Here is a 111088-nt window from a genome sequence, read left to right on the forward strand (position 1 = left end):
CCCACAGCGCGCTAAGTGACTGAGGGGAAAACAATTATGCCAGGGGCGTTTTATTACAGCTTTGCTGCGGATGCACAGCAATGCGTGGAGTAGCGGCTACGCCGGGTACTGAAAACCAGTCTGGCTGACGCAAAAGGGGGGGCACCGCACCGGCACCGGCAGCAAAAAGCCCGGCTGGGCCGGGCTTTTTGCATGCGGAACTCTATATAGAGGCAATACGCTTCTGCTGCGGGTCTATTTGATACCCAGCCTATCCATGCGGTAGCGCATGGAGCGGAAGGTGAGGCCCAACAGCTTGGCCGCCTGGGTGCGGTTGAAGCGGGTGGCATCCAGCGCCTTGAGGATGGCCTCGCGCTCTACGCGGTCGAGGAAGTCCTGCAATGGTTCGCTGCCGGCGTATTCGGCATTCTGTTCATCGTCGGACTGCGAGCAGGGTGTCAGTTGCAGGTCGAGTACATCGACCTTGTCGTCGCCGGCCAGGGCGATGGCACGCTCCAGGATGTTTTCCAGTTCGCGGAAATTGCCGGGGTAGTTATACGCCAGCATGGCCTTGACGGCAGCCGGGGTCAGCCGGGGCCGACTGTCTGCGGTGGCGAAGCGATCCAGCAGTGCGCCGATGAAGCGGGGAATGTCGTCGCGCAGTTCGCGCAGCGGCGGCATGCGCAGTGGCAATACATTCAGCCGGTAATACAAGTCCTGGCGGAACTGGCCGGCCTCGACCAGCGTGGCCAGGTCTTTGTGGGTAGCGCAGATGATGCGGACATCGACGGCTTCTTCTTGCGGGCTGCCCAGCTTGCGTACTTTCTTTTCCTGAATGGCACGCAGCAGCTTGACCTGCATGGCCAGCGGCAGGTCGGCGACTTCATCGAGAAACAGCGTGCCGCCATTGGCCTGCTGGAAGAAGCCGTCGCGCTCGCTGTCGGCGCCGGTAAAAGCACCCTTGCGATAGCCGAAGAACTCGCTTTCCATCAGGTTTTCCGGAATGGCGCCGCAATTGACCGGCACGAAGGGGCGCTCGGCACGTGCACTGTGTTCGTGAACCAACCGGGCAGCCTGCTCCTTGCCAGTACCGGATTCGCCACTGATATAGACAGCCGCCTGACTGCGCGCCAGTTTGTCCACCATGCGGCGTACTTCCAGCATGGCCGCCGAATCGCCCACCAGCCGTTCGACAGTGAGCGGCTTGCCATTGCCTTCTACCTTTAATACCGATTTCACCAGCGTGCGCAGCTGCGCCAGGCTGATGGGCTTGGACAGATAGTCAAAGGCTCCGGCTTTCATGGCACGGACGGCACTTTCGGTGCTGCCATAGGCGGTGATGATGGCACTGGGGATATCCAGCGACTGGTCGGCAATGAATTGCACCACCTCGATGCCTTCGCCATCCGGCATGCGCATGTCGGTGAGCACCAGGTCGAAGGGCTCGCGTGCCAGCCGGGCAGTGGCCTCGCCGACATTGCCGGCAGTGACCACTTCCAGCCCCATCTTGATGAGGGTGAGCTCCAGCAGTTCGCGAATATCCGGTTCGTCGTCGACGACCAGCACGCGCAAGACTTTCTTATTCATAGGCATGATGACAGCTTAAACGGAAAACACCGCCCGGTGGGATGTAGTCGAGCCGTGCATCATTGGCCTCGGCCAGTTCACGGGCGATATACAGCCCCAGGCCGGTACCGCTGCTTTCCGTGGTAAAGAAGGGCTCGAACAGGTGTGATTGGGCATCCTCATTCATGCCGGGGCCATCGTCGATGACGCGAATCAGCACTTGTGACTCCAGCTGGCTGATTTCGATTTGCACCGCGCCATGCACGCGCGAGGAGTGTCGCCAGGCATTGGCTACCAGATTGGACAATATCTGCCCCAGATGGCCGCGGTCGAAATACACGCTGCTGCTGCTGTGAAAGGTGGTGAGGATGCGCCCGGCAGCTTCCGGCTGCGCCATGCCGAATTGTTCGAGAAAATCGGCCAGGAATTGCGACAGCTTGATGGTTTCGGTCTTGACCCGGTCACGCCGGCCCAGCATCAGCACTTCTTCTACCAGCCCGTTGATACGCCTGGCGTTGTCACGCACGATGCGGGTCAGCCTTTGCGTGGCGGCATCTTCCGCGCCTTCGGCCAGCAGGTCGCCGGCATGCGAGATGGCCGCCAGCGGGTTGCGGATTTCATGGGCGATATTGGCAGTGAGCCGACCCAGCGCGGCCAGCTTGATACGCTTGGCTTCTTCGGCCATATCGGCCATATCACGCAGGAACATCACCACGCCACGCAGATCGCCGGCCAGAATCGGCACCATGCGCCCGGCCAGCTGACGGCCCCGCACATTGCGTTCGACAAACACCGGCATGGGCGAATGGCTGTTCAGACGCCAGCGTTCGACGATGGGGGCCAGCTCCGGCAGCAGGATGCCACGCTGCATGCCAGGAAAATAACGGACGGCCTGGGCATTGAACTGGCGGACGGTGCCGGTTTCATCCAGCACGATGACAGCATCGCGCTGGCTTTGCAGTACCAGTTCGTTCAAGCGGTTGAGGTTGGCAATTTCTCCGCCACGACGCGAAGCCAGCTCTTCCGACTCGCGCGCCACCCGCGCCAGCTGGTAGGTGACCATGGAGGTCACGAAGCCAGCCAGTGACAGCAAGCCGGTCTGGAACAGGTCGGCAGTACTGCCAAACAGCACCTCGTGCCGGTAATGCTCGTAGCCCACATAACCGAACAGGCTGGCGGTGGCGATAGAGGCATAGAACAGGGCATAGCGACCGGAAGACAGCAGTCCGGCTACCGCCAGATAGGGCAGCAACAGCATGCCATAGCCGCTTTTCACCCCGCCGTTCAGGCCCATCAGCAACACAATCATCAGGATATCGGCAGCAATGGCCAGCGACAGCTGCAGGGTGTGGGCAATCTTGCCGGTGCGCAGGGCAAACCAGCAAAGGATCAGCCCGCCATACACTGCCGACCACAGATAGAAACGCGCACCACCGTCGACTAGCGGCTGTCCTTCCGTGCCTTGCAGCATGGACATGAACAGCAGCACCAGCAACATCAGGGCGCGGAAGCCGTTGACGAAAGCCAGTGCCTTGCGCGGGGTCAGCGGCAGCGAGCGCTCCGGCATCAGGCAGTCTCGACTGACGACAGGTCAGCAATGGCGGACACTGCCCATTTCTTCGGCATCAGCTTGCCTTTCTTGCCGCGCTTGGCGTCGAATTCGGCCAGCGCCAGTTTTTCGTCGGCCACCTTGCCGCGTACCGATACTGTAGCCAGCAGCGCCTTGTCGCCCTTGACCAGACCGATCGCGGTGACCGACTCCCCGGCCTCCAGCCCCATCAGCATCAGGCCACGACCCTTGGCCATTTCTTTCAGCTCACCAGCAGGGAAGGCCAGCAGACGGCCGTTGTCGGCCGCAGCCACCAGCCGCAGTGCTGCCAGATCGGCCGTGGCGGCCACCGCCACCGGAGTCAGCACGCTTTCGCCCTCGTCCAGCGTCATGAAGGCCTTGCCCGCCTTGACCCGGCCCGACATGTCGGACAGCTTGGCGACAAAGCCATAACCACCGGAGCCAGCCACCACGAAGCGGGCCTCGTCCTTGCCGGAAATCATCTGCGCCGGCTTGGCGTTGTCCTGCAGGTCCACCAGCGAGGCCACCGGCACGCCGTCGCCACGCCCGGTGGGGACATCCGCCGGGTCGATGGTATAGGCGCGGCCCTTGTTGTCCAGCACGATGACCGACCACACGGTGCGGGTTTCCACCACGGTGTGCAGGCCATCGCCATCCTTGAAGGCCAGCGCCGACAAGTCGACATTGTGGCCGACACGGGCGCGGATCCAGCCCTTCTGAGACAGGATGATGGTGACCGGCTCGTCGGCAATGGTCTGGGTCAGCACGGCGCGCTCGGCCGCCTTGATTTCACTGCGCCGCTTGTCGCCGTACTTGGCGGTGTCGGCCATGATTTCGTCGCGGATCAGGCGGGTGAGGGCGTCCGGGGTATCCAGCACATGACGCAGGCCTTCGCGCTCTTCGCGCAGCTCGGACAGCTCCTTCTCCAGCTTGAAACCTTCCAGCCGCGCCAGCTGGCGCAGGCGGATTTCCAGAATATCTTCGGCTTGCGCTTCGGACAGGCCAAAGGCCTTCATCAGGTCGAGCTTGGGTTCGTCCGACTCGCGGATGACGCGGATGACTTCATCGATATGGATGAAGGCAATCATGCGGCCTTCCAGAATATGAATACGCTTTTCCACCTGACCCAGGCGGTGCTTGAGACGACGGGTGACGGTGGTGCGGCGGAAATCGATCCACTCGGACAGAATGGCCTTGAGGCCCTTCTGCGCCGGGCGGCCATCCAGGCCGATCATCACCAGGTTCATCGAGGCATTGCCTTCCAGACTGGTTTGCGCCAGCAGGATGTTGATGAATTCGTCCGGGTCCTGGCGGCTGGACTTGGGTTCGAACACCAGCCGCACCGGGCACTGGCTGTCCGATTCGTCGCGCACGCGGTCCAGCAGCGACAACATCAGGCTCTTGAGGTTTTGCTGGTCTTGCGTCAGCGCCTTCTTGCCGGCCTTGAGCTTGGGATTGGTAGCTTCTTCGATCTCGGCCAGCACCTTCTGTGCCGACGAGCCAGGCGGCAGCTCGGAGACAATGACGCGCCACTGGCCACGTGCCAGCTTTTCCACTTCCCACTTGGCCCGCACGCGCACGCTGCCCCGGCCACCTTCATAAGCAGCCAGGATGTCGTCGAAAGGCGTGATGATCTGGCCGCCACCGGGAAAATCCGGGCCGGGGATGTAGTCCATCAGCTCACGCGTCGTCAGCTCCGGATTCGCCAGCAAGGCCAGACAGCCGCGTGCTACTTCGGTGAGATTGTGCGGCGGGATTTCCGTGGCCATGCCGACGGCAATGCCGGAAGCGCCATTGAGCAGTACCATGGGCAGGCGCGCCGGCAGCAGGGCGGGTTCTTCGAATGCGCCATCGTAATTGGGCACGAAATCCACCGTGCCCATGTCGATTTCCGCCAGCAACAGTTCGGCAATCGGCGTCAGCCGCGCCTCGGTATAACGCATGGCGGCGGCACCGTCGCCATCGCGGCTGCCGAAGTTGCCCTGGCCGTCGATCAGCGGGTAGCGCAGGGTAAAGTCCTGTGCCATGCGCACCAGCGCCTCGTAGGCCGAGCTGTCGCCGTGCGGGTGGTATTTACCCAGGATTTCACCCACCACCCGTGCCGACTTCACCGGCTTGGCACCGTGCGCCAGACCCATATCGCGCATGGCATACAAAATGCGCCGCTGCACCGGCTTCTGGCCATCGGCCACTTCCGGCAGCGCGCGGCCCTTGACCACGCTCATGGCGTACTCGAGATAGGCGCGTTCGGCATACAGATCCAGCGGGATGCAGTCGCCCGACAGCGCGTCGGCCGGTGGAGCCGGCGGCGCAGGGGGAACCAGCATGCCGGCAGCGGGCAGCGCTTCGTCAAAGAGATCGTTACTGTTCATGGGGCAGGGCTTGCTTGTGTGATAGGGTTTCAGCTTGTTCATTTGCAGTGCCGCCCAGCTGCACACCGGCCATCAGCCGGGCAGAGTGGGGCACTGCGCCATTCATTATCGAGGGCAATTCTACTATGGCCAGCCTGTTGCAGTGGCAATGCCACCCGTTTGAGGGTTTTACCCCTCACGCACTGTATGAAATGCTGCAGTTGCGCGACCGTGTTTTTGTACTGGAACAACAATCCATCTACGGTGACGTTGACGGCATCGACCTGCATTGTCACCACCTGCTGGGGCGCGACGACCAGGGCCGCTTGCTGGGCTATGCCCGGCTGATTGCCCCCGGTGTCAAATACCCGGATGCCACCGCCATTGGCCGCGTGGTACTGGAACCCGCCGCACGCGGCAAGGGCCTGGGCAACCAGTTGCTGGCCGAGGCCGTGGCGCACAGTCTGCGCCTGTATCCTGGCGCACCCATCATGCTGTCTGCCCAGACCGCCGCCCAGGGATTGTACGAACGCTTTGGCTTTGTCGCCGTGTCCGCGCCCTATGACGATGGCGGCATCCTGCATGTGGACATGCGTCGCAGCACGCTGGCCGCCTAATCCAGCTCAGGCTTGCCGTACGGCGAACAGGTCTTTCCAGCCGGTATAGGCCGTGACATACAGCACCGGAAACCACAGCAGCAGCCCAAGGCCCAGCGGCAACAGCGCCAGAAACAGCAGCAGCGCCAGCATGAAGGCCGACAGCAATACCGCCGGCCAGTTAGCGATACCGGCGCGGAAGCTGTCACGCAAAGCCTGCCACGGCCCCAGCCCGTTCAGCACCACCAGCGCCGGCGCAAACCAGTAACACAGGCTGAGCAGAAACATCAGCGCGGAAGTGAGCAGCATGAAGGGGGCAACGGGACCGCTGAGCTGTGGCAGCTCCTGCCCGGCCTGCGGGGCCGCCATATGGATGCCCAGCATGGGCATCAGCGCACTGAGCAGCATCATCGCCAGCAGTAGTAGCGCCAGATACAACATCCCCACATTCAGCAAGGTCCGCAGCGCCAGCCGAAAACCGGCAAACAGCGCCGCCATTTTCAGCTCCACTCCCTGCTCGGCCTGTTGCGCCGCCAACACGAAACCGGCGGCAAAGATGGGCGCCAGAAAAAAGGTGAGCGGAGCGCCCAGCAGGGGAATAGCCGCCACGGCAAAGTGAATCAGCAAATAGCTGCCGGCCAGCAGCATCCAGGTCAGCGGCTGCTGCCGCACCAGATAAAAAGCCTGCACGATCCAGCGCCAGCCCTGTGTATAGCCAACTTTGCGTGCATCGACGCGTGCCGAGAAATCAGTCTGCATGCTTGTCCCTGTCTGAATGGCTGGTGGTGAAATGTGAAAAACACCCGCCGACTGTCAATGAGGCGGGGGGGTGGCGTCAAGCCCGCACACCGGCGGCGTAGTGGCAGGGTGGGTCTGCCACCATGCCGTCACACAAGGACGGGGCATTGAAAATGCATGAAACTGGCGTACTACCTGCGCCGTGAAGGTTGCCGCAATGCGGCAAAATCAGGGATAATTCCATGATTTAGCGGCGGTTAATCCATGCCAGCGCCATGCGCAGGCCTGAAATCACTGCCGTACCGGTTCTGTCCCGCCCCCTTTACTGTTTTTGAGGTTTTCCCGAAATGGTCACCCGAACCGAGCTAGCCAACGCCATTCGTTTCCTATCCATGGATGCAGTGGAAAAGGCCAAATCTGGTCACCCCGGCGCCCCGATGGGCATGGCTGATATCGCCGAAGTGCTGTGGCGCGATCACTTGAAGCACAATCCCGCCAATCCTTCCTGGTCCAACCGTGACCGCTTCGTGCTCTCCAACGGGCACGGCTCCATGCTCATCTACAGCCTGCTGCACCTCACCGGCTACGATCTGTCCATTGATGACCTCAAGAACTTCCGCCAGTTGCACTCCAAGACCCCGGGCCACCCGGAATACGGCTATGCACCCGGCGTGGAAACCACCACTGGCCCGCTAGGCCAGGGCATCACCAATGCGGTGGGCATGGCGCTGGCCGAAAAAATGCTGGCCGCCCAGTTCAACCGCGACGGCCACACCGTGGTCGATCACAACACCTGGGTATTCCTGGGTGATGGTTGCCTGATGGAAGGCATCAGCCATGAAGCCTGCTCGCTGGCCGGCACCTGGGGCCTCAACAAGCTGATCGCCTTCTGGGACGACAACGGCATCTCCATCGACGGCCACGTCGAAGGCTGGTTCACCGACAATACCCCGGCCCGCTTCGAAGCCTATGGCTGGCAGGTGATCAAGAACGTCAACGGCCACGATCCGGTGGAAATCGCCACCGCCATCGAAACCGCCAAGAAGGGCGACCGTCCGACGCTGATCTGCTGCAAGACCACCATCGGCTTTGGCTCGCCCAACAAGCAAGGCACCCACGATGTGCACGGCGCACCGCTGGGCGCGGCCGAAATTGCCGCCGCGCGCGAAACCCTGAGCTGGCCGCACGCGCCGTTCGAGATTCCGGCCGACATCTACGCTGCCTGGAGCGCCCGCGACAAGGGTGCACTGGCCGAGATCGAATGGAACAAGCAGTTTGACGCCTACCGCGCCGCTTACCCGGAACTGGCAGCCGAATTCGCACGCCGCATGCAGGGCGAGCTGCCGGCAGCCTGGGCCGAAGCGCGCGATGCCGCCATCGCCAAGATCGTCGACGCTGCCCAGACCGTGGCCACCCGCAAGGCCAGCCAGATCGCACTGGAAGCTTTCTCGCCCAGCCTGCCGGAATTCGTCGGCGGTTCGGCTGACCTGACCGGCTCCAACCTCACCAACTGGACGGGTTCCAAGTGGATTGATGCTGCCGGCAACGGCAACTACATCAGCTATGGCGTGCGCGAGTTCGGCATGGCCGCCATCATGAACGGCATGACGCTGCACGGTGGCCTGCGCCCCTACGGCGGCACCTTCCTGATGTTCAGTGAATACGCCCGCAATGCACTGCGCATGGCCTCGCTGATGAAGATCAACCCGGTATTCGTGTTTACCCACGACTCCATCGGCCTGGGTGAAGACGGCCCGACCCACCAGCCGGTCGAGCAGGTTGCCACGCTGCGCATGATCCCCAATCACCACACCTGGCGTCCGTGCGATACCACCGAAGCCGCCGTGGCCTGGGCCCATGCCATCGAGCAGAAGACCACCCCGAGCAGCCTGATCCTCAGCCGCCAGAACCTGCCTTTCGTGGCACGCGATGCCGGCCAGATCGCGGCCATCCGCCGTGGCGGCTATGTGCTGCGTGATGCCGCCGATGCCCGCGCCGTGCTGATTGCCACCGGTTCGGAAATCGAACTGGCGCTCAAGGCACAGGAAGCCTTGGCTGCCGAAGGCATCGCCGTGCGCGTGGTATCCATGCCCTGCACCAATGTGTTCGACCAGCAGGACAAGGCCTGGCAGCAAAGCGTGTTGCCGGCCGGCCTGCCGCGTCTGGCCATCGAAGCCGGCGTGCCTGACTTCTGGCGCAAGTATGTCGGCCTGGAAGGCGATGTGGTCGGCATAGCCCACTTCGGCGAATCCGCTCCGGCAGGCGTACTGTTCAAGGAATTCGGCTTCACCGTCGACAATGTCGTCGCCAAGACCAAGAACATCATCCAGTAAATAAAGCACAGGCCACCCCATCCAAAAACAAAGCAGGGGTGGCCTTATTTTTGTGGTGTCTCCATTCTGACCCGCTCACGCGGGGAGGCACCAGACTTTCCGGGAGAGTAATAGCATGACCATTCGCATCGCGATCAACGGCTATGGCCGTATTGGCCGACAGGTACTGCGCGCCATTTACGAATACAACCTGCACAACGATTTCAAGGTTGTTGCCGTCAACGCTACTGGCGATCTGGCCACCAACGCCCACCTGACCAAGTTCGACACCGTGCACGGTCGTTTTCCGGCAGACATCGCCCACGATGAAGAAAACCTGCTGATCAACGGCGAGAAGATTCCCTTCTTCTCCACCCGCAACCCGGCCGAACTGCCGTGGAAAGCGCTGGATGTAGACCTGGTACTGGAATGTACCGGTGCTTTCACCAGCAAGGAAAAGTGTCAGCTGCATCTGGATGCCGGCGCCAAGAAAGTGCTGATCTCGGCACCGGGTGGCGACGATGTTGACGCCACCATCGTCTACGGTGTGAACCACGACGTGCTGACCAGCGCCATGACCGTGGTCTCCAACGCCTCCTGCACCACCAACTGCCTGGCCCCGGTAGCCAAGGCACTGAACGACACCATTGGCGTGAGCAAGGGCCTGATGACCACCATCCACGCCTTTACCAACGACCAGGTGCTGACCGACGTGCGTCACAAAGACCTGCGCCGCGCCCGTTCCGCCACCGAAAACATGATCCCGACCAAGACCGGTGCCGCCAAGGCCGTGGGCCTGGTGCTGCCGGAACTCAAGGGCAAGCTGGATGGCTTTGCCGTGCGCGTTCCTACCATCAATGTTTCGCTGGTTGACCTGACCTTCAAGTCTGGCCGTGACACCACCAAGGACGAAGTCAACGAAATCCTGCAGGCTGCTGCCGAAGGCCCGATGAAGGGCGTGCTGGGTTTCAACACCCTGCCGCTGGTTTCCTCCGACTTCAACCACAGCACCGAAGCCTCCACCTTTGACGCCACCCTGACCAAGGTGACTGGCGGCAATATGGTGAAGGTACTGGCCTGGTACGACAACGAGTGGGGCTTCAGCAACCAGATGCTGAAAACCGCTCGTGCCATGTTCGAAGCCAAGTAATCCGCCGGCCCGACAGGGCCGTGCTGCTTGAAACCGGCAGGCAGGCCTGCGCCGCCCGGCCTGCCGGCATACCATGTCAGACCCGCTGAAGCGCCGGTAGAGCCATGTTCCCGACCAGCATCCGCCATGGTGAAAGCAAGAATTTTCGCTGCGGCTAACAGCCTGCGACCAGCCGCGCAAGCCCATACTGCTGTAATAAATACACTACTTGATCTGGTATCTGTTAAGCCTGCGGGCAGCCCGGTACAGTAGCTGGCAGCAACAACACCGCAGCAGGTCACTTCCCCCGGAATGGCCATGGCGGTGATGCTGTCACCGTCCTGAACAACGGTTGTACGGCCTTCCCCCACGAAGGCGGTCGCCAATTGCATCCAACAGATAAAAGCGAGCCACCGATGAAATTCAACAAACTGACCGAACTGGATCTGGCCGGCAAACGCGTGCTGATCCGTGTCGACATGAACGTGCCGGTGAAAAATGGCGTGATCGGCGACGACACCCGCATCCGCGCCAGCCTGCCGTCCATCGAACACAGCCTGAAGGCCGGTGCCGGCGTCATCCTGATGACTCACCTGGGCCGTCCGACCGAAGGCGAACCCAAGCCGGAAGACAGCCTGGCTCCGGTGGTGGAACGCCTGTCCACCCTGCTGGGCAAGCCGGTACGCCTGGTTGCCGACTGGCAAGCCGGCCTGAGCGTGGCCGCCGGTGAAGTGGTGATGCTGGAAAACGTGCGCCTGAACAAGGGCGAGAAGAAGAACAACGCCGAGCTGGGCCAGGCCTACGCCAGCCTGTGCGACGTGTTCGTCAACGATGCCTTTGGCACCGCCCACCGCGCCGAAGCCTCCACCCACGCAGTGGCCCAGTTTGCCCCCACCGCCTGCGCCGGCATCCTGCTGGCGGCCGAGCTGGACGCACTGGGCAAGGCCCTGCTGGCTCCGGCACGTCCGCTGGTGGCTATCGTGGCTGGCTCCAAGGTTTCCACCAAGCTGACCATTCTGGAATCGCTGGCCGACAAGGTGGACCAGCTGATCGTTGGTGGCGGCATTGCCAACACCTTCCTGCTGGCCGAAGGCAAGAACATCGGCAAATCGCTGGCCGAGGCTGACCTGGTGGATGAAGCCAAGAAGGTCATCGCCAAGATTCGCGCCCGTGGTGGCAATGTGCCGCTGCCCAGCGACGTGGTGTGCGCCACCGAGTTTGCCGAAAGCGCCGTCGCCACCACCAAGAATGTGGCCGAGGTGAGCGCTGAGGACATGATTCTGGACATCGGCCCGGATTCCTCGGCAGAGCTGGCCGCCATCATCGCCAAGGCCGGCACCGTGGTGTGGAACGGCCCGGTTGGCGTCTTCGAATTCGACCAGTTCGGCAACGGCACCAAGACCCTGGCCCAGGCCATCGCCCAGTCGCCGGCCTTCTCCATTGCCGGCGGTGGCGATACCCTGGCCGCCATTGCCAAATATGGCATTACCGACGACATCAGCTACATTTCCACCGGTGGTGGTGCTTTCCTGGAATTCCTCGAAGGCAAGGAGCTGCCGGCGGTAGCCATTCTGAGCGAACGCGCCGCCTGATCACCCGAATCCTGTCTTGCAAGTGAATGGTGCGGCCACCGTGCCATTCTCCCCACCCTTGCCGGAGTGCTGTCATGCCACTGAATACCTGGCTGTTGTTCATCACCACCGTGTTTTTCGTCTCGGCCACGCCCGGTCCCAACATGCTGCTGGCGATGACCCATGGCATCCACCATGGCGTGCGCCGCACCGCCATTACCTGCCTGGGCTTGATGACCGGCCTGGGCATCATCATGCTGGGCTCGGCAGCCGGCCTGGGGGCATTGCTCGCCGCATCGGAACAGCTGTTTTCCATAGTAAAATACGCCGGTGCCGGCTATCTGATCTATCTGGGCATCAAGACCTGGCGCGCCACGCCGCAGCCGGTAGCGGAAGTGGCCGACGACAGCAGCAAGGTCCACACACCGTGGGTGATGTTCCGCACCGGTTTTCTGGTATCGATGAGCAATCCCAAGGCCTTTATCTTTTTTACCGCGCTGTTCCCACAATTCATGGACGCGCACCTGCCGCAGGGGCCACAGCTGGCCATCCTCGCGGCCACGTTTTACGTGATCGAAGCCTCCTGGCAGTTTGCCTATGCCAGTGGCGGAGCCCGCCTGGCCGGCTGGCTCAATAGCGCCCGTCGCCTGAAGCTGGTGAACCAGGTTTCCGGCGGGGCCTTTGTCGGTGCCGGGCTGTTGCTGTCCGGCATTTCCCGGCGCTAACGCAGCACACATCGCGTATCGGATCTGTTATCGGGCTGGCTCTCCACAAGAGGTCCCGGCCCTTGATTTAAACCCCGTGCCGCCAGCAGGCGGTGCGACCTGAGGAGATTTTCATGGCACTCGTTTCCATGCGTCAGCTGCTGGACCATGCAGCCGAATTCAGCTACGGCCTGCCGGCTTTCAACGTCAACAACCTGGAACAGATGCGCGCCATCATGGAAGCCGCCGACAAGTGCGACGCTCCGGTGATCGTGCAAGCTTCGGCCGGTGCCCGCAAATACGCCGGTGCCCCCTTCCTGCGCCACATGATTCTGGCCGCCGTGGAAGAATTCCCGCATATCCCGGTGGTGATGCACCAGGATCATGGCACCAGCCCGGACATCTGCCAGCGTTCCATCCAGCTGGGTTTCTCCTCGGTGATGATGGACGGCTCGCTGAAGAGCGACGGCAAGACCCCGGCCAACTACGACTACAACGTGGATGTGACCCGCACCGTGGTCAACTTCGCCCATGCCTGCGGCGTGTCGGTGGAAGGTGAAATCGGCTGCCTGGGCAGCCTGGAAACCGGCATGGCCGGTGAAGAAGACGGCGTGGGTGCTGAAGGCGTGCTGGACCACAGCCAGCTCTTGACCGACCCGGAAGAAGCCGCCCGCTTCGTCAAGGACACCGGTGTGGATGCCCTGGCCATTGCCATCGGTACCAGCCACGGCGCCTACAAGTTCAGCAAGAAGCCCACCGGCGACGTGCTGCGCATCGACCGCATCAAGGAAATCCACGCCCGCATCCCCAATACCCACCTGGTGATGCACGGTTCGTCTTCGGTACCGCAGGAATGGCTGCAGATCATCAATGAATTCGGCGGCGACCTGGGTGAAACCTATGGTGTGCCGGTAGAAGAAATCGTCGAAGGCATCAAGCACGGCGTACGCAAGGTGAATATCGACACCGACCTGCGTCTGGCTTCCACCGGTGCCATCCGCCGCTTCCTGGCGCAGAACCCGAAAGAGTTCGACCCGCGCAAATACCTGAAAGCCTCCACCGATGCCATGCGCGATATCTGTATCGCCCGCTACGAGGCCTTCGGTGCCTGCGGTCAGGCCAGCAAGATCAAGGCGATCAACCTGGACACCATGGCCAATCTGTATCTGAAGGGCCAACTGGCGCAGATCGTCAAATAAGCGACCACCGCTGAATCGACCAACCCGCTGCCTGCAGCGGGTTTTTTCTTGCCCACGCCAGGCTGGCCAACCGCAGCATGGCCATCTCCCCCATCAGCAGCATTGGCGCAGGCCACGCCATTGCTTACACTGCAGCCATGGCCGATCTCTTATCTCCCCTGGAATGGTTTTTCGTCGTCCTGCTGGCCGTGGTGCCATTGCTGGGACTGGGTTTTCATCTGTGGATCATGCTGTTGGGGCATGGCAAGGCCAGCCCACAAGCGGAGGACAAGTCATGAAACTGAACATGGTGTATTTTGCCCGGCTGAAAGACAGCTTTGGCACCGGCCAGGAAAGCCTGGAAACCGACGCGACAAGCGTGGCCGAACTATTGGTGGAGCTGCGCCAGCGTGGTGGCAGCTGGGCCACCGAACTGGGCCATGGCAAGACATTCCGCGTGGCCTGCAATCAGGAGCTGGCCGGCCCGGACAGCGCACTGCGCGATGGTGACGAAGTCGCCATCTTTCCCCCTGTAACCGGGGGCTGAGATGCAACCCTTTACCGTGCGGGTACAGACCGGGCGCTTTGATACTGGCGCAGAAATCGACCGGCTGTCGTGCAATCCGGCCTGCGGTGCCGTAGTCAGTTTCAGCGGTCTGGTGCGCGATTATGGCGACCGCCAGGACGTGGCTGCGCTCGAGCTGGAACACTATCCGGGCATGACGGAAAAAGCCCTGCACACCATCATCGAACAGGCCGGCCAGCGCTGGCAGCTACAGGCCGCCACTATCATCCACCGCGTCGGTTATCTCGCGCTGGGCGAGCCTATCGTGCTGGTGGTCACCGCCTGCAGCCATCGCAAGGACGCCTTTGCCGCCGCGGAATTCCTGATGGACTTTCTCAAGACCGCCGCACCGTTCTGGAAGAAGGAAATCCTGCAGGATGGCAGCGCCCACTGGGTGGAGGCCAAACACAGCGATCAGGCCGCGATCGGGCGCTGGCAGTGATACCTTACACCGCACTGATTCTGGCTGGCGGCCAGGCCAGCCGCATGGGCGGGGTGGACAAGGGCCTGGTGAAGCTGGCTGGCCAGCCGCTGATTGCCCGCACCGTGCAGGCACTGGCCGCGCAAAGCCAGCCTCCACAACGCATACTGATTTCTGCCAATCGCCATCTGGATGAATACGCGGCGTACGGGCATGCGGTATTGCCGGACACACTGCCTGATTATCCTGGTCCATTGGCAGGGCTGCTGGCGGGCATGCAGGCGGCACCGGACACCACCTTGCTGATGCTGCCCTGCGATGCGCTTGTTCTGCCGGTAGATTTTGCTGCCCGCCTGCTGGCAGCCCTGCCCGGACAACAGGTAGTCAGCGCGAGCGACCCGGCCCAATGGCACCCCAGCCTGCTGGCCTTGCAGCCCGGGCTGGCCGCTGTGCTGGCGGCTTATCTGGTAAGCGGGGGCCGCTCCATCCGTGGCTGGCTGGCCACGCTGCAACACCAAAGCCTGCCTTTTGCGCAGAAGCTGCCCAATCTCAATACCCTGGAAGCTGTGCACCAGCTGGAACAGCAGTGGCCGGCTGACTGACGCTGTCCAGCAGCCAGCTTTTGAACAACCGGGCATTGTCGCTCAGTGATTTGTGGCGGGGATGAGCGAGAAAGTCCACCTTGCCGCTGACAAAGGCAAACGGCCCCAGCCGCTTAAGCACACCCTGCTGCAGCAAATCGTGCGCCATGAATTCCCAGCCCAGCCCTATGCCCATGCCTTGCAGCACGGCATTGAAAGCCAGCGTCACCTGATTGAACATCGGCACCCGTTCCGGCGGGCTATAAGTCAGGCCGAAATGGCCGAACCAGTCATGCCAGTTGATGCAGTTCCAGGCCGAGGAGTCCAGCTGGATCAGCGGCAGGGCAGCCAGTTGCTCCACCTGGGTGATGGCCGGGTAGTCGAGGTGGGCGCTGTACACCGGGTAAACAATCTCGGGAAACAAGGGCTCGGCCGCCAGCGAACTCCAGCGCCCGTCACCATAGAAAATGGCAAAGTCGTACTCCGCCACGCTGGCCTCGTCCATGCTGTTGCTGGCGTGGATATTAACGGTAATGTCGGGATGCTGCTGACTGAAGGCCACCAGACGCGGGAACAGCCAGAACTGCGCCACCGCGTGGGTGCAGTTCACGGTGAGCGTGTGGCGGTTATGCTCGGCCTGCAGCCGTGCCACGCTGTGCAGCAGCGATTGCAGCATGGGAGAGACCTCGCGCTGCAGCGCCAGCCCGGCCGGGGTGGGCTGAATGCCACGCACCAGCCGCTCGAACAGCGGCAGCTTGAGCCAGTCCTCCAGCGTACGGATCTGCTTGCTCACCGCGCTTTGCGTCACACACAGCTCGGTGGCTGCCTTGGTAAAGCTGCCATTGCGTAGCACGGCCTCGAAATGAATCAGGCTTTCCAGCGGTGGCAGATTTCTCAGATAGCGACTCATGCAAGCTCCTTCCCCATTGTGTCCACCGCATGGTGGCATTCCCAATCAGCATCGTGTCATTGCCATACCATTAACCCAGATAAGGCAAATACTGACAAGCCATTCCTACAGGGAATGCGTTAATGCCGAGATATCCTTTGTCGAACAAGCCCGGCCGGCTTAGCCTTGCCCTTGTTTAGCACAATGGCAGGGAGCAGCAGATGAAACGGGGCATAAGCTATGCCGGCATGGCCGGGGCAGTGTGGGGACTGGTGCTGATGGTGCCGCAGGTATTGCCGGAATTCAGCCCCTGGCTGCTGTGCGCCGTGCGCTTCAGCCTGTACGGGCTGATTTCCCTGCTGCTGGCGCTGCCACTGGCTGCTCGCCTGCGCGCACGCTTGCAGCGCGAAGATATCCTGATGCTGGCGCGGCTATCGCTGGTGGGCAATCTGCTGTATTTCATCCTGCTGGCCGCCGCCATCCAGCTGGTGGGCATTGCCCCGGCTTCGCTGATTGTTGGTGTGCTGCCGGTCACCATCACCCTGCTGGGGCTGAAGGATGAGGGGGCACTGTCACTGCGTCAGTTGCGCTGGCCGCTGGCGATGGTGCTGGCCGGTATCATCTGCATCAATATCGATACCTTTGGCGGCAGCCATGGCAGCCAGAGCAGCTGGGTGCGGCTGAGCGGGGTGCTGGCCGCGCTGGGTGCGCTGGCCAGCTGGAGCTGGTTTGCTGCCAGCAACGCCCGCTATCTGCGCCAGCGGCCTTGCTTCGATAGCCACGAGTGGTCCTGCCTGCTGGGTATGGTTACCGGGGTGATGGGCCTGCTGCTGTGGCTGGCTTGCCACTGGCTGGGCCTGCCCATGGTCAGCCATGCCACCACGGCCCAGCACTGGCAGCTGTTTTGGCTGGCGGCCGCTGGCTGCGCCCTGGGCGGCTCCTGGCTGGCCAATGCGCTGTGGTATGCCGCCGCCCGCCGTCTGCCGCCCACGCTGTCCGGCCAACTGATCGTATTTGAAACCGTCTTCGCCTTGCTCTATGGCTTTGTCTGGCTGCAACGCTGGCCCCGGCCGCTGGAGCTGGCCTCCATGCTGTTGTTGCTGGGTGGCGTGTGCTGGGCTGTGCGGCGCCATGCCGAACCGGAAACCAGTGTCCCAGACCAGGTGGTACTGCAAGGCAGCTGAACCTTGCGGTTTGGCTCTGACAATAAAAAAACGCTGCCGAGGCAGCGTTTTTCTTGCGGGAAACAGCAGGCTTACTTGCCGCCAGCCGTACCCAGCTTGGCGCGACGCGCCTTGACTGCATCAGCCAGGGTAGTCAGCAGCGTCTCGGTATCATCCCAACCGATGCAGGCATCGGTGATGCTCTGACCATAATTCAGTTCACAGCCCGGCTTCAGATCCTGGCGACCCTCCACCAGGTGGCTTTCCACCATCACCCCGAAGATGTGCTGATCGCCGGCGGCCATTTGTGCTGCCACATCGTCGGCCACTTCCATCTGGCGGCGGTAGTCCTTGCGGCTGTTGGCGTGACTGAAGTCCACCATCAGCTTTTGCGGCAGGCCCACCGCTGCCAGTTCGGCCGCAGCGGCACGCACGTGCTCGGCGGAGTAGTTCGGCTCCTTGCCACCGCGCAGGATGACATGGCAATCCGGATTGCCACCGGTGGAAACGATGGCGGAGTGGCCGGTCTTGGTGACCGACAGGAAATGGTGCGACACGCTGGCCGAGCGGATGGCATCCACGGCGATCTTCAGATTGCCGTCGGTACCATTCTTGAAGCCCACCGGGCAGGACAGGCCGGAGGCCAGTTCGCGGTGAACCTGGCTTTCGGTGGTACGGGCGCCGATGGCACCCCAGCTGATCAGGTCGGCAAAATATTGCGGGGTGATCATGTCGAGGAATTCGGTAGCCGCCGGAATACCCATGTCGTTCAGGGTCAGCAGCAGGCGGCGCGCCAGGCGCAGGCCGGTATTGATATCGTAGGATTCGTTCAGGTGCGGGTCGTTGATCAGACCCTTCCAGCCCACCGTGGTACGCGGTTTTTCAAAGTAGACTCGCATCACCACCACCAGCTCGCCCGCCAGGCTGTTGCGCAGGGTGGAGAGCTTGCGCGCGTATTCGATGGCCGCTTCCGGATCGTGGATGGAACAGGGGCCGATGACCACCAGCAGACGATCGTCCTCGCCGCGCAGCAGGGCTGCAATGTCCTTGCGCGTGGTGTAGATGACTTCGGAAGCGGTTTCGGTAATCGGCAGTTCGTACAGATGGGCGATAGGAGGCAGTAACTCTTTGATTTCGCTGATTCTTACGTCGTCGGTCTGGCGTTGCATGTTTGTCCCTAGCTGATATCGTTTTTACCTTGCATAGCAGCAAGATACCCGTACCAGCCAAGGCCGACAAGCCCTTATGTACTTGGCAAGCTCCGGCAAAAAAACAAAAAGCGCCATCGCAAGGCGATGACGCTTTGTTGGGCAGAACGCCGCAGCGGATCAGTCTGCGTACTGACGCTTCATGCGTTCGCGGCGTTCCTGGGCTTCCACCGACAGGGTAGCGGTGGGACGGGCCATCAGGCGGCGCAGGCCGATGGGCTCACCGGTGTCTTCACAGAAGCCATAGGAACCATCGTCAATCTGACGGATGGAGGCCTGGATCTTCTGCAACAGCTTGCGCTCGCGATCGCGGGTGCGCAGCTCCAGTGCATACTCTTCTTCCAGCGTGGCCCGGTCCGCAGGGTCCGGGGTTGCTTCCTGCTCTTGCAAATGGTTGGCAGTGGCATTGGCGTTGATCAACAACTCCTGCTGCATCTGCAACAACCGGTCTTTGAAGAACTCAAGATGGTCGGCGTTCATGTAATCATCGCCTTCCCAGTTGAGAATATCTTGTTCGGTCAGCTTGGCCATAATTTTGGTGCTTCCAGCATGAGAGTTGGCAGACAGGCGAAGAAGATTACCCACGGTATCGGATTTGTGCAACTGCCAACGACAATTCACCTTCTTCGGCGTCACCTGCTGCTGACACTCGGTATAGCGCCAATCCAGGCTGGTAACAAGCCTGTCACATGAAAAAGGCGGCCTCAGGCCGCCTTGTGCTACTGCATGGCGCTTATTTTTGCGCCAGGACCCATTTGACCAGGGTCTTGATGTCGGCGTCGCTCACTTGAGCATTCGGCGGCATCGGGATCGGGCCCCACACACCGGAACCACCCGCCTTCACCTTGGCGATCAGCTTGGCTTCAGCGCCCTTGTCGCCAGCGTATTTCTTGGCAACATCCTTGTAGGCCGGGCCAACTACCTTGTGATCAACCGCATGACAGGACAGGCAGTTGTTCTTTTGTGCCAGTGCCAGATTGGCCATGGCCGGAGCAGCAGCAGTACCCAGCAGCAGGGCAGCAAGCAGCATTTTCTTCATCACGATTCTCCAGATCATTGAGGAAATTACACTACATCTTTTCAGATGCGGCAGAGCATGACAAATAAACATATTTGTTACATCGCCACCTTGAGTTGCATCAAGAAGCTGCTTTCCAGGAAATGAACCGGCAGCATCAAAATGACCTGGATGATCAGGAAGAGAATCAGCGGCGACAGGTCAACCCCGCCCACGGTGGCACGACGGAAGGGGCGGAGAAACGGGCGGGTCAGCGCATCCAGGATGGGACTGAGCGGATTATAGGGGCTCACCCAGCTGAGCACCGCCTGCACGATGACCGCACCCATCAGCAGCGTCAGCGATTGCTTGAACACATCCAGTACCGCCAGCAGTGTCAATGCCAGCCAGGTTTCCGGCGCGGCCAGGGTGTACATGGGATTGAGCGCCAGGATGATCACGCTGGAAACCATGCTGACCAGCCAGGCCAGCAACATGGTGGCACTGTCGTAACCGCGCAGCGAAGGCAGCAGCTTGCGCAGCGGCAGCACGGCGAAATTGGTAGCCGCCATGACAAACTGGCACAGGGGATGCTTGAATGGCGCCCGCGCCACCTGCAGGTAAAAACGCAGCAGCAATACCAGCACGAACAGGTCGGCGATGGTCTTGATCAGAAATTGCACGGTTTCCAGAAACATGAAGCTTTAATCCTGACTGAGTTGTTGGCCCATTTCGATGGAGCGGTCACGGCAGTCCATGGCACCAGCGATGATGGCCGCCTTGACGCCTTCTGCCTCGAAGCGGCCAATAGCGCGCTCGGTGGTACCGCCCTTGGACATGACATTGGTGCGCAGGGTGGCCACCGGCAGCGGACTCTGGCGGGCCAGCTCCACCGCACCGTCAAAGGTGGCCAGCACCAGCCGGCGTGCTTCGTCGGCGGCAAAACCGGCCTGCTCGGCGGCTTCGATCATGCTTTCGATGAAATAGAAGACATAAGCCGGGCCACTACCGGAAACGCAGGTAATGTCGTCGATGCCCTCTTCCTTGTCCAGCCATACCGTGATGCCGGCGGCCTGCATGATGGTCTCGGCATGCTCACGGTCGGCGGCGCTGGCACCACCCGCGGCATACAGGCCGGAAACGCCCTTGCCCACCATGGCCGGGGTATTGGGCATCACACGCACGATGCGCTCGCTACCCAGCCAGCGCGCCATGGCGTCACAGCGGATGCCGGCGGCGATGGACAGCACCATGCCGCCGTTCAGACGCGGAGCCAGTGCCTGGCACACTTCCTTGAGCTGCTGCGGCTTGACCGCCAGCAGCACGATATCGTCGGCCGACAGTTGCTCCGGCAGGCTGCTCGCTGTGCTCACGCCAAAATCACGGGCCAGCTCGGCCAGCTTGGCGGCATTCGGGTCCACTACATGGAGGTGATGGCCGCCCTGCTGGTGAAGCCCGCCGATAATGGCCGTGGCCATATTGCCGCCGCCGATGAAGGTAATCTGCATTGCCTGTTTTTCCTCTTTGACTCTTGTATGCGGTCCGGCGGTGCTGCATGCCGGCTGTCCGCTTATGAATGTCTGCTTATGAATGATAGTGGCGTGCGCCGAAAATGGCAGTACCAACGCGCACCATGGTGCTGCCCGCGACAATGGCTTGTACCATGTCAGCGGACATCCCCATGGATACAGTATCCAATGCCAGGCCTGCCGTGCGCAATTCCTGCTGCAACTGCTGTAATAAAGCAAACTGGCCAGCCAGCTTTTGCGCATCTTGGGTTGGCTCGGGAATGCACATCAGCCCGCGCAGCTGCAGGCGTGGCAGTGCTGCCACCGCCAGTGCCAGCGCCCTGGCCTCATGCGGGGCACAGCCGCTCTTGCTGGCTTCGCCAGACACGTTCACCTGCACGCACACCTGCAAGGGCGGCAGGCTGTCTGGCCGCTGCTCGGACAGACGCTGGGCGATCTTCAGCCGCTCAATGGAATGTACCCAATGCGCTGCCTCTGCCACGATGCGGGTCTTGTTGGATTGCAGCGGCCCGATGAAGTGCCACTCGATGTCCAGCGCAGCCAGCTCGGCGGCCTTGTCCTGCAGCTCTTGCACATAGTTTTCGCCAAAGGCCCGCTGGCCGGCAGCATAAGCCTGTTGCACGGCGCTGGCGGGAAAGGTCTTGCTCACCGCCAGCAGGCGAACGCTGCCGGCCTCGCGCCCGGCGGCGGCTTCGGCGGCGTGGATCTGCTGGCGGACGTGTTCGATGGCTTGTGCGATGGAATCGCTCATGGTGCTCCTTGTGGCGATGGCGGGCTGTCTCTACAAAGAAAACAGCAGGACCTGCCGCTTAGATTGCTGTCCACATATCCTTTTGCAACAGCTTGCGCTTACAATCGCAAAAAAACGTTAGCGTCATGCCCACCGCCGGGTAATCGTGGAGAAATTATAAATGGAAATTTCCGAGCTCTTGGCTTTTACCGTCAAGAACAAGGCATCGGACCTGCACCTGTCTGCGGGTCTGCCACCCATGATCCGGGTGCATGGCGACGTGCGGCGCATCAATCTGCCGCCACTGGATCATCATGATGTGCACGATATGGTGTACGACATCATGAACGACTACCAGCGCAAGATTTTCGAGGACGAGTTCGAATGCGACTTCTCGTTCGAACTGCCGGGCATCGCACGCTTCCGGGTGAATGCCTTCGTGCAGAACCGTGGCATGGGTGCGGTGTTCCGGGTAATTCCATCCAAGGTGCTGACGCTGGAGCAACTGGGCGCACCGAAGATCTTCCAGGATATCTCCAGCTATCCGCGCGGCCTGGTGCTGGTAACCGGCCCGACCGGCTCGGGTAAATCGACCACGCTGGCGGCGATGGTCGATTTCGTCAACGAGAACAATTATTCGCACATCCTGACGGTGGAAGACCCAATCGAATTCGTGCATGACAGCAAGAAATCGCTGATCAACCAGCGTGAAGTCGGCTTGCAGACCCACAGCTTTTCCAATGCCCTGCGCTCGGCGCTGCGTGAAGACCCGGATGTGATCCTGGTGGGCGAATTGCGTGATCTGGAAACCATCCGCCTGGCGCTGACTGCAGCGGAAACCGGCCACCTGGTATTTGGCACGCTGCATACCAGTTCGGCTGCCAAGACCATCGACCGTATCGTCGACGTGTTCCCGGCCGGGGAAAAGGAAATGGTACGCTCCATGCTGTCCGAATCGGTGCGGGCGGTGATTTCACAGACCTTGCTGAAAACCAAGGACGGCAATGGCCGGGTCGCTGCCCATGAAATCATGATCGGCACCGCCGCCATCCGTAACCTGATCCGCGAAAACAAGATCGCCCAGATCAATTCGATGATCCAAACCGGCCAGCAGCACGGCATGCAGACACTGGACCAGTGCCTGCAGGAGCTGGTGCGGCGCAATATCGTGGCCCCGAACGAGGCACGCCAGAAGGCGGCATCCAAGGATGCGTTCTAAACTTCAGCAGGCAAGCTAGCCAGCCCGGATGGCCATCATGGAAAAAGACCAGGCATCAAAATTCATTCACGATCTGCTCAAGCATGCGGTGGGCAAAAACGCCTCCGACATTTTCATTTCCGCCGAATTTCCCCCGGCCATGAAAATCGACGGCAAGATCACCCCGGTGGCACCGCAGCCGCTGTCGGCCCAGCACACCAAGGAGCTGGTGCGTTCGGTGATGAACGACCGCCAGACCGAAGAGTTCGAGTCGAAAAAGGAAGCCAACTTCGCCATCAACCCGCCGGGGCTGGGCCGTTTCCGCGTCAGCGCCTTTATCCAGCAGGGCTGTGCCGGCATGGTGATGCGCAAGATCAATACCGAGATTCCCACCTTCGACAAGCTGAACCTGCCGGAGGTGTTGCAGGACATCGCGCTGATCAAGCGCGGCCTGGTGATTTTCGTCGGCGGTACCGGCTCGGGTAAATCCACCTCGCTGGCGGCACTGGTTGACTGGCGCAACAGCCACAATCAGGACCACATCATCACCATCGAGGATCCCATCGAATACGTGCATCAGCACAAGAAGTGCATCGTGACCCAGCGCGAGGTGGGCGTGGATACCGAAGACTGGGAAATCGCGCTGAAAAACACCCTGCGCCAGGCGCCGGACGTGATTCTGATGGGGGAAATCCGCGACCGCGAAACCATGGGCTACGCCCTGCAGTTTGCCGAAACCGGCCACCTGTGCCTGGCTACGCTGCACGCCAACAATGCCAACCAGGCGCTGGACCGCATTCTCAACTTCTTCCCGGAAGAGCGGCACCAGCAGGTGCTGATGGATTTGTCGCTGAATATGCGCTCCATCATTTCGCAGCGACTGTTGCCGATCAAGACCGGCCGTGGCCGGGTGGCGGCGGTGGAAATCCTGCTGAACACACCGCTGATTTCCGACATGGTGTTCAAGGGGGAAATTGCCGGCCTGAAGGAAGTCATGGGCCGTTCGCGCGAGTCCGGCATGCAAACCTTCGACCAGTCGCTGTTCGACCTGTTCGAAGCAGGCTATATCAGTTATGAAGATGCGCTGCGCAATGCCGACTCGATCAACGACCTGCGTCTGAAAATCAAGTTGTACAGTGAAAGCTCCAAGGGCCGCGATCCGCTGGAAGGCATCGATCATCTGGATATCGTCTGAGATATGCCGCACAACGCTTGCCCATCCGCACCCGTGGTGCGGCGCGCCGGCTGGAAAATAGCTGATGTATTTTGACGAAAACACCACCGTCCTCATCATCGAGGACTCCCTCACGGTACGCCAGAGCCTGCGCACCATGCTGTCCATGGCCGGCATTACCCGCTCCGATGCCGTCAGCAGCGCGGCAGAAGGGCGGGCACGCCTGAAAGGGCGGCGTTTTGATGTCGTGTTGTGCGACTACAATCTGGGCGACGGCATGGATGGCCAGGAGCTACTGGAAGCCCTGCGCAAGACCGGCACCCTGCCGCTGTCCACCATCTGGATCATGATTACCGGCGAGCGCAAATACGAAAGGGTGGTGGCCGCAGCGGAAATGGCGCCGGACGACTACATCCTCAAACCCTTCAATTCCAATCTGCTGCTGACCCGCATGAACAGCGCACACCGGCGCAAATCCTTCCTGGCACCGGCGCACGAGCAACTGGAAAAGGGTAACCGTAGCGGAGCCATCAGCACCCTGCAGCAACTGGTAGCCGCCGCCCCCGGCCCGATGAATCGCATTGATGCCAACCGGCTCTGCGCCGAGCTGCTGGTCACCGAAGGACGGCAGGGTGAAGCACTGCACATCTACCAGGCCCTGCTGGAAAGCAAGGTGATTCCCTGGGCCAAGATGGGCGTGGCGCGCATCCAGGCCGACCAGGGCATGCAGGGCGAGTCCAGCGAGCTGCTACGCGAAATCATCCAGGATGCCCCGCTCTATACCGATGCCTACGACCTGCTGGCGCAGAACCTGATCGACGAGGGGCAATATGCCCAGGCGGTGGACGTGCTGGAAAAGGCGGTGAACATCTCGCCGCGCAATTTTCATCGGCTGAAAAGCTGTGGCACGGCGGCACTGCGCTCGGGCGACCCGGAAAAAGGGGCGCAATACCTGCAGCGCGCAGTGGAAATCGGCCGCAACAATAATTTCTTTGGCCCGGAAGTACTGGTTGACCTGCTGCAAGCCTATTCCGAAACCGGCAACACCCAGTATATCGACCGCCTGCAGGCCGATATCAGTGCCAGCCTGGCCGAGCGCCCGGAAGCGCAATTCACCCTGTTGACCTGCAAGGCGCTGACCGCGCTGGTGCAGCAAAGAGCCGAAGAAGCGCTGATGCAGTTGAAGCTGGCGGCAGACGACCTGCTCAAGTCCTTTGTCCATTTCGAATCGGCCCAGCGCTTTATGGGGGCCGTGGTGCGCCTGCCGGAAGAGCTGATCGATCCGGCATTGCTGGAAAGCTGGACCCGCACCATCACCATGCGCTTTGCCTATAGCCGCCATGAACTGGCCACGCTACTGGAAATCGCCCGCAAGCATGTCCGCTGCAGCGAGCTGATCGAACACGCTTATGCCGAACTGCAGGAACAGAGCAACAAGGCCGTGGAACTGACCACCGAGGGCCGCGCAGCAGAGGCTGGGCGCATGCTACATGAGATGGCAATGCGCCTGTACAACGAGCGCACCGGCATGAACGCCTGCGCCATTCTGTTGCGGGTGCGGGAGCAGTTGCGCAAGAAAAACCAGGAAACCAGCGAATACGACCAGATGCTGCGCGAGATGCTGGACTGGCTGCCCAGAGACAATGAGCGGGTACAGGGCTTACTCAGCCGGCTGCACGATCAGGATGGCACAGAAGCCAGATCGGGCTAATGGCATAGGCAGCAGGCCGGTACGGCGGGCTGCCCAGTCTTTACTTCCACATGCTGTTGACCCAGTCCAGCGCCTGGGTTTCCACCCGCATCAGCACTTCCGGGTCATAGCCTGCCGGATGCGGGGTGGCATCGTCTTCCAGACTCAGCGTCACCCGCAGTAATTCACCCAGTACATGGCGGCCTTCCAGCACCGCCTCTTTCAGGCAGTCCTCAATGGGCAGGCTGGCAATCACCTCGGCCTTGGGCTGCTGTACCAGCACATCCACCAGCGACAGCATGCCGATCATGAAGGCACTTTCCCTGACATCGCGCCGCTCCGGGTAACAGGCTTCGGCCAGCAGCTCCATGATGCGACCGCGCGTGGCCGCCAGCTCCAGCAGCGGATTGCGCTGTGGCTGGACATCGGTGGCATTGCTGGCAAACAGCAACAGCATCGACCAGCGCTTGATCTTGGCCCGCCCCAGCAACATGATGGCCTCGTTCACCGAGGACACCGGCCGGCGGGTGGCGGCCGAGGCGGTCGAGCTGAGCTTCATCAGCATCAGTACCACGTCTGGTGCCAGTTTCAGAGCCTGGGATAGCTCGTCATTGTCAGCATCACTCATCAACAAGCCCAGCAGGCTGAGCATGGCATGCTGGCTGGCATTGGCCTGACGGGTGGACAGCACGGTAGGGCGGGCAAAGAAATAACCCTGGAACCACTGGATGCCCAGCTCGCGGCATAGTTCAAACTGCTCCACCGTGTCGACCTTCTCCGCCAGCAGAATGCCGGGGAAGCTGGCCAGATCGGCCACCAACTGGCGCAATTGCAGCAAGTTGAGTGCCACCAGGTCGATCTTGACGATATCCACCAGCGGCAGCAGGGCCAGCCGGTCGGCATCCAGTTCCACCACATCGTCCATTGCCAGCCGGAAACCCTTGCGCCGCAGCTCGGCCAGCCGCTCCAGCAAGGGCGGCGTCACCTTCACCGTTTCCAGGATTTCCAGCACTACCTTGTCACAGGGCAATACATCCAGCAGATCATCCATCAGCAGGGTATCGCTGACATTGATGAAACCCAGACGGTCACCCAGCACCTCACCCACGCCCAGATCGACAAAGGCATGCCGGATCACCGCCGTCGTCGCCATGACGTCGTCGTCAACCCTGGCGACATTGGCCTGGCTGGAGCGGAACAACAGTTCGTAAGCCACCAACTGCTGGTTGGCATCAACGATGGGCTGACGCCCAAGATAGCGGGTTGAATACATGGACTGGTCTGGCTGGAATAGTTAGCGCTATCGTCAGTTTAGGCGCGGTGCAGAGAGGTTAGCAGGTAATTTTCTCCAATGATAATACACCAGCGTTTACATCATTTGTAAGTATTATCAACTAATAACAATAACAATGTCATGCGCACGGTGCTATTAAGCAATATGGGGAAAATATCTGTGGTCATCGCCTTAAGCAGCCCACCAGCCCGACATAAAAAAACCCGGCCGGAGCCGGGTTTCTGCTTGGCGGTGCTGCTCAGTGTTGCAGAATTTTCGACAGGAACTGGCGAGCACGCTCGGAGCGGGCATTGATATCGCCAAAAAAGGCATCCTTGTCGCAATCCTCGACGATGGCCCCCTGGTCCATGAAAATAACCCGGTGTGCCACACGACGGGCAAAACCCATTTCGTGAGTAACGCACATCATGGTCATGCCTTCCTGGGCCAGCTCGGTCATCACGTCCAGTACTTCGTTGATCATTTCCGGGTCCAGCGCGCTGGTCGGCTCATCAAACAGCATGGCAATCGGGTCCATCGCCAGCGCACGGGCAATAGCCACGCGCTGTTGCTGGCCACCGGACAGCTGGCCGGGGAATTTGTGCGCATGGGCTTTCAGGCCAACGCGATCCAGCAGCTTCAGGCCTTTTTCCCGCGCTTCATCCTGGCTGCGGCCCAGCACCTTGACCTGGGCGATGGCCAGGTTTTCGGTAATGGACAGATGCGGGAACAGCTCGAAATGCTGGAACACCATGCCAACCCGGCTGCGCAACTTGGGCAAGTCGGTTTTCGGATCGCCCACCGCGATGCCGTCGACAATGATTTCACCTTTCTGGAAAGGCTCCAGCGCATTGACGCACTTGATCAGGGTGGACTTGCCGGAACCGGAGGGCCCGCACACCACCACCACCTCGCCTTTTTTGACGCCGGTGGTGCAGTCGGTCAGCACCTGAAAGTCGCCATACCACTTGCTTACATTGTTGATGCTAATCATCGCGCTCATACAGCAAACCTTTTTTGCAGACGCTTCACCCATTGCGACGCGCCGAAACTGATCACGAAGTAAACCGCACCGGCAAACAGCAGGAATTCATGCGGCAAACCAACGACATCGCCCTTGGAGCGGGCGGTATTGAGGAAGTCCATCAAGCCCACCGCATACACCAGCGAGGTGTCCTGGAACAGGATGATACTTTGCTGCAACAAGAGCGGCATCATTTTGCGGAAAGCCTGCGGCAGGATCACCAGCCGCATGGCCTGGCTGTAAGTCATGCCCAGTGCGTAGGCGGCATTGATCTGCCCGCGCGAAATGGACTGGATACCGGCGCGGACGATTTCGGAGAAATACGCCGCCTCGAACATCACGAAGGCCACCAGGCAGGAGGTGAATGCACCGACCGGGGTCAGGTCGCCGGTGATCCAGCTCAGTACCATGGGCACGACCAGGTAGAACCAGGAAATGACCAGCAGCAGGGGGATGGAACGGAAGTAATTGACATACCACTTGGCCAACCGCGACAGCAGCAGGTTGTCCGAGAGTCGCGCCAGCGCCAACAGGGTGCCCAGTACTACGCCGCCGCCCACTGCCATCACCAGCAGTTTGAGTGTCAGCAGCATGCCATCGGCCAGGCCGGGCAGGGCGGGAATGATCTGACTGAAATCGAGGGCCATTATTTGCTACCTCCCATCATGCCGGGAATGCGCACCCGCTTTTCCACCCAGGCCATGAAGCCCATCAGGCTCATGTTGAGGACAAAGTAGATCAGCGTGGCCAGGGTGAAGGCTTCGAAAATATTGGCGGAAAACTCGGCGGTTTGCTTGGTTTGCGCCAACAGCTCCATCAGGCCAATCAGCGAGGCGACCGAGGAGTTCTTGAAAATGTTCAGGAACTCGCTGGTGAGCGGCGGAATGATGATGCGGAAAGCCTGCGGCAGCAGCACGAAGCGGTAGGTCTGCGCCGTGGAAAAACCCATGGCCAGCGCCGCGTTGTTCTGACCGCGTGGCAGCGCCTGAATGCCGGTCCGCACCTGCTCGCACACGCGGGCGGCGGTAAACAGGCCCAGGCACACCACTACCGACAGATAAGCGGATGCCGCCGGGCTGATGCCCTGCTTGAACCACATCTCCAGCGGTGTGGGCAGCAGATCCGGCACCAGAAAGTACCAGATGAATAACTGCACCAACAGCGGCACGTTACGGAACAACTCGACATAGGTGGTGGCAATGGTAGGCAGCAGCTTGCCCGGCAGGGTGCGCATGACACCCAGCACCGAGCCCAGCAGCAGGGCAATGGCCCAGCCAGCCAGCGCCACGGCAATGGTCCAGCCCAGACCGGAAACAAACCAGTTCAGGTAGATTTCACTGCCGACACCGGTGGACTTGAAGAAGATGCCCCAGTCCCAGTGGTAATTCATGTTTTTCTCCTGATGCAAGCAGACGCAAGCGCCTGCTGCCGACAGCCGCATGCCTCCCGGTCAGGGGACGCCATGGCAGTCGGATGAAGTCCCTGCCTACCCTTGGGCAGACAGCAAAGGCAGATGCACCGCCACCGCCCCGTGCTGCCGTTATAGCCGCCAGCACGAGGGGAAAACAGGCAGGCAGCAATTGAGCCGGCATCTGCCGGCTCATCATCTGCACTACAGGAAGGAATCGCTTATTCGGCGGCCTTGTCGGTCGGCTTGGCAATCAGTTCCTTCACCACTTCGGACATCGGGAAGTTCAGGTTCAGGCCTTTCGGCGGTACCGGGCTGGTGAACCACTTGGCGTAGATCTTGTTTACTTCGCCAGACTTGTAGGTAGCCTTGATGGCATCGTCCACTACCTTCTTGAAGGCAGCGTCATCCTTGCGCAGCATGCAGCCGTAGATTTCGAAGGACTGCGGCTTGCCGGTCACCACCCAGTTGGCCGGACTCTTGGCCTTGGCCATTTCGCCGTACAGCAGGGCATCGTCCATCATGAAGGCGACGGCGCGGCCGGATTCCAGCATCAGGAAGGATTCGCCATGATCCTTGGCGGAGATGATGCTCATGCCCAGTTGCTTGTCAGCATTCATGGCCTTGAGCAGACGCTCGGAAGTGGTACCAGCGGTGGTGACGACGTTCTTGCCTTTCAGATCGGCAAAGTCTTTCACGCCGGAGGTCTTGGCCGTCAGCAGGCGGGTGCCGATTTCGAAGATGCCCACTGAGAAGGCCACTTGCTTCTGGCGCTCGACGTTATTGGTGGTGGAGCCACATTCCAGATCGACAGTACCGTTCTGTACCAGCGGGATACGGGTCTGCGAGGTCACCAGATTGTATTTGACCTGCAGGTTCGGCATTTTCAGCTCTTTCTTCACTTCTTCGACAACCTTGTTGGCCAGATCGACCGAGTAGCCAATGGGCTTCTGGTTATTGTCGTAGTAGGAGAAAGGAATGGAGGCATCGCGGTTGCCCAGTACGATGACGCCGGACTCCTTTATTTTCTTCAGAGTGCCGGTCAGTTCGGCGGCAAATACCGGGGTGCTGGCCAGAGCGGCCAGGGTTGCTGCAGAGATAAGACGGGTGCAAAGCTTCATATAAGTTTCTCCTGGGGTCCTTGATCGATCACTGCCCTTAGCCCGAAGACCGCGGACACTGCTGTTATAGGCTGGATTATCCAGCAGCAGGTAACCGGCACAGCCAGGCTGGCTCTACTAGGTAAACCCCCGTTTACCTGCCAACCGGACGCTGCCGGATGTCCTGCTTACAGTCACCGCCTCTTTATGCGGGCGGCTCTCCCTGTATTACTGCACACCCCGACCAGGCCGGGGTGAAAAGTTTGCGATTCTGCGGCCAGTGGCGACAGTATGCAAGCGGCACTGCAACAAGTGCGGCCGGCAGGACAGCACTTGTCAATTTGTTGCGACAGTTCAGGCGGACAGGTGGTTCGCCATGCGGACAAAATCCTCCACCGCCAGGTTTTCCGGCCGCAGGCCCGGGTCTATGCCCAGGGCTTCGAAATCGGCCAGCTCCAGCACCCCCTTCAGATTATTGCGCAGGGTCTTGCGGCGTTGCGAGAAGGCCTTGGTCACCAGTTCTTCCAGGGCTTTCTCATCCTTGGCCACACCGCAGCGGCCCGGGGCCGGAATCATGCGCACCACGGCCGAATCCACCTTCGGTGGCGGCCAGAAGGCATCTGGCGGCACGTTTAGCACCAACTCCATTTCGAAGCGGTACTGCAGCATCACCGTCAGGCGGCCGAAATCGGTGGTGGAGGGCTCCGCCAGCATGCGGTCCACCACCTCTTTTTGCAGCATGAAGTGCATGTCGGTCACCCGCAGGCCGAAACTGGCCAGGTGAAACAGCAGCGGGGTGGAGATGTTGTAGGGCAGGTTACCGACAATCTTGAACGCGCCATCGGTAATCGAGCCGAAGTCGAACTTGAGCGCATCGCCTTCGTGGATGGTCAGGCGTTCCGGCGGAAATTCCTTTTTCAGCCGGGCAATGATGTCGCGGTCGATTTCCGCCACATGCAGATGCGGCAGGCGGTCCAGCAACGGCTTGGTAATGGCACCCAGACCGGGGCCGATTTCGATCACCACATCGTCCGGCTGCGGGTTGACCGCGTGCACGATGTTTTCAATCACGCTGGCATCTTGCAGAAAATTCTGGCCAAAGCGTTTGCGGGGAATATGTTGGCTCATGGAAGCTCGAGATAAGAATTGCCTGAATTGTAAACCCTCAGCGCCAGCACATGCCAATCCGCTGTCGCATAATCAGGCATGCAGCGCTGCCAGCACGCCCCAGGCCAGTATCAGATAGCGCACAGCCTTGCCCACGGTCAGCCACAATAAGCTGGGCAGCCAGGGCAAGCGCAGCCAGCCGGCAGCCAGGGGCAGGGCATCGCCGAGCAGCGGCACCCAGCTGAGCAAGAGCACGGCCGGGCCATAGCGCTGAAACCAGCGCTGGATGCGTGGTGATACTTCCTTTTTGGGTGCCACCCGTCCCAGCCACAGGCTGGTGGCGCTGCCGGCACTGTTGGCCACGGTGGCCAGCAACAGGGCCGGCCATAGCCAGCCCGGCCATTTGTAAAGAAAGGCCGCCAGCACCAGCTCGGAGTTGCCGGGCAGGATGGTGGCCGAAGTAAAGGCCGACACCGCCAGCCCGCCCAGCGCCAGCCACTCGGCCTGCATCAGATATCCAGCTCCAGGTCAGGCTCACCACACGCCTGGGCGATGGCGGTTTTCAGCGTGGCAAAGAATTCGGCACCGTCACGCGCGGCCAGCCACTGGCCATCCTTGAAGGCAAAGTGGTAACCGCCGCTCTTGGCGGCGATCCACAGTTCCTGATTGGCCGCATGGCGGTTGACCACGATCTTGCCACCATCGTCGAATTCGATTTCCAGCACATTGCCATTGCTGACAAAGTCGGCATCCACACCGGCATCGTCGATAGCATCTTCGATCCGGCTGAAAATGCGGTCGGTCACATCCAGAAATTCGCTCTCGTTCATGTCGTCTCTTCCTTGAATCGCGTGTGCTAGACTCGGGATTTTGCCACACCGGACTGCTTTTTATGCTGCGAACCATGCTGACCTGCCTTGCCCTGAGCCTTGTCGTGACTGCCTGTGGCTATAAAGGCAACCTGTATCTTCCCAAGCCGGACCAAACCCGCAGCCATGCCTCGGCACCGGCGGCAGAGGCCAAACCAGCGCCCTGAGCGGCCGCTTTACCGGTTTTTACCCCTGGCACAGCAGCGCCGGCCCATGCCAGCGCTACACTGCCGTGCCGCCGGTCTTGGCTGGCTTATCCTGCGGGATGCTATCGTTAGCTGATCTGCTGATTTGTCGCCGCCCCGTCGCCATCTAGAATGTTCTGCTGCAAGGACGAAAGCCGCCATGACCCGTTTTGCCCGTCATCTCGAACACCACACCATCGTCAACCCCTTTCCCGGCATCGTGAAGCTGGAAACGGCGCTGGGGCATCGCATCAAGACCCGCATCGGCTCCAACGAGAGCCTGCCGGATCCGGTATCGCCGCTGGCTGGTGAACTGGGCAAGGCACTGGCGGAAATGGCCAGGCTGTATCCCGACCCCTATGCCCATGCCTTGCGTGAGCGGGCAGCCAAGCTCAACGGCGTCAGCCCAACGGAAATCCTGTTCGACACCGGGGCCGACAGCCTGATCCTGCTGGCACTGCGCCTGACCTGTAATCCGGGCGATGCCGTGGTCACCACCGCTGGCACTTATCCCACCTTCCGTTACTTTGCCGAAGGCGTGGGTGCCCGCGTACTGGAGGTGCCCTATTGCCAGCGCGGCCAGCACATGCAGCCGGATCTGGCGCGGCTAGCCGAAGTGGCCCGTGCCGAGCATGCCTCGGTGCTGTATCTGGCCAACCCCGACAATCCCACCGGCCATTACTGGCAGGCCGAAGACATCCGCACCCTGCGCGCCGCACTGCCGCCGCATACCCTGCTGCTGCTCGACGAGGCCTATGTCGATTTCTGCACTGATGCCGCCGATGCGCCGCCCACCGGCATCCTGCCGCACACCCTGCGCCTGCGCACCCTGTCCAAGGCCTATGCGCTGGCCGGGCTGCGCGTGGGCTATGCCATCGCCAGCGCCGACATCATTGCCAAGGCCGACCAGATCCGGCCGCAATACGCGCTGTCCAGCATTGCCCAGGCGGCAGCGCAAATCGTGCTGGACGACCCGGACTACTCGCGCAAGCTGGTGGCGCAAACCATCACCCTGCGCCATCACCTGAGCCATGCGCTGTACGACCAGGGCCTGACACCGCTACCCTCGCACACCAATTTCGTCTGCGTGGCCTACCCGGATGCGCTACAGGCTGAGGCCATCCAGCGCCATCTCTTGCAATGCGGCATCGCCATTCATCGCCCGCAACACCCGGCCGTGCGCCACATGCTGCGCATCACCGCCCACCCGCAGGCCACCAGCGCCCGCGTGCTGGCCGCGCTGGCCGGCCAGCTGGACTGAGCGCGGCTGACAAAACCCATGTTGCGGCCTTGCGCCGCCTTGCCCTAATCCTTGTTCTGTTTACGTCGGCACTGCTTACCCCGGGGACGCTGCGCTCTTGTCAGCCGCTCCACGTCCACGCTCCGGATCAGACAGGCTCCGGGCCGCTCCATCAGCCACCGCTTAGCAAACGCGGTGGTTTTTTTACGCCTACAGCCCACGATGCCACCGGCTACTGACACTATGCTGTCAGCAGGGGGCGTGCATGCTGTGAACACGGCAAGCCCGCCGTAGCCCTTTCCGGAGCCATCCATGTCGCTGATTCACTGGTTTGAAATCCCCGCCACCAATTTTGACCGTGCCGTTGCCTTTTACCAGCAGGTATTGCAGCTGCAACTGAAGCAGGAAGACTTCATGACGGATCGTATTGCCGTGTTTCCCGACAGCTCCGGCTGCATCATGGCCAGCCCACGCCTGCCGGCTGGTGGTCAGGGTTGTCGCATCTATCTGGATGGCGGGCCGGACCTGGCCGCGACGCTGGAACGGGTTAAGGCCGCTGGCGGCAAGGTATTGCTGCCCATCACCACGCTGGAAGACGGCAATGGCGATATCGCACTGATAGCAGACAGCGAAGGCAATAGCATCGGCCTGCATCTGCAAGCCTGAAGCGGGCAAGTCCGCTAGCGGATATCATGTCCCTTCCTGGCTGGCAGCCGTCTTAGGCCACTTGCCAGCCAGCCCACCAGGAGCAGACCCATGTCGTTTTCCGCACAGGAACGCCAGCAACTGCTGGCACTCAAGGGGGTTGGCCCCACGGTGATCTCCCGCCTGGAGCAGATCGGCTTTAGCAGCCTGAGCCAGCTGGCCGGCCAGGAGGCCGCCGACATCACCTGGCAAGTGGCACAAGCACTTGGCTCCAGCTGCTGGCATAACAGCCCGCAGGCACGGCAGGCCATCACCAGCGTCATCGCACTGGCGCGGGAGCAACAGGCCCGCGCCACATCAGGAAAGGAAGCAGGATGAAATTTGCCTACACCATTGTCTATGTGGCGGATGTCGCCAGTTCGCTGGCCTTTTTTGAAGAGGCATTCGGCTTCTCGCGACGCTTTCTCACTCCAGAGGGCGACTATGGCGAGCTGGATACCGGCGACACCACGCTGTCCTTTGCCAGCAAGGCGCTGGCCCTGAGCAATCATCCCGAGGGCTTTCGCTTTGCCGATGATGGCGCGCTGCCACTAGGTGTGGAAATTGCCCTGGCTACTGATGATGTCGCTGCCGCACATCAGGCAGCACTGGCTGCCGGTGCTCGCGAACTGGCCGCACCGCAGGTCAAACCCTGGGGGCAGACCGTGTCTTTCCTGCGCTGCCCGGACGGCATGCTGCTGGAGCTGTGCAGCCCGCTGCCGCACTAAAACCGGACCCGTACCATGCGCCGAGCCGACCGCCTGCTGCAAATCCTCCACCTGCTGCGTGGCCGCCGCCGCACCACGGCTGCCCAGCTGGCCGCCTGGCTGGAAGTGTCGGTACGCACCGTCTACCGCGACATGGCCGATTTGCTGGCCAGTGGCTCTCCGGTCAATGGCGAGGCCGGCGAGGGCTACTGGCTGGAACAGGGTTTTAACCCGCCGCCATTGAGTTTCTCCGCCGAAGAACTGGCCGCGCTGGAAGTGGGTGCGCGCATGCTGGCCGGCTGGACCGACCCCGCCACCGCCAGCGCAGCCGCCAGTGCGCTGGCCAAGATTCACGCGGTGCTGGGCTCGGCCGGGCTGACACCGGCACCACTGTTTGTGCCGCAGCATCATGACTATCCCTGTGAGCGGCTGGCCACATTACGCGAGGCGATACTGGCCGGCCAGGCGCTGGCCATCGACTATCAGGATGAACTGGGCCACGCCAGTCAGCGTTGCGTATTGCCACTGGGCCTGTTTTTCTGGGGGGATCGCTGGACGCTGGCGGCCTGGTGCCTGCTGCGCCAGGACTATCGCCATTTCCGTATCGACCGCCTGCAGCACTGGCAGCCGGTCACGGCCAGCTGGCCACCACACATTTCCCTGGATGGCTTTTTGCAGGCTGCACAGGCCGGCGAGGCCAATCGCCGGCAGCTGGCCCAGACCACCCACCAGTCCTGGCACCACAGCTAGCGGCTTGCCGGATGACAATTCCCATCACAACAACATAGTGGCTGGCTATAGTAAAAAATCGGGAGAAGTGTTGTCGGGGAAATAGGCATGAATCTAGAAGATGCCCTGCTGCTCCATTTCGAATTGAAGCTGGAACTACGCACGGCCATGCTGGAGGGCAGACAGCTGGATGCCGCGCAGATTGGCGACTGTTGTGGCTGCGAGCTGGGCCGCTGGCTACACGGCGAGGGTATGGTCAATTGCGGCCACAATAGCGTGTTTGTACAGCTGGTGGAAAACCACCGCCAATTCCATCTGGAAGCCGCGCGCGTGGCCGAGCTGATCAACCAGGGCCAGTTCGATGCCGCACGCGAGGCGTTGGCGGTGGGGCCGTCCCGCTACAGCCAGCTGTCCTCTGCCGTAGGCAGCGGTATTGCCGAACTACGCAAGCGGCTGTTCCAGCAGTTCAGCCACTAACACAGTGCGGCAGGCTCAGAAGCGGCGCGCTTGCGGGCCGGGCAGTTCGATGATTTTCCAGCCTTCATTGCGTTCATCGAAAAAGTGGATGATGGAATCCACCGATACCGTCTGGATGCGGTCGTTATAACGCAATTCATTAGGATGATCGTCAAATGCCACATTGGCCTTGAACATGCGGCCACCCAGCCGGGTCATCGGGCCGATATTCATTTCACTTGGCTGATAGCCGTTCAGCTTCAGCCACATCTGCGCCTGTTCGCGACTACTGATGCGTGTTTCGGTGGTGGAAGCCGCTGCCAGCGTTTCCAGTACCCAGGTATTGGAATTCGCATAACGGGTGGAGAAGGGATAGGCCACCATGTTGTAGCGGGGTGAGTGCAGGGCGCGCAGGGGACGGCCAGCCCGCAAGTTTGGCAACAGCCGGTCAACAACAGCCGGCGGCGGTACCAGCAGCACGGCATCGAAGCGGAACATGTCGTCGAGGAAGAAATTGCCCAAACCCTCGTACCACAAGTCGGAGCGATCGGTTCCGCACTCGTTCAGCAAATGTGCCACCCGCCAGCGCCCGCCGCTTTCCGGCCGGAACATGATGCCAAAATGCGTATAGCGCAGGCCGTATTTGGACAGATCCTGGCCCATGCGCCCCACTACCACCACATTGCTGTCCACTTCATTGAGCTTGGTCTGCAGCTGTTCGGCGGTTTGCATGGCCAGCCGGAAGGTTTCCGGCGTCAGCGGTTTTTCTTCACACGCCTGGCCGGCATGAGCCAGCAAAGGCAGGCAGCAGGCCGCTACCAGCAGCCATTTCCAGCAAGTTTTACGACGGGACACGGCTATGCTCCAGCAGGGCTTCGCCCAGTTTGTTGGGGATAAAAGCCAGCACCTTGCCAGACACCACCAGCAGGGTACCGCTGGCGGTGGCCGTTACCTGCACCGCGCTGCCGATGGCCGCGCCGGAAGCCTTGACCGTGCTGCGCGACAATTCCACCAAGAGTTTAGCCCCGCCCTGCACTGATTCGAGCGTCAGCTTGATGACATCGCCCGAGCCTTCAACCAGGCCAACAATCACATAACCACTCCCCGTCACCGCCAGCACCGGCCCCAGGGCCGACTCGCCACGCCCGGTAGCACTACCGGCGATGCTGACCACCGGTGCAGCCAGTACCGAAACCGCCCCTACCGAAATTTTCTCAGACGCCGTATTGCCAATGGAATCGGCAATGGCTGATCCGGCCAGCGTAGTCAGCAATCCGGCAAGCAATAATCTACTCAACATTTTATTATTCCAAATAGATACGAATTTGGATATTCACATAGGATGTTGAGCAAAACAAGCATCAGTGGTCCTGCAACAAGGCCAGCAAAGCCGCACCGTCCAGTTGCGCTGCCAGGTCGCCACCTTGCAGCAAGCTGTCGGCCAGTGCGCGTTTTTCCGCATGCAGGGCGACTATTTTTTCTTCGATGGTGTTTTCCGCCACCAGCCGGTACACGGTGACTGGCCGCTGCTGGCCCATGCGGTAGGCGCGGTCGCTGGCCTGGTCTTCCACCGCCGGGTTCCACCACGGGTCCAGATGAATCACATAGTCCGCGGCGGTGAGGTTCAGCCCGGTGCCGCCGGCTTTCAGGCTGATCAGGAAGACCTCGCCCTCGCCAGCCTGAAAGGCGTCCATGCGCGCCTTGCGCTGCTTGCCCGGCGTGGCGCCATCCAGATACTGGTAGGCAATGCCTTGTTCATCCAGCCATTGCCGCGCCAAGGCCAGATGATCGACAAACTGGCTGAACACCAGCGCCTTGTGGCCGTTGTCCAGCAGTTCGGTCATCAGCTGGCAGAAGAAGACAAACTTGCTGGCCGGCAGGGCAGTGTCTGGCTGCAACAGGGCCGGGTGACAACAGAAACGGCGCAAGCGGGTCAGCTCGGCCAGCACCTGCATGGTTTTCTTGTCCTGGCTATCCACCTCGGCCAGCTTTTGCAGCGCTTGCTGGCGCATGGCCTCGTACACATGCAGCTCCTGCTCGGACAGGGGAATGCGGCGGGTGATGTCGGTGCGCGGTGGCAGCTCGGTCAGCACCTCGGCCTTGGTACGGCGTAGCAGATAGGGCTGGATCAGCGCCTTGAGCGTGGTACGGGCCTCTTCATCACCCTCGGCGATAGGCTGGGCAAAACGCTGCTGGAACTTGTCCTCATTGCCCAGCAAACCCGGCGTGACAAAGCGGAACAAACTCCACAATTCACCCAGATGGTTTTCCACCGGCGTGCCACTGGCGGCCAGGCGAAAATCTGCCCGCAGGCTTTGTGCCGCCTGTGCGCGTTTGGTAGCGGCATTCTTGATGGCCTGCGCCTCGTCCAGCACCACGCTGGCCCAGTGCACCTCGGCAAAATCATCGGCCTGCAATTGCAGCAGGCCGTAACTGGCAATCACCAGGTCCTGCGGCCCGACTGTGGATAAGTCGCGCTGCTGTTGATAAGGGCGCAAGCGCAGGCTGGGGGCGAAGCGGGCGGCCTCGGCCAGCCAGTTGAGCGCCACCGAGGTGGGGGCCACCACCAGCTGCGGCCCCAGATGTGCACGGTCCAGCAGCACGGCCAGCGTTTGCACCGTCTTGCCCAGGCCCATGTCGTCGGCCAGACAGGCGCCGGCCCCGATATGCGCCAGCCGCGACAACCAGGCAAAACCTTGCAATTGATAGGGCCGCAAGCTGGCCTGCAGGGTGGCCGGCACCTCAGGTTGAAACACGCGCAGGCTGTTCCGCTGTGCCAGCAATTGCTGCCAGCCGGCATCGCCCTCCATGCGATCGATGTCGCCTGCCAGTTCTGCCAGCGCCGGTGCCGCCAGCAGGCTCAAGCGCAGCCCGTCGGGCAGGGCGTGGTCGGCCAGCATGGCTAGCTGCTGCAGCCGGGCGACCAGGCTATCGGACAAGGCCAGCCAGTCCTGCTCGGACAGACGCAGATACTGACCGGGCTGATGGGCCAAGGCTTCCAGCAACTGGCGCAGCTGCAGCACACGGTCTTCGTCCACCTGCACCTCGCCGGTCACTTCCAGCCAGCCGTTCTTGCGCTTGGTCTTCAACCGCAGCTGCGGCAGGCCGGCCTGGGCCTGGATGCGCATGCGCTGTCCCTGCGGCCAGACGCACTCCAGCCGCTGCGGGGCGATGGCGTGTAGTTGCTGCACCACTTGCAAGGCCTGCTGCTGATCGGCCAGCAGCCATTGCAGTACCCCATCGGGGTCGGCCCGGGCTGCCGCCAGTGCCGGACAATCCTGCAACAAAGCTGCCAGCGCCTGTTTCTCCTCGCTCAACTGGCGCTGAAAGCGGATGGGCTGGCCTTGCTCCAGCGCCACTTGCTGCCATGGCCCGCGCCCCGGCGGATACCAGGCGGCCTGCTCGGCCACCCGGCAGCGCAGTTGCAGGCGCAAGCCTTCCGGCAGCGGTACCAGCACAGCAAACAGCCGTGGGTCGGCCGGCATGGCAGGCAGGTCCGCACCATCATCTGCCTCCACTAGCTCGACCGGCAGCCACGGCACCATGTCGCCTATCGCCTCCAGCAGTTTTTTGCGCGCGGCCAGTGGCACGGTCAGGCTGTGACCAAGCAAGGCTGCCAGCTGGCGAATCTCCGGCCCCGGCCAGTACACCAGCAGGCTGTTTGGGCCGCTACGCTGCCACAGGCAATGCTGGCAGGCGGCAATGCCGGGCGGGCTCAGTTGCAGCACCATCTGCTGTTGCTGACGCTGCAGCAACAGGCTGATCTGGCCCGCTTCCAGCATGACCGGCTGTGCCGGCTGTTCTTCCCAGAACAAGGCCGGATGACCCAGCAGCAAGGGCAGGGCGGCTTCGCCTTCCAGCTCGGCCAGGCTGCTGCCATCCGCCAGCTGATGGGTGCGCTCAAGCTGGCCGATCACCAGCCGGTCCTGCGCACTCAGCCAGTCCCACTGCGCAGCCTGATCCAGCAAACGCCCCAGCGGCAGCATGCGGCCACGGCTCCAGCCGCTGCCTTCAGGCTGCTGGATGCATGGAGTGAGGCGGATGCCGGCTTCATTGGCCAGAATGCGCCAGGCCAGGCGCTGGGAGGTGGTGGTTTGCATTGGTGGGAACAGGAAAATTCAGCGGGCTATTGTGCCTGAGCCTGACTGTTTGCGGCAGTTTGCAGGCGCTACAGACAAACAAAAACCGCCCACCAAGGGTGGGCGGTTTGTCTTGCGGGCTGCCAGACGGATGCAGTCCTTGAACGTGAGCCGTGAACTCAGATGCGCGCCAGCGCACGGCGGGCGGCGGCGATGGTCTGTTCGATGATGTCGTCGGTATGGGCGATGGAGACAAAACCGGCTTCGTAGGCCGACGGCGCCAGGTACACGCCTTCTTCCAGCATGGCGTGGAAGAAGCGGTTGAAGCGTTCGCGGTCCGAGGCTGTTACCTGGGCGTAGCTGGTGGGCACGGCGTCGCAGAAATAGATGCCGAACATGCCGCCTACGCTGTCAGTGGCCATCGGCACACCGGCTTCCTTGGCCGCTTCGGCCAGGCCTTGCGCCAGACGCGCAGTGCGACGGCTGAGGGTGGCATGGAAGCCCGGCTCCTGAATCAGCTTGAGCGTGGTGAGGCCAGCTGCCACGGCCACCGGGTTACCAGACAGGGTGCCGGCCTGATACACATTACCCAGCGGCGAGATGCAGCCCATGATGTCGGCACGACCACCGAAAGCAGCCAGCGGCATGCCGCCGCCAATCACCTTGCCCAGTGTGGTGAGGTCCGGCTTGACGCCGTGCAGCGCCTGGGCGCAGCCCAGATCGACACGGAAACCGGTCATCACTTCGTCGTAGATCAACACCGTGCCGTGCTTTTCGGTAAGCGCACGCAGGGTTTGCACGAACTCTGCCGACGGCTTGATCAGGTTCATATTGCCGGCAATCGGCTCCAGGATGACGCAGGCGATCTGCTCGCCGATTTCCTGGAAGGTGCGTTCCAGCTGCTCGACGTTGTTGTACTCCAGCACCAGGGTGTGCTTGGTGAAGTCGGCCGGCACGCCACCGGAAGAGGGGTTGCCGAAGGTGAGCAGGCCGGAACCGGCCTTCACCAGCAGGCTGTCGGAGTGGCCGTGGTAGCAGCCTTCAAACTTGACGATGGCGTCACGGCCAGTAAAGCCACGTGCCAGACGAATGGCGCTCATGGTGGCTTCGGTGCCGGACGATACCAGCCGCACTTGCTCCACCGAGGGCAGCAGCTTGCAGATTTCTTCGGCAATATCCAGCTCGGCTTCGGTGGGCGCGCCAAAGGACAGGCCGTCCACTGCGGCATCCTGTACCGCCTTGATCACGGTAGGGTGGGCATGGCCAACAATGGCCGGGCCCCAGGAACCGATGTAGTCGATGTACTGCTTGTCGTCGGCATCCCAGAAATGTGCACCCAGCGCCTTTTTGACAAAGCGCGGCGTACCGCCAACCGAGCCGAAGGCCCGTACCGGCGAATTGACGCCACCGGGGATGGTTTTCTTGCCACGTTCAAACAGTTCGAGATTGCGGGACATGCTGTTTCCTTATGACGGGTAGGGCGCAAACCGGTCTGGTTTGCTGCCTGAATCTGGTTTGCCGGCAAAGCAGGGCCTGCGCCACTGAATCCATGCTGGCGAAAGCGTTATTTTTTCACAGCTGGGCGGGGCAGTGTTGGCATTTCAGCGCTGCGGCCAGCTGGTGTAAGGGTTCTTCGACAGATAGGCATTGGTGTAGCGCCCGTCCTGGGTGACTTCCGCGCCCACCCAGTGCGGCTTTTCAAACGGCGTGTCTTCGGCGGGCAGTTCGATTTCCGCCAGCACCAGCCCGGCATTCTCACCGAAGAATTCGTCCACTTCCCAGACAAAGCCGCCAAATTCGATGCGGTGACGCAGCTTGTCCACCACCATCGGACACATGGCGTCCATGATGGTTTGGGCATCGGCCAGCGGGATGGCGTATTCGAATTCGTGGCGGCTGATCTCGCTGATATTGCCCTTGAGGGTGAGCCAGGCCTGCTCGCCGACAATGCGCACCCGCACGGTACGTTCCTTTTCCACCGACAGATAGCCCTGGCGGTATTGCACGCCCTCGGCCAGGCCACGCCAGCTGTCATCGCTGATCACAAAGCGGCGTTCGATTTCCAGTCCCATGCTGTTGTTTCCCGTTCAGGGCGCTCGGCCCTGCATTCATTCATAAGGTCGGCGCGGCGACACACGCCACACCGACAGCAAAACAGCTTCAAAACGGCTTCACCACCACCAGAATCACCACTGCACACAGCGCCAGCACCGGGATTTCATTGAAATAGCGGTACCAGACATGGCTGTGGCGATTGCTGCCGGCGACAAAGTCGCGGTAGAGCTTGCCGCAGTACAGGTGGTAGGCAATCAGCAGCGCCACCAGGGTGAGCTTGGCGTGCAGCCAGCCACCGCTAATACCAAAGCCCTGCCACAGCCACATGCCCAGTGCCAGTGCCAGCACCGCCAGCGGCGTCATGAAGCGATACAGTTTGCGTGCCATCAGCAACAGGCGGTCGTATTCCGCACCCGGTGCAGCCATGGCCAGATTGACGAAAATGCGCGGCAGGTAAAACAGCCCGGCAAACCACGAGGTGACAAAAATGATGTGGAAAGCCTTGAGATACAGGTAAGCCAATTCAGACTCCATTCAGACGATTAGCGGACGGCGTTTCACGTGAAACACGCGATTCAACCACGCTTGGCCTGCAGATAAAGCGGCATCACTTGCGGGATATGCGCCTGCAAATCGCTGATGCGCGTTGGCCCGGACGGGTGAGTGGAGAGGAACTCTGGCCCGTTGCTACCACCGCTGCTCATCATTTTTTTCCACACATTCACGGCGGCATTGGGGTTGTAGCCGGCGCGTGCCATCAGCTCCAGGCCAATGATGTCGGCTTCCGATTCCATGGTGCGGCTGTGCGGCTTGCTCAGGGCAACATCCGCCGCCATGCCGGCCAGATTAAGCTGACTCTGGTTCAGCCCGGCCACCGCACCCACCACCGACAGGCCCATTTGCTGCGCATAGGCCTGGCTCATGGTTTCCCGGCTGTGTTCGCGCAGCGCATGGGCGATTTCGTGGCCGATGACGGCCGACATTTCGTCATCCGTCAGCTGCAGCCGCGTCACCAGGCCGGAATACACCATGATCTTGCCCCCCGCCATCGCATAGGCATTCAGCTCCTGCGTCTGCGCCACATTGACCTCCCACTTCCAGCGCGCCGCATCGGGGCGGAACACCGGGGTCTGGGCAATCAGCCGCTGCGCCACACGCCGGACTCTTGCCGTGAGTGCCTTGTCGGTATTGAGCTTGCCCGCACCCCGCGCCTGACTGAGCTGCCCGGCATAGGATTTGGCCGAGGACTGCTCCACCTCCTGCGCACTCAGCCACATGTTCTGGCTGCGATTAATCCCCACCGCACCACTATTGGTGGTGTTGACCTGAGCACAGCTGACCAGCGCCAGTACCAGTGCCGCGTGGGAAAAGACTTTTCTGCAAACTTGTTTCATGCCACATTCCTTGCCACGGCCTGCAGGCCATGATGATGCACTGCTGCCCGCAGCTTAGATTTCCACCATTTCGAAATCGTCCTTGCGGGCATCACAATCGGGACAGGTCCAGTTGGGCGGCACATCTTCCCACGGCGTTCCCGGCGCGATGCCGTCTTCCGGTCGCCCGGCTTCTTCGTCGTAGATGAAACCGCAGATCAGACACATCCAGGTGCGCATACGTTTATCCCAAGCTCGGTTAAAATAGTCATTCTAATTGCTGCTGCACGATCTGACCAAAGAGGTTACCGCCTTGTCCACATTGCCCCCCCCGCCAGCCGTACTGACCCTGGCCGGTTCCGATCCCTCCGGCGGCGCCGGCATCCAGGCCGACATCCTTACCCTGGCCAGTCTGGGCTGCCATCCCTTGTCGGTCATTACCGCCATCACCGTGCAGGATACCGTGGGGGTGGATGACTTCATGGTGCTGGATTCCGACCTGGTCAACGACCAGGCGCGCTTTCTGCTGGAAGACATTCCGGTGCTGGTGTTCAAGATCGGCATGCTGGGCAGCGTGGAAAACGTCGCTGTGGTAGCGCAGCTGATTGCCGACTATCCGGACGTGCCGGTGGTACTGGACCCCGTGCTGCGCAGCGGCGGCGGCCACGAGCTGGCCGATGACGACCTGATCGCCGCCATGCGCGACCTGTTGATTCCGCAAGTGTCCATCATCACCCCCAACAGCATGGAAGCACGCCGGCTGGCGATGAACGACCCGGACGAAGACGAAGAACTGAGCCTGGACGAATGCGCCAAGCGTCTGCTGGCGCTGGGTTGCCCGCATGTGTTGATTACCGGCACACACGAAAATACCAAAGAAGTCATAAACAGTCTGTACAGTCCCAACGGCATCGTACGTGCCGACCGCTGGGAACGGCTGCCCGCCAGCTATCACGGCTCCGGTTGCACCCTGGCATCGGCCATTGCCGGCATGCTGGCCACCGGCCTGATGCTGCCGGAGGCGGTACGCGAAGCACAGGAATATACCTATCAAAGCCTGGTGGCGGGTTTCCGCCCGGGCATGGGCCAATACATCCCGGACCGGATGTTCTGGGCCCGCGAAGACGAAGGAGCAGAGGGTGACAGTGATTAAGGGCTTGTATGCGGTATCGCCGGAGGCGGATGACAGCGAGCAACTGCTGGCCAAAGTCAGTCGCGTGCTGGACAACGGCGTGGCCATCCTGCAATACCGCAACAAGAGCGACAACACCGTGCGCCGCCTGCGCCAGGCCAGCCTGTTGGCCAGCCTGTGCAAGAGCCGGCAGGTGCTGTTCCTGATCAACGACGATGTCACCCTGGCCCGCGCCGTGGAAGCCGATGGCGTGCATCTGGGCAAGACTGACGGCTCGGTGGCCGATGCCCGTGCGGTGCTGGGCCCGAATGCCATCATCGGCGTGTCCTGTTACAACGACATCGCCTTGGCCGAACAGGCGGCCCGCGACGGTGCCAGCTATGTGGCCTTTGGCGCGGTGTTTCCCTCGCGCACCAAGCCCCATGCCGTGGCAGCGCCGCTATCGCTGTTTGCCGAGGCCAAAAAGCTGGGCCTGCCCAGTGTGGCCATCGGTGGCATCACCCCGGACAATGCCGCCGAGGTAGTCGCTGCCGGTGCCAGTGCCATCGCCGTCATCGGTGGCCTGTTCGATGCCGCCGACCCCGCCGCCGCTGCCCGCCAGATGGCGGCACTGTTCGACTAGCATCCCGTAGCCTTCCCCCAACCTTGCAGACTACGCCGGTATGTCCGGCAGCCAGGAGTGAGCATGACAGCCTTTCACTTTGCGCCGGCCTGTGCCGCTGATTTTGACGAATTGCTGGCGCTGCGCCTGCGCGCCTTGCGGGTCAGTCTGGAGGCCTTGGGGCGCTACGACCCGGTGCGGGCACGCCAGCGCTTTACCGAACAGTTCCAGCCGGCATACTGTCGCCACATCGTGGTGGAGGGCCGCCGCGTGGGCTGTGTCTCGCTCAAGCCGGCCGCAGATGGCCTGCTGATTGACCAGTTCTACCTGCAGCCGGCCTGGCATGGCCGTGGCCTGGGCAGCCAGGTATTGCTGGCCTTGCTGGCCGAGGCCGACGAAATGGGCCTGCCGGTACAGGTGGAAGTGCTCAAGGGCAGCCGGGCCAATGGCTTTTACCAGCGCCAGGGCTTTGTGCTGCAGTCCGACGGCCCTTACGACAACTACTACCGCCGTGCCGCCTGTGTAGCCGCCTGAGCCAGCCTGCCTGGCTGGTGTGGCTGCCAGGCCGCATCAGCCAACCTTCCTTCCCGGCACTACGCCGGGAAATTCATTTCACGTCCCCGCCCAGCGCCTTGAACAAGGCCACCAGGTTTTCCGCCTGCGCCTGCTGCGATGCCAGCCATTGCTCCTTTACCAGCGCCAGTTGCTGACTTTGTCCCAGCACTTCAGTCTGTGCCGCTTCGCCCACCCGTAGCCGCTGCCGCGCAATGTCCAGCTGGCGGCCAGCCAATTGCAGGCTGCCATACAAGGCTTGCTGGCGCTGCCCCTCCTGCTGGTAACGCAACAGGGCGGTTTCGGTATCGGCCAGCGCGCCCAGCACTTTTTGCCGATAAGCCGCCAGGGCGGCATCGCGGGCTGCTTCACGGCCACTGACCTGGTTTTTCAGCCGGCCACCATTCAGCAAGGGCAGGCTCAGTTGCGGGCCGACATTCCAGAAACGGCTGGCAGCTGCAGTCAGATTGCCCTCGTGAATGGAATCCCAGCCACCACTGCCCACCAGCACCAGCCGTGGGTATTGCTCGGCCACTGCTACGCCGATATCGGCGGTGGCGGCCGCCAGCTCGCGCTCGGCCTGGCGGATGTCGGCGCGGCGGCGCAGCAAATCTGCCGGCAGGCCGATAGGCGGCTGTGCCAGCGTGGCCGGTATCGGCCGCTCACCGGCCAGCCGCGCTTCCACCACCGCCAGTGGCTGATCCAGCAACACACTCAAGGCGGTCAGCGCCGCACCCTGCGCCGTCTGCAAGGGCGGTAGCGTGGCTTGCAGGCTGGCCACGCTAGCGGCGGCCTGGTTCAGCTCGCTGTCGGACACTTCGCCGCTCTGCCGCAACAAGCGTGTCAGGCGCAAGGTTTCCTGTGCGTCGGCCAGCTGGATTTGGGCATTGCGCTGGCGTGCTGCCCAGCCGCGATAGTCGATCACATTGCGTGCCACCTCGGCTGCCACCCTTAAGGCGATATCCGCTTGTTGTTGCTGCAGGCTGTCCAGCCTTGCCGCCGCTGCTTCGCGACTGCGCGCAGTATGGCCGAACAGGTCGATTTCCCAGCTGGCATCCAGCCCCAGCCGGTAGTCGTTGAAACCGGTTTTGGGATTGGCCAGCGGGATATTGGCAAAGTTTTCGCTATTGCGGCTGAACTGGTCACGGCCGCTACGCGCGCCGGCACTCAGTTGCGGCCACAAGGCACTATCCACCTGGCCCAGGCTGGCGCGGGCCTGGCGCACCCTTGCTTCGGCCTGGGCCAGATCCAGATTGGCCTGCAATGCCTGCTCCACCAGCTGGCTGAGTGCGGCATCGTCAAACACCGTCCACCACTGCTGCTGCACCGTCTGGCTGGTCGCGCTGGCGGGCTGGAAATGGTAGTGCGCAGGCAGGCTGGTGGCTGGTGGCTGGTAATCCGGCCCCACCGCGCAGGCGCTTAACGCCGCGCTGGCCATGAAAAGGAAAATCCGCTGGCGAGATGACATCAGTGACTCCTGCGCAAGAACATCAGATAGGCCAGTGCCAGCGTGCTGGCGGCAATGGCCAGCAGCGGCCACAGCTGCGGCCAGGCTTCGGCAAAGCCATAGCCCTTCAGGAAAATGCCCTTGACGATGATGATGAAGTGGCTGAGCGGGTCCACCGCGCTGACCAGCCGCAGCGGCAAGGGCATGTTTTCCACCGGAGCCATGTAGCCGGACAAAATCACTGCTGGCGACATGAAGGCAAACGACCCTAAAAACGCCTGTTGCTGATTGCTGCTGAGGGCGGAAATCAGCAGGCCGAAGCCCACCAGCGACAGGCCGTAGCACAGCATGGACACAATCAGCAGCCCCACCGTACCGCTGAACGGCACGTGGTACACCCATACTGCGGCTGCGGCAATGATGCAGCCCTGCACCAGCGCCACCAGCATGCCAGGCAGGGCCTTGCCGGCCATGATGTAGCCTGGTGTCAGCGGCGACACCAGCAGTTGCTCGAAGGTACCTTCCTCGCGTTCGCGGGCCAGCGACAGCGCCGTCACCATCAGGCAGCCGATGGTGGTGATGATGGCCACCAGGCTGGGCAGCACGAACCAGCGGTATTCCAGATTGGGGTTGTACAGGTTCTGCACCACCAGCCTGGCCGGCGGCAACTGATGGCTGCGCTCGGCAGCAAACTGCTGGATCACCTGCAGGGCATAGCCATAGGCGATTTGCGCGCTATTGCTGCGCCGCCCGTCGATGATGGCCTGGGCGGCCACGCTCTGGCCAGCCGCCAGCTTGCGCGACAGATCCTGCGGCAGGCTGATGGCCAGCAGCGCCTGCTGGCGGTCGATCACCTGCTGCATTTCTTGCTGGCTGTGCAGCATCAGCACTTGCGGAAAGGCCTGGGTGGCCGCCAGCCGCTGTACCAGTTCGATGGAGGCCGCGCCGCCATCCTGGTTGAACACCGCCAGCGTGCTGTTTTTCACTTCCAGCGTGGCGGCAAAGGGAAACAGCAGCAGTTGCAGCAGCACCGGGGCGATCAGCAGGCGGCGGCTTTGCGGGCTGCGCAGCAGGGCCTGCATTTCTTTGCGGATGAGGGTGAACAGGCGTTGCCACATCTCAGTTGCCATCCAGTCGGCGCGGCGTCCGCCAGGCGGTCAGCCCCAGCCAGAAGGCGGCAGACAGCAGCAGAAACAGCAGGTTGATCAGCAGCACCGGCCAGATTTCACCAGCCTGGAATAAGGTCTGCAGGGCGCTGACAAAATAGCGTGCCGGAATCAGGTAAGTCACCGCCTGTACCGCCAGCGGCATGCTGCGGATTTCAAACACGAAACCGGACAGCATGATGGCCGGCAGAAAAGCTGCGGTCAGCGCAAACTGGGCGGCGATGAACTGGTTGCGCGTGGTGGTGGACAGCAACAGGCCCAGCCCCAGCGCACTGCCCAGAAACAGGCTGGTCACCAGGAACAATACCCACAGCGAACCGCGTAGCGGCACGCCCATTACCAGCGTGGCCACCAGCACGCACATGGCCATGGCAGCCATGCCCAGCAGGTAGTAGGGAATGATCTTGGACAGCAGCAGCTCGGCCCGGGTCACCGGGGTGGATAGCAGCGCTTCCATGGTGCCGCGTTCCCATTCACGTGCCACCACCAGCGAAGTAAGCAGTGCGCCGATGATGGTCATGATCACCGAAATGGAACCCGGCACCAGGTAGTTGCGGCTGACCGTGGTGGGATTGAACCAGTAGCGCGCCTGCAGCGTCAGCCCGGCGGGCTCTGCCTGGCCTGGCAGGCGCTGGGCCTGCCACAGCTGCCACACGCCCTGCACATAGCTGGCGACAAAATTGGCGGTATTCGGTTCGGCACCATCGGTCAGCAACTGGATGGCGGCCGCGCCCTGGCCTTGCCTGACCTTGGCCGAGAAATCGCTGCGCAGGATTACCACCCCACGCACACTGCCCAGCTGCAATTGCTGGCGCATGGCTGTTTCGGAGTTCGACAGGCTGGCGGCGATATAGGGCGAGGCTTGCAGGGTTTGCACCAGACGGCTGGCTTCCACCCCTCCATCCTGCTGCACGATGCCAAGGCGCACCCGGTTGGCATCCAGATTGATGCCATAGCCGTAGATGAACAGCAGCAACACTGGCAGCACAAAGGCAATCAGGATGCTGCTGGGGTCACGCACGATCTGATAGCTTTCCTTGCGGCACAGCGCGGCAAGGCGACGCAGGCTGAGGCTCATGTGGCCTCCCGCTGCCGGTCGTCGCGCTCCACCAGCGCGATGAAGGCATCTTCCATGCTGGGGTCGGGCAGTTCAGCACTGGCCACCATGGTCTTGAGTGCATCCGGTGTGCCGGCGGCGATCATGCGCCCACGGTAAACCAGCCCGATGCGATCACAATATTCGGCTTCGTCCATGAAATGGGTGGTCACCATCACCGTTACCCCCTTGTCGACCAGGCCATTGATATGGCTCCAGAATTCACGCCGGCTGACCGGGTCCACCCCGGAGGTGGGCTCGTCCAGAAACAATAGCGGCGGCTGGTGCATCAGCGCGCAGGACAGCGCCAGCCGCTGCTTGAAACCCAGCGGCAATTCGCCGGCATTCATGGCAAGAAAAGGCTGCAGGCCGAATACCCGCACCATGTCGGCCACCGCCGCGCGCTGACTAGCACCGGACAGGCCATAGATGCCGGCAAAAAAACCCAGGTTCTGCGCCACGCTCAGATTGCCGTACAGGGCGAATTTCTGTGCCATATAGCCGATTTGCTGCCGTGCCTGGCTGGCGGATTTTTTCAGGTCCAGCCCCATCACCCGCGCCTCGCCGCTGCTGACCGGCAACAGGCCGCACATCATCTTGAAGGTGGTGGATTTGCCCGCGCCATTGGGGCCGAGCAAGCCGAATATTTCGCCACGGCGGATGCGGAAATCCACATGATCGGTGGCGACAAAATCGCCAAAGCGGCGGGTAAGCTGCTCGGCCACGATAACGGCTTCAGCATCCACCCCAGCAGGTAGCCGCACGGGAGGCATGTGTTCGGTAAGTGGTGAATCGCCACCCGGCCCGCCACCCAGCAGATCGATAAAGGCATCTTCCAGCCGCGGTTTCACCCGTTGCAAGCTGGCATCCGGCCCGGCTTGCAGGCTGGCCAGATCAGGCAATACCCCGGCCTCGCGCAACACCAGCCGCACCGCATGGCCTTGCAAAGCGCCATCAATCACCGCAGGGCTGCGCAGCGCACGCTGCAGCACCTGCCGCCGGTTGCCGACAATGTCCTGCAACAACATGCTGCGCCCTTGCATGCTGTCCATCAGCGCCTGCGGACTGCCGCTGTATTGCAGCCGGCCTTCGTGCATCAGCAGCACTTCGCCGCACAGTTCGGCCTCGTCCAGATAGGAGGTGCTCCACAACACCGCCATGCCGCCATCCGCCAGACTGCTGACCATGCGCCACAACTCACGGCGCGAAATGGGATCGACACCGACACAGGGTTCGTCCAGCAACAGGATGCGCGGCGAGCCGAGCAGGGTGCAGGCCAGCCCCAGTTTCTGTTTCATGCCGCCGGACAGCTTGCCGGCCAGCCGGTCGGTAAAGCGGGCCAGATCAGTAAACGCCAGTAGGCGCTCGAAGCTATCCGCCCTGGCCTGGCCGGTGACACCACGCAGATCGGCATACAGCCTGAGGTTTTCCAGCACGGTGAGGTCTTCGTACAGGCCGAATTTCTGCGGCATATAGCCCAGCTGCAGCCGTAGCGTATCGCCGGCGCTCACCGGGTCCAGCCCCTCTACGCAGATGCTGCCGGCGCTGGCCTTGAGCAGGCCTGCCATCAGCCGCATCAGGGTGGTTTTGCCGGCACCATCCGGCCCCACCAGCCCGGTAATCACACCGCGGCGGATGTCCGCACTCAGCTCGCACAGTGCCGGCCGCCCGGCAAAGGTGTGGCTGACCGCCTGCAGGCGGATGGCGATGGCGTCCGTGCTGGCGGTCATGGCCGGATTCATGGCTGTGCCAGCTTCACCGTTACCGGCATGCCCTGACGCAGGGCGGCGTCCGGCTGGCTAACAATCAGCCGCAGCCGGTAGACCTGGGCGGTGCGCAGGTCGGTGGTTTCCACATTCTTGGGGGTGAATTCCGCGGTGGGTGAGACAAAGCCCACCACTGCGGCATAAGGCTGGCTGCGCCCATCGCGGTAAATCCACACCTTGCGTCCCGGCTGGGCCTGGCCCAGTTGTGGCTCGGCCACATAGGCACGCACCCATACCGGCTGGCTCAGCGACAGGGTGAGTACCGTGCTGCCGGCAGCCAGCATACTGCCCGGCTCCACCGCCCGGGTGAGGATGATGCCGTTGGCCGGCGCGGTGAGCACGGTATCGGCCAGTTGCAGGCGGGCAGCCGCCAGCTGCGCCTGGGCACGTTGGACATTGGCGTCCACCTCGGCCACTTCCTGCGGCCGGTAGCCCTTGCTCAGTGCCTGGTATTGCTGCTGCGCCGCCTGGTACTGCGCCTGCGCCTGATCATGGGCAGAACGGGCGGCATCCAGTGCCTTGACTGCCGCAGCACCACTGCCGGCCAGCTCTTGCTGGCGCTGCCAGGCGGCACGGGCATCGGTCAGCACGGCCTGGCGGGCATCCAGTGCGGCGCGGGCCTGGGCCACGTCTTCGGCCCGGTAGCCCTGATGCATCAGCGATTGTCTGGCCTGGAGTGCCGCCAGTGCCGCGGCAGCATCGGCCACGGCATTGCGCTGTGGCGCATCGTCCAGCCGGCCCAGCACCTGTCCGGCCTTGATCTGTGCGCCTTCGTCCACCAGTACTTGCTGCAGACGGCCGCCCACGCGGAAAGACAGGTTTACCTCGCGGATATCCACATTGCCGGACAACACCAGCTCAGCGGCCGTCTGCTGCTGCTGCCACCACAGATAAGTACCACCTGCCAGCAGCAAAAGGGCAATGCCAAACAGTACGCGCTTGTTCATACAGATCACTCCTGGCAACTGAGGCCCTTGAGCGCCCAGTGCAATCGCTGTTGCAGATGAGCCGGTTCCAGCGCATAGCTGGCCAGCGCTTGTTGCAGCATGTCCGGCAGCATGGCTTTGCCGCTGCTCAATTGCTGCAGCAAGACCGGAAAACCCAGTGCCGACATCAGGAACATCAGCTGGTGCATGGGTGGGGCGGAGCATATCTGGCCGGCTTGCTGCGCTTCGCTCAAACATTGCAGCAGCAGCTGCGGATGGCGTGGTGCCAGATTGCGGATGAACTCCCCTGCGGCCACCTCGCCCGAGCTGGCATCCAGCAGTAGCTGGCTGATGAAGCCGCGCTGCTCACGCAGGAAATCCATCAGTTGCAACAACATGGCGGACAAGCGGCTGAGCGCTGCACCTTCTTGCTGTTGCACTGCCTGCAGTTGCTGGTAGAGCGGCACATACCAGCACTCCAGCAGTTCGGCGGCAAATTGCTGGCGATTGCCAAAGTGATAAACGAAGCTGCCGGGATTCACCCCGGCCTGCTGGCAGACACCGCGCACGGTCAGCTGGCGCAGGCCGTGCTGACGCATCAGTTGCAAGCCGTGTTGCAGCAGCAGGGTACGCGTGGGATGCAGGGCGGGTTCATTGTTCATGCCTTCAATTTATACATGCGTATAAAAATGGCAAAGCAATATTTGGCAATGATTGATGCAGGACAGGAAATGGCTGGCCCGGCGTGGCGGGCAGGCAACAGCGGCCCATGGTCAGGCCGCTGCATCAGGCAGGCAGATGCGCCTGCAGTAACTGGACAATGCGCTGGCTGGCACCACGGTGTGCTGCCGTAAATGCCAGCGCGGCGCTGTGCATCTGCTGACGACGGGCTTCATCCTGCAACAGGCCCAGCGCCTGCTGCGCCAGGGCTGCAGCATCTGCCACTTGCCAGGCAGCGCCTGCCTCCAGCGCCAATTCACTGGCCTGGGCAAAATTGAACATGGACGGGCCAAACAGTACCGGCAAGCCCAGGCTGGCCGGCTCGATCAGATTCTGGCCACCCAAGGGCAGCAGGCTGCCACCAACAAATGCCACATCGGCACAGCCGTAATAGGCGAACAGCTCGCCCATGCTGTCTCCCAGCCACAGGCTGGTGTCGGCAGCAATGGCGGCGTTGTCGCTGCGCCGCTGCACGGCCAGACCCATGTCCTGCGCCAGTGTGGCCACCGCGTCGAAGCGCTCGGGGTGGCGCGGCACCAACACGAGCAGGGTATTGCCGGCATTCGCCTGTTGCCAGGCCTGCAAGATGAGCGCTTCTTCGCCGTCGCGGGTACTGGCGCAGATGAATACCGGGCGCTGGCCGATGCGCTGGCGGAAAGCCTGCGCCAGCGTCTGCATGGCGGCGGGCGGGGTGAAATCGTATTTGGTATTGCCACAGACTTGCGGATCAACTGCACCCAACTGCTGCAAACGATCAGCATCTTGCGGACTTTGTGCAGCAATGGCAGTCAAACTGCGCAGGGCAGGCGCAATCAGCCCCTGAATGCGGCGATAGCCGCGCAATGATTTTTCCGACAACCGGGCATTGGCCAGAAACAACGGCACCCCTTGCTGCTGTGCCGCATGCAGCAGATTGGGCCAGATTTCGGTTTCCATCAGCACACCAAAGCGCGGCTGCCAGCAGGCCAGAAAATCACGCACCGCAGCGGGATAGTCGTAGGGCAGGTAACGCACTTCGGCATCCGGATAAAGCTGGCGTGCGGTGTCGCGGCCGGTGGGCGTCATCTGGGTCAGCAGCAGCGGTGCATCCGGCCATTGCTGGCGCAGCGCCTGGATCAGCGGCAGGGCGGCGCGGGTTTCGCCTACCGACACGGCATGAATCCAGATCGCACCGGTTGCCTGTGGCTGGCGGGCCTCACCGAAACGTTCATCCCAGTGTTGCAGATAGGCAGGCGCCTTGCGTGCGCGCTTTTTCAGGTAACGACGAATCAGCGGCATGGCAGCCCACCACAACAGCGAGTACAGCCCGCGCCGCCAGTTCATGCCATGTCCTTGCGCGCCAGCAGGGCCTGCATCACCTCATCCACCACCGGGCATTGGCCGATGCCGCCCAGATTAGTGGCCCAGGCGGTTTCCACCACGCCGGTCTTGCTGGGGTCGGTATCGGTATAAATGGCCACCAGCGGCACATTCAGCGCATTGGCCAGATGCGACAGGCCGGTATCCACCCCGATCACCGCACGGGCGTGGCCAAGCAAACCGCAGGCTTCCACCAGATTCATGCGCGGCGCCACCATGGCTTGTGGCATGGCAGCCGCCAGCCGCTCAGCCCGTTGCTGTTCTGCGGCATTGCCCCAGGGGATGATCAATTGCAGTCCATGCTCTGCCACCAAGCGTTCACCCAGCGCAATCCAGTGCGGTTCCGGCCATTCCTTGGAAGCGCGGCTGGTGGCATGCAGCAATACGGCGTATTGCCCTGCCGGCAGCCACTGCGGCCGCAGCGCCGCTGGTACGCCAAATTGCGGACTGCCTTGCGACTGGTAGCCAAATACCTTGGATAGCAGCAAGCGACAGCGCTCGACCGCGGACAGCGACCAATCGACACGGTGGGTCTTGTCATACAGCAGGCAGGCCAGCGGTTCGCGAATGCTCTGGCGGTCGTAACCGGTCAGTGGGGCCCCGCTGAGCTTGGCCGGCAGCGCACTTTTCAACAGCCCCTGGCAATCCACCACCAGCTCCCAGCGCGTAGCGCGCAGCTTGCCGCGCATGGCCTTGATTTCTGCCCAGGTAGCTGCGGACAGCAGGTTTTTGCGCCAGCGCCGCCAGGCCAGGGTAATGACTTCATCCACCGCCGGGTGCAAACGGGCGATGTCAGCGAAGTTTTCCTCGGCCAGCCAGCTGATACGAAGGTTGGGGTAGTGCGTTTTCAGCTCGGTAATGGCAGGCCAGGTGTGGATAAGGTCGCCCATCGACGAGGTACGCACGATCAGTACGTTCATCATGGCGCGCATTGTAACCGAGCGTCGCTGTGGTTAACCACGTAAAATCCACAGGCAGCATTTGTGGATAAACTGCTGTGAATAATTTCGTCCATATTTATCCACAATCTGCCAGCCCTCCCGCCACCCGATTAATCCCAGTGCCATCAACAGGGCAAGCTACTGAGCAGATAACGGTTTTTCAGGGTTATCAACAGAAAAGCGCTGCTCTCATTAGTCTCTTCATAATAAAATTGGGCTTAAGATAACTAATTAGGACACGGCAAAAATGCGTATGCACAGACCGGAGTGGTCAAGTCTCTGACAGCATGTGGATAAACCCAGTCTGCAGCACATGACTAAAGTTATCCACAAAGGATCATGTCTTCAGCAATAGACTGACCAACACCTTTCAAGCTGCAATAATTCATTGAATAAACTGGTAAATAAGGACTTATCCACAGAAAGTGGGCCTCTTCTACTAGTTTCTTCCATATACATATGGGAATAACAAGAAAAGATGCGAGAACCGCTCAGCGTTGTGCTCATCACCAAAAACGCCGCTCTCCAGCTGGAAAAAACACTGGCCAGCGTGCAGTGGGCTGATGAAATCGTGGTGGTGGATTCGGGAAGTACGGATGAAACCGTAGCGATAGCTTCTGCCTATAAGGCGAAAGTTATCCACCAGGACTGGCTGGGATTCGGTCCGCAGAAGCAATTTGCGGTCGCTGCTGCCAGTCATGACTGGGTATTGTGTCTGGATGCAGACGAATGGCCATCGCCAGAATTGGTATTGCAAATCAAAGAGATACTGAACAATCCACAGGCAGATGCCTACCGCTTTGCCCGCAGCAACCGTTTCATGGGCCGTTTTCTCAAGCATGGCGAAGGCTATCCGGACTGGAGCTTGCGGCTGTTTGATCGGCGCCGTGCTCGCTGGTCGGACGACCTGGTACACGAGACGGTGCAGACAGATTGCTCGGTGGAAAAACTGTCCGGCGACCTGATGCACGAGTCGGGTGAGGACATCGCGCTGTATCTGACCAAGCAGAACCGCTACACCAGCCTGCAGGCGGAATTACTGTATAAACGCGGGAAAAAGGCGGGATGGGCCAAGCTGGTGTTCAGCCCGCTGCTGCGCTTTGCCAAGTTTTACCTGGTACGCCGTGGTTTTCAGGATGGTTTGCCTGGTCTTGTCCACATCAGCATTGGTTGCTTCAACAGCTATATCAAATACGCCAAGCTCAATGAGCTGCATCGTTTGGGAAACAGGAAATGAAGATTTTGCTCACCGGCGTGGCCGGTTTCATTGGCCGGGCCGTGGCCGAACGCCTGTTGCAACAGACGGGAATCGAGGTGGTGGGGGTGGATAATCTGAATGATTACTACCCGGTGAGCCTGAAACAGGCCCGCCTTGCCACGCTGGAGGGCCGTGACGGCTTTCGCTTCGTGCAACTGGACCTGGCTGACTGGACGGCGCTGAACGCGCTGTGTGGGGCGGAAAGCTTCGATTACGTGATTCATCTGGCAGCACAGGCCGGCGTGCGCTATTCCATCGACAATCCGCATGTCTACGCCCAGAGCAATCTCTTGGGCATGACCAATGTGCTGGAAGCCTGCCGTCGTCACTCGGTCAAGCACCTGGTGTATGCCAGCTCCAGTAGCGTGTATGGCCAGAATGCCAAGGTGCCGTTTGCCGAAGACGACCGGGTGGATGCGCCGGTGAGCTTTTATGCCGCCACCAAGAAGGCCAACGAGGTGATGGCGCACAGCTATGCCCACCTGTATGACCTGCCTTGTACCGGCCTGCGCTTTTTCACCGTGTATGGCCCGTGGGGCCGGCCGGACATGGCGCCATGGCTGTTTACCGAGGCCATCCTGCAAGGCCGGCCGATCAAGGTGTTCAACCACGGCCAGATGCAACGCGATTTCACCTACATCGACGATATTGTCGAAGGCGTGGTGCGGGTGATGCAGCATGTGCCAGTGGCAGGCAAGGGTCAGCCGCCGTATGCCCTGTTCAATATCGGCAATCACAACCCGGTGGCGCTTATGGATTTCATCCACAGCATCGAAGCGGCCTGCGGTCGTGAAGCGGTGAAGGAGTACTACCCGATGCAGGATGGCGATGTGCCGGTGACCTATGCCGATACCAGCCGGCTGCGTGCTGCCGTGGGTTTTTCCCCGGACACACCGCTCCAGACCGGCATGCAGGCCTTTGTCGACTGGTATCGCGCTTATCACCAGTGCTGAAGGCCATGATCTGGCCACTTGCTGCGGCGTAGAGGCGCTGTGACGCGCTGCTGGCGCTTTTTTGCCATACCGGCTGGTCGGGATGGCTGGCGCAGCGTGGCGGGTGGTTTACGGGCCGCTTCTGGCCAGGTCGGTTTTTCAATCGCGAATGACAGGGACTGCCATGCAGATACGCCCCGTACTTGGCGCGGATGTGGCCGCGCTCCAGCAACTGATACTGAACGATGGGCCGAACGACTGGAATTATTTGCCGGCTGATGGCGTGGTGGCGACGCTGCAGCAATTGGTGGCAGGCCAGGTGCAGGGCTTGCTGGCAGAACAGCAAGGCAGGGTGATCGGCGTCATGCTGTTTGCCTGTGACGACCCTTATCCGCAGTACCGTCCGGCCGATATCGCGCCAGCGCAGGCGGCTTTTCTGATCGAGGCGGTGATCAGCCGCGACTGTGCCGGGCAGGGCCTGGGCAGCCGGCTATTGCTGGCGGTATGTGCCGCCTTGGCTGAACAGGGCTGTGGCTGGCTGTGTGCTGACCGCCATCAGGAAAATGCCGGCTCGGCCGGGATGATGCGCAAGTCGGGCTTGGTCGAGCTGGGCAGTTATCCGGATGCCGAACGGCGCTGGAGTGGTTCGCGCCGTACCACGGTGTGCGGCCGCCGTTTGTAGCCGCCGCGAGCTGGCTCAGCCCAGTTCAGTACAGCTTGGCATTGAGACTGAACACCGCCTGCCAGCCGGCGGTGTGCTGCGCTTGCTGATCGGCCATCCAGCGCGAACCAGCGCCGACATCCAGCGACCAGCGCGGGTTGAAGGGATGATTCAGCATCAGCAGCAGATTGCTTTGCTCGAGGTGGCGGCCATTGCCATCTGCCTGATGCCCCAGGCTGCTGGCGCGTTGGGTATCGGCCAGGCTGCCCCAGCCTAGCAGGCTGATGCGCTGGTTCTGCCAGTGGCCCAGGGTGATGTCCAGATTGAGCAACAACAAACTGCCCGGGCTGGCATGACCCAGCCGGTCGGCATAGCCGATGGAGACCGACCCATCCTGCGGCAGATCCAGCCCGTAGCGCGCCACCCCCATCCAGTGGCTGGAGTTGGCCCCCAGCTCCCACTGGCTTTCATTGGCCGCGGCCAGTGATACCCAGCCGCCAGGAGCGGGCAGGCCAACACCGGCTTCGCCTTCCTGCACAAACAGGCTGCCATAGGGCGTATCGTGGCGCAGATCGATATTCGGCTGCAGGCGGGAGCCGCTGCCGGCACTGGTCTGGTAGACATTGCCGGCCAGGCTGAGCGTCATGCTGCGTACCGCTTCCTCGGCCAGGCAAGGCTGAGCGAGCAGCAGGATGGGCAACAGGGGAAGAATACGGGCCATGGCGACTCCAGGGGCAGGGTGATGAGACTTGATTCCGGCTGCATGGAAACCATTTTCCGCGGCCAGCTGTCGTTGTCGGCAGAGAATACGCCGAGGCTGCCTTCCTGCAAACCGCATGGCGCTTGTTTGCAGGCGCGCGCGCCAGGGTGAGACAAGGCCAAAACAAGCGAAAATAACTGGGCAAGCGGAGTTTGCCTGGCATCAATGTGCATTCGGCAGGCCTTGTTTACGCCCGGGCACCGCCGGCCATGACCAGTCTCTACCGTCATCCATTCCCGCAGCCTGCACCCGCCATTCCCCCCGCGATGGACACTTGCCATACCGACGCACATATTTTTTTCCACCCAGCCACGCCGGATGGACCGGCTGGCATAGCGGTGCGCTCAAGCTGATGAATTCATGTCGTAATTTGTAGTTGCCTGCTGGCCGGAGGCGGTACATTTTTATGCATTATTAATTATTTGTGTTTTTTAATACAAAATTCAATATTAAGCGGAACTACCACGACTTTTTTGCTATCAGTCATTGCATCAAGACTTTGCCGGAGGGCTGCGCCATGCTTCATCATTCGCCCCTGATTGCCACCATTGTCGGCAGTCTGGTGTTTGCTTTCATGCTGGGAACGCTGGCTTTCCGCCTGCGCCTGCCGCCGTTGATCGGCTATCTGTGTGCCGGCATCGTGGCCGGTCCCTTCACCCCCGGCTTTACTGCGGACGGCCAGATTGCACCGCAACTGGCCGAGATGGGCGTCATCCTGCTGATGTTCGGCGTCGGCCTGCATTTTTCGGTGCGCGATCTGCTGTCGGTCAAGGCCATTGCCTTGCCGGGAGCCATCGGCCAGATCCTGCTGGCCACCGTGCTGGGGCTGGGCATGTCGCAGCTGTTGGGCTGGCCGCTGGGCGAGGGCGTGGTATTCGGCCTGGCCTTGTCCACCGCCAGTACCGTGGTCTTGCTCAAGGCCTTGCAGGAAAAGAATCTGGAACAGACGGATGACGGCAAGATCGCCATCGGCTGGCTGGTGGTGGAAGACCTGGTGATGGTGCTGACGCTGGTATTGCTGCCGATCTTTGCCGGGGTGTTGGGCGGCAAGGGTGCGGCCACCGCCATCAGCGGTAGCGCGGTACTGTGGACCATCGTGCTGACGCTGGGCAAGGTGGCGGCTTTTGTGGCGCTGATGCTGGTGTTTGGCCGCCGTTTCATTCCGTGGATGCTGGAGCGCATTGTGTATACCGGCAGCCGCGAGCTGTTCCGGCTGGCAGTGCTGTCCACGGCGCTGGGCGTGGCTTACGGCGCGTCCTTGCTGTTTGACGTGTCGTTTGCGCTGGGGGCTTTCTTTGCCGGCATGGTGCTGGCCGAATCGCCGCTCAGCCACCGTGCGGCAGAAGAATCACTGCCGCTGCGCGATGCCTTTTCCGTACTGTTTTTCGTGTCGGTCGGCATGTTGCTCAATCCAAGTGTGCTGTTGCACAACTTCTGGGAAGTGCTGGGCACGCTGCTGATCATCGTGGTGGGCAAGTCGCTGGGGGCTTATGGCATTGTGCGCCTGTTTGGCCGCAGCCCGGCCACTGCGCTGACCATTGCCGCCAGTCTGGCGCAGATCGGCGAATTTTCCTTCATTCTGGCCGGCTTGGGCATTGCCTTGGGTTTGATGAGCGAGCACAGCCATTCGCTGATTCTGGCCGGTGCCATTCTGTCCATCCTGCTTAATCCGCTGCTGTTTGTCTGGACCGAGCGCTATCGCCAGCGCCAGCAGCAGGTGCTGGACAGCTGACGCAAGGACTGTCTTGCCGCTGCTAAAAAATATAGCGTAGGGTGCCTGGGGCAAGGCACGCTGCCGCAGACAGTACAAGGGTAGGGCTAGGCGGCGCAACGCCGTAGTTGGAATGTGTTAGCCGCTCTCAGTTGTCGTTATGCTCGAGCCGGCTGGATGGCAGGCGGCAGAGCATGATCTTGTCCACCCGCGTCTTGTCCATGTCGACCACTTCGAAGCTGAAGCCCTGCCAGTCGAAACGGTCGGTTACTGCCGGTACCCGGCCCAGCTGATACATCATCACGCCGCCCAGGGTGTGGATGTTGCCGGTGTTTTCACCTGGTAATGCGGAATCGATGTCGAAATACTGGCGGAAGGCATCCAGCGTCACCATGCCATCCAGCAGATAGCTGCCATCCTCGCGCCGTACGATGTCGTCTTCTTCGCCGATAGCGTGAACGGACGGCAGATCGCCCATCACCGTTTCCAGCACGTCGTTCATGGTCACCAGCCCTTCCAGCTCACCGTACTCGTCCACCACCAGCGCCAGATGGGTGCGTGCCAGCCTGAACTGTTCCATCAGCTGCATCAGGCTCACCGTGGCCGGGATGTAGAGCGGGATCTCCAGGTCAGCGATGAAATCCACGTTCTGGCCGGACAGTACCCGGTCCAGCATGCGCTTGGTGTCCAGAATACCCAGCACATGTTCCATGCCACCCTTGCACACCGGAAAACGGCTATAGCCGTGTGCGATCAGCAACTGGCGGTTGTCGTGCTGCTGGTCCTCGATATCGATGGAAACGATGTCCTTGCGCGGGGTCATTACCGCGGCCACCTTGCGGTCGTCCAGGCGGAAGATGTTTTCCACCAGTTCCTGTTCGGCACGGTCGAACACGCCTTCATCCGCCCCCTGTTCCATCAGCACGCGGATTTCTTCTTCGGTAATTGATGGCTCGCTGCTCTTGCGTGCGCCAATCAGCCGCAACAGGGTATCGGTCAGCCGCGACAGCAGGCGTACCAGCGGAGCGGCGGCACGTGACAGCAGCAGCATCGGTGGTGCCAGGGTACTGGCGATGCCTTCCGGATTGAGCATGGCCAGCCGTTTGGGTACCAGCTCGCCAAAGATCAGCGACAACATGGTGATGGCAGCCACCATCAGTGCCACCGACAGGGGTTTGTTATAGGCATGCAGTTGCGGCAGGCTCAGTTCCAGCCAGTCGCGCAGGTGATCGGATAAGGCGGCTTCGCCATACACCCCGGAAAAAATGCTGATGCTGGTGATGCCGATCTGTACGGTGGACAGGAAACGGGTGGGCTCCTCTGCCAGCCGCAGCGCCGAACGCGCACCGCGACGACCTTCTTCAGCCCATTGTTGCAGCCGTATCTTGCGTGAGGACACGATGGCGATTTCCGACATGGCAAATACGCCATTCAGAATGATCAGAATCAGCAGAAAGAAAATATCCACGATGCGGGAGAGGCGGGAAGATAACCCCTGCTAGCTTAGGGCAATGCGGCGCGGCTGCAAAGCAGGGTTTTGCTGAGCAAGGCTGCCGCAGCAACCCCACTTTGCCGGCGGCTCAGAACAGGCTGTTCTGGCTGGCGGCGGGCATCCAGTGAATCGTGCCGCGGCCATGGGCGGCCAGCCAGGCATTCACCTGCGAGAAATGACGACAGCCGTGAAAGCCGCGGCTGGCTGACAGGGGAGAGGGATGGGCGGCGGTCAGCACCAGATGACGGCTGCTATCGATGCGCTCGGCCTTGGTCTGGGCCCAGTTGCCCCACAGCAGGAAGACGCAGCCGGGATTTTTCTGATTGACGGCGTCGATCAGCGCGTCGGTCACCGCTTGCCAGCCCAGCTTGCCATGGCTGCCGGCCTTGTCCATTTCCACCGTCAGCACACTATTCAGCAGCAGCACACCCTGTTCGGCCCAGTGCGTCAGATCGCCGCTGGCCGGCATGCCACCGCCCAGGTCTGCCACCAGTTCCTTGTAGATATTGCGCAGGCTGGGCGGGATACGCACACCCGGCGGCACGGAAAACGACAGGCCCATGGCTTCGCCCTGACCGTGATACGGGTCCTGGCCCAGGATCACGACCTTGATGTCGGCCGGCGCCATGGTGCGCAGGGCATTGAAGATGTCGGCGCGTGGCGGAAACAGGGTTTTGCCCTGGGCAGCTTGCTGGCTGAGCTGCTGATCAATCTGTACCAGACGAGCAAACACGGCGGGTGATTTCAGCACATCCTCCCAGGCGGGATGGACCGGAGCCAGGGCGGGAGCAAGATATTGCAGTTGTTTCAGACTCAAGACAGATACCGTTTCGGATTGGTTTTGCTGCGTTTTTGGACGCAGGCAGCAGGGACAAGTTGCAAAACAAAAGCCATTCCGCGAGGGAATGGCCTTGTCAGGGTACGGCTTGCCGGCAGCGAGGGCTGCTGGTCTCAATAATGGGCCATGGCCAGATCTACATCACAGGCCCAGGCTTCTACTCCACCACGCAGGCTCAGCACCTGCTCGAAACCGGCATTGGCCAGATACAGGCCAACCTGATAGCTGCGTACCCCATGATGACAGACGGTGACGATGGTCTGGTCGTCCGGCAGCTCGCTCATGCGCAGCGGTATCAGGTTCATCGGAATGTGCAGTGAGCCCGGAATGCTGGCTAGCTGCACTTCCCAGTCTTCCCTTACATCCAGCAGCACGGGCTGTTCTGCGCCGGCATCGGCCAGCCACGCCGCCAGATCGCTGGCAGTGATTTCCCGCAGCATCAGAAAACGAAGCGTTCCGGCTCGATGGCTTCTGCCTTGGCCAGACGGGAAATACAGGTTTCGAACAGATTGGTTTCGCTGAAGGCAGACTCGCCCACGCGCTTGATCAGCTTGCAGCTCATCACCGGCAGGTCGCCGACCACCACGATCATGCGGCCACCCACAGCCAGCTGGGCTTTCAGGCTTTCCGGTACCACCGGCAGCGAACCACCGACCACGATCACGTCGAACGGCGCCTGTTCCTTCAGGCCGTCCAGACCATTGCCTTCCACCAGGGTAACGTTGCCGATGCCGGCCTTTTTCAGGTTGGCCGCAGCAGTTTCGCGGGTGGCGGTGTTGATTTCCACGCTATATACATGGCGGCCCAGTTTGGCCAGCAAGGCGGTCAGATAGCCTGCGCCGGTGCCTACTTCCAGCACCTTGTCTTGCGGCTGCACGGCAACATCCTGTGCCAGACGGGCTTCCAGCTTGGGCTGCAGCATCTTGCCGCCGTGCGGCAGCGGCAGTTCGGTGTCGACAAAGGCCAGCTGGCGCTTGTCGGCAGCGACGAACTCTTCGCGTTTCACGTGAAACAGCAGGTCCAGAATTTTCGGGTCAAGTACGTCCCACGGACGAATCTGCTGCTCGACCATGTTGAAACGGGCATTTTCAAAATCCATCAGCTTACTCCGAAGGGCTGGCTGCCAGAGCGGGTGTGCCGCATTGCGGAAAACCTGACTTCATGGGCAGCGTGTCATGACGATAACTTGCGATTATCCCACATTTACCTTACCTTCACAGCATCGCTAGGGGTCCTGTGTGATCGGGTATGGCCTTGATATTCCTGCTGGATGGTAAGAATAGGTCATTCATATTGCACGGGTGAGAAATACCCTTGGAACCTGACCCGGTTAATCCCGGCGTAGGGAAGCGCAATCTGCATGGTCCCACCCCCTTCCCTTGCAGCCCGGTTCGCCGGAATTCCGCTCCTTGCGCCGTTTCATCGCATGGAGGAAACCCGATGAACGCGCCTGCAAAACTGAATGAACAGATGGTGGTTGATACTGCTGCCATCCAGCCCCTGCCCAATTCCCGCAAGATCTACGTCGAAGGCAGCCGTCCGGATATTCGCGTGCCGATGCGCGAAATCAGCCAGAGCGACACCCCCACCCAGTTTGGTGGCGAGGCCAATCCGCCCATCTATGTTTACGACACCAGCGGCATTTATTCCGACCCGGCCGCCAAGATCGACATCCAGAACGGCCTGCCTGCCTTGCGTGCCGCCTGGATTGCCGAGCGTGGCGACACCGAGCAGCTGACCGGCCTGTCCAGCGAGTACGGTCGTGCCCGCGAGGCCGACAGCAAGCTGGACGAGCTGCGTTTCAACCTGAAGCGCAAACCGCGCCGTGCGCTGCCGGGCCAGAACGTCAGCCAGATGCACTATGCGCGCCAGGGCATCATCACGCCGGAGATGGAATACGTCGCCATTCGCGAAAGCCTGAACCGCAAGGCCTATATCGAGAGCCTGCAGGTGGCTGGCGGCAAGAATGCCAAGCTGCTGGAACTGATGACGCGCCAGCATGCCGGTCACAGCTATGGTGCGGCGCTGCCGGAGGAAATCACCCCGGAATTCGTGCGCCAGGAAGTAGCCTCTGGCCGCGCCATTATCCCCAACAACATCAATCACCCGGAATCCGAGCCGATGATCATCGGCCGTAATTTCCTGGTGAAGATCAACGGCAATATCGGCAATAGCGCGGTAACATCGTCCATTTCCGAGGAAGTGGACAAGATGACCTGGGGCATCCGCTGGGGTGCCGACACCATTATGGATTTGTCCACCGGCAAAAACATCCATGAAACGCGCGAGTGGATTCTGCGCAACTCGCCGGTACCCATCGGCACCGTACCGATCTACCAGGCGCTGGAAAAGGTGAATGGCAAGGCCGAGGACCTGACTTGGGAAATCTTCAAGGACACGCTGATCGAGCAGGCCGAGCAGGGGGTGGATTACTTCACCATCCACGCTGGCGTGCTGCTGCGCTATGTGCCGCTGACGGCCAACCGCATGACCGGCATTGTGTCGCGTGGTGGTTCCATCATGGCCAAGTGGTGTCTGGCCCATCATCAGGAAAACTTCCTCTACACGCATTTCGAAGAAATTTGCGAAATCATGAAGGCCTACGACGTGGCCTTCAGCCTGGGTGATGGCCTGCGTCCGGGCAGCGTGTGGGATGCCAATGACGCCGCCCAACTGGGCGAGCTGAAAACCCTGGGCGAGCTGACACAGATTGCCTGGCAGCACGATGTGCAGGTGATGATCGAAGGCCCTGGCCACGTGCCGATGCAGCTGATCAAGGAGAACATGGACAAGGAACTGGAGTGGTGCCACGAAGCGCCGTTCTACACCCTGGGCCCGCTCACCACCGATATTGCACCGGGCTACGACCACATCACTTCCGCCATCGGTGCGGCGCAGATCGGCTGGTATGGCACGGCCATGCTGTGTTACGTCACCCAGAAGGAGCACCTGGGCCTGCCTAACAAGGACGATGTCAAGGAAGGCATCATCACCTACAAGCTGGCTGCTCATGCGGCTGATCTGGCCAAGGGCCACCCCGGCGCGCAAATTCGCGACAACGCGCTGTCCAAGGCGCGTTTCGAATTCCGCTGGGAAGACCAGTTCAATCTGGGCCTGGACCCTGACAAGGCGCGCAGCTTCCACGACGAAACCCTGCCCAAGGACAGCGCCAAAGTGGCGCACTTCTGTTCCATGTGCGGCCCGCATTTTTGTTCGATGAAGATTACCCAGGATGTACGTGAATTCGCTGCCAAGCAGGGCATCAGCGATGAAGCGGCATTGCAGAAGGGCATGGAAGTGAAGTCGGTGGAGTTTGTGAAGGGTGGAGCCAAGCTGTACGACAAGATCTGATTTTATCCACAGCCTTGATATCCACAGGTTTGAGCAAAACGGCAGCTGCGGCTGCCGTTTTTCATGGCTGCGCTTTATCCACAGCATTCAGACCAGCAGGCAGATTGCGGATGGCTGGGCGCTATTACAGCCCCTAGCTTGCGCGACAGGCTGCTTTGTCTGTGGGTAAGTTAATATTCCTTTTATTTCATCAACTTGCCGAACAGGCAAGCACTGTGGATAAACCGCAGATTATCGGCATGCTGTGGATAAGGTGAGCCGGCATAATTTTCCCGACTACTGAAAGTGGTTCCATGTTGTCGCGGGTCATTGGCTCTGCTCATGGGGCCATAAGCCGTGCAGCATGAAGGCTGGTCCACCAAGGAGTTTGTCATGTCGCAGACTGTTCACATCCGTCCGCTTGCCGCCGCTGATTTTGCCGCCTGGTTGCCACTGTGGCAGGGCTATCTGGATTTCTACCACAGCAGTCAGAGCGAGGCGGATACCGCCATCACCTGGCAGCGTTTTCTTGACCCGGCCGAGCCGATGCAGGCCTGGCTGGCCTGGCAGGGCGAACAGGCGGTGGGGCTGGTACATACCGTATTGCATCGCAGCAGCTGGACGCCGGGCAATTACTGTTATCTGCAGGATTTATTCGTACAGCCAGAGGTGCGCGGCACGGGTGCCGGGCGGGCCTTGATTGAGCAGGTGTATGCCTATGCGGCGGATGTCGGCTGCAGCCGGGTGTACTGGCTCACCCATGAAAGCAATGCCACCGCGCGTCAGTTGTACGACCGGCTGGCAGATAATCTGGGCTTCATCCAGTACCGCAAGCAGGTGGGTTGAAGCTGGAGTGCGGGCTGCGATGCGATTATGCTGATGCCCTCACCACCAAGGACATGGTCATGATCAACGTCAGCATCCTCTATCCGTATAGCGCTACTGCCCGTTTCGATTTCGACTACTACCTGCAGCAGCACATGCCGTTGGCCAGCAAGCTGCTGGCCCCGGCCTTGCTCGATATGCGGGTGGAGAAGGGTATCAGCGGTAGCGAACCCGGCAGTACGCCCAACTTTACTGCGCTGTGCCAGCTGCAGTTCGAGTCGGTCGAGACATTTTTGGCCGCGTTCATGCCGATAGCGGAACAACTGCAGGGTGATATCGCCAATTACACCGATATCACGCCGCAGATCCAGTACAGCGAAGTGCTGCTGGGTTAAGACCCGATAACCAAACCCCCGCTCCAGCGTTGCGCCGCCTTGTTCAGAGAGGCCAAGCTATCTGTCAGCCGGCACTAAGCCGCGTGCAGGACGGCTGACAGTTCGCTTGGTCCCTGCTGCAGCACCAGCTGCGGCGTGCCATGCCAGGCGGCCAGTTTGCGCAACATGCCGGCCAGATCCTGGCATAGCTGCGCAGTGGGCTTGATGCCTGCTTCCAGATACAGCGCCTTGATTTCGAATACCCCCTGCTGGCGATGGGCCTTGGCGTCCATGCGCCCCACCAGCCGGCCACGGCTGAGCAGCGGCAGCACGAAATAGCCGAACTGGCGCTTGGCCGCCGGGGTATAGCATTCGATGCGGTAATCAAAGCCGAACAGCTCGCTGGCACGCTTGCGGTCCCACACGACCGGATCAAAAGGCGACAAGGCAGTGCTATGGCCGGATTTGAGCTTGTTTTCGGCCGCCAGTGCCAATTCGGCCTGCAGGCTGTGATGGACAAACACATCATGCTGCCAGCCCTCGATGCGGGCCGGAATCAGCTCGCCGGCATCGGCTAGCTGGTGTAGCAGGGCATCGTATTTGCCGCGTTTGAGCCGGTAGTAATCGGCCACCCAGCCAGCCTTGACCACACCCAGCGCGCGGCAGCTGTGGCGCACCATGTCGCGCTGTGCGGCCTCCACGCTGGGCAGATCGCGCGCGTCACTCCAATCCGGCATTACCCGTTCTGCCACATCGTAGACGCGCTGAAAGCTGCGTCGCTCCTTCACCATCAACTGCCCAAGCGTGAATAGCACTTCCAAATGGCGTTTTTCCGGCTTCCAGTCCCACCAGCCATCCCCCTTGCCGCCACTGCGTTTGAAATCGGCGGAGCGCACCGGGCCATGTTGTCTGATCTGTTCCAGTATCGTGTTGACGGCATCCTGATGTTGCTCCAGCCAGCGTTGCGGGTATTTCCAGCCCATCTGGGCCGGGTCCAGCATGCGATGGCGCAGCAGGCGGTAGTCTTCGCTGGGGACGAAGCAGGCTTCATGCGCCCAGTATTCGAACAGCTGGCCACTGGCGAGTGCGGCATCCAGCCAGGCCGGGTCGTAATGGCCCAGCCGGCTGTACAGCACCAGATAGGGACTGCGCGCCACCACGCTGATGGTGTCGATCTGCAACAGCGCCATGCGGCGGATGGCGCTCATTATGTCGAGCGGGCCGGCCTTGCGTCGTGGCGGGGCCAGTAATCCCTGGGCGGCCAGATGCAGCAGGCGGGCTTGTGACAGGCTGAGATGCTGGGTCATGGTGTGGGCAGACATGAGACAGGACGAATGACTATAGCAAAGCCACTGCGCTTGTCGATTGCACTGTGTTCCGTTCCGCGCCATCCTGCAGTACTGCATCAGGAGCAAGAGGAAAAATAACGATGGATACCGGCAAACATCAGCTGGAGCAGCTGTTTGCCCAGCTTGGTCTGGACAATGATGTCACGGCAATAAAAGTGTTTCTGGCACGTCACTGGCTGGAGCCGGAACAGGCGCTGGCCGATGCGCCGTTCTGGAGTGCCGCCCAGGCGGATTTCCTGCGTCAGGCATTGGCTTGTGACGCGGAATGGGCCGAGGCGGTGGATGAGCTGGCGGTATTGCTAAGCCAGAAATAGCAGTCGGCTGCAGTAGTACAACGCGGCTAGCACCTTTGATTGGGGCTAGCCGCGTTTTTCTTGTTCGCACGATGTGTCCGGAGATGCAGGGCAGCGGTTACGGCGATTAGCCCGGTGTGGTCAGGTGTTGGCTGGCGAAGGCAATCTGTCCTTCAGCTTGGCCGGTTTGTGGCTGGCGACTGGCCTGGCCGGATTGGGGCAAGGTGAAGTAGCTGATGGCCGCTTGCAGCTCGTGCGCCATCTGCTCCATCGCGCCGGCCGAGCTGGCAGTCTGGTTGGCGGCAGTGCTGGTTTCTTCCGACATCTGCGCTACCTGTTCCACATTGCTGGCAATGCCGGTGCCGGCCGCCTGCTGCTCGGCCAGCGCCACCGAAATGGCTCCCACCGATTGCTTGATGCGGTTGACATTGCCGTTGATGCCGCTGACGGTATCGCGGGCTTGGCCCGCCTGGCGCAGCCCGGTTTCCATGCGTTCCACCGTGGCGTGCACATTGTTGATGACCAGTTCGCTGCTTTCCAGCATCTCGCGGATCATGCCGCTGATTTCGGTGGTGGACTGGCCAGTGCGCTCGGATAGCTTGCGCACCTCATCGGCCACCACGGCAAAACCGCGTCCCTGTTCGCCAGCACGAGCGGCTTCGATGGCGGCGTTCAGCGCCAACAGATTGGTCTGATCGGCCACGTCGCGGATGATGGCCACCACATTGGAAATCTTCTGCGAGCGATCGCCCATCAGGTCGGCCTGCTGTTGCGACTGGTGGGCGAGGTCTGCCACCGACTGAATGGTTTGCAGCGTGTCGACAATCACCTGTTCGCCAGCTTGCGCCAACTCACCCGAGGCGGTGGCGTCCTTGGCCACGTCCTGCGCATTGTCGCTGACCGAGCAGATGCTGACTGACAGCTGTTCGACCGAGGCCGACATCGAAGACGCCGCACGGGTTTGTTCTTCCGCGCTGATGGCGACCTGTTCCGAGGCACTGGCCAGCTCGCTGGCATGCACGGTCAGCTTGCCGGTAATACCGTCCAGATGGCGCACCAGCCGGATCAGCTCGCTCTGCATATGGGCCATCGACGCGACAATGCTGTGCTTGTCAGCTGGGCCGACTTGCAGCCGGTCGGCCAGATTGCCCTGGGCGATGCGGCTGGCCAGCGCCACCACATCACGCGGCTCGCCGCCCAGCTCGGCCAGCAGGCGGCGGATGATGAAGGCGGCCAGCAAGGCCCCCAGTACGATGCCACCCAGCATCAGCCCCAGCGACAGGGCGGAGAAGGTGCGGGCATGGCTTTGCGAGCTGGCAAAGTTTTCGGCGGCCACCCGCAGCTGCAGGTCGATCAGGGCATCGATGCGGCTGGAGATGGGGTCAATGGCGGGGTAGAGGTCCTTGTCCAGAAACTGCTGCAGCGCGGCCTGGTCTTTGGCCTGCACGATCTGGCGCAGCCGCAAGATGCTGGCATCGGCCTGGTGCATGGCTTGCTCGGCCTGATCGGCCAGGCCTTTTTCATCAGCCGTCAGGTAGGTGGCGCGATAATTGCCCCATTGCTGCTTGAGTGTGGCCTGTGCCTGATCGAGGCCGCTGAGAAATTCAGCCGGGCTCAGCTTGCCGCCATGCAGTTTGTGGGCGGCATCGACGATATTGACTGCATAGCTGTCGCCGGCCAGCTTCAGTTGCTTGAGGCAGACCACGCGGTCGTTATAGGTGGTGGAAAAGTCGGTCAGGATATTTTGCTGGGTCAACCAGCCGAAGCTGCCGACGCCCAGCGTGATCAGCTGTAGCAGGGCGATGAGCGCAAACAGCTTCTGGCCTATGGTAAGCCGGTCCGACATGATGATTACCCCCTGATTCATCTGGAAATGATGACTGGTTTTATATTGGTATTGTCGTTGTAGTGCGGTGGTGATGCCGCTTGCAAGCGCTGTCTGCATGCTTAGGTAAGCGCACTTAGTAGGCTTGCGCAGGGGGTAATCTTGTTGTCATTTGTTTGTCGCATGACGGTATTGATCGACTCGCCCCGCATTGATGGGTGGCTATCTATAAGCCACTGATTACGTTATAATTCCGCCCCTTCCCGCCATGCTGCCCGCCAGCGGGAAAGCCCTTTTTTCAAGTCAGGAATCGTCATGAGTCTGTTGTCGCACCAGATCGAGCTGTTATCGCCCGCCAAAACCGCCGAGATCGGCCGTGAAGCCATCTTGCATGGTGCGGATGCGGTGTATATCGGCGGCCCCAGCTTTGGTGCCCGGCACAATGCCAGCAACAGCCTCGAGGACATCGTGGGCTTGACGCAGTTTGCCCACCGCTACCATGCGCGCATTTTTGCCACGCTTAATACCATCCTGCATGACGCCGAGCTGGAAGCTGCGCGCAAGCTGATCTGGCAGCTGTACGACGCCGGCGTGGATGCGCTGATCGTGCAGGATATGGGTATTTTGCAGATGGACTTGCCACCCATCGAACTGCATGCCTCCACCCAGTGTGATATCCGCGATGCCGACAAGGCGCGCTTTCTGGCCGATGCCGGCCTGTCGCAACTGGTGCTGGCACGCGAGCTGACCATTCCCGAGATCAAGCGCATTGCCGCCCGTGTGGGCGATGCCGCCACCATCGAATATTTCATTCATGGTGCCCTGTGCGTGGCCTTCTCCGGCCAGTGTTTCATCAGCCATGCCGATACCGGCCGCAGCGCCAACCGTGGCGACTGTTCGCAAGCCTGTCGCCTGCCTTACACCCTGACTGACAAGGATGGCGGCGTGGTGGCCTTCGACAAGCACTTGCTGTCGATGAAGGACAATAACCAGAGCAAGAATCTGGAAGCGCTGCTGGACGCTGGCGTGCGTTCGCTCAAGATCGAGGGCCGCTACAAGGACGTGAGCTATGTGAAAAACATCACCGCTCACTACCGCTTGCTGCTGGACGAAATCATCGAACGCCGCCCCGAGCTGGCACCGGCCTCCAGCGGCAGCTGCGAAATCTTCTTTGCACCGGATCCGGACAAGACTTTCCACCGTGGCAGCACCGATTACTTTGCCACCGGCCGCAAGATCGACATCGGCGCTTTCGATTCGCCCAAGTTTGTCGGGGTAGGGCTGGGTGTGGTGCACAAGGTAGGGCCGGACTGGCTGGAAATTGCCACGCCGGAAAGCATGAGCAATGGCGACGGCATCAACTTCATGAAAAAGCGTGAAGTCGTCGGCATGCAGCTCAATACCGTCAAACAGATCGGCCATGTGCCCGGCGGTCATCTGCTGTGGCGCTGCCAGCCGAATGATCCGGCCTTGTTGCAAGGGTTGAAGCCTGGCATCGACCTGTGCCGCAACCGCGACCACGCCTGGGAGCTGGCGCTGCTGAAAAAGTCGGCCGAACGCAAGGTAGGGGTATGGCTGACGCTGAGCGAACAGGCCGACGGCCTGCAGCTGACAGTGAGCGACGAGGATGGCTGTAGCGCCACCACCTTTGCTCAGCTGGCGCTGGAGCCGGCCAAGGATGCTGCCAAGGCCGAGGCGGGCCTGCGTGACAGCCTGGCCAAGCTGGGCAATACCATGTTTGTCGCCCACGACGTGAGCTTGCAGCTGAGTCAGCCGTGGTTTGTGCCGGCATCGGCCATCAATGCCCTGCGCCGCGAGGCCATCGAACAGCTGGAGCAGGCCCGACTGGCCGGCTGGCTGCGGCCGCAGCGCAAGGCGGCGGTGGAGCCGCCAGTGGAATACCCGGAAAAGACGCTGAGCTATCTGGCCAATGTCTACAACCAGCTGGCCTGGCAGTTCTATCGCAAGCACGGGGTGGAGGTGATCGAGGCGGCTTACGAGGCGCATCAGGAAGAGGGCGAAGTCAGCCTGATGATTACCAAGCACTGTCTGCGCTTTTCCTACAATCTCTGTCCCAAGCAGGCCAAGGGTGTGAAGGGGGTGATGGGCCAGGTGCGCGCCGAGCCGATGACGCTGAAGTCCGGCAATGAAACCTACACGCTGAAATTTGAGTGCCGTCCCTGTGAAATGCATGTGATGGGCAAGATGAAAAAGCACATCCTGAAAGCACCGGCACCCAGCGAGATTCCCTACACCGCGCCGATGACCTTCTTCAAGCAACGTCCGCAATAAGGCTGCGATGATGGCGGATATCGAACGACTGGAAACCTGGGTCAAGTACAAGAACGGCCTGTGCAGCGACTGCATGGGCAGCTGCTGCTCGATGCCGGTGGAAGTGCGCCTGCCGGATTTGGTGCGCATGGGTGTGGTGGACGAATTCGAGCTGGAAGAGCCGATCAAGAATATTGCCAAGCGGCTGGAAAAGCAGCGGGTGATCCAGCACTTCAATTTCAAGCATGGCATCTTCACCCTGATGCGCCGCGCCAATGGCGACTGCCACTATCTGGACCAGCAGAGCAGGCTGTGTACCATTTACGAGCGTCGGCCCAATACCTGCCGCAACCATCCCAAGGTTGGTCCCAAACCCGGTTTTTGCGCCTACACCCGCAACCCCAAGGCTGCCCGCCCGGTGGTGGCGGTCAAGCTGACTGGCTGAAGCCGGCCGCGCTTGCCCGTGCTGCAGCTGACAATGCCTAGCGAAAGACAAAGATGAATTCAGTTCTTGCCCTGATGGCCTTTGCCATCGGTGTGGTGGTGCCGCTGCAGGCGGCGATCAATAATCAGCTCAAGCAGCTGCTGGACGGCAGTACCGTGCTGGCAGCGCTGATTTCATTTGCCGTGGGAACCGTCAGCCTGGCCTTGCTGGCGGTGTGCAGCGGGCAGAAGTTTAGCGGTCTGGCGCAGCTGGCGCGTGGTGAGTGGTGGATGTTTCTGGGGGGGCTGTTGGGTGCGTTTTTCGTGTTCGGCACCACTTTGCTGGCCCCGCGGCTGGGGGTAGCCACCATGTTGTCGCTGATCATCGCCGGCCAGGTGTGCACGTCTTTGTTGTTTGACCGCTTTGGCTGGCTGTCCATGCCACTGCGCGAGGTCAATCTGCCACGGCTGGCCGGGGCCTTGCTGGTGGTGGCCGGTGTGTTGTTGGTGAATTTTGGCGACAAGTGGTTTGGCCGCTGATGCGCTGAGCCAGGAGCAAGATGCGACAGGGGCTGGTCGGAAAGACCAGCCCCTTTGTCATTGACAAGCTGATTACGGCAGACGCGGTGGTGGGTAGTAGGGCGCGCTGTAACGCTGCTGGCCGGGCAATTGATTCCCCTTGGCATACATGCACTGCTCGTAGGCAATATTGTAGCGGTACTGGGCATCGCGCCCGCTGTAGCCGGCCTGGCCGCTACCGGTAGCGGTACCGGCAATCAGGCCCATGCCAGCGCCCACGCCAGCGCCCTGATGACCACCCATCAAGGCACCTGCTGCCGCACCGACCACCGTACCCAGCGCCATATTGCCAGCCATGGCATTGGTGGAGGCATCGGCGCTGCTACCGCCGCTGTTGGCTTCTGCATACTGGCGACATTGCTGTTCTTCCTGGGCAAATACCTCGAACGGTTTGCCCGCTGCTGGCATGACTGCAACCGTGGGGCCAAGAGGCACGGTGCTGCAGGCGCTCAGGCCGAGGGCAGTCAGTGGCAACCACAACAGTTTGTTCATGATGGCAAGTCCTGGCTTATCGGGGTGGCTGTGCCGGCACGGTTTTCCAGCCGCCGGGACATTCACTGACATAGGGGTAGTACTGCTTGACCGCCTTGCAGTAGTACCAGACCTGGGCCGGAGCGGGGCTGGCCACTTCGGCTGGCGGTGGTGGTGTTGCCGGTACCTCAGGTATGGCTGGCGTGTTGACCACCACGGGGGGCACATAGGGATCGGGATAGGGGTAGACCGGAGCGCTATACCAGTACCAGGCACCTCCGGAGATCCACCACCAGCCGAGCCGGCCACGGTAGTAACCGTGGTTCCAGTAACCATCGTGCCAGTGAGCAAAATGCGGTGGCCCATAGTAAACGCCACGGTGTGCCTGGGCGGCCGGCGCTGCCGCCAGCATCATGCCGGATAAGACGGCCAGGCCGGCAAAGCGTGTCAGAGTATGCATGGCAGTTTCCTTACTTCTGCTGCCACGGCCAGAGTCGGCAGTGACAGCAGACGCGGCAACAGCGGTGAAGGGTTCATGGCTGACTTAAGGGGCCGAAGCCGGGCGCGGGTGCGGCATGCGGTGTTGCATGCCGGCGTGCATGCGCTGGCCTTCCTGGTCAAACTGCTTTTGCTGCTCTGGTGTCAGCTGCTGGTACAGCGCCTTGGTGGCTGCCACGTGCTTCTGCATCATGTCCAGATGCTGCTGCATCATTTTCAGATGACCATCCAGTTGTTCTGGCAGTTTGGCATCCGGCTTCAGCGGTGTCTGGGTCTGGGCTGGCAGCGGCTTGATGGCGGCAATATAGGTTTTCCATGCGGCTTCCTGCGCTGGCTGGATCTTCAGCTTGTCATGCAGCATCTGCAGGTGTTTTTCCATCATGGCATCGCGCTTGGCCGGGTCCATCTGCCACATGTGCGACTTCATGCCATCACCATCCATGGCGCAATCACCCTTGCCCATGGCGTGAACGGTGGTGGCAGCAGCGGTGCCAAGCAGACCAACAATCAACAGCGATTTGATCAGTTTCATGGTGCTTTTCCTTGTGCAGGTGAAAGTGGATGTATGCAGTATCTGCTGCAGATGTCAGCCAAGTATTGCGGGAGGGCAGGCAAATGTTAGCAATGATGAATGCCGCGACCTGGTTTGTCCGGCATCAGGCTGGTCGTTTATTCGTAGCGGGGCTACACTGCGTCGTTTTCCATGCGGCGGTGTCCCCGGCGCTTATCAACAGGATGATTCGCATGAGCGACACACCGCCTAATGACCCGCTGCACGGCATGACGCTGGAAAAGATCCTGCTGGCGCTGGTAGAGCATTTTGGCTGGCCCGAGCTGGGCCGGCGCATTGCCATCCGCTGTTTCAACCAGGACCCCAGCATCAAGTCCAGCCTGGTATTCCTGCGGCGTACACCCTGGGCGCGTGCTCAGGTCGAGGCCTTGTTCATCGAAATGAAAACCCGCCCATCCACCGCGGTGGGCAAGGATGGCCGCCCACGGCTGTTTGCGCCGAAACAGGGCTGAATTTGCCTTGCTGGCTTGAAATTGCCAGGATGTCGCCCCAGTTCCTATGGGTGAATCCGGTGCTACGCTGGTGCCGGTATGCAGCAGTCGCTGTTTTTCCGAACAGGAGATGTGATGAAACTCTACTACTCGCCGGGAGCCTGCTCCCTGTCGCCACATATCGTGTTGCATGCTGCGGGGCTGCCGTTCAGCGTGGAAAAGGTCAATCTGCGTGTGCAACCGCATATGACGGCTGGCGGTGTGGAATTTTCCAGTATCAACCCAAAAGGCTATGTGCCGGCCCTGCAACTGGACGATGGCACGGTGCTGAGCGAAGGCGTGGCCATCGTGCAGTATCTGGCCGACCAGGTGCCGGAGCGCAAGCTGGCACCGGCCAATGGCACGCTGGCGCGCTACCGGCTGCAAGAGTGGCTTAATTACATTGCCACCGAAGTGCACAAGAGTTTCTCGCCGCTGTTTTACCCCGGTAGTGACGAGGTGAAGAATGCCGCCTGGGACAAGCTCACCGCACGCTTCGCCATCGTGGAAGCGCAGCTGGCCAGCTCACCTTATCTGTTGGGCGAGGATTTCAGCGTGGCCGATGCCTATTTGTTTACCTGCCTGAACTGGGTGCACATGGTGCACCGTTCGTTGGCCGATTTTCCGGCCATCAGCGCTTTCATGCAGCGGGTGCAGGCGCTGCCGGCAGTGCAGGCGGCGCTGCAGGATGAAGGGCTGTTGCGCTAATACGTGCTGTTGTCTGTAGTCTGACGCCCGCTTGCGGGCGTTTTTGTTTGGCATGAGTACTGCAGTTTCACGTGAAACCGCAAACCGGAGGAAATGGCGATGAGTGAGCAGCGCTTGATTGAAACCACGGCCCTGGAAACGGCGCTGCAGCAGTTTGCCGATGCGCGCGACTGGCAGCGCTTTCATACGCCACGCAATCTGATGCTGGCCCTGGTGGGTGAAGTGGGTGAGCTGGCGGAAATCTTCCAGTGGCTGACCGACGAGGAAGTCGCCCAATTGGCAGACGACCCGGCGCGCTTTAGCCATCTGCAGGAAGAGGTGGCCGATGTGCTGCTCTACCTGGTGCGGCTGGCCAGTGTGCTGAAGCTGGATATCAATGCGGCGGTCTGCGACAAATTGCAGAAAAACGCCGTCAAATATCCGGCCCCGGTCCCAACTGCGCCGGCAGCTTGATATCGGGCAAGCTTGCTGCATTGGTTTTTTGCGCGGCGAGCCTGCGCTCGACTAAGCTTGGCAACCATCACAAGCAGGTGCAGGAGACAGCAGATGCAGCAGGAAATCGTGCGACTGGCCGCTGCCATTCGGCAGGCTGGCCATATCGCGGTATTGAGTGGAGCCGGCATGAGCACCGAGTCGGGCATTCCGGATTTTCGCTCGGCCAAAGGCTTGTGGCAGCAGGGCATGCAGCTGGAAGAGCTGGTGTCCATCGATTACTTCCGTGCCGACCCCGAAGCTTTCTGGCATAGCTTCAAGCAGCTGTTTCATACCAAGTTGCTGGGCAATTACCAGCCTAATGCTGGCCATTGCTTTTTGGCCGGGCTGGAAGAGGGTGGCAAGCAGGTTTCCATCCTGACGCAGAATATTGACGGCCTGCATGGCGTGGCTGGCAGCCAGCATGTACTGGAACTGCATGGCACGCTGCGTAGCGCCAGTTGCCCTGGCTGTAGCCGGCAACAGGGGCTGGACTATATCAATCATCATGTGCTGCCGCTGTGTCCCCATTGCATGGACGTATTGAAGCCGGACGTGGTGTTGTACGGCGAGCCGGTACCGCTGATCGAGCATGCTTTCGACGTGGCCGTGTCGGCCGATTTGCTGCTGGTGCTGGGGTCGTCGCTGGAGGTTTCCCCGGTTAATCACATCCCGCTGGAGGTCGCCCGTGCCGGGGTGATGACCGCGCTGGTCAATTACACGCCCACCCGCATGGACCGGGTATTCAATCTGACCATTCAGGCCGGTATTGGCGATACCTGCCAGCAGCTGCAGGCCCTGCTGGGCTGACCTTGCTGCTGTCAGGACCGTGCTGGCTGGATTTTTTGCCTAAGACATTCTATTTTTCAATGGTTTCTACCAACTGAATAAATAGGATGACCATGACTGATATCAATTGGACGCACTGGGTGGATCTGGCGATCCAGGCCGGCATCAATATTGTTTCCGCCATTGTGCTGTGGGTGGTGGGGCGCTGGTTCATCGCCCTGGCCGGACGGCTGATGGAAGAACAGTTGGTGGCCAGAAAGCTCGACCCCACGCTGCGCCGCTACGCACATTCCTTCCTGTCGGTCAGCCTGACCGTGGTGCTGGTGATTGCCATGCTGGGTTTCTTCGGCGTACAAACCGCCAGCTTCGCCGCCATTATCGGTGCTGCCGGCGTGGCCATCGGCCTGGCCTGGAGCGGCCTGCTGGCCAATTTTGCCGCCGGCATTTTCCTGGTGGTGTTGCGTCCCTTCAAGGTGGGTGATGTGGTCAGCGTGGCTGGCATTACCGGTACGGTAAAGGAAGTGGGCTTGTTCTCCACCATTATCGATACGCCGGACAATGTGATGACACTGATTGGCAATAACAAGATTTTCTCCGACAACATCCAGAACTACAGCGCCAATGGCCACCGTCGGGTTGACCTGAAAGCCCAGCTGGCGGCCAGTGCCGATCATGCGCTGGCCATCAGCCTGCTACGCGAGAAGATTGCCGCCATTCCCAATGTGCTGGCCGAGCCGGAAGTGAGCGTGGAACTGCTGGAGTTTACTGCGCTGGGGCCGGTACTGGCGGTGCGCCCCAGCTGCCAGCCGGAACACTATTGGCAGGTGTATTTCGATAGCAACCGGCTGATTCGCGAAACCCTCGCCGCCGCCGGCTTCCCCGGTCCGGAACAGGCCATGGTGGTACGCCAGAGCTGATCTGGTTTGCGCTAAACAGGAAAAAATACCAGACAAAGCCCGCCATTGGCGGGCTTTGTCTGTTACAGAAAGCGCAGCGGATCCAGCCGCCATTTGCTGGGGGATTCGTGGCTGATGATCTTGTCGCCGCCACCAGCCCCCATACTGCGCGACAGGTCGACGATTTCCGGCGGGATATAGGTATTGCTCTTGCTGCTGAAAAACACCTTCACCTTGGGGGAGACCAGGTTATTGTCGTTTTGCTCGATCACCACCCCCAGCCGACCGCTTTCCAGCCGAACCAGCGTGCCAATGGGGTAGATGCCGATACAGCGCATGAAGGCCTGTACCAGCACCGGATTGAAGTGGAATTTCGACCATTCGAAAATCTTGCGCAGGGCATCGGTCGGCGCCATACCCTTGTGATAGCAGCGGTCGGAGGTCAGCGCATCGTAGACATCGACAATGGCTGCCATCTGCCCCAGCTGGGAGATTTCCTCACCCTTCAGTCCTTCGGGATAACCGCTGCCGTCATGGCGCTCGTGGTGCTGGGCCGCGACCTTGATCGCGGTATCGGAAATACCCTTGGTGGCCAGCAAAATCTGCTTGCTCTCCACCACATGGCATTTCATCACGGCGAATTCCTGTTCGGTCAGCTTGCCCGGCTTGTTGAGGATGCTGTCCGGCACTTTCATCTTGCCGATATCGTGCAGCATGCCGCCAATGCCGGCATGGTGGATCACCTCGCGGCTCATGTTCATGGCATTGCAGAAGCTGACCATCAGCGCGCCGACGCTGACCGAATGCTGGAAGGTATAGTCGTCCTTGTCCTTGATGCGGCACAGCGATAGCAGGGCTCCGCCGTTGCGCAGAATGGAGCTGGTCATCTTTTCGATGGAAGGCTCTACCATTTCCAGCTCTACCTGCTTGCCCAGCCGCACGTCCTGTAGAATGCCGCGCACAATGAGGTTGGCCTCGTTGTGAATCAGCTGGGCCCGGCCGAATTCCGCCGCCGCCTCCACCCGGCGCTCCACCGGCACTTCCCGGCTGGCCAGTTCGATGATTTCCTGTTCCAGCTTGTGCTTGACTTCGGTGACCGTGGGCGCGTGGGCGACATCCTTGCCCTTGTCGGTGTCGATATACACCTCGTGGATACCGGCATCGGCAATCTTGTGAATGGCGCTTTCATCGTTGACCAGAAAGCGCTTCAGCAAAAACGGATGCGACATCCAGTCGCAGTTCAGGTCGTGAATGTACATGCCAACCTTGAGATCGGACACATCGATGCACTTGATCATTGCTTGTGCTCTAACTTGATGGCTGCAAAAGGCGCGGCACTGGTCTTGTGATAAAAAGTAAAACAGTTACCGATATTGTAAATTATCTGCAGCAAAAGGGGAGTCAGCTGCGTCGGTAGCCGGCACACTTTGTGATATGGTGGCCGCCCCTGGTTGCCAGTCGCGGTAGAAAGCCGATCATGGATTGTCGTCTGCATTGCGCTGCCTGTTGCATCGCACCCTCCATTTCCTCCCCCATCCCGGGCATGCCGCAGGGCAAGCCGGCCGGGGTGCGCTGCATTCAGCTCAGCGCTGACAATCTGTGCCTGCTGTTTGGCCGACCCGAGAGGCCAGCGGTGTGTTCCGGCCTTCAGCCTTCTGCTGAAATGTGCGGTGAAAGCAACAGTCATGCGCTGGCCTGGCTGGCCTTGCTGGAAGAAAAAACTGCCCCTGAAGCCTGATCTGTCATGAGTCAATGCCAATGGCATTGCATTATTTTTCGATCTGAAGGTTTGTCTCGCATCATGTTTTGTGCTCACGCCCCTCGCATGTCACTGAGGGTATACCCCAATATGTTAAAGAGTTTGTAGTGAAATGCCGAATATTAGGCTAACAGTTAAAAAAGCAGCTTATCGGGGGATAACAGTATGGCGACAGCAAAATGGGGCCACTTGAGTACGCGCATCATCGTGGTGGCGGCGGCAGCGATTGCTGTCGGCTTTGCCGTGATGATCAGTCTGATTGCCTGGCAGAGCTACTCTGCCGCAGTTGATGTGGGTTACAAGCTGGCGTCCGAACAGGCCAGCAGTTATGCCAAAGACGCTGAAAGCGATTTCGAAAAGGGCTTCACCCTGCCGCGCCATCTGGCGGATGCCATCCTCGGTATCAAGCGTGTTGCGCCGCTGGACCGCAAGCTGGCGGACAACATGATCCAGCAGATGCTGGACGATGCACCGCAATCGGTTGGTCTGTGGATGCTGTGGGAGCCCAATGCCTTCGATGGCAATGACAATGGATTCCGCATGGACTGGCCACGGCATGATCCGACTGGCCGCTACCAGCCTTACATCACCAAAAATGCCCAGGGCAAGGCACAGATGGATGTGATGATGTCGGCTGACCGGGTGAAGGAATTCCCCAAGTTCAAGGATCATCCGGAAAGTTATCAGCCCGATTATGAAAAATCCGGCTGGGGCGATTTCTACTACGTGCCCAAGCAGCGTGGCCGCGACACGATTACCGAGCCTTACCCTTACGAAGTGCAGGGCAAGATGATTCTGGAAAGCTCGCTGGCGGTGGTGATGAAGGATGCCGCCGGCAAGATGCTGGGGGTATCGGCTACCGATGTGGCGCTGGACCAGCTGCAAAAACGCTTCGGTGCCATCCATCTGTATGAAACCGGCTTTATCCGTATGGTGTCCGAAGGTGGCCTGTATGTGGTGACGGCCAAGCCGGAACTGTTGGGCAAGCCGGTGCCCAAGGATGACGCGCTGTCCGGGCATCTGGAGCAAATCAAGAAAGGTGAAGACTTCGTCTATGAAGACAGCGGTTTCACCCATTTCTTCCATCCGGTGAAAGTGGGTAATACCGGCCAGTTCTGGGCGCTGGGCGTGTCCATTCCTACCGCTGCGATTACTGCCGACGCCAGAAAACAGTGCCTGACTGCCATCCTGATTGGCGTAGTGGCACTAGTGGTGATTCTGCTGGTACTGACTGCCGTGGTACGTGCGCTGACCCGCCCGCTCAACCAGTTGGCCGACACCATGGACCAACTTGCTTCTGGCCGTGGCGACCTGACGGTGCGTATGCAAATTACCAATCGCGATGAAATCGGCCGTACTGCGGATGCATTCAATCGCTTTATCGGCAGTCTGCGTGACATGTTTGTCGAGGTACGCCAGCAAAGCCACGAGGTGAGTGTCGCCGCCGCCAGTCTGGCCGACTCTGCCAGCCAGGTGCAGCAGGCTTCGGCCAGCCAGTCTGATGCGGCCAGCGCCACGGCTGCCGGGGTGGAACAGGTGACGGTGAGCGTGCACCACATTGCCGATACCGCACAGGAGGCCGAAATCACCGCCCGTGAAACCGGCGAGCTGACCGAGCAGAGCGTAGCCACGGTTAACCGTATCACCGCAGAAATCCAGCGCATGACCAGCAGCATGCAGGCGCTGGCCGAGCGGATGAACGGCCTGGGCGAGCGCTCGGAAGAAGTCAGCACCATTGTGCGGGTGATCAAGGACATTGCCGACCAGACCAATCTGCTGGCGCTGAATGCCGCCATTGAGGCGGCCCGTGCCGGTGAAATGGGCCGTGGTTTTGCCGTGGTGGCCGACGAAGTACGCAATCTGGCAGGGCGTACCGCCGAGGCGACGGTGCAGATTACCCGCATCGTCAATGCCATTGGCAGTGAAACCCGCGAGGCGGTGGACGACGTGAAAAACAGCCGCGAGCAGGTAACACTGAGCGTGGCGGTGGCCGATGAAGCCAATGAGGCGATGAATACCGTGCTGGGCCGCAGCCAGGGCCTGGTGGCCAGTATTGTCGACATTGCCGCCTCCACCCGTGAACAGTCCGCGGCCAGCCAGGAAATCGCCCAGAACGTGGAGCGCATCAGCTCCATGGCGCAGAGCAATAGCCATGTGGTGCGGCAGGTGTCGGATTCGGTGGCGCAGCTGCGCGAACTGTCGGCCAATCTGGAAAGCCTGGTCAGCAATTTCAAGCTGTAAACCCGGCTGCTCGGCACAAGATCACGCCACCCTGCGGGGTGGCGTTTTGCTGTCTGGCTGCTGCAGAATGGCTGCCATGTCACCGGCATTGCGAGGAGCTGCCATGTTGTGGTCTGCCTTTTTACCCGCTGCGCTATTGCTGGTGATGACGCCTGGAGCCGGCACGCTGTGTGTATGGCGTGCCTTTCTGCGCGGTGGCTGGCGTGCTGCTGGTCTGGCCCTGGCGGGTTTGCTGCTGGGCGACATGCTGCTGATCCTGTTGTCGGCCCTGGGTGTCGCCGCTTTGCTGGCGGCCAATCCGCTGCTATTTGCCGTGTTGCGCTGGGGTGGTGCCGGCTATCTGATCTACTTGGGCGGCCAGTGCTGGCGTCATGCGGCACTACCGCCGGTACCGGATAGCACGGCCAGCCCGTGGCAACTGTACTCCGCCTGCTTGCTGACCCTGGGTAATCCCAAGGCCATCGTGTTCTTCATGGCCTTCTTCCCGCAGTTTCTGCAGGCCGGGCAGGACCCTCTACCGGGCTTTTTGCAACTGGGCGTGGTGTTCTGTCTGCTGAACCTGAGTTATCTGATTGCCTTGCTGTGGCTGGGAAGCCGGCTTTGCGCTGCCGGCTCCATGTCACTGCTGGCGGTATGGGGGCAGCGGGCCAGCGGCTTGATGATGATAGGACTGGGATTGCGCTGCTTATGGCAGCGCCAGCCGGCCTGAGTGTGTCGCGGCCTTGCCGTATTGGTGTCATGGAATTTGCAAAATGCGACACTGCTCTTATCAAGCGGGTGGTTTGGCATTAGAATCTCGGGGTTTGTTCGGAGGAGCCGTCTTGTCGCCATTTGCAGCTGTTGTCATTAGCGTCCGCACCACCTGTCACGGTGGCGTTGTGTCGTTGCTGCCAGGCCGGACTGTTCCCGAACCCCGGAAATTCCAGAAAAAAAGCTCCTGATTGCTCAGGGGCTTTTTTTTTATGGGCAAAAATAATTCGCAGAATGCAAGGACCCCCCATCATGGCAAACCCGCTCTATCGGAAACACATCATTTCCATCCCCGATTTTTCGCGCGAGGAGCTAGAGCTCGTCGTGGAAACGGCGGGCAAGCTCAAACGCACGCCGCGCAATGACCTGTTGCAAGGCAAGCTGGTGGGGAGCTGTTTCTTTGAACCGTCCACCCGTACCCGCCTGTCGTTCGAGACCGCGGTACAGCGGCTGGGCGGCGACATCATCGGCTTTGCCGATGGTGGCAATACCAGCGCCAAGAAGGGTGAAACCCTGGCTGACTCGATCAAGATCATCAGCTCTTACACCGATGCCGTGGTGATGCGTCACCCCAAGGAAGGCGCGGCGCGGCTGGCCAGCGAGTTCTCCAGCGTACCGGTGATCAACGGCGGTGACGGTTCCAACCAGCATCCCACCCAGACCTTGCTCGACCTGTTCACCATCCGTGAAACCCAGGGCACGCTGGAAAACCTCACCATCGCTTTTGTCGGCGACCTGAAATACGGCCGCACCGTGCATTCGCTGACCCAGGCGCTGTCGCTATTTGGCGCGCGCTTCTACTTTGTCGCCCCCGAGCAGCTGGCCATGCCGGACTATATCTGCGAAGAGCTGGACGAAAAGGGCATTGAGTACACCATTGTCGACAGCCTGGACGATGTGATCCCGCTGATCGACATCATGTACATGACCCGCGTGCAGCGTGAGCGTTTTGACGAAACCGAGTTCAAGAAAATCCAGGGCCAGTTCGTGTTGCGCGCCGACATGCTCAAGACCGCCCGTACCAATCTGAAGGTGCTGCACCCGCTGCCACGGGTGGATGAAATCACCGTGGATGTGGATGCCACTCCGCATGCCTACTATTTCGAGCAGGCCAAGAACGGTGTGTATGCCCGTCAGGCGCTGTTGTCGCTGGTACTGAACGAAACCGTATAAATCAGGGAAGGAAACATCATGCAATACACCCGTACCGTTGAAGCCCTGAAACAAGGCACCGTCATCGACCACATCCCGGCAGGTCAGGGCGTGAATATTCTGCGTCTGTTCAAGCTGGCGGAAACCGGCGAACGCATTACCGTGGGGCTGAACCTGTCGTCCCGCCACATGGGCGCCAAGGACATCATCAAGGTGGAAAACGTTGCCCTGACTGAAGAGCAGGCTAACGAGCTGGCGCTGTTCGCCCCCAAGGCCACGGTCAATGTCATCGATAATTTCGAAGTGGTGAAGAAGCACAAGCTGGAGCTGCCGGAAAGCATCGAAGGCATTTTCGCCTGCCCCAACTCCAATTGCATCTCGCATGCCGAGCCGGTGAAGAGCCATTTCTTCGTCAAGGCACAGGCCAAAGACATCAAAATGAAATGCAAGTATTGCGAAAAGGTGTTCAGTAAGGATATTGTTGCAGTCGTGCGCTAAGTCGTACAGAGGAAGAGAATAGAGAACTTCAAGAACGGACGCTGTTTCAACAGCGCAGCAGCTAGAACAGAAAACGCCGCAGGCAACTGCGGCGTTTTTCTTTTTCATCAATGCCCTGGGTGAATCACACCGGGCCGTCGCTCTGACCGCTGATGAATTTCTGCATGTAGACCAGGTCCAGCCAGCGGCCAAACTTGAAGCCCACTTGCGGCAGCACGCCCACCTTGATGAAGCCCAGTTTTTCATGGAAGCGGATGGAGCCTTCGTTGGCCGCGTCCACCGCGCCCAGCATGGTGTGCTTGCCCAGTGCCTCGGCACGCGGGAATAGCGCACTGACCAGCGCGCTGCCTATGCCCTTGCCACGTGCGGTCGGTGCCAGGTGCACACTGTGCTCCACGGTAAAGCGGAAGCCGGGGCGCGGGCGGAAATCGCCGAAGCTGGAAAAGCCCAGAATTTCGCCCTGGTCTTCGGCCACCAGCACCGGGTAGCCGGCGGCCAGCCGGTCCTGGAACCAGATGGCAAATTCGCCCGGGTTGAGCGGATCGTCGTTGTAGATGGCGGTGGAGGTGGCGATCACCTCGTTGTAGATATCCAGAATGACAGCCAGGTCTTCCAGCTTGGCATCACGTATCTGCATGTTTTCTCCTGTCATGAGCTAGTCCGGCGCGTCGCTGTCGCGCGCGCCAGTGCGGATCGATGTGTCCGCTCAGCCGGCTTTGCCGGCGGGTTCGGTTTTCTTGCGCGGGCTGCGTTTCTTGCGTGGCGTTACTGCTGGCGGCGGATTTTCCGGCTGGGCGTGCACGATGGCTGTGGCTGCAGCGGCCGGGGCCGGTTCGGCCGCCTCGCCATCCTTGATACGGATTTCGCTGTGCAGCTTGGAGCCGTTGCGCTGCTCCTGCACGCTGAGAAAGTCCAGCTTCTTCACCATTTGCGACAGGCGCGAGTGGCCGTAATTGCGCGGGTCGAAGGAGGGGTCATTCTTGGCAATATAGGAGCCGACAGCAGATAGTTCGGCCCAGCCGCTTTCCCGTGCCACCGCGTCGATGGCCGAGGTGAACATGGCCTGCAGCGGGTGGATTTCCTTGGCCACCACCGGCTTGCTCTTGCTCTGGCGCGTGGTGCGCGCCTTCGGCTTGTCGCTGATGATTGTGGTTTCCTGCGTTTTTTCCGGGCGCAGGATTTCGGTAAACACAAACTTGTCGCAGGCGGCAATGAAGGGGCGCGGGGTCTTGGATTTTTCCCCGATGCCGATCACCGTCAGGCCGCCCTCACGCAGGCGGGTGGCCAGCCGAGTGAAGTCGCTGTCGGATGAGACCAGGCAGAAGCCATCGAAATTGCCGGTGTACAGCAGGTCCATGGCGTCGATGATCAGTGCCGAGTCGGTGGAGTTCTTGCCGCTGGTGTAGGCAAACTGCTGGATGGGGTGGATGGCGTGCTTGTGCAATACCTCTTTCCAGCTCTTGAGCTGAGTGGTGGTCCAGTCGCCATAGGCGCGCTTGACGATGGCTGTGCCGTATTTGGCTACCTCGGCCAGCAGTTCGGCGGTGAGGCTGGCCTGGGCGTTGTCGGCATCGATCAGGACGGCAAGTTTGCGGTTTTCCATGCTGCAGCTTCCAGTGGAGGGATGCGGCCATGCTAAGCCGCAGCCGTGCTGCCGTCAAAAGCAGCAAGGGGTTTGATCGCAATGTGATGATGCATTGCACAAGGCTGGCACGGGGATTGCTCTGAATAAAGTGGCATATCGCCCAACAGGAGGTTACGCCATGCCCTTCTTCTCAAGCCCGCGCAAGCATACCCCGGCTGTGCAGAAAACCAGTGAAATCGTGATGTTCAACTATCGTCGCCCGGTGCGTGCCCGTCAGGTGGCGCTTGGCAGCAGTGGCCGGCTGTGGCTGGTGGAAACCCTGGATGCGGTACACGGCATCTGGGTGTGGCAGGACGAGTACAACGGTGTCGACCAGGCACTGGACGAGGCGCGTCGCCTCAGCCTGATGCTGTCGTGACAGGCTACGCCTTGAAACGGTGCGTTTTTTCCCCGAAAGCGGGATTTTTTGATCAAAAAAAGGGCGCGGATGACATCATCCGCGCCTGAACCACCCTCTCTTTACTGCTACAACACTCACAAAACCATCAAGCTACCTTGCGCTTGCCTGCTGCTTGGCGAAAGCGCTCCAGCAAGCTCTGTTGCCGTTCGCCTGCCTGTTTCCAGGCAGCTTCCTTGATATAGCCAAAGCCGCGCACGCCTTCGAATAGTTTGACCAGCTCACCCGCCGTAGCCAGATTGTCTGCATTCAACCCGCTCAGCAGCGTGTCCAGCAGTTGCTCGAATTCGGCAATCAGCTGGCGCTCCAGCTTGCGGTCCGCCTGCCAGCCAAACGGGTCCAGCGCGGTGCCACGCAAGAAGCGCAGCTTGGCCAGCAACTTCATCCCCTTGAGCAGCCAGGGGCCGAATGCCACTTTCTTCGGCTGATGGCCGGTGATCCAGCCGGCTCCGATATGGAAGCGCAGCTGGTAATCGCCCTCGAACTGGCTGGCCAGCTCGCGCAGGAAGTCGCCATCGGTATACAGGCGGGCCACTTCGTATTCGTCCTTGTAAGCCAGCAGATGGAAATAGCCACGGGCGACTGCCAGTGCCAGTGTGCTGCTGGCTGGATTCACCGCCTGTTCTGCACGGGCGACCTTGTCCACCAGCGCCTTGTAACGTTCCGCCAGTGCCTGATTCTGGTAGGCCACCAGTTCCTTGGCTCGGTGGTGCAGCACGCCATCCAGCGTTTCACGTGGAACGAACTGCACTACCGAGGAGGGATTCACCAGTGCTTCCACGCGGCCCGGATCGTGGGCGGCATGGCGTCCCCAGACAAAGGCCTGCTGGTTGAACTTGACCGCGGCACCGTTCAGGCGGATGGCTTCCATCAGCGCCTCTTCACTGACCGGCACCAAGCCCCGCTGCCAGGCATAACCCAGCATGAACATATTGCTGGCAATGGCATCGCCCATCAGCGCGGTGGCCAGACGAGTAGCGTTGACTTCCCAGAAGCGGCCGGCTCCGACCGATTCGATGACTGCGTCCTTCATGGCGCGGCTGGGGAAGCGCACGTCCGGGTTTTTCAGGAAGGCGCTGGTGGGCGATTCGTAGCTGTTGACGATGGCGTGGCTGAAGCCTTCGCGCATCTTGGCCAGGGCTTCTTCCGCTGCGGTGACTACCAGGTCGCAGCCCAGTACCAGGTTGGCATCGCCGGCAGCGATACGCACGGCGTGCAGCTGCTGCTGGCTGTCGGCTATGCGCACGTGCGACCACACCGAGCCACCCTTTTGCGCGAGGCCGGCCATGTCCAGCACGGTGACACCCTTGTGGTCCAGATAGGCTGCCATGCCGAGTACCTGGCCAATGGTGACGACGCCGGTGCCGCCAACGCCGGTAATCATGATGCTGAAGGGTTCATGCAGAACTGGAATCTGCGGCGCGGGCAGGGCTGGCATGGCTTCCAGCGTGGCAGCGGCCGGGCTCTGCTTTTTCAGCTTGCCACCCTCGACGGTGACAAAGCTGGGGCAGAAACCTTCCACGCAGGAGTAGTCCTTGTTGCAGCTGGACTGGTCGATCTTGCGCTTGCGCCCCAGCGGTGTTTCCACCGGCAGTACCGACAGGCAGCCGGATTTCTTGCCGCAGTCGCCGCAGCCTTCGCACACTTTTTCGTTGATGAAGGCGCGCTTGGCCGGGTCGGGAAACTCACCGCGTTTACGACGGCGGCGTTTTTCGGCGGCGCAGGTCTGGTCGTGAATCAGGATGGTAGTGCCTGCGGTTTCACGCAGTTCCTTTTGCAAGCGGTCCAGTTCGCGGCGGTGGAACACGTCCACGCCGGGTGCCAGACCCTGCACGCCCTGATATTTCTCCGGCTCGTCACTGGTGATGACGATGCGCTTGACTCCCTCAGCGGCCAGCTGGCGCGTCATCATCGGCACATCCAGATAACCGTCCACATGCTGGCCACCGGTCATGGCCACCGCATCGTTGTACAGGATCTTGTAGGTGATGTTGACCTTGGCCGCCACCGCAGCGCGGATGGCCAGCAGGCCGGAGTGGAAGTAAGTGCCGTCACCCAGGTTGGTGAAGATGTGCTTGGTGTTGGTGAACGGCGCCTGACCCACCCAGGTGATGCCCTCGCCACCCATCTGGGTAAAGGTCTTGGTGCTGTCGCCTTCGATCCAGTGCGCCATGTAGTGGCAGCCGATACCGGCCACGGCGCGGCTGCCTTCCGGCACGCGGGTGCTGGTGTTGTGCGGACAGCCGGAGCAGTAATGCGGCACACGGGCAATGGCCTCGCGCGGCTGCACCAGCTGGGCTTCTTTTTCGTCGTAGAACTTCAGCCGGTCGTGAATCACCGGGCTGTCGAAGATCAGCGCCAGCCGGCTGGCAATGGCGCGGGCAATCATGGCCGGGGTCAGTTCACCGGCAGCCGGCAGCAGCCAGTCGCCATGCGGCAAAGCCCATTCGCCTTTTTCGGCAAACTTGCCCACCACGCGCGGGCGCACGTCGTCGCGCCAGTTGTACAGCTGTTCCTTGAGCTGGTATTCGATGATCTGGCGTTTTTCTTCCACTACCAGGATTTCATCCAGCCCTTCGGCGAACTGGCGCACGCCTTCCGGCTCCAGCGGCCACACCATGCCCACCTTGAAGATGCGCAGGCCGATGTCGGCGGCCAGGGCTTCGTCGATGCCCAGGTCGTCCAGCGCCTGCATCACGTCCAGATAGCTCTTGCCACAGGTGATGATGCCCAAGCGCGGCTTGGGTGAATCCAGCGTGATGTGATTGAGCTTGTTGGCGCGGGCGTAGGCCAGTGCGGCATACAGGCGGTGGTGCAGCACGCGTTTTTCCTGCACCAGCGGCGGGTCCGGCCAGCGGATGGACAGGCCGCCCTCGGGAATGGGGAAATCCTGCGGAATGACAAAGTTGAAGCGTTCCGGCGAAATATCCACCACGGCCGAGCTTTCGACGGTGTCGGAAATGGCCTTGATCGATACCCAGCAGCCGGAGTAGCGGCTCATCGCCCAGCCATGCAGGCCGTAGTCGATCACCTCCTGCACCCCGGAAGGGGATAGCACCGGAATCATGCTGGCGGCGAGGATGTGGTCGGACTGGTGCGGAAAGGTGGAAGACTTGGCGGCGTGGTCGTCGCCAGCGACCAGCAGCACCCCGCCCTTGGCGCTGGTGCCGGCCACATTGCCGTGCTTGATCACGTCGCCGGAGCGGTCCACGCCGGGGCCCTTGCCATACCACAAGGCATAGACGCCATCGTACTTGGCCCCCTCGAACATATTCACCTGCTGCGTGCCCCATACCGCGGTGGCGGCGAGGTCTTCGTTCAGACCGGGGTGGAACACCACATTGTGCGCTTTGAGATAGGGCTCGGCCTTCTGCATGGTCTGATCGACATTGCCCAAGGGCGAACCACGATAGCCGGTGACATAGCCGGCAGTATTCAGCCCGGCGGCCCGGTCCAGCTCCTGTTGCAGCATGGGCAGGCGTACCAGCGCCTGGATGCCGGTCATCAGCACCTGGCCGGTGGCAGCGCTGTACTTTTCTTCCAGATCAACATGACGGATCGACATGGTTTCTCCTCCTGCCGCGCGGGGCCTGGCCGGTAAGGTGGTCGGCACGGCCTGCGGCTTGTTCTCGCTTGTGGCGGCGGCGGGTTTTCTCGGCTGGAAAACGCTCGCCTTTCTTTATGTTGTAGGCCGTAATCGGGGGGGCCGGGTGGCATTCTCCATGCCTCGGCTCAGCCGGTGGCTGCTCTGTGGCGGACTCTAGCTTACGTTTACGTCAACGTCAAAGGTATTGACGCATAGCGCCGGACAGTGCGGCGATTGTGCCAGTGCAGCATGGGTGAGCGGGGCGGTTGGCTGGCATTGTTTCCATGGCAGAACAGCATGTTATCGGAGCGGTGGTTTCTTCATGCCTGCCAAGCCGTTAAGCTGTACCGTTAAACCCCTTCTGCATCGAGTCTGTCATGTCTTCCGCCCAGTCCCGGCAGGACGCCACCCGCGGCGTGCTGTTTACCTTTATTGCCTTCCTGATCTGGGGCCTGTTTCCGCTGTACTGGAAGCCTTTGCACCATATTCCGGCACTGCAGATTCTCTGCCATCGCATTGTCTGGTCAGCCCTGTTCGTGGCGGGCATCCTCACTGTGCGTCACAACTGGGCCTGGCTGGGCGAGGCGGTGCGCCAGCCGCAAAAACTGGCCATTTTCGGCCTGTCTTCGCTGATGTTGTCGCTCAACTGGCTGATTTATATCTGGGCCGTCAATGCCGGCCATGTGGTGGAAGCCAGCCTGGGCTACTTCATTAACCCGCTGTTCAATGTGTTGCTGGGACGGCTGTTTCTGGCAGAAAAACTCACGCCCATCCAGCGTAGCGCCGTGCTCTTGGCCGCAGTCGGCGTAGCCTGGATTACCTGGGCTACCGGCACGGTGCCGCTGATTGCCCTGTCGCTGGCGGCTACCTTTGGCCTGTATGGCTTGTTGCGCAAGAAAGCACCGCTGGCCTCACTGGAGGGCCTGGCGCTGGAAACCTTCCTGATGGCACCACTGGCGCTGGCGGCCTTGCTGTGGTTCCAGTGGCAGGGGCAGGGCGCATTCCTGAATGAGGCGATCAGTAGCGATGTGCTGCTGGTGGGGGCTGGTGTGGTCACGGCCATTCCGCTGTTGCTGTTTGCTGCTGGCGCGCGCCGCTTGAAGCTGGCTACCGTGGGGCTGATCCAGTACATTGGCCCCACCATTCAGCTGGCGCTGGGGGTGTGGGTGTTCGGCGAGGCGTTCGACAGTGCCAAACTGGTGGGCTTCTGCCTGATCTGGCTGGCCTTGCTGCTGTATTCGGCTGCAGGCCTGCTATCCATGCGTCAGCAAAAGCGCAGCGCCGCCGCAGCCTGAAAACCATGCCTCCCCGTTTGCACAAGCCCGGTTATGCCGGGCTTTTTGCTGATGCCGGGCAGGAGAGCAATAGCCGTTGACCCTGGCGCGCTTCGGGCAGAAACTGCCAGTTTGCCGGCCATGGCGCTCATGAAGTGCCAGTGACAGGCCGTAGCCAAAGGAGAAACATGCAACATCCCCGCGACTTTTTCCGTCAGCTGAATCAGCAATACCTGGCCGTGCATCGCGCCAAGGAGACGCTGTTTTGGTCTACTTATATGGGCATGTCCGACGACCATGCCGGTTTTGGCCGTGCCGAAACTGCCTACAAGGATTTCATCTCCAGCCCCGAGCGGCTGCAGCAGACCCGCGCCATGCTGGCCGCCGCCCAGGCTTTGCCACCGGATGCGGAGCAGGCCGGCTTGCTGCATGGCTTGCAAGGCTGGCTGGCCCTGTTTGAAAGCAACATCATCGACAATGACGAGGCCCGCCAGCTGATGGCCGGGCTGATCGAGATGGAGGCGGCGCTGTTTGCGCGCAAGCAGTCACACAGCCTGCGCCACCGCAATGAGCACGGCCAGTGGGAGGACGCCACGCTTAGCATGCTGGTGACCAATATGGGGACCAATCCGGATGAAGCCTGCCGCCAGAGTTCACACGATGCCTTGCTGCAGCTGGAGCAATGGGTGCTGGACAATGGTTTCCTGGACATCGTGCGCCAGCGCAATGCCTTTGCCCGCGCCCTGGGTTACCGCGACTATTTCGACTACAAGGTGCAGAAAAACGAGCGGATGACGCCAGAAGCGCTGTTTGTCATTCTGGATGATTTCGAGCAGCGTACCCGCCAGGTCAATGAAAATGCGCTCAAGCAGCTGGCCAGCAACAAGGGGGCCGATGCGCTGGAAGCCTGGAATCTGCGCCACCACATGAGCGGCGATGTCACCCGCCAGATGGACCCTTACCTGCCGTTTGCCAAAGCGGTGGAACGCTGGCTGGAAAGCTTCCGTCGCCTGGGCATACAGTACCGTGGCGCCTTGCTGCAACTGGACCTGATCGAGCGCAAGGGCAAATACCAGAATGGCTTTTGCCATGGTCCGCAGCCCTGCTATGTCGATGAGCAGGGCCAGTGGGTGCCGGCCCATGTCAATTTCACCGCTGATGCCACACCCGACCAGGTGGGCAGCGGCGACCGCGCCATCAACACCCTGTTCCACGAGGGCGGCCACGCGGCGCATTTTGCCAACGTGACCCAGAACTCCCCCTGTTTTTCGCAGGAGTTCGCGCCGACTTCCATGGCCTATGCCGAAACCCAGTCCATGTTCTGCGACAGCCTGCTGGGCGATGCCGACTGGCTGGCGCGCTATGCACGGAACCGCCAGGGCGAGGCCATGCCGGAGGCGCTGATCCATGCCGGCATCGAGGCCAGCCAGCCTTACCGTGCTTTCATGGAGCGGATGATTCTGCTGGTGGGTTATTTCGAGGCAGCGCTCTACCAGCTGCCGGATGAACAGCTGACCGCCGAACAGGTATTGCAGCTGGCCCGCAGCAGCGAGCAGCGCATTCTGGGCATCGCTTGCAGCCCGCGCCCGCTACTGGCCATTCCGCATTTGCTGAACCAGGAGTCGGCGGCGTCCTATCACGGCTATTTGCTGGCCAATATGGCGGTGTATCAGACCCGTGCCCATTTCCTGCGCCAGTACGGTTATCTGACCGACAACCCGGCCATCGGCCCCGCGCTGGCCCAGCATTACTGGGGGCCGGGCAACAGCATCAGCCACGACGCCACCTTGCAGAGCCTGACTGGCGAACCGTTCAATGCCCGCTATCTGGCTGACGAGTGCAATCGCAGCGTGGAGCAGGCCTGGGCTGAGGCCCGGCAGCAAATGGCCGCTGCCGCCAGCCGCCGCTATCCCGAGCCGGCGGCTGCCGATCTGGATGCCCGTATCCGTCTGGTGCATGGTGATGAACTGATTGCCGATAACAGCCAGGGTGATGCCGCCATGTGCCAGCAGTTTGAACAATGGGTGGCTGCGCACTATCCGGCCAGCATCGCCTGATATCCTGATACTGTTTGCCCTTGCCACCATGAGGCCCTGTCATGTCTGACACGCTTGCACTGGAATTCGACTGCGACCTCGCCCGGCTGGAGCGGGACATGATTTACGCCTATCTCAGCGGAGAGTCTTACTGGGCTGCCGGCTTGCCGCGTGATGTGTTTGAGCGCTCGCTGGCCGGCTCGCTGTGTTTTGGCGTATATGTCGCTGGCAAGCAGGTGGGGTTTGCCCGCATGATTACCGACCAGGCGACTTTCGCCTATCTGGCCGATGTGTTTGTGCTGCCGGACTGGCGCGGGAGCGGCATCAGCAAGGCATTGCTGGAGCACATCCTGGCCCATCCTGGCTTGCAGGGGCTGCGGCGCATGCTGCTGGCCACCGCCGATGCGCATGGCCTGTATGCGCAATACGGTTTCACCGCCTTGTCGCGGCCCGAGCGCATGATGGAGCGGCTGGATCAACAGGTGTATCAGCGACTGGCCGGTGGGGTGGACACGCCAGCCTGCACACAAGGATAAGAGCTTATGGAGCTGGCCAGACAATGGCTGCAAGGCAAGGGCGTTGAGCTGGGACGGGGTGCGCATAATCCGCTGGCCCCGGCCGATTGCATCAGCGTGGCCCCCTGCGATGGCGTGCGTTACCTGGACGAGCCGGATCTGATTGACTATCAGGTGTATGCCGCCGAGCAGCAGCGTTATGGCAAAGGGGTGGCGCGTGTTGACCTGGTTGCCGACGGCAGTGCATTACCCTTGGCCGATGCTGAGCTGGACTATGTCGCCAGTTCGCATGTGCTGGAGCATGTGCCGGACATTTTCAGTGCCTGGCTGGAGTGGGGGCGGGTGCTGCGTGTCGGGGGCATCAGTTTCATGATCGTGCCCAAGCGCGACGCACTGATGGAAGACAGCGTGCGCCCCATCACCGGACTGGAGGCCCATATCGAGGCCTTTCAGCACAAGATGACGCCGCAAAACCTGTCGCCCGGCCTGCCGTGGCGTATGCACTACCATGTATTCACCCTGCAAGGGCTGTTCGCTGCGCTCAACTGGTTTAACCAGCAGGGCCTGGGAGTGAGCTGGCTGCTGGAGGCGCAAGAGGAAAGCGACAGCAATGTCGGCAATGGTCATACCCTGGTGTTGAGCAAGCAGCACACCCTGCCGCCGCTGGAAGACAGCATCGGCCAGCTGGGTGCCGCGTTTCAGGCTCAGCGCTATCAGGATGCCGCCTTGCTGGCGCGGCAGGCGTTGTCGCTCAATTTCCGCATTCACGAGGCTTGGTTCATCCTTGCCATGTCGCAATGGCAGTTGGCAGACTCACATGCCGCCGTGCAGTCGCTGACCCAGGCGCTGGTGCTGCAGCCCAAGCATGCCGAGTATCGCGAGGTGTACCAGCAATGGCTGGGCCAGCCCTTCAGCTATCCGCTGAGCCTGGTCGACTACCTGGCACGCCTGTTATGACCATCAAACAGTTCTGGACTGATCCCTACCAGCGCTCGCTCGCGACGACGGTGGCGCGGGTGGAGGGTGAGCAGGTCTGGCTGCAGCACACCATTTTCTATGCCTTTTCCGGTGGGCAGGAGAGCGATGCCGGGACGATAGGCGGCTGGCCGGTGCTACAGGCGGCCACACAGGGGCTGGATATCGTGTATACCCTGCCTGCCGAGCATGGCTTGCAGGCCGGTGCTGCGGTAGCGGTGCAGATAGACTGGCCACGGCGCTACCGGCTGATGCGGCTGCACTTTGCCGCCGAGCTGACCCTGGAAACCATTTACCGCGATTTTGCCGGGGTGGAAAAAATCGGTGCGCATATCGCGGCTGACAAGGCACGCATCGACTTTGCCCTGCCCGAAGCCATTACCCCACACCTGCCGGCCATCACCGCCAAGGTACAGGGCCTGATCGACGCCGACCGCGCCATCATCAGTGCCTTTGCCGATGAGGCCACGCAGCGCCGTTACTGGGAAGTGCCCGGCTATTGCCGCGTGCCCTGCGGCGGCACCCACCTGGCGCGTACCGGTGAGGTGGGGCGTATAGCGCTCAAGCGCAAGAACATCGGCAAGGGCAAGGAGCGGGTGGAAATCATCTTGTTGGAGGATGCTCCATGCTAGGCAGCTGCCTGTGCGGTGCCATTGCTTATGAAATAGAGCAGCTGGATCTGCCGATCACCCATTGCCATTGCCTGACCTGCCAGAAAGCCCATGCGGCTACCCATGTGCCAACTGCCGGGGTGCTGCGCCAGCATTTTCGCTGGCTGCGCGGGCAGGCGCAGCTGGGCAGTTTTGCGTCCTCGCCTGGCAAGCTGCGCCATTTTTGCCGGCAATGTGGCAGCCATCTGCTGGCCGAGCGCGAGGGCAGCCCCTATGTCATCTTGCGCGTTGCCACACTGGACGAGGCACCAGCACAGCAGGCCAGCCAGCATATCTGGTCCAGCCATGCCCGGCCCTGGCTGGAGGTAGACAATCTGCCGTGCTGGCCGGAATGGCCGCCTGACAGGTAAGCTGGCAGGCTTCGTCATGATCATCCGCCCGGCCTACCCGGACGGGCAGACTGGATATTATGTGGTATGACCTGGCCGCCATCGGTGCGGCAGCTTGCTGGGCGTGGGGTGGCATTCTCGGTGCTGGCCCTTCACGCCATTTCGGCCCCTTTGCCTTTACCCGCTTGCGTTTGAGCCTGCTTACCGTACTGCTGGGCGGCATCAGCCTGCTTTCCGGAGGCTGGCACAGCATCAATGCCAGCAATCTGTGGCCGGCCTTGCTGTCCGGCCTGACCGGCATTTTCCTGGGCGACACCATTTATTTTTCCGCGATGAACCGGCTGGGGCCACGCCGTGCCGGCCTGTTGTTTGCCACACATTCGGTATTTTCCGTGGTGCTGGGCATCTTGTTCCTGCAGGAAAAACTCAGCCTGCCAGCCTTTGTTGGCAGCAGCATGGTGTTTGGCGGCGTGTTGCTGGCCGTGGCCTTTGGCCGGCGTAGCGCAGATGCCCATGCCTGGGAGCATCCGGCCCATCTGAAGGCCGGCGTGTTGCTGGGCATGCTGGCCGCCCTGTGCCAGGCCATGGGGACATTCTTTGCCAAGCCGGCCATTGCCGCCGGACTGGAGCCAGTCACCGCCTCGGCCCTGCGCATGGGTATTGCCTGTGCCGCGCACTATCTTTTGTTGCTGGGCGGCCTGTCTCTGGCGAGGAGCCGTGGCGCTTATACCCCGCGCATGCTGGGGCAGACGGCGCTCAATGGCCTGGTGGCGCTGGGTCTGGGCATGACGCTGATCATGCTGGCCTTGCAGCATGCCAATGTGGCCACGGTGGGCATGTTGTCGGCGCTCAGTCCGGTGCTGATCCTGCCCATGTTGTGGCTGGTGCAGAAACAGCCACCACCGCTGATTGCCTGGCTGGGGGCCCTGCTCAGCTGTGCCGGAACGGCGCTGATCGTGTTGCGCTGAAATTTACCTGCCCGCCAATACCAGCAACAGAAGGGGCAGGGTATGATGAGGGGGCTGGCCGCAATGCCAGCCCTGTTTACTGATGGCAATGGCGCGGTGCCGTTGCCCGCACGCATGACGGATCGCCGATGATTTCCCATATCCAGTCCAGCCTGACTGAAGCGCAAACTGCTTTGAACAATCTGCTGGCCAATCCCCAGGCACTGGCCAGCATCGAAGCGGCCGCGCAGCAACTGATAACCAGCCTTGCTGCCGGTGGTCGTATCTTCTCCTGCGGCAATGGTGGCTCCATGTGCGACGCCATGCATTTTGCCGAAGAGCTGACCGGCCGCTACCGCAACAACCGCCGCGGCATGGCGGCCATCGCCATTTCCGACCCCAGCCACATGAGCTGCGTGGCCAACGACTTCGGCTACGAGCATGTGTTTTCGCGCTATCTGGAAAGCCATGGCCGTGCCGGCGACGTGCTGATCGGCATCAGCACCAGCGGTAACAGCCAGACCATTGTCAATGCGGCGACGGTGGCGCGTGAGCTGGGCATGAAGGTGATTATCCTCACCGGCCGTACCGCCACCCGGCTGGAGCCGTTGGCGGATGTCTACGTCAACACCCCGGGCGGCCAGTATGCCGACCGCGTGCAGGAACTGCACATCAAGGTGCTGCATATCCTGATCGAGCTGGTAGAGCGGCATTTCTGCCCGGAAAACTACTGATTTTTGTGTGATGCATCTGAATGAAAAACGGCCCCCATGGGGCCGTTTGCTTTGCGGGCATGCCTGTGTCTACTGGTTGGCGCGCACCCAGCGGTACCAGTGGCCGTACAGTTCCGGGTCGATGGCGGCAATCACCGAACGCTTCCACACCATATCGCTCCAGTAGTCATCCGTGTTCAGGCTGGCCAGCCGGCCGCCGGCTTCTTCCAGGATGACCGCGCCGGCGGCGTAGTCCCACAAGCGCTGGCCGCCGTGCAGGTAGAGGTCGTAACGGCCGGCTGCCAGAAAGCACCAGTCCAGCGTACTGGAGCCCATGCTGCGCTGGCTGCCAAAGGGGGCGACGCTGCTCATGCGGGCGGCCAGCTTGCCGGAACGCAGGTATTTCACTTCCACGGCGGCAATGGCGTCACCCATGCTGTTACGGGTGGTTTTCAGCGGCAGGCGTCGGCCGTTGAGCCAGGCTCCCTGGCCACGGCGGGCATAGAACATTTCGTCGGACACCGGGTTGTAGATCACCCCCAGTTCGCTGACGCCACGCACCATCAGCGCTACGGAAATGGCAAAGTAGGGCAGGCCGTTGACGAAATTGGTGGTGCCATCGATAGGGTCCACCACCCACAGGCCGTCAGGATTGCCCTGCCATAATGCGTCCTGTTCTTCACGCGTCATTTCCTCGCCCAGTACCGGGTGGGGCAGCACGACCGGCAGCTTTTCTCCCAGTGCCTGCTGGCAGGCCATGTCGGCCTCGGTGAACAGCGAGCCGTCGTCCTTGCGTGTTTTACCCACACGCAAAAAGCGCGGCATCACCTCCTGGCGCGCCACGTCACGGACAACCTGCATCACCTGTTCAACCACCTGCATTGTGTTCTCCTGGGTATTCTGCTGGCCCGGCTACCCCGGTGGCTGGCAGAAACGACAGCCACGGCCATTTGGCCGGCTCTGTCTGTAAGGTAGACTGCATGGCCGCCGGCAACACTGCCTGCGGCAAGATTGTCGTCTTGTCCAAGCTGTTTAGCAGAATTGGCAAGACGATGCTGAAGCAAGTGACGCAGCCCGAAGCAATGACGGCGCAGCATATATGCCGTCATTTCTGCCACTTGCTAAAGATGGGTTGTTGCAACTGCAGCAAACAAAGCAAAATACCGTTATCACCACGGACTTTCAATACGCCATGCCAAGGTTTTTTATCGAAACACCGCTGGCGGCGGGGCAAACCCTGTCGCTGCCTGATGCTGTCGTGCGCCATATCCAGGTGCTGCGCCTGAAGGAAGGCGACAGCCTGACCCTGTTCAACGGGCAGGGGGGCGAATATCAGGCCAGCCTGTTAGCCGTGCAAAAACGCTCGGCCGAATGCCAGATCAGCCAGTTTGACGACATCAGCCGCGAGTCACCGGTATGGCTGGGGCTGGCGCAGGCCATTTCCAGCGGCGACCGCATGGAGTTCACCCTGCAAAAGGGCGTGGAGATGGGCGTGTCGCTGTTTCAGCCGATTGCGGCCGAACGCTCGGTGGTGAAGCTGTCCGGCGACCGTGCCGACAAGCGGGTGCAGCGCTGGCAGGAAATCGTGCAGTCGGCTTGCGAGCAGTGCGGTCGCAATACCCTGCCGCAGGTGTTGCCCATTCTCAGCCTCAATGAATGGCTGCAGCAGCAGCCGGATGCCGATGCCCGGCTGATCCTGTCGCCGCTGGGCAGCCGGAAACTGGCCGATATCGCCAGCGCACCAAAGCGTGCCTGGCTGATGGCGGGGCCAGAGGGTGGTTATTCCGCGCGCGAGGAGGCTGCTGCGCTGGACGCGGGCTGGACGCCGCTAAAGCTCGGGCCGCGCATTCTGCGTACTGAAACAGCTGCATTGGCGGCTGTGGCGGCAGTACAGGCGGTGTGGGGGGATTACTGTATCTGAGTTCTGCCTGTCCGTACTCAGCGCCAGTCAGAGCAAGCCTTTGAGCCGCTTCGCGGTGATGTTTACATGGCGGGGCTGCCCGCCGAGCAGGCAGGGGAGCTGCCTCGCCAGCTCCCCTGCACCCCTAGGCGACCCCGGGTTGTGCGAAACCCCCGTCTGCTGTGGGCCGGGCAAGGCGCCGCCGAACTCGCCATTCGCTAGCGTCGAATAGCTCAGACATGGCGGCGGCTTAAAACCTTGCCCAACCCACCCTAGACGGCGCGCGCCACGGGGAGTGGGGCGGCGTCGTGGCAGTCACTGCTCCTGGTTACTGATTGGTGAAGCAACAAAAAGCCCGGCAGTACCGGGCTGGATGTATCGGGCAGAGCGCTACCTTGCTCAAGCCGTAGTGGTGATTTCCTGCTGACGGTAAATCAGCTTGCCTGCCAGCAGCACTTCCTGCTCACCCAGAACAAACTGCCCCGGCGGTGCTGCACGTTCAAACACGAAGCGCCGGTCCTGGTATTCGATCCAGGCACTGATCGGCTGGTCCTGAAAGCGGCCAAGAATCTCTGGCGAGCGTGCTGCTACCTCGGCATCCGTCAGCAGAATGCCCTGCTGTGCCGGGGCGGTGTTTTCTTCCTGTACTTCCCAGTTGGCCTGGGCGACCGGCTGTGGCGTGTTGCGGGTGGCCATTTGCAGCCACATGCGATAGACCCACAAGGGCAGCAGTACGCGGTGCACCCGCTTGTCGTCGGTGATGACGCAGGCAATGGGGAAGCGGTGCTGACAGGCAGGGCAGGTACCCTGGGCTGCTAGAAACAGCTTGTCCTGCTGCAGGCTGGCCAGGCCGGCCATGTGTTCGCAACCCACCATGGCATGGCAGTGCGGGCAATGCTTGCCAAAGCGGCGTACCCGGTTGCCATTGGGAAAGGTTACCGGGAGATAACTGGAAATCGTGTTCTGTCTGGCCATTTACAAGCTGTCCACTGCGACGCCGTGCTGGCGGGATGGCGTGCAGTATACCCTGTCCGCCAGGGTGGCGGACAGGCAAGGGCCGCTGATCATGCGCGGGCTGCTCACGCCAGGCTCAGCCGGCAGCACAGGCTGTGGCTGGCCCCAGCAGCCAGCAGGCGGCTGTCTTCGCCAGCATTGGCCGCTTCGATGCAGACAAAATCCTGCCAGCCGTCATCCGGCAGGTCGGCAAGGCTTGCTGCCTTGTCCTGCCACGGGTTCCATACCACCACGCTGGCCGATCCGCTGCGGCTGATGCGCAGGCGGCGTTGCCATTGCGGGTCTTCCAGCAGCACATCGTCTTCGCTGTAGACGATGGCATCGAACTCGCCTTGCAATTGCAGCGGCTGCGGCGGCAGCCGGCTGTAACGACGGCCGACCTTGTCTTCGCACACCGCCTCTTCCAGCCCGTGCAGGCGGATACGCCGGCTGTCGCTGACCGCCAGATAGCTGTGCAGGGCCGCGCTGAAGCTTTGCTCCTGCGCGCTGTCGTTGCGGGTGTGCAGGCTGATGTCGATGTGCTCGGACAGGGTGTACTCCAGGACGACACTCAGGCCCTGCCAGTCTGGCCCCTGCAGTTTCACGTGAAACGCATCGCCTTCGCGCAGCACGGCCAGCAAGTTCCAGTTTTGCTGTCTGGCCACGCCATGGGCCGGGGCTGTGCCATCCATGGGGTGCGGGCCAAACCACGGCCAGCACACGGGCACGCCGCCTCGAATGGCACGGCCGGGCTGCAATACGGCTTGCGGCGACATATATAACCAGGGTTGCTGACCATAGGGTTGGAATGCCAGCAACTGGCCACCCAGCAAGGACAGGGTGGCGCTGCAGCTACCGCTGTCCAGTTGCAGCAGGGTGACATCGTTGCCCAGGGCTATCAGCCGGGCGCCGGAAGGCAGGTTCATGGCCATGTGGCTTCTCGTTGGCAGGAAAATGGGATGATCATAGCGCAATGGTGGGCCTTGATCTGTGGCTGAGGGTAAGCAACGCAGGGCAATGCTCTGGTCAGGGCGGTGGGAACAGGGCATGCTAGCGCACGGTGGTCTGCGCTGGATCAGTCTTTGCCCTGCCGCCGCAGTCTAGAATTCATCATCCCCCCGACTTCATGGAATACAAGGTGTCTGCCACAGCTCAACCGCGCTATCTGCGCATCAAGGAATACATTCTGGAAGGCATTCGCAAGAAGGAATTCCTGCCGGGTAACAAGATACCGCCGGAACTGGAGCTGGCCAGACAGTTTTCCGTGTCGCGCATGACGGTGAACAAGGCGGTACGCGATCTGGCCGAAGCTGGCATCCTGCTGCGCTTTGCCGGTGATGGCACTTACGTGGCCGAACGCAAGGCGGAATCGCCGCTGCTGGACATCAACAATATCGCCGCGGAAGTGGAGGCGCGTGGCCATACCCACACGGCCGACGTACATCAGCTGGAAACCATCTCTGCCGGCGAGGAAATTGCCCTGCAACTGGGAGTAAAGGTGGGCACACCAGTGTTCCATTCGATTCTGGTGCACCGCGAAGACGGCCTGCCCATCCAGCTGGAAGACCGTTACGTCAATCCGGCCTGGGCACCGGACTATATCCTGCAGGACTTCAGCCGGCGCACGCCCAATGAATACCTGATGGAGAGCTGCCCGCTGACCGATATCGAACACACGGTCGAGGCAGTGTTGCCGGATGCGCGCGAACTGGCCATGCTGGGCATCACCGCCAGTGAACCCTGCCTGCTGGTGCTGCGGCGCACCTGGTCTTACAAGAATCTGGTCACGTTTGCCCGGCTGGTCCATCCTGGCGGCCGCTACAAGCTGCGCTCGCAAAGCCGGGTCAAGAAATAAACTGCCGGTGTCGCCGGCCAGCCCGCTGGCTTGCACGGCATTGCGCCGGCCCGGTGCCGTGATTCTGTCATCCAGTTCGGCTATGCTGTCAGCGCATCCCGACACTCCGAATTTTCCCAACCACCAACACCGACTAAAACATCATGGACACCCTGCTTCTGCTCAAGGCGGCCATCCTCGGCATCGTCGAGGGGCTGACCGAGTTTCTGCCCATTTCCTCCACCGGCCACCTGATCCTGGCCGGTGAGTTGCTCAAGTTCAACGACGAGCGCGGCAAGCTGTTCGAAATCGTCATCCAGTCCGGCGCCATCCTGGCGGTGATCTGGGAATACCGTGCCCGCATCACTGCCGTGCTGGCCGGAGCCAGACATGACCGGGCCGCACAGCGCTTCCTCCTCAACCTGGCCATTGCCTTCTGTCCGGCGGCAGCCCTGGGCTTTCTGTTCAGCAAGGCCATCAAGGCCCATCTGTTCAATGCGCCGGTGGTGGCCAGCATGTTCATCATCGGTGCGCTGGTCATCATGTGGGCCGAGCGCCGCCAGCACAGCATCCGCGTACAGACAGTAGAAGAAATGACGCCGCTGGATGCGCTGAAGGTGGGTTGTGCCCAGGCTTTCGCTCTGGTGCCGGGCACTTCACGCTCCGGTGCCACCATTATCGGCGGCATGCTGTTCGGCCTGTCGCGCAAGGCAGCCACCGAGTTCTCCTTCTTCCTGGCCATTCCCACGCTGATCATCGCCTCGTTGTATTCCCTCTATAAAGACCGGGCACTGCTGGTTGCCGATGATCTGGGTATCTGGGCGGTGGGTCTGCTGTTTTCCTTTATCTCAGCCTTTTTCTGCGTGCGCTGGCTGCTACGCTTCATTTCCAGCCACAGCTTCATGGTGTTTGCCTGGTACCGCATCGTGTTCGGCATCATTGTGTTGCTGACCTGGCATTACGGTTGGGTGAACTGGGTGGATAGCTGATTCACACCGCTGCCAACAATTGACTATACAAATACTGTTGGATTTATGATGCACAAAGGGAGCCGCTGGCTCCCTTTTTTATTTTTTCAAATCATTGAATTTATTGATTATTTGCATGATATTTATCTGAGTGATGCTTAAGGTTGTTGTTGACATGACTTCGTATACGGTTTATTTGTATATACAAATCAGGAGCAGACATGACCCCCACTCACGATAGCCCGCGCAGCCTGTGGCTCAATGCCCGGCTGGCCACCATGGACACGCAGCATGCCGCCCCCTATGGCGCCCTGCATGGCCACGCCTTGGTGGTGGAAGCTGGCCGTATTGCCGCCATCCTGCCGCAGCAGCAACTGAACCCGGCCAGCTTTGATGGCGAGGTGGTGGATGTGGCCGGCCGCTGGATCACCCCCGGCTTCATCGATTGCCACACCCATCTGGTGTATGGCGGCAACCGCGCTGCCGAGTGGGAAAAGCGGCTGCAAGGTGTGCCTTACCAGCAGATCGCCGCCGAAGGTGGTGGCATTGTCTCCACCGTGCGTGCCACCCGCGAGCTGGACGAGGCACAGCTGGCGGCCGCCAGCCTGCCGCGCCTGCAGGCGCTGATGGCCGAAGGGGTGACCACGGTCGAAATGAAATCCGGCTATGGCCTGAACCTGGCAGATGAGCTGAAGCAGCTGCGCGTGGCCCGGCAACTGGCGGCCAGCCAGCCGGTGGAGGTATCGCCCACCTTGCTGTCCGCCCATGCACTGCCGCCGGAATTTGCCGGCAATGCGGATGGCTATATCGAGCATGTCATCCGCGACATTCTGCCCGCCGTGGCAGTGGAACAACTGGCCGAGGCGGTGGATGTGTTCTGCGAAGGCGTGGGTTTTTCCCCGGCGCAAACCCGCCGCGTATTCGAAGCCGCGCAGCAATACGGCCTGCGGGTAAAGGGCCATGTCGAGCAGTTGTCCAATCTGCATGGTGCAGCGCTGGTGGCCGAATTCGGTGGCTTGTCCGCCGACCATATCGAATACCTGGATGAGGCCGGAGTGGACGCCATGCGCGTGGCCGGCACCGTGGCGGTGCTGCTGCCCGGCGCATTTTATTTCCTGCGCGAAACACAGAAACCGCCAGTCGAGTTGCTGCGTGCAGCCGGCGTACTGATGGCCGTATCCACCGACCTTAACCCCGGCACCAGCCCGTTTGCCTCCATCCGGCTGGCGATGAACCAAGCCTGCGTGTTGTTCGGCCTGACCCCGGAAGAGGCCATGGCCGGTACCACCCGCCATGCCGCCCAGGCGCTGGGCCGAGGCCACAGCCATGGCCGGCTGGCGGTGGGCTGCATGGCCGACCTGCTGCTGTGGGATATCGATCACCCTGCCGAAATCGTCTATGGACTCGGCGTCAATCTGCTGGCTGAACGGGTATTCCACGGTCAGCGTCCGCTCAAGGAAAACGCAAGATGAACCCGGATATGAAGTTGTGGAGCGGCCGCATCGATGCCGGCGAAGGCGAACTGGCCCGCCGCTGGCACCAGCTGGCCACGCCGTTTGCCACTGGCCTGCCGGGCGGCATCGGCATTGTCGGCTTTGCCTGTGATGAAGGCGTGCGGCGCAATCAGGGCCGTGTCGGTGCGGCGGCTGCGCCCGTGGTCATCCGCAAGGCGCTGGCCAATCTGGCCTGGCATCAGGACCGGCCATTGTGCGATATGGGCGATGTAGCCTGTGCCGATGGCGATCTGGACGCCGCCCACCTGCGGCTGGCTGCTGCAGTGGAACAACTGGCGCGTGCCGGGCATTTCCCGCTGGTGCTGGGTGGTGGCCACGAAACCGCTTACGGCACCTGGCGCGGCCTTGCCGCAGCGCATCCGGACAAGGTAATCGGCATCATCAATTTCGATGCCCATTTTGATATCCGCGAGGCGGCCGAGGCCACCTCCGGCACGCCGTTTGCGCAGATTGCCGCCGATTGTAGCAGTGCCGGCCACCCCTTCCATTACCTGTGCCTGGGGGTGGCCGAGCCATCCAATACCCAGGCGCTGTTTGCCCGCGCCGGGCAGCTGGGCGTGCAGTGGCTGCTGGACAGCGCGCTGGGCCAGGCGGGCCTGGCCAATGCGCAGCGTACTGTGCAGGACTTCATCGACCAGGTGGACATCGTCTATCTCACCATCGACCTGGATGTGCTGCCTGCCAGCGTGATGCCTGCCGTATCCGCCCCTGCCGCCATGGGCGTGGAACTGCCGGTGGTGGAAGCGCTGGTCAGCGCCATTGCCGCCAGCGGCAAGCTGGCCGGGGCGGACCTGGTAGAGCTGAACCCGCAATTCGATATCGACAGCCACGGCGCGAAGACGGCGGCCCGGCTGGCGTGGAGTATTACCCGTCATCTGGCCTCGCAGTAAGAACCGCTAACAAAACCCCCGCTCCAGCGTTGCGCCGCCTTGCCGTACTAGCTGTACTGTCTGCGGCGGCGCGCCTTGGCCCGGGTGCTCTACGAGATTTTGTTAGTGGTTCTCGGTAAGGAATTCAGGGCAGTTGCCCGACAACATGGCAGTACCAAGGAGACAACCCATGAGCGCATCACAACAAGACAGCCGTTTCGACCCGACTCGCGTCATCCGCGCCCCGCGCGGCACCGAGCTCTCCTGCAAGAGCTGGCTGACCGAAGCCGTCTACCGCATGATCCAGAACAATCTGGACGCCGAAGTGGCCGAGCATCCGCAAAGCCTGGTGGTGTATGGCGGCATTGGCCGCGCTGCCCGCAACTGGGAGTGCTACGACACCATTCTGGACGTGCTCAAGCGTCTGGAAGACGACCAGACCCTGCTGATCCAGTCCGGCAAGCCGGTGGGTGTGTTCACCACCCATGCCGACGCGCCGCGCGTGCTGATCGCCAACTCCAACCTGGTGCCGCATTGGGCCAATTGGGAACACTTCAACGAGCTGGATAAAAAGGGCCTGATGATGTACGGCCAGATGACCGCCGGCTCCTGGATCTACATCGGCTCGCAAGGCATTGTGCAAGGCACTTATGAGACATTCGTTGCCGTCGCCCGCCAGCATTTCGACGGCAAGGCGCAAGGCCGCTGGATTCTGACCGGTGGTCTGGGTGGCATGGGTGGTGCACAGCCGCTGGCCGCCACCATGGCCGGCTTCAGCATGCTGGCCGTTGAGTGTGACGAAAGCCGCATCGATTTCCGCCTGAAAACCCGTTATGTCGACCGCAAGGCCACATCGCTTGACGAGGCGCTGGCCATCATCGAAGACGCCAAGCACAGCGGCAAGGCCGTATCGGTGGGCCTGCTGGGTAATGCCGCCGACGTATTCACCGAGCTGGTGAACCGTGGCATCACCCCGGATGTGGTGACCGACCAGACCTCCGCCCACGACCCGGTGCACGGCTACCTGCCGCAAGGCTGGACGGTGGAAGAGTGGCGTGCCAAGCAGCAAAACAGCGCCGCTGAAATCACTGCAGCCGCCAAGAAATCCATGGCGGTGCAAGTACGCGCCATGCTGACCCTGCAGGAGCGCGGCGCCGCCACGCTGGACTACGGCAACAACATCCGCCAGATGGCGCTGGAAGAGGGCGTACAGAATGCCTTCGACTTCCCCGGCTTTGTCCCGGCCTATGTACGCCCGCTGTTCTGCGAAGGCATCGGCCCCTTCCGCTGGGTGGCCCTGTCCGGCGACCCGGAAGACATCTACAAGACCGACGCCAAGGTAAAAGAGCTGATCCCGGATGATCCGCACCTGCACAACTGGCTGGACATGGCGCGTGAACGCATCAGCTTCCAGGGCTTGCCGGCACGTATCTGCTGGGTGGGCCTGAAAGATCGCGCTCGTCTGGGTGCGGCCTTCAACGAAATGGTGAAGAATGGCGAGCTCAAGGCACCGATCGTGATTGGCCGCGACCATCTGGACTCCGGTTCGGTGGCTTCGCCCAACCGCGAAACCGAATCCATGCTGGATGGCTCGGATGCCGTGTCCGACTGGCCGCTGCTCAATGCCCTGCTGAACACCGCTGGCGGTGCCACCTGGGTGTCCTTGCACCATGGCGGTGGTGTGGGCATGGGCTTCTCACAGCACTCCGGCGTGGTGATCGTGTGTGACGGCAGCGACGCAGCCGCCAAGCGCGTGGGCCGCGTACTGCGCAACGACCCGGGTACTGGCGTGATGCGTCATGCCGATGCGGGCTACGACATCGCCAAGAACTGCGCTCGCGAGCAGGGCCTGGATCTGCCGATGCTGAAATAAGCCGGGTAGAGAATGCCCGATCCAGCGTTGCGCCTCCTTGCCGTACTCCGTGTACTGTCTGCGTCGGCGCGCCTTGACTGGGGCATTCTCTGTGCAGAAATCACGTCATCAGCGTTATTGCCCTGCCATCGGCGGCAGGGCATGCACGATAACAAGAACATATCCGGCCACGCCTGCGGGCGTGAGGCCAGCTAACAATCAATAGAGACTGAAACCATGAGCATTCTCAATATCGTACCGGGCCAACTGACACTGGCCGACCTGCGCCGCGTTTCACGTGAAACCGGCCTCAAGCTGCAACTGGATGCCAGCAGCCACGCCGGCATCGACGCCGCTGCCGCCACCGTGGCACGTGTGCTGTCCGAAGGGCGCACCGCCTACGGCATCAACACCGGCTTTGGTCTGCTGGCCAATACCCGCATCGCGGCGGACGAACTGGAGCTGCTGCAACGCTCCATCGTGCTGTCGCACGCCGCCGGCATTGGCGCGCCGATGGACGACTCCACCGTACGGCTGGTGATGGCGTTGAAAATCAACTCGCTGGCGCGTGGCTTCTCCGGCATCCGCCGTCAGGTGATCGAAGCCTTGGTGACACTGTTCAACCACGGCATCTACCCGGTGATTCCGCAAAAGGGTTCGGTCGGCGCCTCCGGCGACCTGGCCCCGCTGTCGCATATGAGCGCGGTGCTGATCGGCGAGGGCGAAGCCTTCGTCAATGGCCAGCGCGTACATGGCCGGGAAGCCATGCTGGCCGCTGGTCTGCAGCCTATTACCCTGGCCCCGAAAGAAGGCCTGGCCCTGCTGAACGGCACGCAAGCTTCCACCGCCTTTGCCCTGGAAGGCCTGTTTGCTGCGGAAGACCTGTTCGCCTCGGCCGTGGTGGCGGGCTCGATGTCGGTGGAAGCAGCCCAGGGCAGCCGCACCCCGTTTGATGCGCGCATCCACGCCGTGCGCGGCCATGCCGGCCAGATCGATGCCGCCAGCGCCTACCGCGCACTGCTGGAACACAGCGAAATCGAACACTCGCACGAAAACTGCGGCAAGGTGCAAGACCCGTACAGCCTGCGCTGCCAGCCGCAGGTGATGGGTGCCTGCCTGACCCAGATCCGCCACTCCGCCAGCGTGCTGGAAGTGGAAGCCAACTCGGTATCGGACAATCCGCTGGTATTCAGCGACGACAACGACATCCTGTCCGGTGGCAATTTCCACGCCGAACCGGTGGCTTTTGCTGCCGATAACCTGGCCCTGGCCATTGCCGAAATCGGCTCACTGTCCGAACGCCGCATGGCGCTGCTGATCGACAGCAACCTGTCCAAGCTGCCACCCTTCCTGGTGAATAACGGCGGGGTGAACTCCGGCTTCATGATTGCCCAGGTCACCGGCGCGGCGCTGGCTTCGGAAAACAAATCGCTGGCGCACCCGGCTTCGGTGGACAGCCTGCCGACCAGTGCCAACCAGGAAGACCATGTGTCGATGGCTACCTTTGCCGGTCGCCGCCTGCGCGACATGGCCGGTAACACGGCCGGCATTCTGGCGGTGGAACTGCTGGCAGCCTGCCAGGGCGTGGATTTCCGCGCGCCGCACAAGGCCAGCGCCAAGCTGGAAGAAGCCAAGGCCGAGCTGCGCGAACGCGTGGCCTTCTACGACAAGGACCGTTACTTCGCACCGGACATTGAACAGGCCGCCCAGTTGGTAGCCAGCGGCAGCTACAACCGCTTTGTCGCTGCCGGTTTGCTGCCGTCGCTGTAAGCGCCGGCCTGCACGCTATTAGTACCCGGTCAGGGTGACACATTGCCCGGCTATCTCACGGTAGCCGGGCTTTTTTGCGTGTGATAGCTGATGGTCGCTGATCTTGCCTGTTAGTAATGTCAGATGAATGTATATACAAAACAACATTATTGTATATGCAATCAATTTGATCTTGGTGAGGTCGTGATGAGCCAAACAGTCTTCTCCGCAGCCATCCAGCAAGCAAGGCCAGCAATGACAGCATTGCGCCAGCATTTGCATGCGCACCCTG

Annotated in this window: 114 protein-coding genes and 1 riboswitch (1 of these 115 cut by a window edge); of the genes, 61 read left to right on the plus strand and 53 right to left on the minus strand. The window is 61.1% G+C overall.

All coding sequences use genetic code 11. The features are described 5' to 3' along the window. Positions 1–234: 234 nt before the first annotated feature. From H2Z84_RS07540 to parC, 3 genes are read right to left on the minus strand one after another with little or no spacing between them, the layout of a single operon-like run. A complete protein-coding gene (locus H2Z84_RS07540; RefSeq protein WP_181835435.1) occupies positions 235–1566 on the minus strand; it encodes a sigma-54-dependent transcriptional regulator in 1332 nt (443 codons plus the stop codon). Further along, positions 1559–3112, minus strand: a complete 1554-nt coding sequence (locus H2Z84_RS07545) for a two-component system sensor histidine kinase NtrB (RefSeq protein WP_181835436.1) — start codon at positions 3110–3112, stop codon at positions 1559–1561. The genes H2Z84_RS07540 and H2Z84_RS07545 overlap by 8 nt, the downstream gene beginning before the upstream one ends. After that, complete coding sequence (parC, locus tag H2Z84_RS07550; protein ID WP_439823299.1) at positions 3112–5442, minus strand: DNA topoisomerase IV subunit A; 2331 nt, start codon at positions 5440–5442, stop codon at positions 3112–3114. The genes H2Z84_RS07545 and parC overlap by 1 nt, the downstream gene beginning before the upstream one ends. A gap of 170 nt (positions 5443–5612) precedes the next feature. Here parC and H2Z84_RS07555 point away from each other — a divergent pair, with 170 nt between their 5' ends. After that, on the plus strand, positions 5613–6083 hold the full coding sequence (locus H2Z84_RS07555; protein ID WP_181835438.1) for a GNAT family N-acetyltransferase: 471 nt from the start codon (positions 5613–5615) through the stop codon (positions 6081–6083). Positions 6084–6089: 6 nt separating this feature from the next. On the opposite strand, the gene H2Z84_RS07560 is transcribed toward H2Z84_RS07555, so the two are convergent. Continuing rightward, on the minus strand, positions 6090–6821 hold the full coding sequence (locus tag H2Z84_RS07560) for a BPSS1780 family membrane protein (RefSeq protein WP_181835439.1): 732 nt from the start codon (positions 6819–6821) through the stop codon (positions 6090–6092). A 326-nt stretch (positions 6822–7147) separates the two neighbouring features. Between H2Z84_RS07560 and tkt the strand changes: the two genes are divergently transcribed. The 9 genes from tkt (at position 7148) to mobA (ending at position 15282) form a co-directional block, all read left to right on the plus strand. Continuing rightward, positions 7148–9133, plus strand: coding sequence for a transketolase (gene tkt / locus H2Z84_RS07565; RefSeq protein WP_181835440.1), 1986 nt, complete (start codon positions 7148–7150; stop codon positions 9131–9133). A 115-nt stretch (positions 9134–9248) separates the two neighbouring features. Beyond that, complete coding sequence (gene gap / locus H2Z84_RS07570; protein WP_181835441.1) at positions 9249–10262, plus strand: type I glyceraldehyde-3-phosphate dehydrogenase; 1014 nt, start codon at positions 9249–9251, stop codon at positions 10260–10262. 395 nt (positions 10263–10657) lie between these two features. After that, complete coding sequence (locus H2Z84_RS07575) at positions 10658–11833, plus strand: phosphoglycerate kinase (protein ID WP_181835442.1); 1176 nt, start codon at positions 10658–10660, stop codon at positions 11831–11833. Between the two features lie 74 nt (positions 11834–11907). After that, the gene (locus tag H2Z84_RS07580; RefSeq protein WP_181835443.1) at positions 11908–12537 is read left to right on the plus strand and encodes a LysE family translocator; all 630 of its coding nucleotides are present in this window, start codon (positions 11908–11910) and stop codon (positions 12535–12537) included. Between the two features lie 113 nt (positions 12538–12650). Then, positions 12651–13715, plus strand: a complete 1065-nt coding sequence (fba, locus tag H2Z84_RS07585; protein WP_103525724.1) for a class II fructose-bisphosphate aldolase — start codon at positions 12651–12653, stop codon at positions 13713–13715. A gap of 77 nt (positions 13716–13792) precedes the next feature. Next, positions 13793–13993 carry a hypothetical protein gene (locus H2Z84_RS07590; protein WP_181835624.1) on the plus strand — a complete coding sequence of 67 codons (201 nt, stop codon included), beginning with the start codon at positions 13793–13795 and terminating at the stop codon, positions 13991–13993. Beyond that, positions 13990–14241, plus strand: a complete 252-nt coding sequence (locus H2Z84_RS07595; protein WP_181835444.1) for a MoaD/ThiS family protein — start codon at positions 13990–13992, stop codon at positions 14239–14241. The genes H2Z84_RS07590 and H2Z84_RS07595 overlap by 4 nt, the downstream gene beginning before the upstream one ends. Position 14242: 1 nt before the next feature. Beyond that, positions 14243–14701 carry a molybdenum cofactor biosynthesis protein MoaE gene (locus H2Z84_RS07600; protein WP_181835445.1) on the plus strand — a complete coding sequence of 153 codons (459 nt, stop codon included), beginning with the start codon at positions 14243–14245 and terminating at the stop codon, positions 14699–14701. Continuing rightward, a complete protein-coding gene (gene mobA, locus H2Z84_RS07605; protein ID WP_309545454.1) occupies positions 14698–15282 on the plus strand; it encodes a molybdenum cofactor guanylyltransferase MobA in 585 nt (194 codons plus the stop codon). Before H2Z84_RS07600 ends, mobA begins: the two co-directional genes overlap by 4 nt. On the opposite strand, the gene H2Z84_RS07610 is transcribed toward mobA, so the two are convergent. Continuing rightward, entirely contained in the window at positions 15230–16171 is a 942-nt protein-coding gene (locus H2Z84_RS07610; RefSeq protein ID WP_181835446.1) for a LysR substrate-binding domain-containing protein, read from the minus strand. The two genes, mobA and H2Z84_RS07610, sit on opposite strands and share 53 nt — an antisense overlap. Before the next feature lie 200 nt (positions 16172–16371). Here H2Z84_RS07610 and H2Z84_RS07615 point away from each other — a divergent pair, with 200 nt between their 5' ends. After that, the gene (locus H2Z84_RS07615) at positions 16372–17334 is read left to right on the plus strand and encodes a DMT family transporter (RefSeq protein WP_181835447.1); all 963 of its coding nucleotides are present in this window, start codon (positions 16372–16374) and stop codon (positions 17332–17334) included. 71 nt (positions 17335–17405) lie between these two features. On the opposite strand, the gene aroG is transcribed toward H2Z84_RS07615, so the two are convergent. From aroG to H2Z84_RS07645, 6 genes are all read right to left on the minus strand, one after another. Next, positions 17406–18482, minus strand: coding sequence for a 3-deoxy-7-phosphoheptulonate synthase AroG (gene aroG / locus H2Z84_RS07620; RefSeq protein WP_181835448.1), 1077 nt, complete (start codon positions 18480–18482; stop codon positions 17406–17408). A gap of 159 nt (positions 18483–18641) precedes the next feature. Beyond that, a complete protein-coding gene (dksA, locus tag H2Z84_RS07625; protein WP_045845893.1) occupies positions 18642–19052 on the minus strand; it encodes an RNA polymerase-binding protein DksA in 411 nt (136 codons plus the stop codon). 202 nt (positions 19053–19254) lie between these two features. Then, the gene (locus tag H2Z84_RS07630; RefSeq protein ID WP_181835449.1) at positions 19255–19560 is read right to left on the minus strand and encodes a c-type cytochrome; all 306 of its coding nucleotides are present in this window, start codon (positions 19558–19560) and stop codon (positions 19255–19257) included. 77 nt (positions 19561–19637) lie between these two features. After that, positions 19638–20216 carry a YggT family protein gene (locus H2Z84_RS07635; protein ID WP_181835450.1) on the minus strand — a complete coding sequence of 193 codons (579 nt, stop codon included), beginning with the start codon at positions 20214–20216 and terminating at the stop codon, positions 19638–19640. Positions 20217–20222: 6 nt separating this feature from the next. Next, on the minus strand, positions 20223–21026 hold the full coding sequence (gene proC / locus H2Z84_RS07640; RefSeq protein ID WP_181835451.1) for a pyrroline-5-carboxylate reductase: 804 nt from the start codon (positions 21024–21026) through the stop codon (positions 20223–20225). Positions 21027–21102: 76 nt separating this feature from the next. After that, a complete protein-coding gene (locus H2Z84_RS07645; protein ID WP_181835452.1) occupies positions 21103–21798 on the minus strand; it encodes a YggS family pyridoxal phosphate-dependent enzyme in 696 nt (231 codons plus the stop codon). Between the two features lie 160 nt (positions 21799–21958). On the opposite strand from H2Z84_RS07645, the gene H2Z84_RS07650 reads away from it, so the two are divergent. The 3 genes from H2Z84_RS07650 (at position 21959) to H2Z84_RS07660 (ending at position 25860) form a co-directional block, all read left to right on the plus strand. Beyond that, positions 21959–22996, plus strand: coding sequence for a type IV pilus twitching motility protein PilT (locus H2Z84_RS07650; protein WP_181835453.1), 1038 nt, complete (start codon positions 21959–21961; stop codon positions 22994–22996). A gap of 37 nt (positions 22997–23033) precedes the next feature. Then, positions 23034–24170, plus strand: coding sequence for a PilT/PilU family type 4a pilus ATPase (locus H2Z84_RS07655; RefSeq protein WP_124641857.1), 1137 nt, complete (start codon positions 23034–23036; stop codon positions 24168–24170). 64 nt (positions 24171–24234) lie between these two features. Continuing rightward, positions 24235–25860 (plus strand): response regulator, encoded by a 1626-nt coding sequence (locus H2Z84_RS07660; protein WP_181835454.1) that lies wholly within the window; start codon positions 24235–24237, stop codon positions 25858–25860. A gap of 40 nt (positions 25861–25900) precedes the next feature. On the opposite strand, the gene H2Z84_RS07665 is transcribed toward H2Z84_RS07660, so the two are convergent. The 8 genes from H2Z84_RS07665 to cyaY form a co-directional block, all read right to left on the minus strand. After that, complete coding sequence (locus H2Z84_RS07665) at positions 25901–27112, minus strand: EAL and HDOD domain-containing protein (protein ID WP_181835455.1); 1212 nt, start codon at positions 27110–27112, stop codon at positions 25901–25903. A 259-nt stretch (positions 27113–27371) separates the two neighbouring features. Beyond that, positions 27372–28106: an amino acid ABC transporter ATP-binding protein gene (locus tag H2Z84_RS07670; RefSeq protein ID WP_181835608.1), complete on the minus strand. Its 735-nt coding sequence runs from the start codon at positions 28104–28106 to the stop codon at positions 27372–27374. Between the two features lie 5 nt (positions 28107–28111). Further along, the gene (locus H2Z84_RS07675) at positions 28112–28783 is read right to left on the minus strand and encodes an ABC transporter permease subunit (RefSeq protein WP_181835456.1); all 672 of its coding nucleotides are present in this window, start codon (positions 28781–28783) and stop codon (positions 28112–28114) included. Beyond that, entirely contained in the window at positions 28783–29526 is a 744-nt protein-coding gene (locus H2Z84_RS07680; protein WP_181835457.1) for an amino acid ABC transporter permease, read from the minus strand. The genes H2Z84_RS07675 and H2Z84_RS07680 overlap by 1 nt, the downstream gene beginning before the upstream one ends. 239 nt (positions 29527–29765) lie before the next feature. After that, entirely contained in the window at positions 29766–30665 is a 900-nt protein-coding gene (locus H2Z84_RS07685) for a glutamate/aspartate ABC transporter substrate-binding protein (RefSeq protein WP_181835458.1), read from the minus strand. A 333-nt stretch (positions 30666–30998) separates the two neighbouring features. Next, the gene (gene rsmA, locus H2Z84_RS07690) at positions 30999–31772 is read right to left on the minus strand and encodes a 16S rRNA (adenine(1518)-N(6)/adenine(1519)-N(6))-dimethyltransferase RsmA (protein ID WP_181835459.1); all 774 of its coding nucleotides are present in this window, start codon (positions 31770–31772) and stop codon (positions 30999–31001) included. A gap of 72 nt (positions 31773–31844) precedes the next feature. Then, positions 31845–32261, minus strand: a complete 417-nt coding sequence (locus H2Z84_RS07695; RefSeq protein WP_181835460.1) for a YqaA family protein — start codon at positions 32259–32261, stop codon at positions 31845–31847. Then, positions 32261–32581, minus strand: a complete 321-nt coding sequence (cyaY, locus tag H2Z84_RS07700) for an iron donor protein CyaY (protein WP_181835461.1) — start codon at positions 32579–32581, stop codon at positions 32261–32263. The genes H2Z84_RS07695 and cyaY overlap by 1 nt, the downstream gene beginning before the upstream one ends. A 74-nt stretch (positions 32582–32655) precedes the next feature. On the opposite strand from cyaY, the gene lptM reads away from it, so the two are divergent. The 7 genes from lptM (at position 32656) to H2Z84_RS07730 (ending at position 36642) form a co-directional block, all read left to right on the plus strand. After that, positions 32656–32787, plus strand: a complete 132-nt coding sequence (gene lptM, locus H2Z84_RS21115; protein WP_226034309.1) for an LPS translocon maturation chaperone LptM — start codon at positions 32656–32658, stop codon at positions 32785–32787. 178 nt (positions 32788–32965) lie between these two features. Beyond that, entirely contained in the window at positions 32966–34066 is a 1101-nt protein-coding gene (locus H2Z84_RS07705; RefSeq protein WP_181835462.1) for a pyridoxal phosphate-dependent aminotransferase, read from the plus strand. A 291-nt stretch (positions 34067–34357) separates the two neighbouring features. Continuing rightward, the gene (locus tag H2Z84_RS07710; RefSeq protein ID WP_181835463.1) at positions 34358–34711 is read left to right on the plus strand and encodes a VOC family protein; all 354 of its coding nucleotides are present in this window, start codon (positions 34358–34360) and stop codon (positions 34709–34711) included. 90 nt (positions 34712–34801) lie between these two features. Continuing rightward, positions 34802–35068: a hypothetical protein gene (locus H2Z84_RS07715; RefSeq protein ID WP_181835464.1), complete on the plus strand. Its 267-nt coding sequence runs from the start codon at positions 34802–34804 to the stop codon at positions 35066–35068. Continuing rightward, positions 35065–35457, plus strand: coding sequence for a VOC family protein (locus H2Z84_RS07720; RefSeq protein WP_181835465.1), 393 nt, complete (start codon positions 35065–35067; stop codon positions 35455–35457). The genes H2Z84_RS07715 and H2Z84_RS07720 overlap by 4 nt, the downstream gene beginning before the upstream one ends. Before the next feature lie 15 nt (positions 35458–35472). Beyond that, a complete protein-coding gene (locus H2Z84_RS07725; protein ID WP_181835466.1) occupies positions 35473–36186 on the plus strand; it encodes a helix-turn-helix transcriptional regulator in 714 nt (237 codons plus the stop codon). A gap of 87 nt (positions 36187–36273) precedes the next feature. Next, the gene (locus H2Z84_RS07730) at positions 36274–36642 is read left to right on the plus strand and encodes a CZB domain-containing protein (protein ID WP_181835467.1); all 369 of its coding nucleotides are present in this window, start codon (positions 36274–36276) and stop codon (positions 36640–36642) included. 15 nt (positions 36643–36657) lie between these two features. Here the strand turns inward: H2Z84_RS07730 and H2Z84_RS07735 are convergent, their stop codons facing one another. The 8 genes from H2Z84_RS07735 to H2Z84_RS07770 all read right to left on the minus strand — a co-directional run bounded on the left by H2Z84_RS07735 (position 36658) and on the right by H2Z84_RS07770 (position 44368). Then, positions 36658–37476, minus strand: a complete 819-nt coding sequence (locus H2Z84_RS07735) for a DUF2145 domain-containing protein (RefSeq protein WP_309545455.1) — start codon at positions 37474–37476, stop codon at positions 36658–36660. Then, positions 37463–37921, minus strand: a complete 459-nt coding sequence (locus tag H2Z84_RS07740; RefSeq protein WP_181835468.1) for a hypothetical protein — start codon at positions 37919–37921, stop codon at positions 37463–37465. Before H2Z84_RS07740 ends, H2Z84_RS07735 begins: the two co-directional genes overlap by 14 nt. A gap of 61 nt (positions 37922–37982) precedes the next feature. Next, a complete protein-coding gene (locus H2Z84_RS07745; RefSeq protein WP_181835469.1) occupies positions 37983–40721 on the minus strand; it encodes a DEAD/DEAH box helicase in 2739 nt (912 codons plus the stop codon). A 158-nt stretch (positions 40722–40879) separates the two neighbouring features. Beyond that, the gene (gene hemL / locus H2Z84_RS07750; protein ID WP_181835470.1) at positions 40880–42157 is read right to left on the minus strand and encodes a glutamate-1-semialdehyde 2,1-aminomutase; all 1278 of its coding nucleotides are present in this window, start codon (positions 42155–42157) and stop codon (positions 40880–40882) included. Positions 42158–42301: 144 nt separating this feature from the next. Then, positions 42302–42772, minus strand: a complete 471-nt coding sequence (locus H2Z84_RS07755) for a CYTH domain-containing protein (RefSeq protein WP_181835471.1) — start codon at positions 42770–42772, stop codon at positions 42302–42304. A gap of 88 nt (positions 42773–42860) precedes the next feature. Continuing rightward, positions 42861–43277 (minus strand): CopD family protein, encoded by a 417-nt coding sequence (locus tag H2Z84_RS07760; protein WP_258869333.1) that lies wholly within the window; start codon positions 43275–43277, stop codon positions 42861–42863. A 53-nt stretch (positions 43278–43330) separates the two neighbouring features. Beyond that, complete coding sequence (locus tag H2Z84_RS07765) at positions 43331–44149, minus strand: M48 family metallopeptidase (RefSeq protein ID WP_181835473.1); 819 nt, start codon at positions 44147–44149, stop codon at positions 43331–43333. 54 nt (positions 44150–44203) lie between these two features. Then, the gene (locus H2Z84_RS07770) at positions 44204–44368 is read right to left on the minus strand and encodes a rubredoxin (RefSeq protein ID WP_045845915.1); all 165 of its coding nucleotides are present in this window, start codon (positions 44366–44368) and stop codon (positions 44204–44206) included. 73 nt (positions 44369–44441) lie between these two features. Here H2Z84_RS07770 and thiD point away from each other — a divergent pair, with 73 nt between their 5' ends. The 3 genes from thiD (at position 44442) to H2Z84_RS07785 (ending at position 46395) form a co-directional block, all read left to right on the plus strand. Continuing rightward, positions 44442–45281, plus strand: coding sequence for a bifunctional hydroxymethylpyrimidine kinase/phosphomethylpyrimidine kinase (gene thiD, locus H2Z84_RS07775; protein ID WP_137008976.1), 840 nt, complete (start codon positions 44442–44444; stop codon positions 45279–45281). Further along, a complete protein-coding gene (thiE, locus tag H2Z84_RS07780; protein ID WP_181835474.1) occupies positions 45268–45882 on the plus strand; it encodes a thiamine phosphate synthase in 615 nt (204 codons plus the stop codon). The genes thiD and thiE overlap by 14 nt, the downstream gene beginning before the upstream one ends. A gap of 63 nt (positions 45883–45945) precedes the next feature. Next, positions 45946–46395, plus strand: a complete 450-nt coding sequence (locus H2Z84_RS07785) for a GNAT family N-acetyltransferase (RefSeq protein ID WP_181835475.1) — start codon at positions 45946–45948, stop codon at positions 46393–46395. Between the two features lie 73 nt (positions 46396–46468). Here H2Z84_RS07785 and H2Z84_RS07790 read toward each other — a convergent pair whose 3' ends face one another. The 8 genes from H2Z84_RS07790 to waaC all read right to left on the minus strand — a co-directional run bounded on the left by H2Z84_RS07790 (position 46469) and on the right by waaC (position 55816). After that, positions 46469–47881: an efflux transporter outer membrane subunit gene (locus tag H2Z84_RS07790; protein WP_181835476.1), complete on the minus strand. Its 1413-nt coding sequence runs from the start codon at positions 47879–47881 to the stop codon at positions 46469–46471. Continuing rightward, entirely contained in the window at positions 47881–48978 is a 1098-nt protein-coding gene (locus H2Z84_RS07795; RefSeq protein WP_181835477.1) for an ABC transporter permease, read from the minus strand. Before H2Z84_RS07795 ends, H2Z84_RS07790 begins: the two co-directional genes overlap by 1 nt. A 1-nt stretch (position 48979) precedes the next feature. Then, positions 48980–50104, minus strand: a complete 1125-nt coding sequence (locus tag H2Z84_RS07800) for an ABC transporter permease (RefSeq protein ID WP_181835478.1) — start codon at positions 50102–50104, stop codon at positions 48980–48982. After that, positions 50101–51852 (minus strand): ATP-binding cassette domain-containing protein, encoded by a 1752-nt coding sequence (locus tag H2Z84_RS07805; RefSeq protein WP_258869334.1) that lies wholly within the window; start codon positions 51850–51852, stop codon positions 50101–50103. Before H2Z84_RS07805 ends, H2Z84_RS07800 begins: the two co-directional genes overlap by 4 nt. Before the next feature lie 8 nt (positions 51853–51860). After that, entirely contained in the window at positions 51861–52835 is a 975-nt protein-coding gene (hlyD, locus tag H2Z84_RS07810; protein WP_181835480.1) for a secretion protein HlyD, read from the minus strand. Positions 52836–52840: 5 nt separating this feature from the next. Continuing rightward, positions 52841–53476, minus strand: coding sequence for a TetR/AcrR family transcriptional regulator (locus H2Z84_RS07815; protein ID WP_181835481.1), 636 nt, complete (start codon positions 53474–53476; stop codon positions 52841–52843). Between the two features lie 124 nt (positions 53477–53600). Then, positions 53601–54857 carry a lipid IV(A) 3-deoxy-D-manno-octulosonic acid transferase gene (gene waaA / locus H2Z84_RS07820; RefSeq protein WP_181835482.1) on the minus strand — a complete coding sequence of 419 codons (1257 nt, stop codon included), beginning with the start codon at positions 54855–54857 and terminating at the stop codon, positions 53601–53603. Further along, a complete protein-coding gene (gene waaC, locus H2Z84_RS07825; protein ID WP_309545456.1) occupies positions 54854–55816 on the minus strand; it encodes a lipopolysaccharide heptosyltransferase I in 963 nt (320 codons plus the stop codon). Before waaC ends, waaA begins: the two co-directional genes overlap by 4 nt. A gap of 496 nt (positions 55817–56312) precedes the next feature. Between waaC and H2Z84_RS07830 the strand changes: the two genes are divergently transcribed. The 3 genes from H2Z84_RS07830 to H2Z84_RS07840 all read left to right on the plus strand — a co-directional run bounded on the left by H2Z84_RS07830 (position 56313) and on the right by H2Z84_RS07840 (position 58706). Then, positions 56313–57071 carry a glycosyltransferase family 2 protein gene (locus H2Z84_RS07830; protein WP_181835483.1) on the plus strand — a complete coding sequence of 253 codons (759 nt, stop codon included), beginning with the start codon at positions 56313–56315 and terminating at the stop codon, positions 57069–57071. Beyond that, positions 57068–58045: an NAD-dependent epimerase gene (locus H2Z84_RS07835; RefSeq protein WP_181835484.1), complete on the plus strand. Its 978-nt coding sequence runs from the start codon at positions 57068–57070 to the stop codon at positions 58043–58045. The genes H2Z84_RS07830 and H2Z84_RS07835 overlap by 4 nt, the downstream gene beginning before the upstream one ends. Before the next feature lie 163 nt (positions 58046–58208). Continuing rightward, positions 58209–58706: a GNAT family N-acetyltransferase gene (locus H2Z84_RS07840; protein WP_181835485.1), complete on the plus strand. Its 498-nt coding sequence runs from the start codon at positions 58209–58211 to the stop codon at positions 58704–58706. A 25-nt stretch (positions 58707–58731) separates the two neighbouring features. Here the strand turns inward: H2Z84_RS07840 and H2Z84_RS07845 are convergent, their stop codons facing one another. Continuing rightward, positions 58732–59406 carry a hypothetical protein gene (locus H2Z84_RS07845; RefSeq protein WP_181835486.1) on the minus strand — a complete coding sequence of 225 codons (675 nt, stop codon included), beginning with the start codon at positions 59404–59406 and terminating at the stop codon, positions 58732–58734. A 556-nt stretch (positions 59407–59962) separates the two neighbouring features. Between H2Z84_RS07845 and H2Z84_RS07850 the strand changes: the two genes are divergently transcribed. After that, positions 59963–61177, plus strand: a complete 1215-nt coding sequence (locus H2Z84_RS07850; RefSeq protein ID WP_181835487.1) for a cation:proton antiporter domain-containing protein — start codon at positions 59963–59965, stop codon at positions 61175–61177. A gap of 127 nt (positions 61178–61304) precedes the next feature. On the opposite strand, the gene H2Z84_RS07855 is transcribed toward H2Z84_RS07850, so the two are convergent. From H2Z84_RS07855 to H2Z84_RS07870, 4 genes are all read right to left on the minus strand, one after another. Then, the gene (locus H2Z84_RS07855) at positions 61305–62624 is read right to left on the minus strand and encodes a hemolysin family protein (RefSeq protein WP_181835488.1); all 1320 of its coding nucleotides are present in this window, start codon (positions 62622–62624) and stop codon (positions 61305–61307) included. A 112-nt stretch (positions 62625–62736) separates the two neighbouring features. After that, positions 62737–63459 (minus strand): uracil-DNA glycosylase, encoded by a 723-nt coding sequence (gene ung / locus H2Z84_RS07860; protein WP_181835611.1) that lies wholly within the window; start codon positions 63457–63459, stop codon positions 62737–62739. A gap of 140 nt (positions 63460–63599) precedes the next feature. Further along, on the minus strand, positions 63600–63929 hold the full coding sequence (locus tag H2Z84_RS07865) for a rhodanese-like domain-containing protein (RefSeq protein ID WP_220272750.1): 330 nt from the start codon (positions 63927–63929) through the stop codon (positions 63600–63602). Continuing rightward, positions 63926–64585, minus strand: coding sequence for a protein-L-isoaspartate O-methyltransferase family protein (locus tag H2Z84_RS07870; protein ID WP_181835490.1), 660 nt, complete (start codon positions 64583–64585; stop codon positions 63926–63928). The genes H2Z84_RS07865 and H2Z84_RS07870 overlap by 4 nt, the downstream gene beginning before the upstream one ends. Before the next feature lie 118 nt (positions 64586–64703). Beyond that, positions 64704–64851: riboswitch (TPP riboswitch) on the plus strand. A 75-nt stretch (positions 64852–64926) separates the two neighbouring features. On the opposite strand from H2Z84_RS07870, the gene thiC reads away from it, so the two are divergent. The 3 genes from thiC to H2Z84_RS07885 all read left to right on the plus strand — a co-directional run bounded on the left by thiC (position 64927) and on the right by H2Z84_RS07885 (position 68036). Further along, complete coding sequence (thiC, locus tag H2Z84_RS07875; RefSeq protein WP_181835491.1) at positions 64927–66837, plus strand: phosphomethylpyrimidine synthase ThiC; 1911 nt, start codon at positions 64927–64929, stop codon at positions 66835–66837. A 372-nt stretch (positions 66838–67209) separates the two neighbouring features. After that, positions 67210–67662, plus strand: a complete 453-nt coding sequence (locus tag H2Z84_RS07880; RefSeq protein WP_103525677.1) for a GNAT family N-acetyltransferase — start codon at positions 67210–67212, stop codon at positions 67660–67662. 59 nt (positions 67663–67721) lie between these two features. Further along, on the plus strand, positions 67722–68036 hold the full coding sequence (locus H2Z84_RS07885) for an EthD family reductase (RefSeq protein WP_181835492.1): 315 nt from the start codon (positions 67722–67724) through the stop codon (positions 68034–68036). Positions 68037–68110: 74 nt separating this feature from the next. Here the strand turns inward: H2Z84_RS07885 and H2Z84_RS07890 are convergent, their stop codons facing one another. After that, on the minus strand, positions 68111–69322 hold the full coding sequence (locus H2Z84_RS07890; protein ID WP_181835493.1) for a winged helix-turn-helix domain-containing protein: 1212 nt from the start codon (positions 69320–69322) through the stop codon (positions 68111–68113). Between the two features lie 122 nt (positions 69323–69444). On the opposite strand from H2Z84_RS07890, the gene H2Z84_RS07895 reads away from it, so the two are divergent. Further along, the gene (locus H2Z84_RS07895; protein WP_181835494.1) at positions 69445–69678 is read left to right on the plus strand and encodes a DUF2789 domain-containing protein; all 234 of its coding nucleotides are present in this window, start codon (positions 69445–69447) and stop codon (positions 69676–69678) included. A 106-nt stretch (positions 69679–69784) separates the two neighbouring features. Here H2Z84_RS07895 and H2Z84_RS07900 read toward each other — a convergent pair whose 3' ends face one another. Beyond that, positions 69785–71503 carry a HAMP domain-containing methyl-accepting chemotaxis protein gene (locus tag H2Z84_RS07900; protein WP_181835495.1) on the minus strand — a complete coding sequence of 573 codons (1719 nt, stop codon included), beginning with the start codon at positions 71501–71503 and terminating at the stop codon, positions 69785–69787. Between the two features lie 294 nt (positions 71504–71797). Here H2Z84_RS07900 and H2Z84_RS07905 point away from each other — a divergent pair, with 294 nt between their 5' ends. Genes H2Z84_RS07905 through H2Z84_RS07915 form a run of 3 tightly spaced genes read left to right on the plus strand, consistent with a single transcriptional unit; the run spans position 71798 to position 74716 of the window. Further along, positions 71798–73774, plus strand: coding sequence for a peptidase U32 family protein (locus tag H2Z84_RS07905; RefSeq protein WP_181835496.1), 1977 nt, complete (start codon positions 71798–71800; stop codon positions 73772–73774). Between the two features lie 7 nt (positions 73775–73781). Next, a complete protein-coding gene (locus tag H2Z84_RS07910; RefSeq protein ID WP_220272737.1) occupies positions 73782–74198 on the plus strand; it encodes a YkgJ family cysteine cluster protein in 417 nt (138 codons plus the stop codon). 53 nt (positions 74199–74251) lie between these two features. Beyond that, the gene (locus H2Z84_RS07915; RefSeq protein ID WP_181835497.1) at positions 74252–74716 is read left to right on the plus strand and encodes a DMT family transporter; all 465 of its coding nucleotides are present in this window, start codon (positions 74252–74254) and stop codon (positions 74714–74716) included. Between the two features lie 72 nt (positions 74717–74788). On the opposite strand, the gene H2Z84_RS07920 is transcribed toward H2Z84_RS07915, so the two are convergent. The 3 genes from H2Z84_RS07920 to H2Z84_RS07930 all read right to left on the minus strand — a co-directional run bounded on the left by H2Z84_RS07920 (position 74789) and on the right by H2Z84_RS07930 (position 76256). Further along, entirely contained in the window at positions 74789–75247 is a 459-nt protein-coding gene (locus H2Z84_RS07920; protein WP_181835498.1) for a glycine zipper family protein, read from the minus strand. Between the two features lie 16 nt (positions 75248–75263). Further along, entirely contained in the window at positions 75264–75686 is a 423-nt protein-coding gene (locus tag H2Z84_RS07925) for a hypothetical protein (protein WP_181835499.1), read from the minus strand. 84 nt (positions 75687–75770) lie between these two features. Next, the gene (locus H2Z84_RS07930; RefSeq protein ID WP_181835500.1) at positions 75771–76256 is read right to left on the minus strand and encodes a Spy/CpxP family protein refolding chaperone; all 486 of its coding nucleotides are present in this window, start codon (positions 76254–76256) and stop codon (positions 75771–75773) included. Between the two features lie 212 nt (positions 76257–76468). Here H2Z84_RS07930 and H2Z84_RS07935 point away from each other — a divergent pair, with 212 nt between their 5' ends. From H2Z84_RS07935 to H2Z84_RS07955, 5 genes are all read left to right on the plus strand, one after another. Further along, positions 76469–76747 (plus strand): VF530 family protein, encoded by a 279-nt coding sequence (locus H2Z84_RS07935; protein WP_181835501.1) that lies wholly within the window; start codon positions 76469–76471, stop codon positions 76745–76747. Between the two features lie 114 nt (positions 76748–76861). After that, positions 76862–77473 carry a glutathione transferase GstA gene (gene gstA, locus H2Z84_RS07940; protein ID WP_181835502.1) on the plus strand — a complete coding sequence of 204 codons (612 nt, stop codon included), beginning with the start codon at positions 76862–76864 and terminating at the stop codon, positions 77471–77473. A gap of 99 nt (positions 77474–77572) precedes the next feature. After that, on the plus strand, positions 77573–77926 hold the full coding sequence (locus tag H2Z84_RS07945; protein WP_181835503.1) for a nucleotide pyrophosphohydrolase: 354 nt from the start codon (positions 77573–77575) through the stop codon (positions 77924–77926). A gap of 93 nt (positions 77927–78019) precedes the next feature. Then, complete coding sequence (locus H2Z84_RS07950; RefSeq protein WP_181835504.1) at positions 78020–78754, plus strand: NAD-dependent protein deacylase; 735 nt, start codon at positions 78020–78022, stop codon at positions 78752–78754. A 92-nt stretch (positions 78755–78846) separates the two neighbouring features. Continuing rightward, on the plus strand, positions 78847–79650 hold the full coding sequence (locus H2Z84_RS07955) for a mechanosensitive ion channel family protein (RefSeq protein WP_181835505.1): 804 nt from the start codon (positions 78847–78849) through the stop codon (positions 79648–79650). A 62-nt stretch (positions 79651–79712) separates the two neighbouring features. Here the strand turns inward: H2Z84_RS07955 and H2Z84_RS07960 are convergent, their stop codons facing one another. Together H2Z84_RS07960 and H2Z84_RS21605 are read right to left on the minus strand one after the other, a co-directional pair. Then, positions 79713–80927 carry a cyclic di-GMP phosphodiesterase gene (locus H2Z84_RS07960; RefSeq protein ID WP_181835506.1) on the minus strand — a complete coding sequence of 405 codons (1215 nt, stop codon included), beginning with the start codon at positions 80925–80927 and terminating at the stop codon, positions 79713–79715. Then, the gene (locus H2Z84_RS21605; protein WP_181835507.1) at positions 80924–81445 is read right to left on the minus strand and encodes a hypothetical protein; all 522 of its coding nucleotides are present in this window, start codon (positions 81443–81445) and stop codon (positions 80924–80926) included. Before H2Z84_RS21605 ends, H2Z84_RS07960 begins: the two co-directional genes overlap by 4 nt. Positions 81446–81553: 108 nt before the next feature. On the opposite strand from H2Z84_RS21605, the gene H2Z84_RS07970 reads away from it, so the two are divergent. The 4 genes from H2Z84_RS07970 (at position 81554) to pyrI (ending at position 86029) form a co-directional block, all read left to right on the plus strand. Continuing rightward, positions 81554–83629, plus strand: coding sequence for a methyl-accepting chemotaxis protein (locus H2Z84_RS07970; RefSeq protein ID WP_181835508.1), 2076 nt, complete (start codon positions 81554–81556; stop codon positions 83627–83629). Positions 83630–83732: 103 nt separating this feature from the next. Continuing rightward, positions 83733–84338, plus strand: coding sequence for a LysE family translocator (locus H2Z84_RS07975; protein ID WP_181835509.1), 606 nt, complete (start codon positions 83733–83735; stop codon positions 84336–84338). Positions 84339–84631: 293 nt separating this feature from the next. Then, the gene (gene pyrB / locus H2Z84_RS07980; RefSeq protein WP_103523727.1) at positions 84632–85552 is read left to right on the plus strand and encodes an aspartate carbamoyltransferase; all 921 of its coding nucleotides are present in this window, start codon (positions 84632–84634) and stop codon (positions 85550–85552) included. Between the two features lie 18 nt (positions 85553–85570). Next, positions 85571–86029, plus strand: coding sequence for an aspartate carbamoyltransferase regulatory subunit (pyrI, locus tag H2Z84_RS07985; protein ID WP_103523728.1), 459 nt, complete (start codon positions 85571–85573; stop codon positions 86027–86029). A gap of 124 nt (positions 86030–86153) precedes the next feature. On the opposite strand, the gene H2Z84_RS07990 is transcribed toward pyrI, so the two are convergent. Beyond that, positions 86154–86666, minus strand: coding sequence for a GNAT family N-acetyltransferase (locus tag H2Z84_RS07990; RefSeq protein WP_181835510.1), 513 nt, complete (start codon positions 86664–86666; stop codon positions 86154–86156). Between the two features lie 69 nt (positions 86667–86735). Next, positions 86736–87632 (minus strand): NYN domain-containing protein, encoded by an 897-nt coding sequence (locus H2Z84_RS07995; RefSeq protein WP_181835511.1) that lies wholly within the window; start codon positions 87630–87632, stop codon positions 86736–86738. 160 nt (positions 87633–87792) lie between these two features. Between H2Z84_RS07995 and H2Z84_RS08000 the strand changes: the two genes are divergently transcribed. Beyond that, entirely contained in the window at positions 87793–88032 is a 240-nt protein-coding gene (locus H2Z84_RS08000) for a hypothetical protein (protein ID WP_103523731.1), read from the plus strand. 127 nt (positions 88033–88159) lie between these two features. Here H2Z84_RS08000 and H2Z84_RS08005 read toward each other — a convergent pair whose 3' ends face one another. Continuing rightward, a complete protein-coding gene (locus tag H2Z84_RS08005; protein WP_181835512.1) occupies positions 88160–91636 on the minus strand; it encodes an indolepyruvate ferredoxin oxidoreductase family protein in 3477 nt (1158 codons plus the stop codon). A 398-nt stretch (positions 91637–92034) separates the two neighbouring features. On the opposite strand from H2Z84_RS08005, the gene rarD reads away from it, so the two are divergent. The 8 genes from rarD (at position 92035) to gmhA (ending at position 99138) form a co-directional block, all read left to right on the plus strand. Beyond that, complete coding sequence (gene rarD / locus H2Z84_RS08010; protein ID WP_181835513.1) at positions 92035–92952, plus strand: EamA family transporter RarD; 918 nt, start codon at positions 92035–92037, stop codon at positions 92950–92952. Between the two features lie 167 nt (positions 92953–93119). Then, positions 93120–94988 (plus strand): M3 family metallopeptidase, encoded by a 1869-nt coding sequence (locus H2Z84_RS08015; protein ID WP_181835514.1) that lies wholly within the window; start codon positions 93120–93122, stop codon positions 94986–94988. A gap of 41 nt (positions 94989–95029) precedes the next feature. Then, positions 95030–95503 (plus strand): GNAT family N-acetyltransferase, encoded by a 474-nt coding sequence (locus tag H2Z84_RS08020; RefSeq protein WP_181835515.1) that lies wholly within the window; start codon positions 95030–95032, stop codon positions 95501–95503. Positions 95504–95509: 6 nt separating this feature from the next. Further along, positions 95510–96439: a methyltransferase domain-containing protein gene (locus H2Z84_RS08025; RefSeq protein ID WP_181835516.1), complete on the plus strand. Its 930-nt coding sequence runs from the start codon at positions 95510–95512 to the stop codon at positions 96437–96439. Further along, entirely contained in the window at positions 96436–97089 is a 654-nt protein-coding gene (locus H2Z84_RS08030; protein WP_181835517.1) for an alanyl-tRNA editing protein, read from the plus strand. The genes H2Z84_RS08025 and H2Z84_RS08030 overlap by 4 nt, the downstream gene beginning before the upstream one ends. Next, positions 97083–97478, plus strand: a complete 396-nt coding sequence (locus H2Z84_RS08035; protein ID WP_181835518.1) for a GFA family protein — start codon at positions 97083–97085, stop codon at positions 97476–97478. The genes H2Z84_RS08030 and H2Z84_RS08035 overlap by 7 nt, the downstream gene beginning before the upstream one ends. A 59-nt stretch (positions 97479–97537) precedes the next feature. Beyond that, entirely contained in the window at positions 97538–98425 is an 888-nt protein-coding gene (locus H2Z84_RS08040) for a DMT family transporter (protein WP_220272738.1), read from the plus strand. Between the two features lie 128 nt (positions 98426–98553). Then, entirely contained in the window at positions 98554–99138 is a 585-nt protein-coding gene (gene gmhA, locus H2Z84_RS08045) for a D-sedoheptulose 7-phosphate isomerase (RefSeq protein WP_181835519.1), read from the plus strand. A 69-nt stretch (positions 99139–99207) separates the two neighbouring features. Here gmhA and H2Z84_RS08050 read toward each other — a convergent pair whose 3' ends face one another. After that, positions 99208–99993: an inositol monophosphatase family protein gene (locus H2Z84_RS08050; protein ID WP_181835613.1), complete on the minus strand. Its 786-nt coding sequence runs from the start codon at positions 99991–99993 to the stop codon at positions 99208–99210. Positions 99994–100309: 316 nt separating this feature from the next. Here H2Z84_RS08050 and H2Z84_RS08055 point away from each other — a divergent pair, with 316 nt between their 5' ends. Next, a complete protein-coding gene (locus tag H2Z84_RS08055) occupies positions 100310–101038 on the plus strand; it encodes a 16S rRNA (uracil(1498)-N(3))-methyltransferase (RefSeq protein WP_181835520.1) in 729 nt (242 codons plus the stop codon). Positions 101039–101416: 378 nt separating this feature from the next. Here the strand turns inward: H2Z84_RS08055 and H2Z84_RS08060 are convergent, their stop codons facing one another. Together H2Z84_RS08060 and H2Z84_RS08065 are read right to left on the minus strand one after the other, a co-directional pair. Continuing rightward, complete coding sequence (locus H2Z84_RS08060; protein WP_181835521.1) at positions 101417–101992, minus strand: Rcat domain-containing protein; 576 nt, start codon at positions 101990–101992, stop codon at positions 101417–101419. A gap of 104 nt (positions 101993–102096) precedes the next feature. Continuing rightward, a complete protein-coding gene (locus H2Z84_RS08065; RefSeq protein WP_181835522.1) occupies positions 102097–102942 on the minus strand; it encodes a D-hexose-6-phosphate mutarotase in 846 nt (281 codons plus the stop codon). A gap of 206 nt (positions 102943–103148) precedes the next feature. On the opposite strand from H2Z84_RS08065, the gene hutC reads away from it, so the two are divergent. The 7 genes from hutC to H2Z84_RS08100 form a co-directional block, all read left to right on the plus strand. Beyond that, positions 103149–103865: a histidine utilization transcriptional repressor HutC gene (gene hutC / locus H2Z84_RS08070; protein WP_199730951.1), complete on the plus strand. Its 717-nt coding sequence runs from the start codon at positions 103149–103151 to the stop codon at positions 103863–103865. A 143-nt stretch (positions 103866–104008) separates the two neighbouring features. Further along, positions 104009–104833 carry an undecaprenyl-diphosphate phosphatase gene (locus H2Z84_RS08075; protein ID WP_181835524.1) on the plus strand — a complete coding sequence of 275 codons (825 nt, stop codon included), beginning with the start codon at positions 104009–104011 and terminating at the stop codon, positions 104831–104833. A 200-nt stretch (positions 104834–105033) separates the two neighbouring features. Continuing rightward, positions 105034–106284, plus strand: coding sequence for an imidazolonepropionase (gene hutI, locus H2Z84_RS08080; RefSeq protein WP_181835525.1), 1251 nt, complete (start codon positions 105034–105036; stop codon positions 106282–106284). Beyond that, on the plus strand, positions 106281–107216 hold the full coding sequence (hutG, locus tag H2Z84_RS08085; protein ID WP_181835526.1) for a formimidoylglutamase: 936 nt from the start codon (positions 106281–106283) through the stop codon (positions 107214–107216). The genes hutI and hutG overlap by 4 nt, the downstream gene beginning before the upstream one ends. 169 nt (positions 107217–107385) lie before the next feature. Beyond that, the gene (gene hutU, locus H2Z84_RS08090) at positions 107386–109068 is read left to right on the plus strand and encodes a urocanate hydratase (protein WP_181835527.1); all 1683 of its coding nucleotides are present in this window, start codon (positions 107386–107388) and stop codon (positions 109066–109068) included. A 216-nt stretch (positions 109069–109284) separates the two neighbouring features. Beyond that, complete coding sequence (gene hutH / locus H2Z84_RS08095; RefSeq protein WP_181835528.1) at positions 109285–110817, plus strand: histidine ammonia-lyase; 1533 nt, start codon at positions 109285–109287, stop codon at positions 110815–110817. Between the two features lie 186 nt (positions 110818–111003). After that, positions 111004–111088: the 5' end (the start) of a M20 aminoacylase family protein gene (locus H2Z84_RS08100; protein WP_220272740.1), read on the plus strand. Its footprint extends 1094 nt past the window's final position; 85 of the gene's 1179 nt are visible here — the first part of the coding sequence; it begins with the start codon at positions 111004–111006; the stop codon falls past the right edge of the window.

The sequence above is a fragment of the Aquitalea aquatica genome, assembly GCF_013911085.1.
Taxonomy (GTDB): domain Bacteria; phylum Pseudomonadota; class Gammaproteobacteria; order Burkholderiales; family Chromobacteriaceae; genus Aquitalea; species Aquitalea aquatica.

Excerpts from the sequence above, each read along its gene's own strand:
- H2Z84_RS07870 (WP_181835490.1), bottom strand. The coding sequence starts at position 64,585 with ATGGATTTTGAAAATGCCCGTTTCAACATGGTCGAGCAGCAGATTCGT.
- H2Z84_RS07635 (WP_181835450.1), bottom strand. The coding sequence starts at position 20,216 with ATGTTTCTGGAAACCGTGCAATTTCTGATCAAGACCATCGCCGACCTG.
- H2Z84_RS07540 (WP_181835435.1), bottom strand. The coding sequence starts at position 1,566 with ATGAATAAGAAAGTCTTGCGCGTGCTGGTCGTCGACGACGAACCGGAT.
- H2Z84_RS07670 (WP_181835608.1), bottom strand. The coding sequence starts at position 28,106 with ATGATTAGCATCAACAATGTAAGCAAGTGGTATGGCGACTTTCAGGTG.
- H2Z84_RS07610 (WP_181835446.1), bottom strand. The coding sequence starts at position 16,171 with ATGAGTCGCTATCTGAGAAATCTGCCACCGCTGGAAAGCCTGATTCAT.
- H2Z84_RS07930 (WP_181835500.1), bottom strand. The coding sequence starts at position 76,256 with ATGAAACTGATCAAATCGCTGTTGATTGTTGGTCTGCTTGGCACCGCT.
- waaC (WP_309545456.1), bottom strand. The coding sequence starts at position 55,816 with ATGATGAACGTACTGATCGTGCGTACCTCGTCGATGGGCGACCTTATC.
- H2Z84_RS07595 (WP_181835444.1), top strand. The coding sequence starts at position 13,990 with ATGAAACTGAACATGGTGTATTTTGCCCGGCTGAAAGACAGCTTTGGC.
- H2Z84_RS07925 (WP_181835499.1), bottom strand. The coding sequence starts at position 75,686 with ATGCATACTCTGACACGCTTTGCCGGCCTGGCCGTCTTATCCGGCATG.
- hutH (WP_181835528.1), top strand. The coding sequence starts at position 109,285 with ATGAGCATTCTCAATATCGTACCGGGCCAACTGACACTGGCCGACCTG.
- tkt (WP_181835440.1), top strand. The coding sequence starts at position 7,148 with ATGGTCACCCGAACCGAGCTAGCCAACGCCATTCGTTTCCTATCCATG.
- H2Z84_RS07830 (WP_181835483.1), top strand. The coding sequence starts at position 56,313 with ATGCGAGAACCGCTCAGCGTTGTGCTCATCACCAAAAACGCCGCTCTC.
- H2Z84_RS07770 (WP_045845915.1), bottom strand. The coding sequence starts at position 44,368 with ATGCGCACCTGGATGTGTCTGATCTGCGGTTTCATCTACGACGAAGAA.
- H2Z84_RS07575 (WP_181835442.1), top strand. The coding sequence starts at position 10,658 with ATGAAATTCAACAAACTGACCGAACTGGATCTGGCCGGCAAACGCGTG.
- H2Z84_RS08060 (WP_181835521.1), bottom strand. The coding sequence starts at position 101,992 with ATGGCCAGACAGAACACGATTTCCAGTTATCTCCCGGTAACCTTTCCC.
- H2Z84_RS08020 (WP_181835515.1), top strand. The coding sequence starts at position 95,030 with ATGTCTGACACGCTTGCACTGGAATTCGACTGCGACCTCGCCCGGCTG.
- H2Z84_RS07650 (WP_181835453.1), top strand. The coding sequence starts at position 21,959 with ATGGAAATTTCCGAGCTCTTGGCTTTTACCGTCAAGAACAAGGCATCG.
- H2Z84_RS07680 (WP_181835457.1), bottom strand. The coding sequence starts at position 29,526 with ATGAATTACCACTGGGACTGGGGCATCTTCTTCAAGTCCACCGGTGTC.
- H2Z84_RS07765 (WP_181835473.1), bottom strand. The coding sequence starts at position 44,149 with ATGAAACAAGTTTGCAGAAAAGTCTTTTCCCACGCGGCACTGGTACTG.
- H2Z84_RS08065 (WP_181835522.1), bottom strand. The coding sequence starts at position 102,942 with ATGGCCATGAACCTGCCTTCCGGCGCCCGGCTGATAGCCCTGGGCAAC.
- H2Z84_RS07645 (WP_181835452.1), bottom strand. The coding sequence starts at position 21,798 with ATGAGCGATTCCATCGCACAAGCCATCGAACACGTCCGCCAGCAGATC.
- H2Z84_RS07695 (WP_181835460.1), bottom strand. The coding sequence starts at position 32,261 with ATGCAGGCCGAGTGGCTGGCGCTGGGCGGGCTGGCGGTGTCGGCCTTT.
- H2Z84_RS07995 (WP_181835511.1), bottom strand. The coding sequence starts at position 87,632 with ATGGAAAACCGCAAACTTGCCGTCCTGATCGATGCCGACAACGCCCAG.
- H2Z84_RS07790 (WP_181835476.1), bottom strand. The coding sequence starts at position 47,881 with ATGTCATCTCGCCAGCGGATTTTCCTTTTCATGGCCAGCGCGGCGTTA.
- H2Z84_RS07685 (WP_181835458.1), bottom strand. The coding sequence starts at position 30,665 with ATGAAGCTTTGCACCCGTCTTATCTCTGCAGCAACCCTGGCCGCTCTG.
- H2Z84_RS07880 (WP_103525677.1), top strand. The coding sequence starts at position 67,210 with ATGTCGCAGACTGTTCACATCCGTCCGCTTGCCGCCGCTGATTTTGCC.
- H2Z84_RS08040 (WP_220272738.1), top strand. The coding sequence starts at position 97,538 with ATGTGGTATGACCTGGCCGCCATCGGTGCGGCAGCTTGCTGGGCGTGG.
- H2Z84_RS07560 (WP_181835439.1), bottom strand. The coding sequence starts at position 6,821 with ATGCAGACTGATTTCTCGGCACGCGTCGATGCACGCAAAGTTGGCTAT.
- H2Z84_RS08055 (WP_181835520.1), top strand. The coding sequence starts at position 100,310 with ATGCCAAGGTTTTTTATCGAAACACCGCTGGCGGCGGGGCAAACCCTG.
- H2Z84_RS07890 (WP_181835493.1), bottom strand. The coding sequence starts at position 69,322 with ATGACCCAGCATCTCAGCCTGTCACAAGCCCGCCTGCTGCATCTGGCC.
- fba (WP_103525724.1), top strand. The coding sequence starts at position 12,651 with ATGGCACTCGTTTCCATGCGTCAGCTGCTGGACCATGCAGCCGAATTC.
- H2Z84_RS07955 (WP_181835505.1), top strand. The coding sequence starts at position 78,847 with ATGACTGATATCAATTGGACGCACTGGGTGGATCTGGCGATCCAGGCC.
- H2Z84_RS08015 (WP_181835514.1), top strand. The coding sequence starts at position 93,120 with ATGCAACATCCCCGCGACTTTTTCCGTCAGCTGAATCAGCAATACCTG.
- H2Z84_RS07960 (WP_181835506.1), bottom strand. The coding sequence starts at position 80,927 with ATGATCAAGTGCATCGATGTGTCCGATCTCAAGGTTGGCATGTACATT.
- H2Z84_RS07755 (WP_181835471.1), bottom strand. The coding sequence starts at position 42,772 with ATGGGACTGGAAATCGAACGCCGCTTTGTGATCAGCGATGACAGCTGG.
- H2Z84_RS07545 (WP_181835436.1), bottom strand. The coding sequence starts at position 3,112 with ATGCCGGAGCGCTCGCTGCCGCTGACCCCGCGCAAGGCACTGGCTTTC.
- hutG (WP_181835526.1), top strand. The coding sequence starts at position 106,281 with ATGAACCCGGATATGAAGTTGTGGAGCGGCCGCATCGATGCCGGCGAA.
- H2Z84_RS07660 (WP_181835454.1), top strand. The coding sequence starts at position 24,235 with ATGTATTTTGACGAAAACACCACCGTCCTCATCATCGAGGACTCCCTC.
- H2Z84_RS08000 (WP_103523731.1), top strand. The coding sequence starts at position 87,793 with ATGCCCTTCTTCTCAAGCCCGCGCAAGCATACCCCGGCTGTGCAGAAA.
- H2Z84_RS07815 (WP_181835481.1), bottom strand. The coding sequence starts at position 53,476 with ATGAACAATGAACCCGCCCTGCATCCCACGCGTACCCTGCTGCTGCAA.
- aroG (WP_181835448.1), bottom strand. The coding sequence starts at position 18,482 with ATGCAACGCCAGACCGACGACGTAAGAATCAGCGAAATCAAAGAGTTA.
- H2Z84_RS07905 (WP_181835496.1), top strand. The coding sequence starts at position 71,798 with ATGAGTCTGTTGTCGCACCAGATCGAGCTGTTATCGCCCGCCAAAACC.
- lptM (WP_226034309.1), top strand. The coding sequence starts at position 32,656 with ATGCTGACCTGCCTTGCCCTGAGCCTTGTCGTGACTGCCTGTGGCTAT.
- H2Z84_RS07590 (WP_181835624.1), top strand. The coding sequence starts at position 13,793 with ATGGCCATCTCCCCCATCAGCAGCATTGGCGCAGGCCACGCCATTGCT.
- gap (WP_181835441.1), top strand. The coding sequence starts at position 9,249 with ATGACCATTCGCATCGCGATCAACGGCTATGGCCGTATTGGCCGACAG.
- H2Z84_RS07705 (WP_181835462.1), top strand. The coding sequence starts at position 32,966 with ATGACCCGTTTTGCCCGTCATCTCGAACACCACACCATCGTCAACCCC.
- H2Z84_RS07655 (WP_124641857.1), top strand. The coding sequence starts at position 23,034 with ATGGAAAAAGACCAGGCATCAAAATTCATTCACGATCTGCTCAAGCAT.
- H2Z84_RS07715 (WP_181835464.1), top strand. The coding sequence starts at position 34,802 with ATGTCGTTTTCCGCACAGGAACGCCAGCAACTGCTGGCACTCAAGGGG.
- waaA (WP_181835482.1), bottom strand. The coding sequence starts at position 54,857 with ATGAACTGGCGGCGCGGGCTGTACTCGCTGTTGTGGTGGGCTGCCATG.
- H2Z84_RS07910 (WP_220272737.1), top strand. The coding sequence starts at position 73,782 with ATGATGGCGGATATCGAACGACTGGAAACCTGGGTCAAGTACAAGAAC.
- hlyD (WP_181835480.1), bottom strand. The coding sequence starts at position 52,835 with ATGAACAAGCGCGTACTGTTTGGCATTGCCCTTTTGCTGCTGGCAGGT.
- gmhA (WP_181835519.1), top strand. The coding sequence starts at position 98,554 with ATGATTTCCCATATCCAGTCCAGCCTGACTGAAGCGCAAACTGCTTTG.
- H2Z84_RS07950 (WP_181835504.1), top strand. The coding sequence starts at position 78,020 with ATGCAGCAGGAAATCGTGCGACTGGCCGCTGCCATTCGGCAGGCTGGC.
- H2Z84_RS07710 (WP_181835463.1), top strand. The coding sequence starts at position 34,358 with ATGTCGCTGATTCACTGGTTTGAAATCCCCGCCACCAATTTTGACCGT.
- H2Z84_RS08035 (WP_181835518.1), top strand. The coding sequence starts at position 97,083 with ATGCTAGGCAGCTGCCTGTGCGGTGCCATTGCTTATGAAATAGAGCAG.
- gstA (WP_181835502.1), top strand. The coding sequence starts at position 76,862 with ATGAAACTCTACTACTCGCCGGGAGCCTGCTCCCTGTCGCCACATATC.
- hutI (WP_181835525.1), top strand. The coding sequence starts at position 105,034 with ATGACCCCCACTCACGATAGCCCGCGCAGCCTGTGGCTCAATGCCCGG.
- H2Z84_RS07970 (WP_181835508.1), top strand. The coding sequence starts at position 81,554 with ATGGCGACAGCAAAATGGGGCCACTTGAGTACGCGCATCATCGTGGTG.
- H2Z84_RS08030 (WP_181835517.1), top strand. The coding sequence starts at position 96,436 with ATGACCATCAAACAGTTCTGGACTGATCCCTACCAGCGCTCGCTCGCG.
- H2Z84_RS07800 (WP_181835478.1), bottom strand. The coding sequence starts at position 50,104 with ATGAGCCTCAGCCTGCGTCGCCTTGCCGCGCTGTGCCGCAAGGAAAGC.
- H2Z84_RS07745 (WP_181835469.1), bottom strand. The coding sequence starts at position 40,721 with ATGCAAACCACCACCTCCCAGCGCCTGGCCTGGCGCATTCTGGCCAAT.
- H2Z84_RS07720 (WP_181835465.1), top strand. The coding sequence starts at position 35,065 with ATGAAATTTGCCTACACCATTGTCTATGTGGCGGATGTCGCCAGTTCG.
- hemL (WP_181835470.1), bottom strand. The coding sequence starts at position 42,157 with ATGTCCCGCAATCTCGAACTGTTTGAACGTGGCAAGAAAACCATCCCC.
- H2Z84_RS08025 (WP_181835516.1), top strand. The coding sequence starts at position 95,510 with ATGGAGCTGGCCAGACAATGGCTGCAAGGCAAGGGCGTTGAGCTGGGA.
- H2Z84_RS07675 (WP_181835456.1), bottom strand. The coding sequence starts at position 28,783 with ATGGCCCTCGATTTCAGTCAGATCATTCCCGCCCTGCCCGGCCTGGCC.
- cyaY (WP_181835461.1), bottom strand. The coding sequence starts at position 32,581 with ATGAACGAGAGCGAATTTCTGGATGTGACCGACCGCATTTTCAGCCGG.
- H2Z84_RS07615 (WP_181835447.1), top strand. The coding sequence starts at position 16,372 with ATGAAACGGGGCATAAGCTATGCCGGCATGGCCGGGGCAGTGTGGGGA.
- H2Z84_RS07920 (WP_181835498.1), bottom strand. The coding sequence starts at position 75,247 with ATGAACAAACTGTTGTGGTTGCCACTGACTGCCCTCGGCCTGAGCGCC.
- rsmA (WP_181835459.1), bottom strand. The coding sequence starts at position 31,772 with ATGAGCCAACATATTCCCCGCAAACGCTTTGGCCAGAATTTTCTGCAA.
- thiC (WP_181835491.1), top strand. The coding sequence starts at position 64,927 with ATGAACGCGCCTGCAAAACTGAATGAACAGATGGTGGTTGATACTGCT.
- H2Z84_RS07805 (WP_258869334.1), bottom strand. The coding sequence starts at position 51,852 with ATGACCGCCAGCACGGACGCCATCGCCATCCGCCTGCAGGCGGTCAGC.
- H2Z84_RS07600 (WP_181835445.1), top strand. The coding sequence starts at position 14,243 with ATGCAACCCTTTACCGTGCGGGTACAGACCGGGCGCTTTGATACTGGC.
- H2Z84_RS07850 (WP_181835487.1), top strand. The coding sequence starts at position 59,963 with ATGCTTCATCATTCGCCCCTGATTGCCACCATTGTCGGCAGTCTGGTG.
- H2Z84_RS07730 (WP_181835467.1), top strand. The coding sequence starts at position 36,274 with ATGAATCTAGAAGATGCCCTGCTGCTCCATTTCGAATTGAAGCTGGAA.
- rarD (WP_181835513.1), top strand. The coding sequence starts at position 92,035 with ATGTCTTCCGCCCAGTCCCGGCAGGACGCCACCCGCGGCGTGCTGTTT.
- H2Z84_RS08005 (WP_181835512.1), bottom strand. The coding sequence starts at position 91,636 with ATGTCGATCCGTCATGTTGATCTGGAAGAAAAGTACAGCGCTGCCACC.
- H2Z84_RS07835 (WP_181835484.1), top strand. The coding sequence starts at position 57,068 with ATGAAGATTTTGCTCACCGGCGTGGCCGGTTTCATTGGCCGGGCCGTG.
- H2Z84_RS07555 (WP_181835438.1), top strand. The coding sequence starts at position 5,613 with ATGGCCAGCCTGTTGCAGTGGCAATGCCACCCGTTTGAGGGTTTTACC.
- proC (WP_181835451.1), bottom strand. The coding sequence starts at position 21,026 with ATGCAGATTACCTTCATCGGCGGCGGCAATATGGCCACGGCCATTATC.
- H2Z84_RS07845 (WP_181835486.1), bottom strand. The coding sequence starts at position 59,406 with ATGGCCCGTATTCTTCCCCTGTTGCCCATCCTGCTGCTCGCTCAGCCT.
- H2Z84_RS07630 (WP_181835449.1), bottom strand. The coding sequence starts at position 19,560 with ATGAAGAAAATGCTGCTTGCTGCCCTGCTGCTGGGTACTGCTGCTGCT.
- H2Z84_RS07725 (WP_181835466.1), top strand. The coding sequence starts at position 35,473 with ATGCGCCGAGCCGACCGCCTGCTGCAAATCCTCCACCTGCTGCGTGGC.
- H2Z84_RS07975 (WP_181835509.1), top strand. The coding sequence starts at position 83,733 with ATGTTGTGGTCTGCCTTTTTACCCGCTGCGCTATTGCTGGTGATGACG.
- parC (WP_439823299.1), bottom strand. The coding sequence starts at position 5,442 with ATGCTGGTTCCCCCTGCGCCGCCGGCTCCACCGGCCGACGCGCTGTCG.
- H2Z84_RS07785 (WP_181835475.1), top strand. The coding sequence starts at position 45,946 with ATGACAGCCTTTCACTTTGCGCCGGCCTGTGCCGCTGATTTTGACGAA.
- H2Z84_RS07900 (WP_181835495.1), bottom strand. The coding sequence starts at position 71,503 with ATGTCGGACCGGCTTACCATAGGCCAGAAGCTGTTTGCGCTCATCGCC.
- H2Z84_RS07885 (WP_181835492.1), top strand. The coding sequence starts at position 67,722 with ATGATCAACGTCAGCATCCTCTATCCGTATAGCGCTACTGCCCGTTTC.
- H2Z84_RS07895 (WP_181835494.1), top strand. The coding sequence starts at position 69,445 with ATGGATACCGGCAAACATCAGCTGGAGCAGCTGTTTGCCCAGCTTGGT.
- H2Z84_RS07945 (WP_181835503.1), top strand. The coding sequence starts at position 77,573 with ATGAGTGAGCAGCGCTTGATTGAAACCACGGCCCTGGAAACGGCGCTG.
- H2Z84_RS07580 (WP_181835443.1), top strand. The coding sequence starts at position 11,908 with ATGCCACTGAATACCTGGCTGTTGTTCATCACCACCGTGTTTTTCGTC.
- H2Z84_RS07915 (WP_181835497.1), top strand. The coding sequence starts at position 74,252 with ATGAATTCAGTTCTTGCCCTGATGGCCTTTGCCATCGGTGTGGTGGTG.
- H2Z84_RS07665 (WP_181835455.1), bottom strand. The coding sequence starts at position 27,112 with ATGTATTCAACCCGCTATCTTGGGCGTCAGCCCATCGTTGATGCCAAC.
- dksA (WP_045845893.1), bottom strand. The coding sequence starts at position 19,052 with ATGGCCAAGCTGACCGAACAAGATATTCTCAACTGGGAAGGCGATGAT.
- H2Z84_RS08075 (WP_181835524.1), top strand. The coding sequence starts at position 104,009 with ATGGACACCCTGCTTCTGCTCAAGGCGGCCATCCTCGGCATCGTCGAG.
- hutU (WP_181835527.1), top strand. The coding sequence starts at position 107,386 with ATGAGCGCATCACAACAAGACAGCCGTTTCGACCCGACTCGCGTCATC.
- pyrB (WP_103523727.1), top strand. The coding sequence starts at position 84,632 with ATGGCAAACCCGCTCTATCGGAAACACATCATTTCCATCCCCGATTTT.
- H2Z84_RS07840 (WP_181835485.1), top strand. The coding sequence starts at position 58,209 with ATGCAGATACGCCCCGTACTTGGCGCGGATGTGGCCGCGCTCCAGCAA.
- H2Z84_RS07990 (WP_181835510.1), bottom strand. The coding sequence starts at position 86,666 with ATGCAGATACGTGATGCCAAGCTGGAAGACCTGGCTGTCATTCTGGAT.
- pyrI (WP_103523728.1), top strand. The coding sequence starts at position 85,571 with ATGCAATACACCCGTACCGTTGAAGCCCTGAAACAAGGCACCGTCATC.
- H2Z84_RS07740 (WP_181835468.1), bottom strand. The coding sequence starts at position 37,921 with ATGTTGAGTAGATTATTGCTTGCCGGATTGCTGACTACGCTGGCCGGA.
- H2Z84_RS07935 (WP_181835501.1), top strand. The coding sequence starts at position 76,469 with ATGAGCGACACACCGCCTAATGACCCGCTGCACGGCATGACGCTGGAA.
- H2Z84_RS07795 (WP_181835477.1), bottom strand. The coding sequence starts at position 48,978 with ATGTGGCAACGCCTGTTCACCCTCATCCGCAAAGAAATGCAGGCCCTG.